We start from the raw sequence: 115,343 nt of genomic DNA, 5'->3' as shown, positions 1-115,343 counted from the left end.
GGGAGGCGCGCGTGGCGTGCCTCCCCGATTTTCCTTTCGGCACAGGAGAACAACAACATGGCCGAGCCCATGCCGCTGGCACCGCAGCAACTGCGGAGCTACAGCGATCCGGATGTCTTTCCTTTTGACAGCACCGACGACTTTCCCCTCCTGCACGAGGGGCTGACCCAGGAGCGCGCCGAAGAGGCGCTGCGTTTCGGGCTGGCGATGCAGCAACCCGGTTACAACGTCTATGTACTCGGCGAGTCCGGCAGCGGCCGCCATGCGGAAACCTTCCGCCTGCTGCAGCGCCTGGCCGCGACCCGGCCGACGCCGCCGGACCTCTGCTACATCCACAACTTTGCCGACCCGCTGCACCCACGCCTGCTCAGCCTGCCGGCCGGGCGGGGCGCCCAGCTGCGCAGTGCGATGCAGGACCTGATCCGCGAACTGGAGCCGGCCATCGATTCGGCGCTGGGAAGCGAGACCCACACCGAGCGGGTGGAGGCGCTGCAGCAGGCACAGAAGGATCGCGAGGAGGAGGCCCTGCGCGCGGTCGGCGCCGGCAGTCTCGCCGAGGGCTTGTCCCTGCTGCGCACGCCCGAGGGCTTCGTGTTCGCCCCTACGGTGGACGGCGAGATCCTGGAGAACGAAGCCTACGAGGCCTTGCCGGAGGCGGAGCGCAAGGCCACCGAGGCCAAGGTGGAGGTGTGGACCGAGCGCCTCGCCGACCTGCTGGATGAATTCCCCGACTGGCGCCGTGAACTGCGCGATGCGTTGACCCGGGCGGTGCGCGATGCCCTGCGGCCGGCGGTAACCCATCTGATGAAGGATATCCGCAGCACCTTCGCCGATCTGCCGCAGGTCCTGGCCTTTCTCGACGGCGTTGCCGCAGACCTGCTCGATGGCGGCAGCGAGTACGCCGAAGATGACGAGGAAAGCGGCGAGGACAGCAACGAGAGCAGCAGCCTGGCTTGGCGCTTCCACAAGTACCAGGTGAAGGTGCTGGTGGATCACTCCGGCAGTAGCGGCGCGCCGGTGGTATACGAGGACAACCCGGGCTACGGCAATCTCGTCGGCCGGCTGGAGCACCTGGTGCGAAACGGCGCCCAGGTGAGCACCTTCAACCATCTGCGGGCAGGTGCGTTGCACCGCGCCTGCGGTGGCTATCTGGTGCTGGACGTCGGCCGCCTGCTGGGTCAGCCCTACGCCTGGGAGGCCCTGAAGCGCGCGCTGCGCTCCGGCGAGATTCGCATCGAGCCTCCGGCCGAGGCCCAGGGCTGGAGTGGCGCGGTGACGCTCGCACCGGAGCCGGTGCCGTGCGAACTGAAGGTGATCCTGGTCGGCGACCGCGAACTCTTCTACCTGCTGATGGAGGAGGAGCCGGACTTCGCCGAGCTGTTCAAGGTTGCCGCCGACTTCGACGACGACCTGCCGCGCACGCCGGAGAACGAGCGCCGCTACGCCCAGCTGCTGGCAGCGCTGGCCCGCCGCAACGACCTGCGCGCCTTCGACCGCCATGCGCTGGCGCGGCTGATGGAGGAGGGAGCCCGCTTCGCCGAGGACGCCCGCAAGCTCAGCCTGCAGACGCGCAAGCTGGTGGACCTCATGCGCGAGGCGGATTACCAGGCGGGCATCGCCGAGGTCGCCCGCGTCGGCCGGGAGCAGATCGACGCCGCGCTGGCCGCCCGCGCCCGCCGCGCGGACCGCTACCCGCGTGTCGTCCGCGCTTCCATGCTCGACGGCACTACGCTGATATCGACCAGCGGCGCCCGCGCTGGCCAGGTGAATGGCCTGGTGGTGGTGGACCTGGCCGGCGCCGCCCATGGCCACCCGGCACGCATCACCGCCACCGTGCGCATGGGCGACGGCGACGTGGTGGACATCGAGCGCGAGACCGAGCTGGGGGGCGCCATCCACTCCAAGGGCGTGCTCATCCTGTCCGCCTTCCTCGCCTCCCGCTATGCGCGCCACCAGCCGCTGTCGCTCACCGCCAGCCTGGCCTTCGAGCAATCCTATGGCCAGGTGGAGGGCGACTCCGCTTCGCTGGGCGAGCTGTGCGCGCTGCTGTCGGCGCTGACGCAGATTCCCATCGAGCAGCGCTACGCCGTCACCGGCTCGGTGAACCAGTTCGGCGAAGTGCAGGTGATAGGCGGGGTGAACGAAAAGATCGAAGGCTTCTTCGACCTGTGCCGCGAGCGTGGTCTGGATGGCGGCCACGGTGTGGTGATCCCCGCCGCCAGCGTGCGTCATCTGATGCTGCGCGAGGATGTGGTGGAAGCGGCCCGTCGCGGCCTGTTCCACGTCTATGCGGTGAACTCGGTGGACGAGGCGATGGCGGTGCTGACCGGCGTGCCGGCGGGCGAGCCGGATGCCAAGGGCGTGATGCCCAAGGGCAGCCTCAACCACAAGGTTGCAAGTGTGCTGGCGGAGATGTCTGCCGCGCGCCACGCCTACGACGATGGTGACGCCAACCGCCCGCGCCGCCGCGGCATGCATTGACCCTGCGGCTGACGGCGGCCGCGCGGAATTTGGCCGCCGCCCCAGGGTACCCGCGTGTTGCGCAGGGTGGACTTCTCCCCCTAGCATTCCCGCTTGTCCGCACGACGTGCGAAAAGTCACGGTACAGGAAGTCCATGGATGAAATGACGCCGGACCAAGTGGAGCAGGATCAGGGCGAGGAACTGAGCGACGGCGTGCCGGCGCGGGGTTATCGCCTTTTGCCGGTGGTAGGCCTGGGGGGCTCGGCGGGCGGCATCGAAGCGCTGAGGGCTTTCTTCAAAGCCATGCCGGATGCACCGGGGCCCGCTTTCGTGGTCGTGCTGCATCTGTCGCCGGACCACGAAAGCCGCCTGGCCGAACTGCTGCAGCGGGACACCTCGATGCCGGTGGTGCAGGTGCGCGAGGCGATGAAGATCCGCGCCAACATGGTCTATGTAATCCCGCCGGGCAAGGCCTTGCGCTCCATGGACGGCATGCTGCAGCTCACCGAGTTGCCGCAGGAGCGGCACAAACATGTGGCGGTCGATCTCTTCTTCCGCACCCTGGCCGATTCCCACGGCCCCCACGCCACCGCCATCGTGCTCTCGGGCGCGGATGGCGACGGTGCCATTGGCCTCAAGCGCGTCAAGGAGCGCGGTGGCCTCACCATCGCCCAGGATCCGGAGGAGGCGCAGGTTTCCAGCATGCCGCGCACCGCCATCTCCACCGGCATGGTGGACTGGGTGCTGCCGGTGGAGCAGATGCCGGCGCGGGTGCTGCAGTACCTGAAGCTGGAGCAGCACCTCCGCCTGCCACCGGAGAACCCGACGGTGCCGCGAGAGCTGCGGGTGCCGGACACGGTGGACGAAGCTGCCTTGCGCGACGTCCTCACCTTCCTGCGCAGCCGCACCGGCCGGGATTTTTCCGATTACAAACGCGCCACCATCGTGCGCCGCATCGGCCGGCGCATGCAGGTGAACAACATCGAGAGCCTGCCCGGCTATCTCGACTGCCTGCGTACCCGCCCCGGCGAATCCGGCGCCCTGCTGCAGGATCTGCTGATCAGCGTGACCAATTTCTTCCGCGACAGTGACTGTTTCGAAACGCTTGAGACGCATCTGCCACGGCTGTTCTTCGGCAAGACCGCGTCGGACACGGTGCGCGTCTGGGTGGCGGGCTGCGCGACCGGCGAGGAAGCCTACTCGCTCGCCATCCTGCTGGCGGAGTTCGCCCGTACGCTGGAGGCGCCGCCTGTCATCCAGGTATTCGGCACCGACCTGGACGACGATGCCATCCGGGTGGCGCGGGAAGGTATCTACCCGACCACCATAGAGGCGGATGTCTCCGAGGAGCGGCTGCGGCGTTACTTCGTCAAGGAGCACCGCGGCTATCGCGTACGCAGGGAATTGAGAGAAACGGTGCTGTTCGCGGTGCACGACGTGTTGCGGGATTCGCCGTTCTCGCGGCTGGACCTGGTGTCCTGCCGCAACCTGCTGATCTACCTGAACCGGGAGGCGCAGGCGCGGGTGCTGGATACCTTCAATTTCGCGCTCCTGCCCGGCGGCACGCTGTTCCTTGGCTCTTCCGAATCGGTCGAGGACGGCAATGTCCATTTCGCAGTCATCGACAAGAAGTTCCGCCTCTACACCCAGCGCCAGGTGCCTCATGGCGGCCTGCAGATCCCCACTGGCTCCAACACCCTGTCGCTGGCCCTGGATGCGCAGATCGCTGCCCGCTCCGGGCCTGTAATCCCCTACGCGGCCGCACTCCGTGCCGGCGTGGAGCGCACCCGCGCCGCCTTCCAGGTGGAGGGCCGCACCCTGTCATGGGCGGAAGTCCATCTCAAGCTGCTGGAGCACATCTCGCCGCCGTCGCTGCTGGTGGATGCAGAGCACGAGATCGTGCACATGTCGCCTACCGCCGGCCGCTACCTGAAGTTCAGCGGCGGCGAACTCACCCGCAATCTGCTGCGGCTCATCCATCCCGCGTTGCGCATCGAGTTGCGGGGAGCGCTCTATCAGGCCGCCAACACAGGTTTGCCGGCCAGGGTGCGACCGGCAACGCTGCAATTCGATGGCGACAGCGTGAATCTCGCCATTGAGGTCAGGCCGATGACCGACGTGGCTCCCGGCTTCCTGGTGGTGGTGATGCATACGCTGCCCGCCGCCGCAGAACTGGTCGAGATTTCACCCGCTACACCGCAACGATCCAGGCCGGAGACGGACACGGTCGCGGATCAACTGGACCGTGAAGTCGAGCGCTTGAAGACCCATCTGCGCGACACAGTGGAGCAGTACGAGGCATCCACCGAAGAATTAAAGGCCAGCAACGAAGAACTGCAGGCGATGAACGAGGAGTTGCGTTCCGCCACCGAGGAACTGGAGACCAATCGCGAGGAGCTGCAATCCATCAACGAGGAGCTCACCACCGTCAACCACGAGTTGAAGAGCAAGGTGGAAGAGCTGGGGAACGCCAACAGCGACATCCAGAACCTGATGGACGCTACCGCGATCGCCACCGTATTCCTGGACCGCGAACTGCGCATCACCCGCTACACGCCCTCGGCCGTCGGCCTGTTCAACCTCATCGCCACCGACGTCGGCCGCCCCCTCGGGCATCTGCGCACTCAACTCCACTATCCCGAACTGGCGGAGGACGCCCGCAAGGTACTGGAGCGCCTCACGCCGATAGAGCGGGAGGTGGACGAGGCCGGCGGCAACTGGTACCTGGTGCGGGTGCTGCCCTATCGCACGCTGGACGACCGCATCGCCGGCGTGGTGCTCACCTTCGTCGACATCTCGGACCGCAAGCAGGGGCGGGAAGCGTTGCGCCGCTCGGAAGAACGCTTCAGCGCCATCGTCAACCAGGCCACCGTTGGCGTGGTGCAGGTGGATCTGCAGCGCCGAATCACCTTCTCCAATCGCTGTTACAGCGACCTCCTCGGTTATGCCCAGGACGAACTGGTGGGCGTGCCGCTGCTAGACCTGGTGCATCCGCAGGACAGGGAGCGGAGCGCCGGGCTGATGGAAAAACTCGCCAGCAACGGGGAATCCTTTCAGGTGGAGACACGCTGCCTACGCAAGGACGGCAGCATCATCTGGCTGCACAACAGCATGAACTCCCTGGCCGATGCCGACGGCCGGCCGGTGTCCTACCTGGTGGTCTGCAGCGATGTCAGCGAACGCAAGCATGCGGAAGACGCCCTGCGGGACAGCACCGAGAAGCTGCGTCTGATCGTGGAAAACGCGGTCGAGTACGCCATCTTCTCCACCGACCTCGAACGCCGCATCACCACCTGGAGCACAGGCGCGGAACGGCTGCTGGGCTACAGCGAGGCAGAGGCGGTCGGCCAGCTGGTGGACATGATCTTCACCGAGGAGGACCGCGCCGCCGGCGCCCCGGCAGCGGAAGCGGCGCAGGCACTGCACTCCGACGGGGCCTCCGACGACCGCCTGCACGAATGCAAGGACGGACGCCGCTTCTGGGCCAGCGGCGCGCTGATGCCGATGCAGGACAACTCCGGGCAGGCAGTCGGCTTCGTCAAGATCCTGCGCGACCAGAGCGAGCAACGCGCGGCTCAGCAGGCGCTGGAGGAAAGCCGCGCCGAGTTGCTGGCGGCGCTGAAGGAGAACGAGAACGCCACCGCCGCCTTGCAGGCCGCGGACGAGGCCAAGGACCGCTTCCTGGCCGTGCTCTCCCATGAACTGCGCAACCCGCTGGCATCCATCAGCAGCGCGTCCGAAGTGCTTAGCCGCAACGATGTGGATGCGGAGAAACGGGATAACGCCGTCCTGATCGTGCGTCGCCAGACGCAGGCCATGAAGGTCCTGCTGGACGATCTGCTGGACGTCTCCCGCCTGCGCCTCGGGCGATTGGCGTTACAGAAGAAGAGGGTGAGCTTCTCCCATGTCGTCGAGTCCGCGCTGGAGACGGCGCGGCATGTCATCGATGCCGCTGGACATGAGCTGGAGGTCAGGTTGCCGCGGGAGAGCACCAACCTGTACGCCGATCCGGTCCGTCTCAGTCAGGTCCTCGCGAACCTGCTCACCAATGCGGCGAAATACACCCCGGAGCACGGCCGTATCTCGCTTTCGGCGGAGCGCAGCGGTGATTGCCTGCATATCGCAGTGGAAGACAACGGTATTGGCATGGAGCCGGACGCGGTGGAGAAGATGTTCGAAATGTTCTCCCAGAGCCCGGAGGCGGGCAGTCGTAGCCCTCATGGCTTGGGTATCGGCCTGGCGCTGGTGCGCAGCATCGTCCAGTTGCACGACGGCTGCGTGCGCGGCGAGAGTCAGGGCAAAGGGCTGGGCAGCCGCTTCGTGGTCCAGTTGCCGCTGACCGCGAGGGCGACCGAGGAGGAGGTATCGGTCGATCCCGACCTCGCCGCTGGCGCCAGACGTCGCGTCCTGCTGGTCGACGACAATGCGGATGCAATCTGGGCCGTCGCCCGTTTGCTTGACAGGCATGACGTCGCCACCGCCTCCAGCGGTCGCGAGGCACTCCTCATGGCCAGCGAGTTGCAGCCGGAGGTGATCGTGCTTGATCTGGGCCTCCCGGACGTCAGCGGCCTCGACGTCGCCAGGGCGATCCGTGCGGAGAAATGGGGTAGGCAGGCGCTGCTGGTGGCTTCCACCGGCTGGGGCCGCGAGAAGGACCGCAAGCAGGTGCAGGAGGCAGGCTTCGATGCGCACCTGGTCAAGCCGCTGGATATTGAAGAACTGAAGCTGCTGATCGCAGGCGCGCCTAAAGGCAGGAAGTAGAGCGCTCGGGCGCCGGAGGTGGTGCTCCTGCAGCGCGGCCCCGGCAGTACCTGGCCACGAGTGAAAAGGAGGCCTTCTGCCCAGGAGGCTGCCGGGCTGGAGCCCCTCCGAAAAGAAAAAGCCGGCATCTTGAGTCGTTTCCCAGAGGGATCTCCCAAGATGCCGGCTTGGCAGCGTCAGCATGATGCAAACGCCTTGATGCTTGGCTCCTCGACCTGGGCTCGAACCAGGGACCTACGGATTAACAGTCCGGCGCTCTACCGACTGAGCTATCGAGGAACTACTCAAACTTTTCTGCACGGCCACTGCCCGCAGACTTACCTCTTTGTCTCAGCCTTGCTGGCTGAAACTGAATTCCTGGCTCCTCGACCTGGGCTCGAACCAGGGACCTACGGATTAACAGTCCGGCGCTCTACCGACTGAGCTATCGAGGAACAGAGCCGCGCATTCTAGGCATGACGCGGCTTTCCGTCAAGTTCTCCGTGCAGAATTTCTGCCGGAGAACCTGTCTTTCAACCCTTTACGACTGCAGCAATGGCCTTGGCAACGTAACCCAGGTTCTTGTTGTTCAGCGCGGCCAGGCAGATGCGGCCGGTGGAAACCGCATAGATGCCGAATTCGTTCTTCAGCCGTTCCACCTGCGCGGCAGACAAGCCAGTGTAGGAGAACATGCCGCGCTGCTTGATCACGAAGGAGAAGTCCTGCGCCACGCCTTCGGCCTTCAGCGCCTCAACCAGGCCGGTGCGCATGGCGCGGATGCGGTCGCGCATGCCGGCCAGCTCGTCTTCCCACTGCTGGCGCAGTTCGGGGGAATTCAACACTGCGGCAACCACCGCGCCACCGTGGGTCGGCGGGTTGGAGTAGTTGGTGCGGATCACCCGCTTGATCTGCGACAGCACGCGGCCGCTCTCTTCCTTGCTGGAGGTGACGACCGACAGCGCACCCACGCGCTCGCCGTACAGGGAGAAGCTCTTGGAGAAGGAAGAGGAGATGAAGAACTGCAGGCCGCTGGCGGAGAAGGCACGCACGGCAACCGCATCCGCTTCGATGCCATCGGCGAAACCCTGGTAAGCCATGTCCAGGAAGGGGATCAGGCCACGGCTGCGGCAGGCGGCAACCACGTCATCCCACTGCGTATCGCTCAGGTCGGCGCCGGTGGGGTTATGGCAGCAGGCGTGCAGGACGACGATGGCGCCGGCGGGCAGGCTCTCCAGCTTGGCCTTCATTGCGGCGAAATCGACGCCACGGGTGGAGGCCTCGTAGTACGGGTAGGTTTCGACCGGGAAACCAGCCGATTCGAATAGCGCACGATGGTTTTCCCAGCTCGGATCGGAGATGTACACCGTAGAACCCGGCAGCAGACGCTTCAGGTAGTCGGCGCCGACCTTCAGGGCACCCGTGCCGCCGAGGGCCTCGATGGTGACGACCTGACCATTGGCCAGCAGCGCGGAATCCTTGCCGAACAGCAAGTTCTGTACGCCGGTGTTGTAGGCGACAGCGCCTTCGATCGGCTGGTAGCCGCGGGCGGGCATGGCCTCGAGGCGCGCCTTCTCGGCGGCACGCACGGCTGCAAGCAGGGGGATCTTGCCGTTGTCGTCGTAATAGACGCCGACCCCGAGGTTCACCTTTTCCGCGCGGGTGTCGGCGGCGAAGGCCTCGTTGAGGCCAAGAATCGGGTCACGGGGCGCCATTTCGACGGCGGCGAAGATCGATGCGGACATGTCGACTCCAGTTGCTCTTGCGGTTCGTCGCGGGACAGGGACGAGCACGATCGTGCCTTGTGCCGCGATTTGGGAAATAATCAACGTTTTGGCCGTCTTTCCGAGTTGGAAAATCCGGCTGAAGGAAACGGGAATTCTAGCATGACGACTCCGGCAGGCAGCGCCCGCGTGGTGACCTTCGAGGGCAGCCCTTTCCGTTTGCACGAGCCCTTTCCGCCTGCGGGCGATCAGCCCGAAGCCATTCGCCTGCTGAGCGAAGGCGTGGCTGACGGTCTGATGTTCCAGACCCTGCTTGGCGTGACCGGCTCGGGCAAGACCTACACCATGGCCAACGTGATCGCGCGCATGGGACGTCCGGCGTTGGTGCTGGCACCGAACAAGACGCTGGCAGCCCAGCTGTACGCGGAGTTCCGCGAGTTTCTGCCGGAGAACGCGGTCGAGTACTTCGTCAGCTACTACGATTACTACCAGCCGGAGGCCTATGTGCCGTCGCGGGATCTCTTCATCGAGAAGGATTCCTCGATCAACGAGCACATCGAGCAGATGCGCTTGTCGGCGACCAAGAGCCTGATGGAGAGGCGCGATGTCATCATCGTCGCCACTGTGTCCTGCATCTACGGTATCGGCGACCCGGTGGACTACCACTCGATGGTGCTGCACTTGCGCGAAGGCGAGCGCATCGCCCACCGCGACCTGATTGCCCGCCTTGTGGCTATGCAATACACCCGGGCGGACATCGACTTCCGCCGCGGCACTTTCCGGGTGCGCGGCGACGTGATCGACGTCTTTCCAGCGGAGAACGCAGAGCTGGCGGTGCGCATTGACATGTTCGACGATGAGATCGAGCATCTGACCCTCTTTGATCCGCTGACCGGCCACCTGCGACAAAAACTTGCCCGCTTCACCGTCTATCCATCCAGCCACTATGTGACGCCACGCACCACCGTGCTGAAGGCGATAGAGGCGATCAAGGAAGAATTGGCCGAACGGGTAGGGCGCTTCCAGCGGGAGGGCAAGCTGGTCGAGGCCCAGCGCATCGAACAGCGCACCCGCTTCGACCTGGAAATGCTCAACGAGATGGGTTTCTGCAAGGGGATCGAGAATTACTCCCGACACCTCTCAGGACGCGGCGCCGGTGAGCCGCCGCCGACCCTGATCGATTACCTGCCGCGGGACGCACTGCTATTCGTGGATGAGTCGCATGTGACCATCCCCCAGGTGGGCGGCATGTACAAGGGGGACCGTTCGCGCAAGGAGAACCTTGTCGAGTACGGTTTCAGGTTGCCGTCCGCGCTGGACAATCGCCCGCTGCGCTTCGAGGAGTTCGAGCGTCTGATGCCGCAGACGGTGTTCGTCTCCGCCACGCCTGCCGCCTACGAGGAAGCTAATCAGGGGCAGGTGGTGGAGCAGGTGGTGCGGCCGACCGGCCTGATCGACCCGGTGGTGGAGTTGCGGCCCGCGACCACCCAGGTGGATGACCTGTTGTCTCAGGTGCGCCGGCGCATAGAGGTGAATGAGCGGGTGCTGGTTACGGTGCTGACCAAGCGCATGGCAGAGGATCTGACCGACTATCTTGCGGAGAACGGCATCCGGGTGCGTTACCTGCACTCGGATATAGACACGGTGGAGCGGGTGGAGATCATCCGCGATCTGCGCCTTGGCCAGTTCGACGTACTGGTGGGCATCAACCTGCTGAGGGAAGGTCTCGATATTCCCGAGGTGTCGCTGGTTGCGATCCTGGATGCGGACAAGGAAGGCTTCCTGCGTTCGGTGCGCTCGCTGATCCAGACGATAGGGCGTGCCGCTCGGCACATCAACGGGACTGCGATACTCTATGCAGACCGTATAACCGACTCCATGCGCGCGGCCATGCAGGAAACCGAGCGCCGGCGGAACAAGCAGATCGAGTTCAACGAAGCGCACGGCATCGTGCCCAAGACGGTCAGCAAACGCATCAAGGACATCATCGACGGTGTATACGCTGTCGACGACGAGAAGCAGGCGCTGGTGGCGGAGGAGGCCCGGGCCGACTACGCGGCGATGGACGAGAAGGCGCTGGCTAAGGCCATCAAGAAGCTGGAAAAGGAAATGCAGGAGCATGCGCGCAATCTCGAGTTCGAGAAGGCCGCAGCAGCGCGCGACGAATTGTTCCGGCTGCGCAGCCGGGCCTTCGGCGCCGACCAGCATGGAACCAATTGAGGAGGAAGGGCTTGAAGCGGATTCTGTTTGTCTGCACCGGGAACATCTGCCGGTCTCCCACGGCCGAGGGTGTGGCAAGGCATTTCATCGAGACGACCGGCCTGAGCGGATTGGTCGAAGTTGATTCCGCGGGTACGCATGGCTACCACGCCGGCGAGGCGCCGGACCCACGCTCCCAGAAGGTGGCGGCCTCCCGTGGCTACGATCTCTCTGGTCTGCGCGCACGCAAGCTGGAGCCCGCCGATTTCCAGCGCTTCGATCTGCTGCTGGCCATGGACCGCGGTCACCTTCAGTCCATGCAGCGTGTCGCTCCCGCTGTGTACCGCCCCAAATTGGCGCTTTTCATGTCCTTTGCCCGTAACCCCGAGTTCGATGAAGTGCCGGATCCCTACTATGGAGGGCCGACCGGCTTCGACCTCGTGCTGAACATGTGCGAGAACGCTGTGCAGGGATTGTTCGACCGCTTGCGGGAGAGTGCCTGAGGTAGTTCATGGGCTGACGTGCTTTCCGCAGATTGTCCAACAAAAAAGCCATCCCAAGGGATGGCTTTTTTGTTTTGCCATCAGGCGCTTACTTGCGCGTTTCGACCTGCTGCAGCGGTTCGTTGGTCAGAGCGGCGCTGGAGCGGCGGGGTTTGCGGCCGAGCTGAGCGGGAGCTTCGGGTTCGCCATTCGTAAACGCCGACTTACTCCGGTCGGTCTCGATCATGACCAGGCCGCTGCTACCCAGATCGATAGGAGCCGAAGACTCGCGACCCGTTTCGACCTGGGACGCTGCCGTCCGTTCCACCGCGGTGATTTCAGGTTGTTGAGCCTCCTCGAGGATCGGTTCGGCAACAGCCGCGGGCGCCTCGGCAGCAGGCTCGAGCGCAACAGGGGACAGGGCTACCTCGGGGGCTTGAGCAGCCTCTGCGGTCGCTTCCATTTCGGACTGGGCTTGAGCGACAGCCACAGGCAGCTCCGCCTCGGGCGCGAGATCCTGCTCCGTCGTGACGTCAAGCACCTCGGCTTCTGCAGCGGGCTGAATCGTCTGGCTTTCCGCGACCGCTGCAGGTTGAGGTTCGGCGGGTTGAAGCTCGCCGGCCGGCGCATCGATGGCCACGGGCTCTTCAACCACGGCCTCTTGGGTTTCCGCTGCCCTCTCGGCGGCTGACGTGACCTCAAGCGCAGAGTGAGCGGGCGCTCCCGTTCCGATGTTTGTGCTCTCCGGTGCGCTTGCAAGGACTGCCTCGACGGAAGAAGCTGCCTCCGTCACAACGGTCGATGCCTCCGCTCCGTCCTGGCTCTCCACCGAAGAGATCTCTTCACCGTTCACTTCCGGTGCTCCTTCGGCATTGCGCCGATCCCGGCGGCCACGACTGCGGCGGCGGCGCTTTTCCGGTGCCGCATCGGCCTCGTCGGTGGCGGGAGCTGAGTCGGGCAGCGCTTCGGCCGCGCTGGCGGCTACTGCTGCGCTCTCGGCCGCCATGGCTTCTACCGTCTTCTCCGCCACCTTCTCAGCCTGGAGGTTTTCCTCGTTGCGGCCGCCACGCTGGCCACGGCCGCGGTTGCGGCCGCCTTCGCCTCGTTCCGGACGCTCGCCGCGTTCGGTGCGTTCGGTGCGTTCGCCTCGTTCGGTGCGTTCGCCTCGTTCGGGCCGCTCCTGAGTCGCGGTGGTCTGTTGCCTTGCCGCGCGCTCGGCATTCTCGCCGCGATCACCACGGTTGCTGCGGCCGTTGCGTTCCTCGCCGTCGCGTTCATTACGGGTCTGACCATCGCGGCGGTTGCGACTGCCGCCATTGCGGCGACCGTCGCCATTGCGTTCGCTGCGACCACGGCCCTCGCGCTTGGGCTGTGCTTCCACGGCCGGCGGCACGGGTGCGGCCTTGGGGCCACCCATCAGCCAGCCCAGCAGGCGGGAAATGATGCCGCCAGCAGCCGGAGCCGGTACGGCGGCCGGCACTTCGGCGACCGGGCGGGGTTCGCTGACCGGCGCGGGCTGCTCCGGCGAGATACCCTTGACTGCGGCTTCCTGCCGGGCGGGTTTGTCGCCATTCTTGCTCTGGACCCCGACTTCCTTCTCGGCCGGCTTCTGCACCATCTGATAACTGGCGAGGGCGATCTCTTCCTGGTTCAGCTGGTCGTGGCGCAGGCGGATGATCTCGTGCTGCGGCGTTTCGAGGTGACGGTTGGGCACGATGATGAGCTGCACGCGGTGGCGCATCTCGATGTGGGCGATGTCCACCCGCTTCTCGTTGAGCAGGAAAGTGGCGACGTCGACCGGCACCTGCAGGTGCACCGCGCCGGTATTTTCCTTCATTGCTTCCTCTTCGAGGATGCGGATGATGTGCAGCGCGGAGGATTCGGTGCTACGAATGTGGCCAGTGCCATTGCACCGCGGGCAGGGGATATAGCTGGTCTCCGCCAGCGCAGGACGCAGGCGCTGCCGGGAGAGTTCCAGCAGACCAAAGCGGCTGATCTTGCCGGTCTGGACGCGAGCGCGATCGTGGCGCAGGGCGTCGCGCAGGCGATTCTCCACTTCCCGTTGGTTCTTCTGCGACTCCATGTCGATGAAGTCGATGACGATGAGGCCGCCAAGGTCGCGCAGGCGTAGTTGGCGGGCGATTTCGTCGGCTGCTTCCAGGTTCGTGCGGAAGGCGGTTTCTTCGATATCCGCGCCCTTGGTTGCGCGACCGGAGTTCACGTCCACCGAGACCAGTGCCTCGGTGTGGTCGATCACCACCGCACCGCCGGAAGGCAGGTTCACCTGGCGGGAGTAGGCGGACTCGATCTGGTGCTCGATTTGGAAACGGGAAAACAGTGGAACGTCATCGTGGTAACGCTTGACCCGGTTCACATTGCCCGGCATCACGTGGGCCATGAACTGCTGGGCCTGCTCGAAGATGTCGTCGGTGTCGATGAGGATCTCGCCGATGTCCGGCTGGAAGTAGTCGCGGATCGCCCGGATGACCAGGCTGCCTTCCTGGTAGATGAGGAAGGCGCCGCTCTGGTTCTGCGCCGCGCCTTCGATGGCAGTCCACAGCTGGAGCAGGTAGTTGAGGTCCCACTGCAGTTCCTCTGCGCTGCGGCCGATGGCTGCGGTGCGAGCGATGAGGCTCATGCCCTGCGGAACCTGCAACTGATCCATGACGTCGCGCAGCTCGGCCCGCTCGTCGCCCTCCACCCGGCGGGAAACGCCGCCACCGCGTGGATTATTGGGCATCAGGACGAGGTAGCGTCCGGCCAAGGAGATATAGGTGGTCAGCGCGGCGCCCTTGTTGCCGCGCTCATCCTTCTCGACTTGGACGATGAGTTCCTGGCCTTCCTTGAGGGCTTCGCGGATGCTGGCCTTGCTGGCTTCAACCCCGGGCTGGAAATAGCTACGCGCGATTTCCTTGAATGGCAGGAAACCGTGGCGTTCTGCGCCGTAATCGACGAAAGCGGCTTCGAGGCTGGGCTCGATGCGGGTGATGACCGCCTTGTAGATGTTGCTCTTGCGTTGTTCTTTGGCGGCCGATTCGATATCGAGGTCGATCAGTTTCTGACCATCCACGATTGCGACGCGGAGTTCCTCGGCCTGCGTCGCATTGAAAAGCATGCGCTTCATTTGGATCGTTCTCCCGCGTACGACACACGGGCAGGACGAACGGCGCGCACCATCGTGCTTTCCGGGTTCAGGAGCGGTTGGTTAGGGCTGCTTTCATCCGGTTGTTATGAATAGGCGAAGATGGGTCGGCTGGTCGATATTCTCTTGTTCCCGCCCGGGTTTCCGTGGACCCGCGAGCCGAAACATTTGATCCTGCGTGTGTTACGCGACTAAATCCACCTGGATAGATGGATGGGTGTATGTCGAAGTTTATTGGTTGCGTTACCATCGACGCCTTTTTGGGCTTTTAATGGCACGCTTTCGGTTGATCGGGAGCACTCCAGAGGGCTCATTGTCGCCATTCCGCCACCGCCTTATGGCGCGAGGGGAAAGCCGACCGCGACCGGAATCAACCGCTGCGAAGTATATTTCAGGATGACGATACAAGGCAAAGCGATTGCAGTGAGGCATGAACGCGTCGATGAAAGCGCTGCCGGCCAGCGCATCGACAACTTCCTGCTGCGTTTGGCGAAAGGGGTTCCCAAGAGTCACGTCTATCGCATCCTGCGCGGCGGCGAGGTACGGGTGAATGGTCGTCGGGTGCAGCCGACTTATCGCCTGATGGAAGGCGACCAGCTTCGCATTCCTCCGATGCGCGTTTCCGAAGGGGCGGCCAAAGGGCCGCCGCCGGCGGGCAAGCCGCTGCCCGTGGTGTACGAGGACGATGCGCTGCTGGTCATCGACAAGCCTTCAGGCAAGGCGGTGCACGGAGGGAGTGGGGTAAATCATGGCGTGATCGAGCAGCTGCGGGTGCAGCGCCCCGAGTCGCGCATGCTGGAACTGGCTCACCGCCTGGACCGGGAGACCTCAGGTCTGCTGATCGTGGCAAAGAAGCGCTCGTCGCTGACCTGCTTGCACGACATGATGCGTGAAGGGCGCATGGAGAAGCGCTACTTCGCGTTGGTGGCTGGGCAGTGGATGAATCCGGTGCAGCACGTCCGCTCCCCCTTGTTCAAGTATCTGACACCGGAGGGCGAGCGCAGGGTACGCGTCTCGCCTGATGGGAAGCCGGCGCACAGCATCGTGCGCCTGGTCCGGCGATGGCGCCGTTTTAGCCTCGTCGAGGTCGAGCTGAAGACGGGCAGAACTCACCAGATTCGCGTTCATCTTGCTAGCCTGGGCTTTCCCCTCTGCGGGGATGACAAGTATGGCGACTTCACCCTGAACAAGGCGCTGGAAGGGGAGGGGTTGCGCCGAATGTTCCTGCATGCGGCCCGGCTGAGTTTCAGTCATCCGCTTTCCGGCGCTCAGGTGACCCTTTCGGCGCCGTTGCCGGAGGAGTTGCAAGCGTTTGTCGACAAGCTGGACAGAAATGAGGCAGAAGGAAATGGCTAGCCGTTTCGATTTGCTTGTATTCGATTGGGATGGCACTCTGATGGACTCGGCTGCCGCCATTGTTCGGTCGATCCTTGCGGCAGCGAAGGACCTTGGCCTGCCGGAGCCGAAGGAAGAGCGCGCCCGCTACGTCATCGGCCTGGGTTTGACCGACGCGCTGAGTCATGCGGTACCGGAGCTCAAAGCCGAGGACTATCCGCGCATGGTGGAGCGCTATCGCCACCACTATCTATCGCGAGATACCGAGCTCACGCTGTTTCCGGGGGTGGATGAGATGCTGACGTGGCTGGGAGCAAGTGGGCGAATGCTGGCGGTGGCCACCGGCAAGAGCAGGGTAGGGCTACAGCGGGCGCTGGCGCACTCCGGCCTGGAACGGCACTTTCATGCCACCCGCTGCGCCGACGAGTGTTTTTCCAAGCCTCATCCGGCAATGTTGCATGAGCTGATGGAAGAATTTGGTGTGTCGCCCGGCCGCACGCTGATGATAGGTGACACTACTCACGACATGCAGATGGCGAAGAACGCCGGGACGGCGGGGTTGGCGGTCAGTTTCGGCGCCCATCCGGTGGAGTTGCTGGTGGCGGAAGAGCCGCTGGCCTGTCTTGATTCCCCTCAGGCGCTAGATGCATGGCTGAGAGAGAACGTTTGATCTGCCTTTCCGAGCAGTTGCGGGACGGCGGGGACGGAGTGCGCTTCCTGGTGGGTGAAGAGCCTGCCTTCGCGGTGCGATACGCAGGGGTGGTGCATGGCTATCTGAATCGATGCGCCCATGTTCCGGTTGAGCTGGACTGGCTGGAAGGAAAATTCTTCGATTTGACTGGCCACTACTTGCTGTGCGCAGTCCATGGTGCGCATTACGAGCCACGCACAGGTTTCTGCGTGATGGGCCCCTGCAAGGGAGGCCGTCTTCCCCAACTGACCATGAGGGAGCGGGGTGGCGAAGTCTTCGTGGTTGAAGAGGGGCCTTAGCGGCTCCTGAGGTAAAGGGCTGCCCGTTACCCCTTCAAGGGATGTCGAGCCCCTCGTGGCGTAGCATGCGAGACAGCGCGATAAGGGGAAGGCCGATCAGGGCGGTGGGGTCGTCGCCCGACATGGCCTCCAGCAATGCAATGCCTAGCCCTTCCGATTTGGCGCTGCCAGCGCAGTCAAGGGGTTTTTCCTTCTCGACGTAACGCCGGATTTCCTCGTCAGAAAGCTGGCGAAAACGGGCGTGCGTCGGAACTCCAACCGTCTGGGTGGCGCCGCTGCGGGTATTGAGCAGCGTCAAGGCGGTATGGAAGACAACGGTCTCGCCCCGCATACGCTGGAGTTGGCGCACGGCATTCTCGGTTGTGCCCGGCTTGCCGAAGACCTCGACCCCAAGGTAAGCAACCTGGTCACTGCCAATGATGAGTGCGTCCGGGTGGCGGGAGGCGACTGCCCGGGCCTTCTCTACGGACAGGCGTTCTGCAGTGGCTGCCGGCGCTTCGCCGGGAAGCGCTGTTTCATCGGTTTCCGGCTTATCTGTCTCGAAGCGGAGTCGAAGGCGTTCGAGCAGCATTTTTCTATAAGCCGAGGTAGAGGCGAGAACTAGCTTCATTGACAGGCGCGGCCAGAAGTGGAATTGCTTGAGGTCTTTGACACAGCGAATTGAAAAATAATATCATGCTGCCCTTATGTCGAACCAAGGCGCTCCCTCGAGGCTGATTCCAGATCCGTTCCGGTTTGCTGCTGAAGGCCGCAGCATGGTGGGAACGGTTGCGGTTAGCGGGCTGGGGCGTCTGGCTGATTTGTTGTACGACGAGGCGGGTGAAGTTGCCTACCGGCTTGATGGATCGCTGGATGCGAATCGCAGGCCAAGGCTGGCTCTGGAGTTGCGAGGGCAATTATCCTTGCGCTGCCAGCGTTGCCTGGGTGGTTTCGCTTGGGATCTTGCGGTGGATGCGCAGTTGCAGCCAGTCCGTTCAGGGCAGGCCATTCCCGATGACGAGTTGGAAAACGATGAGGTGGATGCATTCGAGGTCGATGAAGATCTTGATGTGATTTCGCTCATTGAGGAAGAAATCCTGCTCGCCATGCCGATCGCGCCGCGACACGACAGTTGCGAGCCGCCGCGCCCTGAAGGTGCGGTGGATGAGAAATCGCCTTTTGCCGTGCTGGCGACGCTGCGTAGCAGCGGCAGCAAGACCTAGGCGCAATATTTGTTTTAGGAGCAATACATGGCTGTCCAACAGAACAAGAAGTCCCCGTCCAAGCGTGGTATGCACCGTGCGCACGATTTCCTGACCGCGCCCTCCCTGGCGGTTGAGGCGACCACTGGTGAAGTGCATCTGCGTCACCACATCAGTCCGAACGGTTACTACCGCGGCAAGAAGGTCGTCAAGACCAAGGGTGAGTAAGCCCGCTTCCTGACACAGGAGGCGGCGCAGTGCGCATAGCGCCTGCGCCGCCTTTTTTATCCCAATATCCACTGAATCACGCGAGTTGCCGATGGGTGTCACCGTTGCAATCGACTGCATGGGTGGCGATCACGGCCCTGTCGTGACCGTGCCTGCTGCCTTGGCTTTCCTGCGCAGTCATCCCGATGCGCGTGCAGTTTTGGTCGGTCGCGAAGAAGCGCTTGCGCCCTTGGTAAGCCAGGTTGCCTCGGAGTTTGGCGACAGACTTCGTGTTCGCGCCGCAAGTGAAATCGTCGAGATGGACGAGCCTCCGGCGAACGCCATGCGGAACAAGAAAGACTCCTCCATGCGCGTCGCTATCGATCTGGTCAAGACTGGCGAGGCTTCTGCCGCTGTCTCAGCCGGCAATACCGGCGCGCTGATGGCCATTTCCCGTTTTGTCCTGAAGATGCTGCCTGGTATCGACCGGCCTGCCATCGCCACCATCCTGCCTACCCTGAAGGGGCGAACGTATGTTCTGGACCTCGGTGCAAACGTGGACTGCTCCGCCGAGCATCTGCTGCAGTTCGGCGTAATGGGTGCGATGTTGGTGGCGGCGGTGGAGCATTTGGATCGCCCTTCCGTCGGTTTGCTGAATATCGGCGAAGAAGAGATCAAGGGCAACGAGGTGGTCAAGCAAGCTGGTGAGTTGTTGCGCGCCAGCGGGTTGAATTTTTACGGTAACGTGGAAGGCGACGACATCTACAAGGGAACTACCGACGTCGTCGTCTGCGATGGCTTCGTTGGCAATGTGGCGCTAAAGACCTCTGAAGGTCTCGCGCAGATGCTCGCCACCTTCTTGCGCCAGGAGTTCAGCCGGAACTGGCTGACCAAGTTGATGGCGATTGTTGCCATGCCTGCGCTCAAAGGGTTCAAATTCAGGGTCGACCACCGCCGCTACAACGGTGCTTCGCTACTTGGCCTGCGGGGCGTGGTCGTTAAAAGTCATGGTTCGGCGGACGCTTACGCGTTCGAGCAGGCGATCGCACGGGCGGCCGAGGCGGCAGGGAATCGACTGATCGAGCGCATCACTGAGCGCATGTCCGCGATGAACGAGGTAGCTGCATGATCTACGCGCGAATTGCCGGTACCGGTAGTTATCTGCCCGGCTCGCCCGTAAGCAACGATGATCTGGTTGCGCGGGGTATCGATACTTCGGACGAGTGGATTGCCGCTCGCACGGGGATCCGCACACGTTACCTTGCCGAGACCGGTGTGACTTCCAGTGATCTGGCAAGGATTGCCGCCGAACGTGCGCTTGAGGTCGCAGGAAAGCATGCGGACGAGGTGGATCTGATCATCGTCGCCACGTCTACCCCCGACTTCATCTTCCCCAGTACCGCCACTTTGCTGCAATCGAAGCTGGGCATAACGAATGGTTGTGCAGCCTTCGACGTCCAAGCCGTCTGCAGCGGCTTCATCTACGCGCTGACCATTGCCGACAAGTTCATTCGTAGCGGAAGCCACAAGTGCGCCTTGGTGGTAGGGGCAGAGGTTTTCTCACGTATCCTCGACTGGTCCGACCGCGGCACCTGCGTGCTGTTTGGCGACGGGGCTGGCGCCGTCGTTCTGGAAGCTGCCGAGCAGCCCGGTATTCTCGCTTCTTCTCTGCAGGCGGACGGCAGCCATAGTCCGATTCTCTGCGTTCCCGGCAATATTGCTGGCGGACAGGTGACGGGCGACCCCTTCCTGCGAATGGACGGGCAGGCGGTATTCAAATTCGCTGTGCGTGTGCTGGGCGAGGTCGCTCATCGAGTCATCGAAGAGGCGGGCGTCAGCGCCGACAGTATCGACTGGCTGATTCCGCATCAGGCAAACATCCGCATCATCCAGGCAACGGCCAAGCGCCTTGGCCTGTCGATGGACAAAGTGGTTGCAACCGTGGACCAGCATGGCAATACCTCCGCAGCTTCCATTCCTCTTGCGCTGGATACGGCTGTTCGCGATGGCAGGGTGAAACGCGGGCATCGGTTGGTACTGGAAGGTGTGGGTGGTGGTTTCACCTGGGGCGCGGCCCTGCTCGATTTCTAATCCTGATTTCCCTGATACACGGAGAGAAGATGGCTTTTGCGCTGGTATTCCCCGGCCAGGGCTCGCAGTCGGTCGACATGATGGCTGCCTATGGCGAGTCCTCTATCATTCGGGAGACCTTCTCCGAAGCGTCGGCGGCGCTGGGTGATGATCTGTGGGAGATGGTTTCCCAAGGTCCGGCGGAGCGGCTCGCGCTCACCGTCAATACCCAGCCGCTGATGCTGACCGCCGGCGTTGCGGTTTACCGGGCCTGGCTGGCCGCGGGTGGCCCCCGTCCTTCGGTGGTGGCGGGCCACAGCCTGGGTGAGTATTCCGCACTGGTTGCGGCGGGGGCTCTGACCTTCGCGGATGCGGTGCCGTTGGTGCGTTTCCGCGCTCAGGCAATGCAGGAAGCAGTGCCCGCCGGAGAAGGCGCCATGGCTGCACTGCTTGGACTGGAGGTGGATGCCGTAAAGGAGGCGTGCGCCGAGGCAGCGCAAGACGAGGTGGTCGAAGCTGCAAACCTGAATGCGCCGGGGCAGATCGTGATCGCTGGCGCAAAGGCCGCGGTTGAGCGCGCCATCGAGTCCGCAAAGGCAAGGGGCGCCAAGCGGGCGGTGCTGCTGCCAGTGAGTGCGCCTTTCCACTGCGCTCTGATGAAGCCGGCCGCCGAGCGTCTGGCTGAGCGTCTGGCGAGCGTTTCCATCCAGAAGCCGCAGATCGAGGTGCTGAACAACGTGGATGTCGCGGTATATGAGGATCCGGAGCGTATTCGTGATGCCCTGATCCGGCAGGCCTTCTCCCCGGTTCGCTGGATCGAGACCATTCAGGAGATGGCGCGTCGCGGCATGGGGCACGTTATCGAATGCGGTCCGGGCAAAGTGCTTGCTGGCATGACGAAGCGGATCGCGAAGGAAGTCGAAGGTGGTTCGGCGCACGATGCAGCCAGCCTTGAGCAATCGATTGCGGCAGTGAGATAACGATGAGTTTTTCCCTTGAAGGGCAGGTGGCGCTGGTCACCGGAGCTTCCCGCGGTATTGGCCGGGCGGTGGCAATGGAGTTGGGTCGCCTCGGGGCGACCGTGGTGGGCACGGCGACGACCCCTGAAGGCGCTGCGGACATTGCCAAGGCGCTAACAGATGCTGGCATCAAAGGAAGTGGCCTTGCGGTAGACGTGACCGATGCCGCGGCAAGTGAAGCGCTGATCGGGGAGATCGAAAAACTCCATGGCGCAGTCACCATCCTTGTTAACAACGCCGGCATTACTCGCGACAACCTTGCGATGCGGATGAAGGATGAGGAATGGGATTCGGTCATTGACACCAATCTCAAGGCTGTCTTCCGATTCTCCCGCCTTGTGATGCGCGGCATGATGAAGGCTAGGCAAGGCCGCATCATCAACATCACGTCGGTGGTCGGTAGCGCTGGCAATCCCGGGCAGGCCAACTATGCTGCGGCAAAGGCGGGCGTTGCCGGAATGAGCCGGGCACTGGCACGTGAACTGGGGAGCCGCAACATCACAGTGAACTGCGTGGCGCCTGGCTTCATCGATACCGATATGACCAAGGCCCTGCCGGACGCCTCGCGCGACGCTCTCTTGGGGCAGATTGCCCTGGGGCGTTTGGGTCGGCCAGAAGAGATCGCGGGAGCGGTCGCTTTCCTGGCCTCGCCGGCGGCGGCCTATGTCACTGGAACGACGCTGCATGTCAACGGCGGCATGTATATGTCCTGACCGCAGGCCGCGATAGCGGATGCGGTCCTTTTTGGTAGAATACGCCGGCTTTTTTTCTTACATACCTGCATCTTTCAGGGAAGGAGTTTGTTCATGGAGAACATCGAACAGCGCGTCAAGAAGATCGTCGCTGAGCAACTTGGCGTAAACGAATCGGAGATCAAGAACGAGTCTTCGTTCGTGGACGATCTGGGCGCGGATTCGCTGGACACCGTGGAACTGGTCATGGCGCTGGAAGAAGAATTCGAGTGCGAAATCCCGGACGAGGAAGCAGAGAAGATCACGACCGTCCAGCAGGCGATTGACTACGTCAACGCTCACCTGAAGAAGTAATCCGTTTTCCTTCCGGGTCTCGCGACGAGCGGGATCCGGATCGGTCTTTTTCTCTCCGCCCTGATTTTCATACGGAGTTAGCCTGTGTCGCGTCGTAGAGTCGTCGTCACCGGACTGGGAATTGTCTCGCCGGTCGGCAATAGCGTTTCCGAAGCCTGGGAAAATGTGCTTGCCGGGAAAAGCGGCATTGGTCCGATCACGCGTTTCGATGCGAGCAATTTCGCCGCGAGAATCGCTGGTGAAGTGAAGGATTTTGATGTCTCCGCCTATTTGTCTCCCAAGGAGGCCAGGCGGATGGATGTATTCATTCATTACGGGATGGCGGCCGGAATTCAGGCCATTCGCGATTCCGGAATTGAAGTGACGGAGGCCAATGCGGACCGTATTGGCATCAATATCGGCTCCGGCATCGGCGGCCTGCCAATGATCGAGGAAACCCACGACGATTATCTCGGCGGTGGCCCTCGCAAGATTTCTCCCTTCTTTATCCCGGGCACGATCATCAACATGATCTCCGGAAATCTTTCAATTATGTTTGGCATGAAGGGGCCGAACATCGCCGTGGTAACGGCCTGCACCACGGGCCTGCATGCCATAGGCAGCGGTGCGCGCATGATCGAGTATGGCGATGCGGACGTGATGGTTTGCGGTGGCGCAGAATCGACCGTGACCTCGCTTGCCATCGGTGGTTTTTCCTCTGCCAAGGCCTTGTCTACGCGGAACGACGACCCTGCAACAGCCAGTCGTCCATGGGACAAGGACAGGGACGGCTTCGTTCTTGGTGAAGGTGCCGGCGTGCTTGTGCTTGAAGAATATGAGCATGCGCGTCGCCGTGGAGCGAAGATCTATGCGGAGCTCGCGGGCTTTGGCATGAGCGGTGATGCATACCACATGACCGCACCCGACACGGATGGGCCACGTCGCAGCATGTTGAATGCCATGAAAAATGCAGGGGTGAATCCGGATCAGATTCAATACTTGAATGCTCATGGCACCTCAACGCCGCTGGGTGACAAGAACGAGACTGATGCGATCAAGCTTGCATTTGGCGTGGATGCCGCAAAAGGCCTGGTGGTCAATTCCACTAAATCCATGACTGGCCATTTGTTAGGCGGGGCTGGTGGTGTGGAGTCGGTATTTACCGTACTGGCGCTTCATCACCAAGTTTCTCCGCCGACGATCAATATTTTCGAGCAGGATCCTGAATGTGATCTTGATTACTGCGCGAATGTTGCCCGCCCGATGAAGATCGATTTCGCACTGAAGAATAACTTCGGTTTCGGCGGAACCAACGGTTCCCTGATTTTTCGTAAGGCGTAGGCTTAGTTGTGGAGACGGGAGTATCGTTTCCACGTGAAATACAACTCACTCCTTCACGGGAGTTGATGGCGTCGGTTCTGCTGTTTCACATTGCAGCGGGGCTGGCGCTTTTTGTTTCCATTCCGAATTTTTCCGTGCCCGACTTATTTCTGATAAGTCTTATTGCTCTCTCGGCATTCATGGCGGGAAGGGTCGAAATGGCAAAAGCCGAAACCAGTTTTGTCCTGCAGTCGGACGGCTCCTTGAAAATAGGCCGTGAGGGAGGAATCAGAACGCTACGGGTTCAGGCTGGCGCGGTCGACTTCGGCTTTATTCTTTGGATTGGCTTGGCCGATGATGAAATACACACGGCCCGGGGGCTGTTCCGCCTCGGGCTCGTGCCGCGAAACATGAAGGTGGATGAATGGCGAGCGTTTCGGATATGGCTGCGGCTGCTTGCTTTCAAGCGGAGCGCCGAGTCCGCCTGACGCCGGGACGCAGCACGGTATTGCGCGCTTCGGGGAGAAGGTCCGGGTAGTCGCGGGAGTGGTGGAGTCCGCGGCTCTCCTTGCGTTGAAGAGCGCAGCGGACAATCAGGTCGGCTGTGACAACCAGATTTCGCAGTTCGATCAGATTGTTGGAAACCCGGAAGTTGGAATAGAACTCCTCGATTTCCCGTGCGAGCAGTCTAATCCTGTGCTGAGCGCGCTGTAGGCGCTTCGTTGTCCGAACGATCCCGACATAATCCCACATGGCCCTACGCAACTCGGCCCAGTTATGGGTGATCACGACCTCTTCATCGGCATCTGTGACTCGGCTCTCATCCCATTCCGGAAGCGTTCTCGGGCTGATTTGGGGCTTGGAGAGAATGTCTTCGGCTGCGGCGGCGCCAAACACCAGGCATTCCAGTAGTGAATTGCTGGCGAGTCTGTTGGCGCCGTGAAGTCCAGTGCACGCCGATTCGCCTACGGCATAGAGATTAAGCACGTCAGTGCGTGCGCTCATGTCGGTAACGATGCCGCCGCACGTGTAGTGTGCAGCAGGGACTACGGGAATAGGCTCCTTGGTGATATCTATGCCGAGTTCGAGGCAGCGCGCATGGATGTTCGGGAAGTGATCCCGTAGCCACGCGGCTGGCTTGTGGCTGATATCCAGGTAGACGCAATCCAGGCCGCGCTTCTTCATCTCGAAGTCGATCGCACGAGCAACGATGTCGCGGGGAGCAAGCTCTGCCCTGGAGTCATGCTCCGGCATGAACCGGGTACCGTCCGGCAGCCTGAGCAAACCGCCTTCTCCGCGGACTGCCTCCGAAATCAGGAAAGACTTTGCGCTGGGGTGATATAGGCAGGTGGGATGGAACTGGATGAATTCCATGTTCGCCACCCGGCAGCCGGCCCGCCAGGCCATGGCAATGCCATCGCCGGTCGCGACATCCGGATTGGTCGTATAGAGATAGGCCTTGCCTGCGCCGCCGGTGGCTAGCACGGTATTCCTGGCGCTGAAGGTCAGGACCTTGTCGGAACCGATATCCAGCACGTAGGCACCCATGCACCCTGCACCAGGATGGCCCACTTTGTCGCCGATGATGAGATCGACGGCAATGTGATGTTCGTAGATATGGATGTTCGGGTGAGCCCGTACCTCTTCGCCCAGGGTGGCCTGAACTGCCGCCCCGGTGGCGTCGGCGGCGTGGATGATGCGCCGGTGGGAATGGCCGCCCTCACGAGTCAGGTGGTAGCCGAGATTGGAATGATCTTCGCGGGTAAAGGGGACTCCGCGGTGTATCAACCATTCGATAGCTTCCCGGCTGTGCTCGACGACGAAGCGGGTCGCCGCTGGATCGCAGAGTCCTGCGCCGGCGGTGAAAGTATCCTGGATGTGATCTTCGACGCTGTCGGTCGTGTCGAGGACGGCTGCGATGCCACCTTGTGCCCAGGAGCTGGCGCTGTCAGTGAGTTCGCGTTTGGTGACCAGGGCGACATTGAGCCGGTCGGCAAGGCGCAGGGCGAGCGACTGTCCCGCCGTGCCGCTGCCGAGGATTAGAACATCGTATTGTTTTAACAAGATGTCGGTAGGGCAGGAGCGAAGCGTTGAAATATATCACGCAAGGGATAGTGCCAACGGAAAAAGCGTGATTCTTGCCGCACTGGGCACTAATCCCCTTTCGGCATCTGAACTAATTTTTACACCCCGTGTCTGTCTCTCTGTTTTCGGCTTTTGGCGAGAAAGTGGGCGGTCGCTTATACTTGCGCGGTTTTGTCATCTCAAACGCGAAGAAGAAAACGCCCCCATGAGTGATCGCGAGATCGATCAGCAGCTTGTCGAGCGCGTCCAGCGCGGTGACAAGCAGGCCTACGGCTTGTTGGTATCCAAGTACCAGCGGAAGCTGCACAGGCTGCTTTCCAGGTTGATTCGCGATCCGGCGGAAGTCGAGGACGTGGCGCAGGAGACCTTCATCAAGGCCTACCGGGCGCTTGGTTCCTTCCGGGGCGACAGCGCGTTCTACACCTGGCTTTACCGGATCGGGATCAATACGGCGAAGAACTACCTGGTTTCACAAGGTAGGCGGGCGCCGACCTCGACGGGCTTCGACTCTGAGGAGGCGGAGACTTTCGAGGATGGAGACCAACTGCGCGACATCAACACACCCGAGCGGTTGTTGATGACGAGGCAGATCGGGGAGACGGTGGACGCAGCCATGGCTGAGCTCCCCGAAGAGCTGAGAACGGCAATCATGCTGCGTGAGCTGGAAGGTCTCAGCTACGAGGAGATTGCCGGCATCATGGAGTGCCCGATCGGGACGGTGCGGTCGCGGATTTTCCGTGCCCGCGAGGCGATAGCGGAACGACTGAGGCCGTTGCTAGATACGGCTCCGGACAAACGTTGGTAGGTGGTTCGTATGAAGGACAAGCTGTCTGCACTGCTGGATGGTGACTTGGATGAGCATTCAGCACGCCCTGTGTTCCAAGGGCTGAAAAATGATCGAGATCTAAGAGATGTGTGGGCCTCTTATTGCTTGATCGGCGATGCATTGCGGGGCGACGGGGACGTCAGCGATTCGAAATTCCTTTCTAAGGTCATGGCTGAAATCGACGCCGCACCCACCGTGCTTTCGCCTTCGTCTGTGCCCAGGGTAGGGCAGAGCGCATGGCAGTCTCTGATGCCGATCGCCGCATCGGTGATGGGCGTTGCCGCTGTCGGCTGGGTTGCCAGTGCCTTGTATTCGGATCAGCAGGTTCCTACTCAGCAGCTGACTGTGGCTCAGCGCGTCGCACCTGGGCCCATCGGTATCGCACCGGTATCCCTGGCGGTGCCGCGTATTAGTCGTCCGGCCAGCGCGAATGATCTGCACCGCGAGTACCTCTTTGCCCATCAGGGGGTCGGTGCCGGCCCCATGTCGGGTGCCGTTCAATATGTCAGGGCGGTGTCGGAGCCACGGCAGGATATCGAGCAATGAGATGTTTCACAGCCGTGCTGGGATTGTGCACGGCTCTGCTCGGTACGCAGGTGTTTGCTGAGGCTCACCAGGCGGATTCTCTTTCCTGGTTGTCGCGTATTGCGCTAGCCAGCCAGCGATTAAACTACGTAGGCACTTTCACCTATCAGTCCGGCCAGCAGATGGAGACGTCTCGCATTGCACACAAGGTGGACGCGAGCGGAGAGTATGAGCGGCTGGAGGTCCTTGACGGGAGCCCACGGGAGGTTGTCCGCAACGGCGGAGAGGTGCGGTGTGTACTGCCCGAGCAGCAGACCATCATTATTGACCAGCCCGTGGGCCGTCGTACTTTCCCTGCCCGGGTTCCGGGTACTTCGTCCTCTTTTGCGGGTCTGACCGACAGCTATCGCATCCGGAAGGGCGAAATGGGCCGCATTGCCGGTCTTGAGGCCCAGGCCATCGTCCTTGAGCCGAAGGACGATCTTCGCTACGGCTATGTGCTGTGGGCAGAGGCGCAGTCCGGCCTCTTACTGAAATCGAAGATGCTCGACGAGAAGGGCGCGGTTGTAGAGCAGATTTCGTTCAGTGAAGTGAAGATCGGTGGGGAGATCGAGCGCCGCTTGCTCAAGAGCAGGTATCCGCAGGCCGAAGGCTGGAGGGTGGTGAATGCCCGCGGCGACGAGGTGGCGAAGAACGAGAGTGGCTGGACCGTCCGGGCAGGGTTGCCGGGGTTTGCGCTCATGTCGGTGGTCATGCGCCCCTTGGGGAATGAGCACGACAAGACAGTGCACATGGTTTACAGCGACGGCATGGCTTCCATATCCCTTTTCATCGAGCCTGCGGGGGCAGGTGGAGAGGGCGAGGGAAGCGAGGTTACTGCCAGCGGGGCGATCAATATCTACCGGCGTATAACAGGAAGCCACAGAATCACAGCCTTGGGCGAGGTTCCCTTGAAGACCCTTCGGCAACTGGCTGACGGGGTTGAGCCCTCTAGTTGATGATGGAAGTTGTTGGCCGGGTTGAGCGGGTAGCTAACGGTTTGGTCTGGGTGAGGGCAACGACGAGAAGCGGTTGCGGTCGTTGCGGTGAGCCTGGCGGATGTGGTGCGGCAAGAATTACCGAGGTCTTCGGAAAGAAGAGCTCGGTTTTTATTTTGGCGAACCGGATTGGAGCCGCTGTCGGTGATGAGGTAAGCCTGCAGGTGCAGGAGGGGGCGCCGTTGAAAGCAGCCCTTTTGTCCTACGGCTTGAGTATTCTTCTGCTTTTGCTTGGAGGCGCTTCAGCCGGCCTGATCTATCCCGGGGATCTGGGGGTTGCGTTGGGCGGATTGGGCGGACTGATGGTGGCGTTGGGAGTCAATCGTCTCCTGGTGAGGCACTCCCGCTGGGTTTCCGGGCTCAGCGTGCAGATGCTTGCCCGAGGCATGAGGTGCACGCAGGGAGGGGTGCAGGACAAATGATGCGCTTTGTCTCACGGGTGATGGCGAGTCTCGCTATCACCCTTCCTTTTGTTGCGTCAGCCGCCGGGGTGACCCTGCCTGATTTCACCCAGTTGGTTGAGCGGCAGGGCAGGGCAGTGGTCAATATCAGCACGACGCAGACGCGGGCGCCGTCGCAGGCCGGGGTACCGGGCCTGGATGAGAATGATCCGATGTTCGACTTCTTCCGGCGCTTCATTCCGCGGCATCAGGACGGCCCGCGCCTGGACCCGGATAACCGCTCGCTGGGCTCCGGCTTCATCATCAGCGCAGATGGCTACATCCTCACCAATGCGCATGTGGTGGATGAGGCAGAGGAGATTCTTGTCCGCTTGGCGGACAAACGCGAATTCCGCGCAACGGTGGTGGGCGCTGACCTGCGTAGCGATATCGCCCTGATCAAGATCGAGGCCGCGGCCTTGCCTAGGGTGGTGCTGGGCGATCCTGCACGGCTGAAGGTGGGGGAATGGGTGGTCGCAATCGGCTCGCCCTTCGGTTTCGATCAGACGGTGACAGCAGGAATCGTGAGCGCAAAGGGGCGCAGCCTGCCTGACGAGAACTTTGTTCCCTTCATTCAGACCGACGTTGCTATCAATCCGGGCAACTCCGGCGGCCCTCTGTTCAACCTGCAGGGCGAAGTTGTCGGGATCAACTCGCAGATCTACAGCCGCACCGGCGGCTTCATGGGGCTTTCATTTGCGATTCCCATCGATGTGGCGATGGATGTGCAGCAGCAGTTGCGCAACGCGGGCAGGGTCCAGCGGGGGCGCATCGGTGTCGCCATTCAGGAGGTTTCGCGCGATCTCGCGGATAGCTTTGGTTTGAAGCGTGCGGCAGGCGCGCTGGTGAGCGCGGTGGAGCCAAACGGACCGGCAGCGAAAGCCGGCGTGGAGCAGGGGGATGTCATCGTCCGCTTCGACGGCAAGCTCGTGGACAATTCCAGCGATCTGCCGCGCATCGTCGCTTCCAGCCAGCCTGGCGCCAAGGTGCCGATGCAGGTGGTGCGCAACGGCACGCAGCGGGATCTGATGGTGAGTGTAGGCGAATGGCAGGACCCGGCGGCCGAGCGCAAGACGCCGACCAAGGGCCAGGCAGCACCGAACCGACTTGGCCTGGTGTTGCAGATGCCCACGCCGGCCCAGCGCAAAGAGATTGGCGAACAGGAAGGGCTTGTGGTCGAGCGCGTGCAGGGTCCGGCGGCGAGAGCGGAGCTTCAGCAAGGCGACGTGGTGATGGCGATCGTGACCGGGGGCAAGCAATCCCGCCTGAAGTCACTGGACGAGTTCAACCGCCTTGTCGGCTCCATCAAGGAAGGGCAGCAGGTAACGCTGCTGGTAAGGCGTGGAGAGGCGGCTTCCTACGTCGGTCTGAGAGCAGACAAATGAAAACTCCGCCGACCTTCATCGTGCTCAGTCGCGAGTGGTGCCATCTGTGCCACGAGCTTGTGGATGAACTGGCGCCTATCGCTCGTGAATTCGGCTGGGCGGTCACGGTGCTGGATGTAGATGCGGATCCGGAGCTCGAGGCGAAGTGGGATGAGGCCGTGCCGGTTCTCCTGCATGGGGAGCACGAACTTTGCCGGTATCGGCTGGACTCGGAGGCCGTCCGTGCCTATTGCCGGGCTTTTCCGCTAGAATCATCGACCTGAGCAGCTAAACCAATCCGATCCGGGTGCCGCGAGGCACCCTTTTTGTTGTCATATGCAACACATCCGAAATTTCTCCATCATCGCCCATATCGACCACGGTAAATCCACCCTGGCCGACCGGCTCATCCAGTATTGCGGCGGTCTCTCCGAACGGGAGATGGAATCGCAGGTACTGGACTCCATGGACCTCGAGCGCGAGCGCGGCATCACCATCAAGGCGCAGACGGCAGCCTTGCATTACCGCGCGCGGGATGGGCAAGTGTACAACCTGAACCTGATCGACACGCCGGGGCATGTGGACTTCTCCTATGAGGTCAGCCGCTCCCTGGCGGCATGCGAAGGCGCGTTGTTGGTGGTGGATGCCTCCCAGGGCGTGGAAGCGCAGACGGTAGCCAACTGCTACACCGCGCTGGAGCAGGACGTTGAGGTCGTTCCCGTCCTGAACAAGATCGATCTGCCAGCTGCCGACCCGGAGAACGCCCGCGGCGAGATCGAGGATGTGATCGGCGTCGATGCTTCCGAAGCCATCCTCTGCTCCGCCAAGACCGGACTGGGCATCGAGGAAGTGCTGGAGGCCATCGTCGCCCGTGTGCCGGCGCCCAAGGGCGACACCCAGGCGCCGCTGAAAGCGCTGATCATTGACTCCTGGTTCGACAACTACGTCGGCGTCGTGATGCTGGTGCGGGTGGTGGATGGCCAATTGCGCCCCAAGGACAAGATCCAGTTCATGTCCTCCGGGCTGCAATACCTGTGTGAGCAGGTCGGGGTATTCACCCCGAAGTCGGTTGGCCGCGAGCAACTCTCGGCGGGTGAGGTCGGCTTCATCATCGCCGGCATCAAAGAACTGGAGGCGGCCAAGGTGGGCGACACCATCACGCTGGCGGGCAAGCCAGCCGCGGAGCCGCTGCCAGGCTTCAAGGAGATCAAGCCGCAGGTGTTCGCCGGCTTGTATCCGGTGGAGTCCAGTGAGTACGACCAGCTGCGGGATTCGCTGGAAAAGCTGCGCCTCAACGACGCCTCGCTGCAGTTCGAGCCGGAAGTCTCCCAGGCGCTGGGCTTCGGCTTCCGCTGCGGCTTCCTCGGGCTGCTCCACATGGACATCGTGCAGGAGCGTCTGGAGCGCGAGTTCGACATGGACCTCATCACCACGGCGCCTACCGTGGTGTACGAAGTCGTGCTCAACAGCGGCGAGACCATCCGGATCGAGAACCCGGCCAAGCTGCCGGATACCGGCAAGGTCGCCGAGATCCGAGAGCCCATCATCACCGCGACCATCTTCCTGCCACAGGACTATGTCGGCCCGGTCATCACGCTGTGCAACCTGAAGCGCGGCGTGCAGGTGGACATGCGCTACCACGGCCGCCAGGTGCAGCTGATCTACGATCTGCCGATGAATGAAGTGGTCATGGACTTCTTCGACAAGTTGAAGTCGGTGTCGCGTGGCTACGCTTCGCTGGACTACGAGTTCAAGGAGTACCGCACTGCCGATCTGGTGAAACTGGACTTGCTGGTGGGCGGCGAGAAGGTCGATGCCCTGTCGGTAATTGTGCACCGGGCCAGCGCCCAGTATCGCGGCCGCGAACTGGCTTCGAAGCTGCGCGAACTCATTCCGCGCCAGATGTTCGATGTAGCGGTGCAGGCGGCCATTGGCTCCCACATCGTTGCCCGCGAGACCATCAAGGCCCTGCGCAAGAACGTGCTGGCCAAGTGCTATGGTGGCGACATCACCCGCAAGAAGAAACTGCTGGAGAAGCAGAAGGAAGGCAAGAAGCGGATGAAGCAGGTCGGCAACGTCGAGATCCCGCAAGAGGCCTTCCTGGCGGTTCTTCGGGTGGACGACAACAAGTGACGTCCGCTTCGCTCCTATTCAACCGTCGGCGCCTGCTGCGCCGGATGCCGGAGTTCCTGTGAATTTCGCTCTCATTCTCTTTGTGCTGCTGGTTCTGACCGGCCTGCTCTGGTTCGTCGACCGTTTCTTCGCCCGCAAGCGGCGGGGGCCGGGCGAGGTCGCGCCGTGGTGGGTGGAATACGGCGCCAGTTTCTTCCCGGTGATCCTGGTCGTGTTCGGGCTGCGCTCCTTCGTCGTGGAGCCCTTCAAGATTCCTTCTGGCTCGATGATTCCCACCCTGCTGGTCGGCGACTTCATCTTGGTGAGCAAGTGGACCTATGGCATCCGCCTGCCGGTGGTGAACAAGAAGATCATCGAGGTTGGCCAGCCGCAGCGTGGCGACGTGATGGTGTTCCGCTACCCGGTCGATCCGTCGCTGGACTACATCAAGCGGGTGGTCGGCCTCCCGGGCGACAAGGTGGAGTACATCGACAAGCAGCTGCGCATCAATGGCGAGAAGGTGGTGATGGAGCAGACGGACAACTACCTCCATCCGGACCGCCTCTATTTTTCGCCGCAGTACGTCGAGAAGCTGGGCGAGGTCAGCCACTCCATCCTGATCGAGAAGGAAGCGCCCGCTTTCGTCAGTCAGGTGATGAATTTTCCGTATCGTGAAAACTGTACCTATACTAGCGGCGGCGTGACTTGCGTCGTTCCCCAAGGTCATTACTTCGTCATGGGCGACAACCGCGACGCCAGCAGTGACAGCCGGGTGTGGGGTTTCGTGCCTGATGCCAATATCGTCGGCAAAGCCTTCTTCATCTGGTTCAACTTCAACGACATGAAGCGCATCGGCAGCTTCCATTGAGGTACGCGTACATGAACCGGAGTTCGCAGCGGGGCCTTAGCCTGGTCAGCGTCCTGATCGTTGGCGCGTTCGCCGCCTTCGTGCTGCTGATTGCCTTCCGCACGGTGCCGGCGGTCAATGAGTATCTGGCCGTACAGCGCATCGTCAAGATACTGGCCGCCGAGGGCGATAGCGGAACCCCCGCGATAGAACTGCGTCGCAGCTTCGACCGGCGTGGGCAGATAGACGACATTTCCTCCGTGACCGGAGTGGACCTGCTTATCTCCAAGCCGGCGGGCAAGACCGTGATCGAGGTTGCCTATTCGAGGAAGGTGCCCGTGGTGGCCAACGTCAGCCTGCTGATCGACTTCAACGTTTCCAGTGACAGCCGCTAGCAGTCTGGCCCTGGCACGTCTGCAGGCGTCCTTGGGGTATGAGTTCAAGCAGGCGGGCCTGCTGCAGCAAGCCCTGACCCATCGCAGTTTCGGCCAGCCGAACAATGAGCGCCTTGAGTTCCTGGGCGACAGCATCCTCAACTGCGTTACCTCCATCGCGCTCTTCGAACGCTTTCCCGCCTTGAAGGAGGGAGAGCTTTCTCGCTTGCGCGCTTCCTTGGTCAGGCAGGAGGCCCTGCATCGCATCGCGCAGGAGCTCGAACTGGGACGTTGCCTGCGACTGGGCGAAGGCGAGTTGAGGTCCGGCGGCGCCAGCCGGCCTTCCATCCTGGCGGATGCACTGGAGGCGGTGTTCGCCGCCGTCTTCCTGGACGCGGATTTCGCCCAGGCCAAGCGGGTCATCGACCACCTGTACATAGCATTGCTGAAGGAAGTCGATCCGAAAGCGCCGTCCAAGGATCCGAAGACTGCCTTGCAGGAGTGGCTACAAGGGCGGAGGATTGCCCTGCCTGTCTATTCCATGGTGCAGGTCATCGGCGAGGCGCATGCACAGGAATTCGAGGTCGCCTGCGAAATCGAAAAGCTGGGGGTGCGCACGACAGCCCGCGGCGCCAGCCGTCGGGCTGCCGAACAGCGTTCGGCCGAACTCGCCCTTGCCCAGTTGAGGAACAAATGAATACCGATTCCAGGCCCGCCGAGGGGGCATTCCGTACCGGCTTCGTCGCCATCGTCGGGCGGCCGAACGTCGGCAAGTCCACACTGCTGAACCGCCTGATCGGCCAGAAGATCAGCATCGTCTCCAGCAAGGCGCAGACGACGCGCCACCGCGTCACCGGCATCCTGACCGAAGAAAACGCCCAGTTCGTCTTCGTCGATACGCCGGGCTTCCAGACTCAGCACCGCAATGCGCTCAACCGTTCGATGAACCGCACGGTGTCGCAGGTGTTGTCCGACGTGGACCTGGTGTTCTTCGTCGTCGAGGCTGGGCGCTTCGGCGAGGACGACGCCAAGGTGCTGGAGGTGATGCCGGCGGACGCCAGGGTCATCCTGGTCATCAACAAAGTGGATCAGCTGAAGGACAAGTCGACCCTGCTGCCCTTCATCGACAAGCTGCGCCAGGAGCGGGAGTTCATCGAGATCGTACCGCTTTCGGCCGAGCGCGGTTCCAACGTGCAGGCGCTGATCGCGGCAGCCACGCCTTTGCTGCCGGAAGGCGCGCCGATGTACGAGGAAGACGAGATCACCGACCGCAGCGAACGTTTCCTCGCTTCCGAATTCCTGCGCGAGAAGCTCTTCCGGCTGCTGGGCGACGAACTGCCCTATGGCATTGCGGTGGAGATCGAGAAATTCGAGACGGAAGGGCGCTTGCGCCGCATCTACGCGGCGGTGATCGTCGACAGGGCCAGCCATAAGGGCATCGTCATCGGCAAGGGCGGCGAGAAGCTGAAGCGGATTTCCTCCGAGGCACGGGTGGAGTTGGAGAAGCTCTTCGACGGCAAGGTCTTCCTTGAGGTCTGGGTCAAGGTGAAGAGTGGCTGGGCCGACGACGAGCGCGCGCTCAAAAGCCTGGGCTACGACTGACCCAGGGGCACCGTGGGGCAGAAACAGCGCATCGATCAGCAACCGGCATGGGTTCTTCACACCATGCCGTGGCGGGAGACCAGCCTCATCGTCGAGGTATTCTCCCGCGACCATGGGCGGCTGGCGCTGGCGGCGAAAGGGGCGAGACGCCCTTTGTCCGCGCTTCGAGGCGTGCTGATGGCCTTCCAGCCGCTGCTGATGGACTGGTCCGGTGGCGGCGAGGTCAAGACGCTGGTCCGCGCCGAATGGCAGGGCGGACAGCCCTTGCTCGGCGGCCGGGCCCTCCTGTGCGGCTACTATCTCAATGAACTGCTGGTCAGGCTCGCGGCGCGGGAGGATCCCCATCCGGCCCTGTTCGCCGCCTATGGCGAAGCGATAGCGGCGCTCGGCCGCAACGAAGCCCTGGTGGTCGTCCTCCGCCGCTTCGAGCTCCTGTTGCTGCAGGAACTGGGCTACGGGTTGGACCTCGGCCACGAGGCGGACAGCGGCGAGCCCGTCCAGGAGCGCGCGGACTACGTCTTTATAATCGAGCGCGGTCCGGTGCCGCTGGGGGAAATCGACCCTGCTTCCATCGACGGGCTCACCATAGTCAGCGGCCGTACCTTGCTGGACCTCGCCGCACGGGATTTTTCCCGCGCCGAGACCCTGGCGCAGGCCAAGCAGCTGTTGCGGATGCTGATCAATCATTACCTTGGCGGGCAGCCGCTGCAGTCCCGCCGGGTGCTCAAGGAGCTTCAGGAACTGTGATCGAACTCGGCGTAAACATCGACCACGTCGCCACCTTGCGGCAGGCCCGCCGTACCTGGGAGCCGGACCCGGCCTGGGCTGCGGTCGAGGCCCATCTGGGCGGAGCGGACGGTATCACCGTGCATCTGCGTGAGGACAGGCGCCACATCCAGGATGAAGACGTGCGCCGTCTGCGCGGGCAGACCCAGGTCAAGCTGAACCTGGAGATGGCGGCCACCGACGAGATGGTCGGCATCGCCTGCGGGCTGAAGCCGGAGATGGCCATGCTGGTGCCGGAAGGCCGGCATGAGATCACCACCGAGGGGGGGCTGGATGTGGTGGCGCAGGAAGCTCGCCTGCGCGAAGTCATCGCCCGTCTTGCAGACACAGGCATCGTCACCAGCGTGTTCATCGACGCCGAGCCGGCGCAGGTGGAAGCCGCCGCCCGTATCGGCGCCCGGGTGTGCGAAATCCACACCGGCCCATATGCGCATGCCTTTCACCACGCCGGCCGGGACGCAGAGAGCCCGCACGTGCTGGCCGAGATCGAGAAGATCCGTGCAGCCGGGGAACTCATCCGCGGTCTGGGCATGCGCTTCAACGCCGGGCATGCCTTGAACTACTACAACGTGCAGCCGATTGCCGCGCTGCCGGGGATACGGGAACTGCACATCGGCCACTCCATCGTCAGCCGCGCAGTCTTCGTCGGCCTGCGTGAGGCGGTGCGGGAAATGAAGGCGCTGATGCGCGAGGCGGCCGCCCGGGCCTGAGCCATGATCCACGGCATCGGTACCGACATCGTCAAGGTGGAACGCTTGCGCCAGTCACTGGAGCGCCATGGCGAGCGTTTTGCCATGCGTATTCTCGCCGAGAGCGAGCGGGAGGCATGGCGTGCCAGCGGCGATCAGGCGCGCCTGCTGGCCAAGCGCTTCGCCGCCAAGGAGGCCTTCGGCAAAGCGCTGGGGACGGGCGTCGCAGTGCCGGCCACGCTGCACGCCGTGGCGGTAGATCACGATGCGCTGGGCAAGCCACTGTTCCGCTATGGCGAGCAGCTTGCCCGCCACATGGATGAGCACGGCCTGAGCGCCCACCTGAGCCTGAGCGACGAAGCCGAGTATGTGGTGGCTTTTGCGGTGATAGAGCGGAAATGAACACAAACGCCAGTTCCGAAACCAGCCGCCTGCCGCGCGGCCCGCTAATGGTCGATGTCGCCGGGCTGGTGCTCACCGACGCAGAGCGGACGCGACTGCGCCATCCGCTGGTCGGCGGGGTGATCCTGTTCGCCCGCAATTTCTCCGACTCGGCCCAACTGAAGGCGCTTGCCGCCGAGATCCACGCCCTGCGTCAGCCCGCCCTCCCCATTGCGGTCGATCACGAAGGCGGCCGGGTGCAGCGCTTCAAGGAGGACGGATTCACCCGGCTGCCGGCGATGCGATCCCTTGGCCTGTTGTGGAATGTAGATCGCCAGGCGGCACGGAAAAGTGCGCAAGCCGCCGGCTATGTGCTGGCCGCCGATCTGCTCGCCCACGGCATCGATCTCAGTTTTGCCCCGGTACTGGACCTGGACTACGGCGTGAGCCGCGCCATTGGCAACCGCGCCTTTCATGGTGATGCCGCAGTGACGGCCGAGTTGGCCGGCGCGGTGGCCAGGGGCATGGCGGCGGCGGGCATGGGCGCGGTGGGCAAGCACTTCCCCGGGCATGGTTTCGTCGAGGCGGACTCGCATCATGAGATTCCGGTCGACTCCCGCGGCTTCGACGCGCTTTGGGAAGCGGACATCGCCCCGTATCGCGGCCCCTTGGGATCGCAACTCACCGGCGTGATGCCGGCGCATGTGATCTATCCCGCGGTCGCTCCCGAACCCGCCGGTTTCTCGCATTACTGGCTGCAGGAGGTCCTGCGCAAGCGGGTGGGCTTCGGTGGGCTGGTGTTCAGCGATGACCTGAACATGGAAGGTGCGGCATGGGCGGGTGACATCGTCGGCCGGGCGGAAGCGGCCTGGCAGGCCGGCTGCGACATGCTGCTGGTGTGTAACCGCCCCGAAGTCACGGACGATCTGCTGGCGCGCTGGCAACCGACGCCGCGGCCCGACGCGCTCGCCCGCATTGCTGCGCTGGATTGTCCCGCCCTTGCCGCGCCCGACCGCAGGGCGGAAGACGCCGCTTATCGTGAGGCATGCCAGCGCCTGGCGAACCTGGACCCGCTGGACGCCGGCCCCGCGATGACCGCGGGCACCATCGGCGACAAGGCCGCCGGCTGAGCGCCCGCCGGCGCCGGACCCGCAATGAGCGATCAAGACAGCAGGCCACCCTTCGACGCACGCAGCTTCCTGAAGACGGTTCCGGAGGAGCCGGGCGTTTATCGCATGATAGGCGCCGAGGACAAGGTGCTCTACGTCGGCAAGGCGAAGAACCTGAAGCGGCGCGTCTCCAGCTACTTCCAGCGCACGCTTTCCAGTCCTCGTATCGCGATGATGGTCGCCCAGGTGCAGCGGGTGGACATCACCGCCACCCGCTCGGAGGCAGAAGCGCTGCTGCTTGAGAACAACCTCATCAAAAGCCTGGCGCCGCGTTACAACATCCTGTTCCGCGACGACAAGTCCTATCCCTACATCGAGTTGTCCGGCGACGAGTTTCCCCGCCTGGCCTACCACCGCGGTGCCTTCGCCCGCGGAGCCCGCTACTTCGGCCCCTTCCCGAACGCCTGGGCGGTGCGGGAGAGCATCCAACTGCTGCAGAAAACCTTCCAGCTCAGGACCTGTGAGAACTCCGTGTTCCAGAACCGCTCGCGGCCCTGCCTGCTGCAGCAGATCAAGCGCTGCACCGGTCCCTGTGTCGGTCTGATCGAGAAAGAGGCCTACCTCGCGGACGTGAAGTTGGCCGGGCGCTTCCTGGACGGGCAGGGCAGCGAAGTCATAGATGATCTCACCGCACGCATGCAGCGCGCCGCCGAAAACCTGGCCTTCGAAGAGGCGGCCGCCTGCCGCGACCAGATCCGCGTGCTGCAGGCGGTGCTGCATCGGCAGTTCGTGGACAGCCGCAAGGACGAGGATGTGGACGTGCTGGCCGCGGTCGAAGAAGACGGCCTGGTCTGCATCAATATCGCCATGGTTCGCGGCGGCCGCCACCTGGGCGACCGTCCGCAGTTTCCCAGCGGAGCCGTGGTATCGGGCGCGGAGGACGGCCTGCTCGCCTTCGTCGAGCAGCATTACGCGGAGCACCCGATGCCCGGCAAGATCCTGGTCAATCTGGGGTTGGAGCCGGTGCGGGAAACCCTGCTCGAGCTTTCCGAACGGCCGCCGGCAGCCACTGCGCCGCGTTTTGCCAGCGAGCGCGCCTGGATGGAGATGGCGGAGAAGAATGCCCGCCTGGCGGTACAGGCCAAGGCTCGCGATACCGGCCGGGCGGAGCAGCGCCTGGAGGCCTTGCGTGAGGCGCTGGACCTGGCCGATCCGCCGATGCGCATCGAGTGTTTCGATATCAGCCACACCATGGGCGAAGCGACCGTCGCCTCCTGCGTTGTGTGCGAGGCAGGAGCGATGAAGCGCTCCGAATACCGCCGCTACAACATCACCGGAATCACGCCGGGCGACGATTTCGCCGCCATGCGCCAAGTGCTGGAGCGCCGCTATGGCAAGGTGGCGGCGGGGGAGGGGATCTGCCCGGATCTCATCCTGATCGACGGCGGCCGGGGGCAGGTCTCCGCCGCCCGGGGGATCCTGGCGGAAGTCGGTCTGGAGGCTATCGCCATGGTTGGCGTCGCCAAAGGGGAAGGGCGCAAGGCCGGGCTGGAAACCCTCGTATTCCCGGACGAACGTGAGCCACTGGCGCTGGGCGGAGCGCACGCTGCCTTGCATCTGGTACAGGAGATCCGCGACGAGGCCCACCGCTTCGCCATCACCGGCCACCGAGCGAAACGCGGCAAGGCGAGGATAGGCTCGCGCCTGGAAGACATTCCCGGTGTCGGCCCGACCCGCCGGCGCAATCTGCTTGCAGCCTTCGGCGGGCTGGACGGCGTGAAGGCCGCGACGGTGGAGGATCTGTGCAGGGTGGAGGGCGTCAGCCGAAAGATGGCTGAGCAGATATACTCCGCGCTGCATTGAAGATAGCGACCCGCTTCGCGCCGCGCATGTCACTCAATATCCCCAATACCCTCACCTGGATGAGAATCGCCCTCATCCCCTTGTTTGTAGGCATCTTCTATCTGCCGGATGGCTGGATGACGGTGCTGCAACAGAATCAGCTCGCCACGCTGATCTTCATCATTGCCGCGGTCACCGATTGGTTCGATGGCTATCTGGCCCGTGCGCTGGGCCAGACTTCGGCCTTCGGCGCCTTCCTCGATCCGGTGGCCGACAAGTTGATGGTAGCCGCCGCGCTGATCCTGCTGGTCCAGCTGGCACGGGTGGACGCCATCATCGCGGTGGTCATCATCGGCCGCGAGATCACCATCTCCGCGCTGCGCGAGTGGATGGCGAGGGTGGGGGAATCCTCCAGCGTGGCGGTGGCTTATGTCGGCAAGTTGAAGACGGCGGCGCAGATGACAGCCATCCCGCTGCTGCTATACAATGCGCCCCTTCTGTCGATCGACCTTAGGTTTATCGGTGGAGTGCTGATCTACGTTGCGGCGGTCCTGACCCTCTGGTCCATGGGGTACTACCTGCACCGCGCAATGCCCCGGTTGGCGCGCCACGGCGATAAATAAAAAGTTGACAGGTAAAAAAGACTGTCTATAATGGCGGTCTTTCCCGAGCGGGAATAGCTCAGTTGGTAGAGCGCAACCTTGCCAAGGTTGAGGTCGCGAGTTCGAGACTCGTTTCCCGCTCCAAAGATTTGCGGATCAGATCCAGGTCTGGTCCAGAGGCTCCCGGATACGGGGACAGCCGGCCGAAACGGGTACGGCGCGATGGCAGAGTGGTTATGCAGCGGCCTGCAAAGCCGTGTACATCGGTTCGATTCCGGTTCGCGCCTCCAGTGGAAAAAATGCGGGAATAGCTCAGTTGGTAGAGCGCAACCTTGCCAAGGTTGAGGTCGCGAGTTCGAGACTCGTTTCCCGCTCCATACATGGACCGCAGAGATCTAATCTGTGAGTCTTCGAAGAAAGGGGCGCAAGCCCCTTTCTTATTTCTAGCGCCCACTTTCGCCTTTGAGCGTACCGCGCTGGCCAAGGAGCAGCGGCAGGTTCTTCCACTGCCCGGCGTCGCTCACCGCCGCTTGCCGCCTCTGCCCTAGAACGGCGGTCTTGGGGCATGTCCCCGCTGCGGCCCCGATTTTTCCCCTCGTAAAACCGTTCGGCTATGGAGGCTCCGGCCGACGAATCGCCACCTGCGGTCCGCATCGGCGTGCTGGCCTTTCTCGGTGTCGATGCCTCCGGGAGAGTTGCCCCCCCTTGCTGGATTAGCGCCAGCGCAGCCTGCCGGGCTAGCGCTTCAGCCTGGTGCAGTTGAACCACCACGGCCTGGAGCGGGTGGTGACTGCCGGCGAGTTGAAGTTTGTCATCGCCAATCCTGCCATTACGTCGGACTCGAACCCCGCCATGGCGCCAGCCTGGTGCTGACGCAGGATTGCGACGACGCCCCTCGCAACCGAGCGCGACCTTGCCGGCTTGCTCCCAGTCGGACTACGGATGGAAGGGGTGCTGGCGGCGGAGCGTGGCGATGCGAATCGCCGGCATCCTGCGCGCCTGCGTGCGTGGGACGGGCAGACGCGTTTCGTGTGGTCGGTGCACGCAGCGAGCCTGACAGGAGCGCCACCGGTTCCCTGCCGACATGGGCCCGAGCGTGGGGAAACGCCGGCGGCGAAAGTAGTCAGGATGGCTACAGGATGCACCGGCGGGCCCGACGATTCTTCAGCCCGGGCAAGCGCCTAGACGCAGCCTTATCTTCTCCTCGGCACATCTTCCCGGGCGGGAAGATGCATCCCCCATTGCCGAAGGGCCGCCCGTGACACCATACGCAGGCCGCAGACAAGGGGCTCACCGCTCACTCTCATTTCCTGGCCAGGCCATCCAGAAATACCGCCAGCGCCTCTTCGGCGCTGAGCAGTGCGGTTTCCAGTTCCTGGCTCGAGTGGGCGAGCCGGGTGAGGCTGGGCAGGGTGGCGAGGCCGTGCACCATGGCCCAGCAGGCTCGCGACAACTGGAAGGTATCGCCGGCGCGGAACACCCCCGCGGCCTGGCCCGCGCCCACTAGTCCCTCGAGGAAGGCGAACAGTCCGAAGCCCGCCGCCCGCAGGGTTTCGCTGGCCTGCGGCGCCTCCATCGAGCTGAACATGTGCGCCAGCCGGCGGGGCGCGCTGAGGCCGAAGCGCACATAGGCCATTCCACTGGCCTGCAGGCGGCTTCTCGGCTCCGCAGGGGCAGAGGCGGCACCTTGCCGGGTGAGTTCCAGCAACTCGGAAAAGCTCTCGGTGGCGACGACATCCAGCAGGGCCTTCTTGTCGGCGAAGTGGCGATAGGCCGCGGTGTGGGAGACGCCCACCGCTTTCGCCATCTCCCGCATCGACAGTCCGTCGAAGCCGGTGTGCTCCATCTGCTCGCGGGCGTATGCGACTAAGGCCGCCTTCAAGTCACCGTGGTGGTAGGGACTGCTCATCGAATCATACCTTTATGTTGACACCGTTAACATCCAGGAGTAAAAATGTTTCCATTGTAAACACGTTGGAGTCTTCCATGAGCTTTCTCATCCTGATCTCGTTGGCGTCCGGGTTCTCCTGGACGCTTGCCCGCCTGGCCGGAGGGGCGCTCGACCTCCGTGGGGCAATGCGCTGGGGGCTGGCCCTGGGTTTCCTCTTCACCGGCTGCGATCACTTCCTCAACGCGGCCACCCGATATGCACCCATGATCCCGGACGCCCTGGCAGATTACGCGATGGCGCTGGTCTACTTCACCGGCCTCGCCGAGATCGCGGGCGCCATCGGTCTGCTGCTGCCGGGGGCACTCCTTGCCCGGCTGGGTCTGCCTGGGCTGCGGCGGCAGGCGGGTATCTGGCTGGCCGTCATGCTGGTCTGCGTGGTGGCGGCGAACATCAACGTGGCGCTCAAGGGACAGACGGTGAGCGGGCTGGAGTTCGGCGCATGGTACTTCTGGATACGGCCACTCTTCCAACCGCTCTTCATTGCCTGGGCATTGTATTGCGTGGGGGCCAGGCCCTTCGCGGTGCCGGCAGAGCAGGCTGGCGGCAGCGCGGCCGAAGCGAGGGTGCAGGCATGAATCCTTACTTGCCCGATGCCTTGCTCGCCTCCGCGCATCACCTTCTGGCCTTCGCGCTGGCAGCACTGCTGTTCGCAGAATGGGTGGTGGCCGGCCAGCCGCCGGACCGCCGCCTCGTCACCTTACTGGCACGGCTGGACATGAGCTACGGCGCGGTGGCGGGTTTGCTGCTGCTGGCCGGCGGCGCCCGGCTGCTGTGGGGCGCGAAGGGTTGGGCCTACTACCTGGGCAGCCATGTCTTCTGGGCGAAGCTGGCCTGCTTCCTGGCGATCGGGCTGCTGTCGCTCAAGCCCACCCTGCGCATCCTCCGCTGGCGTCGGCGCGCGGAGCCGCCCGCCAGCGGGGAATTGCAGGCGCTGCGAGGATGGATGATGGCGCAGCTGATCCTGATCCCGCCCATCCTGCTGTGCGCGAGCCTGGTAGCGCGCGGCCTCGGCTGAGGTAGCCGCCGCGGTTCGGGGCAAGGCTTCATCAGACCCTCGGGCCGCCGGCTAGCCTCCCTCGGGATTGTTCTCGATCGGAAGGCCGGCTGGAGCGGTACATTGTGCCGCGCCCCGGCCCTAGAACACGACGCGGCCCACGCGCCGGAAAGCCACCTCCCCACAGCCTCTCTACAAGCTAGAATCCAGCCTCCGCAAAGGCGCGGAAATCCGCAGGCAATGCCGCTCGCAGTGGGGACCGACCGGTCCTCCTTGTTCGTAAGGTCCGCCCGTCAGACGACGTGGCGGGGCAGTGGGTTGCCATGTCAGAGATTCCAAGCACGACCTTCCTCCAGCGCCTTCGCGCCGCCTTTCTCGCCAGCGCGAAGGCGCTCTGGCCCAAGCCTTTTTCCATCGACTACCGGGAACGCCTGCGCGCCAGTTGCGGCGCGGCGCTTGGGATCCTCGTCGCCGCGCTCGGCGGAATATGGCTGGCGCACGGCAGTGGCGACGCCGGCCGCGGGGCGCTGGCGGCGGCGCTGGTCGCGCCACTGGGCGCGAGTGCGGTGCTGGTGTTCGCCGTGCCAGCGAGCCCGCTCGCCCAGCCTTGGCCGGTGATAGGCGGCAATACCCTGTCGGCCCTGGTCGGCATCGCTTGCGCCCGCTGGATCCCGGACGCGGCTTTCGCCGCAGCGCTGGCGGTGGGAGTGGCGATCGCGTTGATGCTCGCCCTGCGCTGCCTGCATCCGCCCGGCGGGGCTTCGGCCTTGCTGATGGTGCTGATCAACTGCCATGACTTCGGTTTCGCCCTGGAGCCGGTATTGCTGGACTCCGCCCTGCTGGTTGCGGCGGGGTTGCTCTACAACAACCTCACCCGGCGGCGCTGGCCTCATGTGGAGCGTGCCGTGGCTGCGGAGCCCGAGAGCGGCCATCTTCGGCGCCTCGACCTGGACGCGGCGCTGGCGCGCTACAACCAGATCCTGGACGTCAGCCGCGACGACCTGGAGGCGCTGCTGGAAGAGGCCGAGGCTGCCGCCTACCAACGCACCCTGGGCGACCTGCGCTGTGGCCAGGCGATGACGCCGGCGCCCGTCACCGCGCGGGCGGACATGTCGCTGCGGCAGGCCTGGGGGCTGATGCGCAGCCACAAGGTCAAGGCCCTGCCGGTAATCGACAACCAGCACCACCTGGTAGGTATCGTGACGGTGGCCGACTTCATGCGGCAGGTGGACCTGGACGCCCACGAGGGCCTGACCCATAGGCTGCGGGCCTTATTCCGCCAGGCCAAGAGCCGGCTGCAGCCGGCGGCGCACACGGTGGGCCAGATCATGAGCCGGCAGGTGCGGGTCTCCAGCACTGACCGTCTGCTCATCGACCTGGTACCGGTGTTCTCCGAGGGCGGCCACCGCCATATCCCCATCATCGACGGACAGCGCCGGCTGGTGGGCATCATCACTCAGTCCGACCTGATCAAGACCCTGTACGCAGCGGTGCGCACGTAGCGTGCCGAGATAGTTGGTTGTCGCAGCGTTCTCCCCTCTCCCCCTGCGCGGGGAAGAGGGGGAAAGCCCGCGGCTTTCACTTACCCGCTCCCGTCCCGATAGGCCAGCGGCGATTTTCCGCTCCACGAGCGGAAGGCGCGCGAAAAGCTCTTCTCATTGTTGAAGCCGGCCGCGAGCGCGATCTGCTTCACCGGCCGCCGGCTGCGGGTCAGCAGTTCGGCGGCGATGGCGAAGCGTACCTCGTCCTTCAACTGCTGCAGCGAGGCGCCTTCCTCCCGCAACTGGCGGTGCAGCGTGCGACTGGAGAGGTTGAGGCGGCTGGCGATGGCTTCGGCGGTGAGTCCCTGACTGCCGAGGTCGGCGGTCTGCGCCCGCAGGGCTTCGCGCACACGCTGCACCAGCAGGCGATCGCGGCGGTACTGCAGCACGGTGAGCGGCAGGGCGCGCTTCAGCATCAGGTCCAGCGCGCGGGAGTCGCGGCGCAGCGGCAGCGCAAGGTAATCGGCGTCGAAGCTCACCCAGGCGCAGGCCTGGTCGAAGCGCACCGGGCAAGAGAAGAGCAGGGGATAGACCCCGGCATGCGCCGGCGGCGAGAAGGGAAGGCCCGCGCCCTGCAGCACGATGCGGGAGTCCACCGCCCAGCAGGCATAGCCCAGCAGGTAGCGCAGCAAGGCAAGGCTGCAGAACTCGCGCATGCCGGCGCTGAGGCCGGGCGGCTCGGCAGTCCTGTGCAGGCTGAGGGTGGCGCGGCCATCGGCAGTCTCCAGCCGCATCGATACATCTTCGGTAAGCAGGCGGTGATGGCGGCACCAGCGCCGGATCGCCAGCCCGAGGTCGGCCGCGCCCAGCGAGGCGCGGCACAGCATGCCGTAGCTGCCCCAGGGCAGGCGGCGCGAGAACCAGCCCAGCGCTTCGTCGTCCAGCTCCTGCATCGCGGCGGCGGACATCAACTCCAGCTGCAGTGCGGTGACGCACGCTTCCTCCTGCTGCAGTTGCTGCGGCGCGATATGTGCCAGTGTGAGCGCCTTTGCCGGAGACAGGCCACGCAGCCGGTAGGCGTCGGCGATGGCGCATATGAAGGCCATGGGCGTGGCGGCCACGCCCAGCCTCGGGTCCTGGGCGAGCGGCGGGGGCGGCGAGCGGGGGGCGGTATCCATCATCCGCCGCATGCTAGACCGGCTGGCACGATTTGCAACCTCTTTGGCCCTGCGCGCGGCCTGCGTGCGACTAGGCTGCGAGCATGGTCCGCCGCCACGCGCAAGCGCTTGCAGGCGAGGCCCTCGCACCGGAACGAGGAGGAGAGCGCGATGCAGATTCCCAGCCTGGACTTCCAGCTCGGCGACACGGTGGAGGCGCTGCGCGACAGCGTGCGGCGCTTCGCCGCCGAAGAGATTGCGCCGCGTGCGGCCGAGATCGACCGCGAGAACCGCTTCCCCGCCGACCTCTGGCGCAAGCTCGGCAGCCTGGGGCTGCACGGCATCACCGCCGAGGAGGCGTACGGCGGCGCCGGGCTGGGCTACCTCGCGCACGTCGTGGCGCTGGAGGAGGTGTCGCGCGCCTCGGCCGCGGTGGGCCTGTCCTACGGCGCCCACTCCAATCTGTGCATCAACCAGATCCGCCGCAACGGCAGCGAGGCCCAGAAGCGCCGCTACCTGCCGGGGCTGATTGCCGGCGAGCAGGTCGGCGCGCTGGCGATGTCCGAGCCGGGCGCCGGCTCGGACGTGATGGCGATGCAGCTGCGCGCCGACAGGGTCGGCGACCGCTACCGCCTCAACGGCAGCAAGATGTGGATCACCAATGGCGGCGACGCCGACGTCCTGGTCGTTTATGCCCGCAGCGATGACGCCGGCGCCACCGGCAAGGCCGGCCTCACCGCCTTCATCGTCGAGCAGGGCATGAAGGGCTTCAGCCACGGTAAGCACCTGGACAAGCTGGGCATGCGCGGCTCCAACACCTATCCGCTGTTCTTCGACGATGTGGAAGTGCCAGACGAGAACGTGCTCGGCGGCGTCGGCCAGGGCGCCCGGGTGCTGATGAGCGGCCTGGACTACGAACGCGCGGTGCTGTGCGGCGGCCCGCTGGGCATCATGGCCGCCTGCATGGACGTGGTGCTGCCCTATCTCCATGAGCGCAAGCAGTTCGGCCAACCGATAGGCGAGTTCCAGCTGATGCAGGGCAAGCTCGCCGACATGTACTCCACCTGGATGGCGACCCGTGCCTACGTCTACGCGGTCGGCCGCGCCTGCGACAGCGCGGCGCATGCCCGCACGCTGCGCAAGGACGCCGCCGGCGCCATCCTGTACGCGGCGGAGAAGGCCACCTGGATGGCGGGCGAGGCCATCCAGGCCCTGGGCGGCGTCGGCTACACCAACGAGTATCCGGTGGGCCGCCTGTGGCGCGACGCCAAGCTGTACGAGATCGGCGCCGGCACGAGCGAGATCCGGCGGATGCTGATCGGCCGCGAGCTGTTCGCGGAGACGGCCTGAGATGCGGATGCAGCCGATGCGACTATCAGGGGCGAGGCTGCCGGACTGCTGCGGCCGCGCTACGGCCGCGGCAGTAACGGGGGGCCGCGCATGAGCGTCATCAAATCCGCAATCGACGTCCGCAGCGCAGCCTTCCAGGCCAACGCCGCCGCGCTGCGCCAACTGGTGGACGATCTCCGCGCCAGGGTGGCCGAGGTGTCGTTGGGCGGCGGCGAAGCCGCGCGGGCCCGCCACACCGCCCGCGGCAAGCTGCTGCCGCGGGACCGTGTGGAGCAACTGCTGGACCCCGGCTCGGCCTTCCTGGAGATCGGCCAGCTCGCCGCCCATGGCATGTACGACGGCGAGGCGCCAGCCGCCGGCCTCATTGCCGGCGTCGGGCGGGTGGAGGATGTGGAGTGCATGGTCATCGCCAACGACGCCACGGTGAAGGGCGGCACCTATTACCCGATGACGGTGAAGAAGCACCTGCGGGCGCAGGAGATCGCCCAGCAGAACCAGCTGCCTTGCCTCTACCTGGTGGACTCCGGCGGCGCCTTCCTGCCCAGGCAGGACGAGGTCTTCCCCGACCGCGAGCACTTCGGCCGCATCTTCTACAACCAGGCCACCATGTCCGCCAGCGGCATCCCGCAGATCGCGGTGGTGATGGGCTCCTGCACCGCCGGCGGCGCCTATGTGCCGGCGATGTCGGACGAAACCGTGATCGTCCGCGACCAAGGCACCATCTTCCTCGGCGGCCCGCCGCTGGTGAAGGCGGCCACCGGCGAGGTGGTGAGCGCGGAGGAGCTGGGCGGCGGCGATGTGCACACCCGGCTCTCCGGCGTCGCCGACCACCTGGCGGAGGACGACGCCCATGCGCTGCTGATCGCCCGCCGCATCGTCGCCAACCTCAACCGCCGCAAGCGGCCGGAGCTGGCCGTCGGCGAAGGCGAGGCGCCGCTGTACGACCCGGCGGAGATCTACGGCATCCTGCCCGCGGACAGCCGCAAGCCCTACGAGGTGCGCGAGATCATCGCCCGGGTGGTGGATGGCTCCCGCTTCGACGAGTTCAAGGCCCGCTACGGCAGCACGCTGGTCACCGGATTCGCCCGACTCTACGGCTGCCCTGTGGGCATCGTCGCCAACAACGGCATCCTGTTCGGCGAGTCGGCGCAGAAGGGCGCGCACTTCATTGAGTTGTGCGGCCAGCGCGGCATCCCGCTGCTCTTCCTGCAGAACATCACCGGCTTCATGGTCGGCCGCAAGTACGAGAACAGCGGCATCGCCAAGGACGGCGCCAAGATGGTGACGGCGGTGGCCACCGTGCAGGTCCCCAAGATCACCACCCTCATCGGCGGCAGCTTCGGCGCTGGCAACTACGGGATGTGCGGCCGCGCCTATTCGCCGCGCTTCCTGTGGATGTGGCCGAACGCGCGCATCAGCGTGATGGGCGGCGAACAGGCCGCCAGCGTGCTCGCCACCGTGCGCCGCGACGGCATCGCGGCCAAGGGCGGCGACTGGAGCGCGGAAGAGGAAGAGGCCTTCAAGGCGCCCATCCGCGCGCAGTACGAGGCCCAGGGCCATCCCTACTACGCCACTGCGCGACTGTGGGACGACGGCGTGATAGACCCGGCGCAGACGCGGCGCATCCTCGGCCTCAGCCTGTCCGCCGCGCTCAACGCACCGATTCCCGAAACCCGCTTCGGCGTGTTCCGGATGTAGGAGGCGCGCATGTACGAAACGCTGGAGATCGTGAGGGAAGGCGCCGTCGCCACCCTGTGGATGAACCGCCCCGAGGTGCACAACGCCTTCAACGCCCGCTTGATCGCCGAGCTGGACGCCGCCTGCCGCGCGCTGGAGGAGGACGAGGGCGTGCGCCTGCTGGTGCTCGCCGGCCGCGGCAAGAGCTTTTCCGCCGGTGCCGACCTCAACTGGATGAAAGCCGCCGGCCAGGCCAGCCCGGCGGACAACCTGGCGGACGCACGCAAACTCACCGGCATGCTGCGCACCCTGGCCGAGTTGCGCAAACCCACCCTCGCCCGGGTGCAGGGCGCGGCGCTGGGCGGCGGCATGGGGCTGGCGGCCGCCTGCGACATCTGCATTGCTGGCGAGAGCGCAATGTTCGCCACCTCGGAGGTGCGCCTCGGCATCATCCCGGCAGCGATCAGCCCCTACGTGATCCGCGCCATCGGCGAGCGTCAGGCCAGCCGCTACTTCCTCAGCGCGGAGCGGCTTCCGGCCGTGCAGGCAGCCCGGCTCGGGCTGGTCCATGAAGTGGTGGAGGATGCGGCGCTGGACGCCCGGGTAGCGGAGATCACCGCCGCTTTGCTGCAGGGCGGGCCGAAGGCGCAAGCGGCGGCCAAGGCGCTGATCCGCGCGGTGGCCAGGCGGGCGGTAGATGAGGCGGTGGCAGAGGACAGCGCCTGCCGCATCGCCGAACTGCGCACCACGCCGGAGGCGCAGGAAGGGCTGGCCGCCTTTCTCGCCAAGCGCCCGCCGAGTTGGGTGTCGAAGGGTGGGGCAGGAGAATGAGGGCAGCGGCATGGACAGCCTGAGCGACCTGGGCAGCCTAGGCAGCACCTTGCAGGGCCTGACGCCACTGCTGGACTGGCGCGATTTGCCGCTGGACCTCGCCTCGCTGGCGACGCTGGCCGCCGGCATCGGCTGGGCGAGCGGGCTGCGGCTCTATGCGCTGGTGTTCGCCCTCGGCGCGCTGGGGCGCTTCGGCGGCGTGCAGCTACCCGGCGAACTGGAGGTGCTGAGCCATCCGCTGGTGTTGGGGCTATCGGCGCTGATGCTGGTCACCGAGTTCTTCGTCGACAAGCTGCCCTGGCTGGATTCGCTGTGGGACGCGCTGCACACCTTCATCCGCATCCCGGCCGGCGCCGCGCTGGCCGCGGCGGTGATGGGCGACCAGGGCGGCGCCATGCAGGTGGCGGCCGCGCTGGCCGGCGGCACGCTGGCGGCCGGCACCCATCTCGCCAAGGCCGGCGCCCGCGCCGCGATCAACACTTCGCCGGAGCCGGCCAGCAATATCGGCGCCTCGCTGGGCGAGGACGCGCTCTTCCTCGGCGGCCTGTGGGCGCTGCTGCATCAGCCGCTGTGGTTCCTCGCCGGATTGGCGGTGTTCCTGCTGCTGGCGCTGGCCCTGATCATGACGCTGTGGCGCTTCATCCGCCGGCTGTTCCGGCCGCGGCCGGCGGCGGCCTGAGCCTGCGCAGGAGAAAGCGGATGTTCAACAAGATCCTGATCGCCAACCGGGGAGAGATCGCCTGCCGCGTCATCCGCACGGCCAGGCGCATGGGTATCGGCACCGTGGCGGTGTACTCCGACGCGGACGCCGGCGCCCGCCATGTGCGGCTGGCCGACGAGGCGCGGCGCATCGGCCCGGCGCCGGCGCGGGAGAGCTACCTCGCCGGGGACCGCATCATTGCCGCCGCGCTCGCCAGCGGCGCCCAGGCCATCCACCCCGGCTACGGCTTCCTGTCGGAGAACGCCGGTTTCTGCACCGCCTGCGAGGCCGCCGGCCTCGTCTTCATCGGCCCGCCAGCCGCCGCCATCCAGGCCATGGGCTCCAAGTCCGAAGCCAAGAAGCTGATGCAGCGGGCCGGCGTGCCGCTGGCGCCCGGCTACCACGGCGATGAGCAATCGCCCGCCCACCTGCAGGCGCAGGCGGACGCCATCGGCTATCCGCTGCTGATCAAGGCCGCAGCCGGTGGCGGCGGCAAGGGCATGCGCCGGGTGGAGCGCAGCGCGGATTTCGCCGCCGCGCTGGCCGCCTGCCAGCGCGAGGCGGCGGCCAGCTTCGGCAGTGCGCATGTGCTGCTGGAGCGCTATCTGACGCGGCCGCGCCATATCGAGATCCAGGTGTTCGGCGACCACCACGGCAACTATGTGCATCTGTTCGAGCGCGACTGCTCGGTTCAGCGCCGCCACCAGAAGGTACTGGAGGAAGCGCCAGCGCCGGGCATGAGCGCCGAACGTCGCGCCGAGATGGGCCGCGCCGCGGTGGAGGCGGCCCGGGCGGTGGGCTACGTCGGCGCCGGCACGGTGGAGTTCATCGCCGGGGAGGATTTCCTGCGCGGTGGGCCTTTTTACTTCATGGAGATGAACACCCGGCTGCAGGTGGAGCACCCGGTGACCGAGATGATCACCGGCCTGGACCTGGTCGAATGGCAGCTGCGGGTGGCGGCCGGCGAGCCGCTGCCGCTGGCGCAGTCCGGGCTGCGCATCCGCGGCCACGCGCTGGAGGCCCGCATCTACGCCGAGGACCCGGCGCGGGGCTTCCTGCCCGCCACCGGCCGCCTGCAGCACCTGGCCCTGCCGGCGCAGAGCCGCCATGTGCGGCTGGATGCCGGCGTGGAGCAGGGCGACGAGCTCGGCCCGCATTACGACCCGATGATCGCCAAGCTCATCGTCTGGGATGAAGGCACGGCCGCCGGCGCAGGGCTGGCGGAGGACAGCCGCGCCCGCGCGCTGGCACGGATGCGGCAAGCGCTGGCGGATCTGCAGGTGGCCGGTGTCGCCAACAACGTCGACTTCCTCGGGCGGCTGGTCGCCAGTCCGTCCTTCGCCGCCGGCGACCTGGATACCGGCCTGATAGAGCGGGAACAGGCCTGGCTCTTTCCCGCCGCCGAGCCGGTGCCGGACGAAGCCTGGTGCGTCGCCGCCCTGGACGAACTGCTGCGTCAACAGACGGAAGCGGCAGCCTTGGCCAGCCGCAGCGCCGAACCAGCCTCGCCCTGGCACGCCTGCGATGGCTGGCGGATGAATGCGGAGGCTTGCCGTCGCTTCGGCTTCCGCGCGCAGCCGGCGTCGCCTTCCGAGGGTGATGCCGAGGCGATGCAGATCGAGGTGACGAATCGCGGCCCGGCGGCCTACCTGCTGCGGCTGGCGGGCAGGGAAATCCGCGCCGAAGTCGCTGCCAGCGCAGCGGGCCAACTGGCGGTGACGCTGAACGGCATCAGGCTGAAGGCGAAGGTCATCGCCGACGGCGAGCACCGCACGCTTTTCCTGCTTGGTCGCAGTTGGCAACTGAGCTTCCTGTCGCCGCTGCAACACGCTGGCGAGCGGCGGGAGGAGGGTGGCGACGGGCACCTGCGGGCGCCGATGCCGGGCAAGGTGATTGAGGTGCTGGCGGAAGAGGAGGCCAGCGTTGGCAAGGGCGCGCCGCTGCTGGTGCTGGAGGCGATGAAGATGGAGCACACCATCGTCGCGCCTGCAGCCGGCGTGGTGAAGCGGCTGCGTTACCGGGTGGGCGAGCAGGTCGAGGAGGGCGCCGACCTGCTGGATTTCGCGCCGGCGTCCCCGCCGCAGACGGAGGCAGCGCCATGAAGCTGCCGGCCCAGGTCCGCATTGTCGAGGTCGGTCCGCGCGACGGCCTGCAGAACGAGCGCCAGCCCATCGCCATCGCGGACAAGCTGATGCTGATACGCCGGCTGCAGGACGCCGGCCTGCGCAGCATCGAGGTCGCCGCCTTCGTCTCGCCCAAGTGGGTGCCGCAGATGGCGGACGCGGCAGCGGTGCTGGCCGGTGTGCTCGCAGAGTCCAGGCCCGGCGTTGGCTACGCGGTGCTGGTGCCCAACCTGCGGGGCCTGGAAGCCGCGCTGGCGGCAGGCGCCACCGAGGTCGCGGTGTTCGCCGCCGCCTCCGAGCGCTTCAGCCAGCGCAACATCAACTGCTCCATCGCCGAATCCCTGCAGCGCTTCAAGCCAGTGGTGGAGCGGGCGAGGCAGGCGCAGGTGCGAGTGCGCGGCTATGTGTCCTGCGCCGCCGGCTGTCCCTACGAAGGCGAGATCGCACCAGCGGCGGTCGTCGCGGTGGCCAGCGCGCTGGCCGGCATGGGCTGCGAGGAAATCTCGCTGGGCGACACGACAGGCGTGGGCAACCCCGCCAGCATCAGCCGCATGCTGGAAGCGGTAATGCGCCATCTGCCGCCACAGCGCCTCGCCGGCCACTACCACGACACCTACGGCATGGCCGCGGCCAATGTCTACGCCTCGCTGCAACTCGGCATCGCCACCTTCGACGCCTCGGTCGCCGGCCTGGGCGGCTGTCCCTACGCGCCGGGCGCCGCCGGCAACGTCGCCACCGAAGATCTGGTCTGGCTGCTGCACGGCCTGGGCATAGCGACCGGCCTCGATCTGGACCGCCTGGTCGATACCGCCGCCTGGATCAGCCGCTTGCTCGGCCGGGAGCCATTCTCTCGTGTCACCCGGGCGCTGCGGGCAACACCCGCCGGCCCGCGCTGAGTCTCTTCCCGAAAACGCACTTTCCCGCGGTGTTTCCAGCCTTTCCGCATAGCGCGCAGGCCTGCTCGCCGGGGTCGCGCAAGGCGCCGGCCTGGGTGCTCCGTTGTCACACCTCCGACATATACCGTCCTAATAATTCCATCTCCGCGACGGCTTCGAGCTGGATTGCCGGGGGCTTTCCACGACCCCGGCGGCCCGAAGGCTGCAGGGCGGGAGGACGGTGGGAGCGAAGCTGTGGGAGAGGGCGGTGGCGATTGCCTGGGGAGAAGCGGCTGGCCTTTCACGGCTGTGGACGTGCTTCTTCCCGCTTGTCCTCGGGCTTGCCGGCGCCAGCCCGGCGGGAGCGGAGGAACCGCCGTCGCTGGTGTCGCCGCAGGCGAGGGCGATCGACTTCGATCTGCCGGCCCAGCCGCTGGCGGCCGCGCTGAAATCCTATGCAGTGCTTTCCGGACAGTCGGTGGTGTTCATCGATGAGCTGGTCGCCGGGCTGGTTTCGGCGCCGGTGCATGGACGCCACACCCCCAGGGACGCCCTGCAGACCCTGCTGGGGAATACCGGGCTGCTTGCCGACGATGTGGGCGGGCAGCAGGGCGAGGCCTTCGTGCTGAGGCGGGAGGCGGGCAACCGGGCGGCAAGTCCGGTCGCCGCCGGCCGCCGCGACTACGACGCCGCCTTGCAGGTGCAGGTCTGGCAGGCCTTGTGCAGGGATCCGCTCAGCGCACCCGGTGCCTACCGGGCCATCGTCCGCTTCAGCGTCCGGCCTTCGGGGCTGCTGGATGGGATCGAGCTGATCTCGTCCACCGGCGATGAGCGCAGGGACGCGGCCATCCGCGGCAGCCTGAAAGCCCTGCGGATGGCGCCACCGCCACCGGGCTTGCCGCAGCCGCTCACGCTGGCGCTGCTGCCCGGCGCGGCCGGTCCGGCCGGCGCCTGCCTGGCGGACGCCGATGCGGCAGGGCGGACAACAGGCGACGAACAACAACACATCCCTATCGACAGACGAGGAGTGAGCGAATGAGCAAGGCGGCAACCGACCCACGCGACAGCTTCGCTCCCGTGTCCTGAACATGGCGGAAGACATGCTCAGCCAGCTGCGTGGCATCCTGGTGCAGCGCTACGAACGCATACGCCACAGCCTGGCGCTCAAGCTGGGCAGCCCGGACCTGGCCGGCGACGCGCTGCATGAAACCTGGCTGCGGCTGGAGGCGGCCAACATCGCCGGGCCGGTCAAGAACCCCCAGGCCTACCTGACCCGCATGGCGGTCAACCTGGCGATAGACGTCAAGCGCGCCGAGGGTCACATGCTGATGTCTTCCGACGAAGTGGATGCCCTGATGGAGATGGTGCCGGACCCGGCGCCCGGCCCGGCGAAGGTGGCGGAGGACAGGGCCCAGCTGCGGGAGCTGCAGGACATCCTGTCCCGCATGCCGGCGCGGCGGCGGGAGATCCTGATCCTGGTGCGCTGGGAAGGCTGGGCGCACAAGGACGTTGCCCATCACCTCGGCGTCTCCGTCCGCGTCGTGGAGCATGAGCTGAAGGCGGCGCAGGCGCTGTGCGCCGCCCGCCTGAGCCGGCGCAACGGGGAAGCGCAGTGATGCGGCTGGGGGATTTGCCCTCCGGCAATCGTCTTGGGATATGGCCCGGCGCCTGCCGTGGCCGTTTTCCCCGTGTTGCAGGACCAGGACGATGACCCAGCCCACCGACGAAGCCGACGCTGAACTCGAAGCTCTGCGCGAACAGGCGCTGGCGTGGGTGCGCAAGCTGACCTCGGGCACCGCCACCCGTTCGGACGCGGAACGGTTCCGCCACTGGTGCGAGGCCGATCCGCGCCATCGTGCCGCCTTCGCCGAAGCCAGGGCGCAATGGGCACTGCTGAAACCGGCCCTGGGGCAGATGCTGCGCGAGGATGCCGGAGTCGCCGGCTATCACCGCAGAACCCTGCGCACCGGGCCTGCAACCCGCCGCGCCTTTCTCGGCGCCATGGTCGGCATGGGCGCTGCCGCCGGCGTGGCCGCCTACGTGGCGCCGGGCCTGCTGCCGGCGCTGGATGGCCGGGGCGCGGACTACCGCACCGCTGCCGGCGAACAGCTCGCCGTCGCGCTCGAAGGCGAGGCCAGCGCCTACCTGAACACCCGCACCCGCGTCCGGCGGCTGGCGGCGGAGGACGGCATCGCCGGGCTGGAACTGCTGGATGGCGAGGCGATGGTGGAGGTGCCCGCCTCCCGGCGGCTTTTCGGCGTTACCGCCGGCGTAGGGCGGGTGAGCACCGAGGCCGGGCGTTTCGAAGTGCGCCACCTGGCGGGCCGCAGCTGCGTCACCTGCCTGGAGGGCGAAATCCTGGTCACCCATCCCGCCGCCAAGCGGGTGCTGCAGGCCGCGCAGCAGACGGTCTACAACCAGCAGTCCATCAGCGGCATCGCCGCCATAGACCCGATGGACGCGCTGGCCTGGCGGCGGGGCGAGATGGTGTTCCGCCAGGCCTCCCTCGACATGGTGGTGGCCGAGATCAACCGCTACCGGCCGGGCCGGGTGGTGCTGATGGACAGCGTGCCGCGCGGCAAGACCCTCAGCGCCCGCTTCAAACTGGCCGAACTCGACAAGGCGCTGCTGCAACTGCAGCACTCCTTTGGTCTCAGCGCGCGGGCCTTGCCCGGGGGCCTGCTGCTGCTGAGCTGAAGCCGCGGCCCGCAGCCTGATCCGGCGGCGTCCGCCGCCGGGCGGGGAGACGGCCCGCGTCTGTCCTTCGGCATATTTTCTTCGGGGATTTCCAAGCCGGTATCCGTCTAGGGAAATCGCGACCTGCCTCGGGGCCTCGCCGCCCTCGCGGACGCGATCTGGATATGGCCGCCGCGCACCGCGACGGCTACTCGATATCGATACGGACATCTGCGGGAACGATCAATGAGCGCAAGCGTGGGCAGCGGTTGGCATGGGCAGGGGAGGGGGCGGCAGCACGCTTCCGTCAGGATGGCGCCGCTGGCGCGGGCCCTGGCGCTGGGGCTGGCGGCGGGTGCGCTCGCCGGGCCGGCCTGTGCCCAGCAGGCCTTCAGCAGCGCCTGGTTCGCCGCCAAAGGCGCGATGCAGAGCCAGGCGGCAGCGACCGGCCTGCTGCCCAATGGCCAGCGCGCCTCCACCCTCACCAGCCCCCAGGCGCAGAGGAACCAGGCCAGCGAGCAACTGGGGCGTTCCATCGAGAACCTCGGCCTGGCGGCCCAGGCCATCGCCATGCAGCAGGCTGCCCAGGCCGCCGCCCGGCGGGCGGCGCAGGCGGACGCCGCGATCGCCGACGGGCTGGCCGAAGGTGGCCTGAAGGTGGATAGCAACAGCCTCACCGCCGGCTGGCTCAACGCCCAGACACCGGTGCAGACGGTGGCCGACGGCAGGACCACGGTCACCATCCAGCAGACTGCCGACAAGGCCATCCTCAACTGGGAAACCTTCAACGTCGGCAGCAACACCACGGTGGATTTCGTCCAGGACGCCGGCTGGGCGGTGCTCAACCGGGTGAATGACCCGCTCGCCCGCCCCAGCCAGATCCTGGGGCGGATCGAAGCCGACGGCACGGTGATGATCGTCAACCGCAATGGCGTCATCTTCTCCGGCGGCAGCCAGATCGATGTGCGCAACCTGGTGGCCGCCGCCGCCAGGATCACCGACAGCCAGTTCAGCGGCGGCGGCCTCTATGTCGATGGCAATGGCAGCCAGGCCAGCTTCTACGACGCCCTGGGCGCGATACAGGTTGAGGCCGGAGCGCAGCTGAGCACGCATGCCGCAAGCTCGGCCACCAGCGGTGGCGGCTATGTGCTGCTGCTGGGCGCGGAGGTTGCCAATGCCGGGCAGATCACCACCCCGGGCGGGCAGACGGTGCTGGCCGCCGGCGACAGCTTCCACATCCGCAAAGGCGTGGGCACCGACGGCAACGCCGCCTCCACCACCCGCGGTAACGAAGTCTCCACCCTGCTGGCGGCTGGCAGCGCCGCCGGGCGGGTGCTCAACACCGGCCTGATCACCGCCAGCACTGGCGACATCACCCTGACCGGCCATGAAGTGGTGCAGGACGGCGTGCTGGTCGCCACCACCGCCACCGCCGCGCGCGGCAGCATCCACCTGTCCACCCGGCTGAGCGATGCCAGCGGCAGCGTCACCCTGGGCGAGGGCAGCACCACCACCGTGCTGCTGGAGGCCTCGACCAGCAACGCGCTCGACAGCCAGCGCGACGCCGCCCTGGAGGCGCTGGATGGCAGCGTGAATCCGCTGGCCACCGGCAATTTCGATAATCTCAGCACGATTGCCGACCGAGCCGACCTGTCGCGCATCGAGATCGTCAGCGGCGGCACGGTGGCGTTCGAGGGCGACTCGCTGACCCTGGCCACCGGCGGTCAGGTGGCGCTCACCGCCGCCAGCCGCAGCCTGGTCGAGGACGGCGCGCGTATCGACGTTTCCGGCGCCGTCGGCGTGCAGGTCTCCATGGCCTCCAACAACCTGGTGGTGGACATCCAGGGCAACGAGCAGCGCGACTCGCCGGTGAACCGCGAGGCGGGCAGCCTCAACAGCACCGAGGTCTGGGTGGACAGGCGCAGCCTGGTCTACGTGCCGGCAGGCACCAACGGCTACGAGACTGACCGTTGGTATACCGCCGGCGGCCTGCTGGAGGTCAGCGGCTATCTCGCCACCAGCGGCCACACCGTGGGCGAATGGATGGCGCAGGGCGGCATCGTCACCGTCACCGGCGGCGATCTGGTGACCCGCGCCGGCTCGGAGGTGAACCTCTCCGGTGGCACGCTGGACGTGGCCACCGGCCTCATCAACATGAGCTGGCTCAAGGGCGCCGACGGCGTGCTCTACGAGGTTTCCCGCGCGCCGGCCGATGTGCGCTACACCGGCCTCTACCGCGGCTACGAAGACAGCAGCGAGCGCTGGGGGGTGACCGACTACTACTACAACCCGCTGATCGCGCCGAAGTCGCGGCTGGAGAACGGCTACACCGTGGGCCGCGACGCCGGCAAGCTGGTGGTCGCTACCCGCAGCGCGGTGCTCGAAGGCGACATCCGCGGCGACGTCTACCAGGGCTCGGCGCAGACCAGTGCGGCCCAGGCCGGGCTGGATGGCTATTACCAGTCGCAGACGGCGGTGGCGCGCGCGGGGCAGCTCATCGTCGGCAACTATCTGCCGATCTACGACGCCGACCAGGGGCTGCTGCGCCATGCGCTGAGCGCGGTGGCGGACGTCGTGGAGCTAGGCGTGGCCGAAGCGCTCGCCGACGGCATCGCGCTCGATGACGCGGTGGCAACAGCGCGCGAAGGCCGCCTGCTGCTGGCCAGCGACAGCCTGAGCGCTGCCGGCCTGGGCGCGGCGCGCATCGCGGCGAAGGAGAGCGTCGCGGTGAACGCCGGGCTGGAGGTCGCGGCTGGCGGCGAGATCGTGCTTTACGCGCCGGAGGTGGATCTGGCGGCCGGGCTCACCGCGCGCAGCGGCAGCATCCACGCCGGCAACGTGCTCAGCCAGCCGAACACCGCCACCAGCGGCAGCCCGGTGGACGATGTCGTCATCGCCGTGCCTGCCGGAGTCAGCGGCGGCGTGCACCTGCACGAGGGCGTCACCCTGGACGCCAGCGGCCTGAGCGCCGACCTGCGCGAAGCCGGCGCGCCGCTGGCGATGCTGGCCTACCGCAACGGCGGCAGCGTCAGCCTGCGTTCCACCCACGATCTGACGCTGGAGGCGGATAGCCTGGTGGATGTCTCCGCCGGCGCGCTCATCCAGGCCGATGGCAGCATCAGCGGCGGCCGCGGCGGCTCGGTGACGCTGGGCGCCGGCCTTGAGCTGGGCCCGGCCAGCTCGCTGCTGACCCTGGACGGCACCTTGCGCGGCTACGGCGTCAATGGCGCCGGCACGCTGGACATCGAATCCGCCAGCGCCATCTCGGTCGGCGGGGAACTGCTGGAAACCGAAGGGCTGCTGGTGGCGGGCGAGTCGGTGCCGGTGGAGCTGATCGCCGCCGAGGACTTCATCGTCCGCGCCGGCGAAATCCTGCCGCAGGATTACAGCTATTCGACTTACACCCTGGGGGCAGGCATGAGCCTGCCAAACTCTCGGGACGTGTATGTGAGCAGCACCGCGTTCGGTACCACAGTTACGCTGGCGGCAGACTGGACGCTGCCGGCGTCATTCGGCATAGCATCGGTGCAGATCCGGGATTCAACCGGGAAGAACTGGAGAAGCTACGACTTCTGGATTGATGGGCCGCCAACCATCCCGGCTGGTACGGTGCTTACCACGCTAAGAATCTATGGCGCATCCAGCGCCGGCTGGTCCGTTCCCGCAGACGTCTTCCCGGACGGACTGCCGCTCAACCCGCTGGGATCCGCCATGCAGGCGGTGCTGGCCGCCGGAACGGTGGCGACGGAAGACCTGAGCTTTGCTGCCGGCTCCCGTCTTGTTGCCGGCGCGACGCTGGCTCGCGACCTTCGGGTCGCGCCCACCACCACCCTGAGCACCGCCTTGTTCCAGAGCGGCTTCGCCGCCTACGAGGTCCGTGGCCACAACGGCCTGGTGGTGCCGGACGCGCTCACGCTTGAAGTTCTGCGGCCGGTACTGCGTGCCAGCGCCTTGCCGGCGGTCGGCGCCCTGGAAGGGCTGCTCACGGTATGGACGCCGCCGCTGTACGAGGATGACGCGCTGGCGCGCCAGGTCACCCAGCGCGCGGGTGCCAGCCTGTCCCTGGCGGCCGGCCTGCCGGAGGATGAGGACAGCGTGGGCGACGGCGGCGGGCTCAGCATCGGCCACGGCGCGCTGCTGCAGGTGGATCCGGGCGAGGCCATCGCGCTGTCCGCCCGTGGCCAACTCACGGTGGAAGGAACGCTCAGGGCACTGAGCGGCAGCATCGCGCTCACCGGCGCGATGAACACCGTGTCGGATGCCAACAGCGCCAGCGTCGCCCAGAGCACGCCGCACGCGCGCAGCGTCCTGCTCGGCGAGCAGGCGGTGCTGGACGCTTCCGCCGCCGCCCATGTGGCCTACGACAGCCAGGGCAGGGCCTATGGCCTGCTCGGCGATGGCGGCAGCATTGTCATCGGCGGCCAGTTGCTGGAGTCGGAAAGCCGCGCCTCCGCCTCCGACGCCTTCGTCGTGATCAACGCGGGCGCGGTGGTGGACGCCTCCGGCGGGCAAGCCCGCTTCGATGTCGCCGGCAGCGGTCCGCTCACCCTGTACTCGGCCGGCGGCAGCATAGACATCGCTTCGTCCGCAGGCATCTACCTCGACGGCAGCCTGCGCGCGGCGGCCGGTGGGGAAGGGGCCAGCGGCGGCCGGCTGGCGGTCTCGCTGGAGGCGCCCAGCTATCTGCGTCCGGCGGCCGACGCCATGCTGGTGCCCAGGGAGTTGCTGCTGGAGCAGAACAAACAGGCGGAGGATGCATCCGTGCTGGAGTACGGCCATGCCCGGCTGGGGGTGGACCAGGTCCAGGCCGGCGGCTTCTCCACGCTGGCGCTCTACAGCAATGGCACGGTGGCCTTCGCTGGCGACCTCGATCTCGCCATGAGCGGCGAGCTGCGCATCCATTCCGGCGCGCTGGTGGTGGCCGAGGGGGCGCTGCCCTCGATGGCGGTGTCCCTGTCCGCGCCCTACCTGTTGCTTGGCGGGCTGGGGGACGTTGCCGCCGCCGGGGACAGCTATGTGCGGCCTTCCTTGTACGGTGGTGCGAGCACCCTGGCGTCCGCCGCCAGCCTGAGCGTGTCCGCCGATCTGATCGACATCCAGGGCAGCGTCACCGCCGGTCTCAGTGCCGTGCTCACCAGCGCCGACAACAGTTCGGTCGCGGTGGAGCGGGCCGGCTTCGCCAGTCTGATGCTGAACAGCCAGGGCGACATCCGCTTCGTGCCCGGGACCGCCCTGGGCAGCATCTACGACGCCGAGCTGATGAGCGCCGGCGACATTTTTCTGCACGCCGCGCAGGTCTATCCCGCAACCGGCGTGCAGGCTCGGGTGATGGCAGGGCTCGCCGGTCCTTCGGGCCAGAACCCGTACCGGGAAGGCAGCCGCATCGTCATCTCGCGTGCCGGCGATGAGGCGGCGCTGCCGGCGCTGCCCTATTCGGTATTCGGCAACCTCACGCTGGGCGCCGCCGAGATCGAGCAGGGCGGGGTGCTCAGGGCCCCTTTGGGCACCCTGACTCTCGGAACCCTATACAACAACGAGAGCACCGTTGAGGTGGCGCTGCTGCCTGGCAGCGTCACCTCGGTGAGCGCGGCCGGCCTGGTATTGCCCTATGGCGGTACGGCCGATGGGGTGAGCTACAGCTACCTCGGCGAGGAGATCGCGCTGCACGGCCTGGGCAGCAGCCTGGAAGGGCGCATCAGCCTGGTGGGGCAGGCGCTGGATGTCGCCGAGGGCGCAGTGCTGGATCTTTCAGGCGGCGGCGAACTGCTGGGCGCCGGCTTCATCTCCGGCCGCGGCGGCTCCACCGACGCCCGCCTGAATCCACTGGTGCGCATGAACGCCGATGGCAGCTTCAGCCTGCCGGGGCTGGCGAGCAACCCGGTCTACGCCATCGTGCCCGGCTACACCTCCAGCTATGCGCCGGCCGCGGCCGGCAGTGGCGCGATCGACCCGCTGATCGGCCAGCAGATCACCATTCCCGCCGGCGTGCCCGGCCTGCCTGCCGGCACCTATACGCTGCTGCCTTCCGACTACGCCTTGCTGCCCGGCGCCTACCGCGTCGAGCTCAACGGCGGCGCCACGGTGACGGCCGGCATGCAGCCGCAAGCCATGCGCAACGGCTCCTATGCCGCGGCCGGCACGCTGGCCACCGCCAACACCGCCTTCCGGAGTCAACTGGCCCAGGCGCTGATCCTGACGCCAGCCGCCGTGCTGCGCACCTATTCCCAGTACAACGAAACCAGCTACGCCGACTTCATCATCCAGCAGGCCGCCCTGGACAGCGTGCCCCGCGGCATTCTCCCGGCCGATGGCAAGTCGCTCATCCTCGGCTTGACGCCTTCGTCCGCGACCACGCTGAACTTCGCCGGCAGCGCCGATTTCAGCGCGGCGGCAGGCGGTTACGGCGGCTCCGCTGCGGTGACGGTGAACGGCTTCACCGCCACGTCGATAGAGGTCGTGGCTGCGGATGCGCAGGCCACCGCCGGCTTCAGCGGCATCACCTTGCACGCCGACGATCTGGCCGCCATCGGTGCGCCCAGGCTGGTGCTGGGCGGCAGCATCGCCACGCCGGCAATCACCGCCAATGGAAACAATGAAGGCAACTACCTGGACTTCACCACCCAGGCGAGCGGGGTGGTGCTGCGCGAGGGCGCGATGCTGAGCGCGCCGGAAGTGTTCCTGGTGGCCAACGGCGACATCACGGTGGAAGCCGGCGCCGGCATCAACACCCTGGGCGCCGGCGCGGCGGCTTACGACTCCACCGACGGCTATGTCTATCGCCCGCGCAGCACGAACGTGCTCGCGCTCTCCAATGGCTGGCTCAACGTGCTCGGTGCGGAAGGCGGCAGCGGCAGCATCTTCCTGGGCGCCTGCCCGGCGGCAGCCGCTTGCGGCGCGATGAGCGAGCTCTACTCCGAGGGCACGCTGCTGGCCGCCGCCCAGGGCGATTTCGAACTCGGCGACCCGGTCCGCTACGGCACCCGCAACCTGGTGCTGGCGGTGGGCAGCGTGAATGCCGGCTCGGCGGAGGAACTGGCCGCCGCCGCGGCCAGGGGCGCGCTCACTGCCGGCATGAGCCTGAACCAGGGCGTGCTCGACCGCCTGCTGCAAGGCGACCAGGCATACGGCGCTCCGGCGCTGGAGCGCCTGGTGCTGACCGCCGCCGAGTCCATCAACTTCTTCGGCGACGTCGCCCTGGACACCCGGGATGCGGTTACCGGCCTCTCCGTGCTGGACAACCTGGTGCTGTCGGCCCCGGCCATCTACGGCTACGGCGCCGCGGACCAGACCGCCAGCATCTCCACCGGCACGCTGACCTGGGTCGGGCTGCCGGGCGGTGCGCCGGCGCCGGTGAGCGGCGGGCGCGGCAGTGGTGCCGGTACGCTGCGCATCGACGCGGATGTGATCGAGTTCGGCTACGGGCCACAGGCCCAGCCCAACGGCATCGACAGTGATGACAGGCTGGTGCTGGGTTTCGGCGAAGTGCAGCTGAACGCCGCCCAGCGCCTCACCGCCAACCACAGCGGCGGGCTGGCGGTGTATCAGCGCCTGGATGGCTATGTGGCGGGCGAGGGCTACCACTACAGCGGCGGCAATCTCATCGTCAGCACGCCGCTGGTCACCGGCGGCGACGGCTCGGTGAACAGCCTGCGCGCGGGCGGCGAGCTGGTACTGCAGGGGCTGGATGGGCAGGTGGCCAGCGGCACGGAGGCCGGCATCGGCTCCGGCGCCGAGCTGGCGCTGAGCGGGCAGAGCGTGCGCATCGATACCCGGGTGGCGCTGCCCAGCGGCAAGCTCACGCTGGAAGCGGAGGGCGACATCCTGCTGGAGGACGGCTCAGTGCTGGATCTGGCCGGCCGCAAGACCGAAATGTTCGACACCGCCAGCTACGGTTGGGGCGGCGACCTCATCCTGCACAGCACGGCCGGCGACATCCGCCAGGCGGCGGGCTCGCTGATCGATCTCTCGGCGCTCAACAACAGCGCCGGCAGCCTGGTCGTTCGCGCCACCGGCGAGGCCGCCGGCACGGTGGACCTGCAGGGCAACCTGCTCGCCACCGCCAGCGGCCGCTACGATGCCGGCGGCACCGAGCTGCCCTTCCGCGCCGGCGAAATCGAGATCCATGCCCAGCACCTCGGCGGCGACGGCAGCCTCAGCGACAACTTCGCCGACCTCAACCGGCGGCTGAACGAGGGCGGCTGGTCCGGCGCCCGCAGCTTCCAGCTCAAGCACGGCGACCTCACCATAGGCAACGAGCTGCGCGCCGGCGAGATCACCGTGTCGGTGGACCGCGGCAGCCTGACGGTGGCCGGCACGGTGGATGCGAGCGGCGAGCGCGTGGGCAGCATCCGCCTGGCCGCCCGCGACGGGCTCACCCTGGCCGCCGGCGCGGTGCTGGATACCCACGGCAGCGCGCTGCGGGTGGACAGCTACGGCGAGATCATCGACAGCCCCAACCGCGCCATCGTCGAACTGGATGCCGGCCAGGGCCTGCTCAGCCTGGGCGGGGGCGTGCGCATCGACCTGCGCCACGGCACCGGCGCCAGCAGCGGCGACGGCCAGAACCGCGGCACCCTGGAGCTCTACGCCGCCCGCCTGGGCAGCGACGGCAGCACCACCGCGGCGGATGCCGCCCACTACGGCGACATCGCCATCGACGCCGGCGGCAACATCGACATCCAGGGCGCGAGCAGCATTGCAGTCTATGGCCGGCAGATCTACGCCGACGCCGCCTATGGCAGCGGAACCGCGGCCAGCGGCCGGCCCTACCAGGTGATCGACCAGGCCTACCTGGACGGCAAGCATGCCGAGGCCGAACTGTTCATGAACGCCGCGCTGCACAACGCCAACCTGCTGGACGTGAAGCTCGCCGGCCTGAACACGGCGGCCTACGCCTCGGCCCTGCACCTGCGGCCGGCGGTGGAAATCGTCAGCGCCACCGCCGACGGCGATCTGGTGGTGCAGGGCGATCTCGACCTCTCCGGCTACCGCTACGCCAGCCTCAATCCGGCGACGGCGCGCACTTCCACCTATGGCTCTGGAGAAGTCGGCGCGCTGGCGATCCGCGCCGGCGGCGATCTCTCCATCTACGGCAGCATCAACGATGGCTTCGCGCCGCCGCCGACGACGCCGGACGACGCCGGCTGGGTGCTGCTGCCCGGGGTGCAGCCCTTCGACGGCGACGTACTGGTGCCGGTCTCCGGCGTGCAACTGGCCGCCGGCACGGTGTACCCGGCGGGCAAGACGCTCAACTACGCCATCACCGCCGCCAACGTCACCCTGCCGGCCGGCACCACGCTGCCGCAGACGGTGACGCTGGGCAGCGCCTGGCAGCTGCCCGCCGGCACCGTGCTCGGCGCCAATGTGCTGGCCGCCGATGGCAGCACCCTGCTGGCGGCCGGCACCGCGGTCGAGGCCGGCGGGCTGACGCTGCCGTCCGGGGCGCGGCTGGGGGCGGGCACCCGCCTGCCGGTGGCGCTCACGCTGGCCAGCCTGAACTGGCCCAAGGGCGTCGCCCTGCCGGTGGCGATGACGCAGCAGGGCCTGCTGACTCTGCCGGTCGGCGCCGTCATCCCGGCCGGCACCAACGTCAAGCTGGTCGACGATGCGCTGCAGGTCTCCCTGCGGCCGGTGGACAGCAATGGCCAGCAGGCGCGCAACTGGGCCCTGGCCAGCATGTTGCCGGAGGGTTCGCAATCCTGGAGCCTGCGCCTAGTGGCCGGCGCCGACACCGCCGCCGCCGACCGCCGCCAGGTGCGTCCGGGTGCCGGCGACATGATCCTGGCCGACAGCCACTACGGCCTGGATTACGCATACACCAGCGCCAACATCATCGTGTGGGCCGATGGCAACTGGATGGGCTATCCGGCGGGCGATCCGGTGAGCGAGGCCGACCTGTTCTGGTGCGATGTCGATCCCAGCCTGTGCGCCGAACAGGCGCCGCAGCCGACGGTGACCTGGGCCGATGGCAACTGGCTGGGCTACCCGGTGGGCGGGGTGGTGGATGCGGCCGACCTGTTCTGGTGCGATGTCGATCCCAGCCTGTGCGTGATCACCGCGCCGCAGGGCGACGTTCTCGCTGGCGTGAATGCCAAGGCGCCGGCCCTCAGCGTGCTGCGCACCGGCACCGGCGATCTCGATCTCGCGGCCGGCGGTTCGCTGTCCATGCAATCGCCTTACGGCGTCTATACCGCCGGCAGCCAGACCAGCCTGGGCGACGCGGCGCTGGACGCTCTCTACGACCAGGGCAGGGGCAAGGCGGCTTCCGGCACGGTGCTGGGCAGCGCGGCCGGCGACCGTGCCGCCGCCTACGAGGCGCTGGTGGATGGCAACAGCCTCTACCAGGCCTGGTACCCGGATGGCGGCGGCAACCTGTGGATCGCGGTGGAGGGGAACCTGACCGGCGACTCCTGGGGTGCCGGTCAGCTCGCCAAGGCCAGCTCCAGTGTCGGCAACTGGCTGTGGCGCCAGGGCGGCGAGAGCCTGCCGACGGCCTGGTGGATCAACTTCGGCACTTATGCCTACGACCCCCTGCTTGCCACCACCTCCAGCCTCGCCGGCTGGCCGGCGCAGACCGGCTTCACCGGCTTCGGCACCCTGGGCGGCGGCAACGCCACGATACGGGTGGGCGGCGACGCCGGCATCGTGGACCTGCGCAGCACCACGGTGACCAGCGGCACCGCCGGCAGCGCGCGCAGCCAGGGCGTGGTGCTGGCGGTGGGCAGCAGCGGCCGGGTGCTGGAGGACGGCAGCCTGGTGCTGACCGGCGGCGGCGATCTGGACATACGCATCGGCGGCGGCTGGAACGCCCATGCGGAATCCCGTGTGCGCAGCAACAACGGCAGCGTCGCCCAGGCACACGAGCTTTACGGCGCGGTGGTGAACCTGCGCGGGGCCATCGCCATGGAAGCCGGCAGCATAGGCACGATGGAACTGATCTACGGCGGCCGCAGCGGCGAGAAGGACCCGACCGATACCCGTATCGCCGACCCCTACGGTTCCAGCATGACGGCCGCCACCGGCGGCCTGATGCTGGTGGAGGGCGATGCCAGCGCCTGCATCAGCAGCCGGGGCGACCTGGTGTTCGGCGGTACCGCGGATGCCGGCCGCGTCCACACCGGCAACTACCAGGACGTGGCCGGCGGGCTGGGCCTGGGCTGGTTCAGCCTGTGGTCGCCGGCCACCGCGGTCGATCTGTTATCCGCCGGCGGCAATCTCGCGCTCGACACCCGCCTTGGCGAGAGCGTGCGCACGGTGGACAGCAACTGGGACTTCGCCCCCAGCGGCGGCTGGTACATGGCGCCCTCCAGCGTCAACGCGGTGGCGAGCAGCGGCAGCATCTACTACGGCGCCTCGGCGGCCTACCTGAACCAGCCGGTTGCCGGCAACCCGGCGGTGCTCTACACCCACATGCTGCTGGCCCCGTCGACCAACGGCAGCCTGCAGGTGCTGGCCGCCGATTCGATCTATGCCGGCGGCTTCTCCATCAGCCGCTCAGGCGCGGAGCAGTCCGCCATGGCCGGCATCCGGCAGCCGGCCTACGCCCTCTACAGCGCCGCCGGCGTGCTGATTTCGACCAACGTGGATGAGGCGGGGCCCTACGTGGCGCCGAACAGCTTCCCGCTGCTGACCTTCGGCGCCAACACCACCGGCGCGAGCGCCGGGCTGGCCGACCTGGAAACCGCCCGCTTCTATGCGGTGGCGGGCGACATCGTCGGCCTGCGTACCGGCGTGACCGCGACCTACGACGTGGTGTCGCTGCGCGCCGGCCAGACCGACTACATCGGTGCCGGCCCGGTGGCCCTGCGCGCCGGCCGGGACATCGTCAGCAGCGGCATGGGGGCCGATGCCGCCGGCGTGCAGCTGCCCTGGGAGGTGATCCGCTCCGACCCCGGCTACGGTCCAGCGATCTCCGGCAACCTCATCGTCCACGGCGACGCCGGCGACGTCTCGGTAGTTTCCGCCGGCCGCGACATCCTCTACGCCAACTTCGACATCGCCGGGCCGGGCACGCTGGAGATTTCGGCCGGGCGCAACATCGTGCAGAACGATGTCGCCAGCATCACCAGCATAGGCGCGGTCGTGCCGGGCGACCGCCGCGCCGGCGCCGACATCGCGCTGCTGGCGGGACTGGGCGCCCAGGGCGCGGACTACGCCGGCTTCCTCGCGCGCTACTTGGACAAGGCCAGCCTGGCCACCACCGACGTGCCGCTGGCGGAGCAGGAAGGCAAGGTGGTCAAGGTCTACGAGGATGAGCTGGTGGAATGGCTGAAGGAGAACGAGGGCTACTCCGGCAGCGCGGAAGGCGCGCGGAGCTACTTCGCCACCCTCGCGCCCGAGCGCCAGGCCATCTTCGCCCGCCTGGTCTACTTCGCCGAGCTGCGCGCTGGCGGGCGGGAATACAACGACGCCGACGGCCCGCGCCCCGGCAGCTATCTGCGCGGCCGCCAGGCCATCGCCGCGCTTTTCCCCGAGCGCGAGGACAGCGGCTACCAGGGCGACCTGTTGATCTACGGCGGCGCCGGCGTGCATACCGACTTCGGCGGCAGCATCCAGGTGCTCACGCCCGGCGGCGGCCAAACCTACGGCGTGGAGGGCGCGGCACCGCCGGCCAGCGCCGGCCTCATCACCCAGGGGCAGGGCGACATCCAGCTCTATGCGCGCGACAGCATCCTGCTCGGCCAGAGCCGCGTCATGACCACTTTCGGCGGCGACATCCTCGGCTGGTCGGCCGAAGGCGACATCAATGCCGGGCGCGGCGCCAAGACCACAGTGGTGTTCACCCCGCCGAAGCGGGTGTACGACAACTGGGGCAACGTCAGCCTGTCCTCCGACGTGCCCAGCACCGGAGCCGGCATCGCCACCCTGGCGCCGATCGCGGAGGTGCCTGCCGGCGATGTCGATCTGATCGCGCCGCTGGGCACCATCGATGCCGGCGAGGCAGGCATCCGGGTGTCGGGCAGCGTCAATCTGGCAGCCTCGCAGGTACTCAACGCCGCCAACATCGACGTCAAGGGCGAGGCCGCTGGCATCCCGATGGCGGCGGCGGTGAATGTCTCCGCCCTCAGCAACGCCAGCGCCGCCACCAGCTCGGCGGCCAGCAGCGCGCAAGAGGTGATGCAGCGGGAGCGGGTGGCGACGCGGCAAGCGCTGCCCTCCATCTTCACCGTGCGGGTGATCGGCTTCGGCAACGAGGCCGCGCCGGCGGAAGGCGGCGCCGAAGCGCCAGCGCCGGCACAGCGCGGCGAAGCGGCCGGCGGCTACGACAGCGGCAGCCCGGTGCAGGTGCTCGGCCATGGCCAGCGCTTCGATCCGGCGCTGCTGTCGCGGCTCACCGATGCCGAGCGCCGCAGCCTGCGGCTGGCGCCGGACTGAAGCGCCCATCTCCCGCCCTGGAGCGGGCCTTGCATGCATCGAGGCCCGCTCGTTGTTCCCTGCCGTTGTTCCCCATCGCCTTGGAAACCGCCTCGATGGAAATCGATGTCCGTGCCGGAGCAGGCACCTTGCCGGAAGGCGCCGGCTTGCGCGCCTACCTTGCCGCGAACTACCGCGAGCTGCAGCAGCGCCTCGCCCGCCGTTTCGGCTGCGCCGACCTGGCCAGCGAGTGCCTGCATGAAACCTGGCTGCGCCTGGGCGACATGACGACCACGGCCATCCGCTGCCCGGAAGCCTATGTCTACAGGGCGGCCAGCAATGTGGCGATGGAGCGCCTGCGCGACCGGGATGCGCGGCCGGCTGCGGCAGTGGAGGAGGCCGACCTCGAACAGCTGGCGGACACGGCGCCCGGGCCGGAGCAGGAGATGGAGGCGCGCTCCGAACTGGCGGCGATGGAGCGGGCGCTGCACGGCCTGCCCCGGCGCCACCGCGCCATCCTGCTCGCGCTGCGGGTGGAAGACTGCTCCCGCCAGGAGGCCGCCGCCTGGTTCCGGGTGTCGGTACGCACGCTGGACGCCATCCTGGGCCAGGCCCTGCGCCACTGTGCCCACTACATGGCGCGACCGCAGTCGGGTGAGGCCGTGCCGGCGGACTCCGGTATGCGCTGCCGGATGAACCTGGCGGAAGAACGACAGGCGGCCTGATAGCGCTGCCGGCACTGCCCGCGTGCTGCGCGTCAGCATGCGGTTTCCGCTCGACCTCTCTCTATGCGGAACGCGTTTTCCGACCCGGAAAATCCTCCCGAGTTTGCTCAACAGCAATGACATTCGCCTCTGTCAGCATGGCCCGGTCCATCGTTTTTTCGGGAGAAGGGGTATGTCCGCGGAGCTTCCGGAGCGCGACATCCGGCTACACCGGAGCGCCAGGGGATTCACCCTGATCGAGATCATGGTGGTGCTGGTGATCATGGGCGTGCTGGCCGCGCTGGTGGTGCCCAGCCTGATGGAGCGGCCGGACCAGGCGCGGGCCACCGCCGCGCGCCAGGATGTCGCCGCCATCATGCAGGCGCTCAAGCTCTACCGCCTGGACAATGGCGCCTATCCCAGCGGCACCCAGGGCCTGCGCGCCCTGGTGGAGAAGCCGGCGAGCGGCAAGGTGCCGGGCAACTGGCGGCCCTACCTGGAACGCCTGCCCAACGATCCCTGGGGCAAGGCCTACCAGTACCTCAACCCCGGCACCAATGGCGAGATCGATGTCTTCTCGCTGGGCGCAGATGGCGAGCCGGGCGGCGAGAAAGCCAACGCCGACATCGGCTCCTGGGATCTCTAGGCGCCCGCCATGCTCCGCCATCGAACCGCTGTCTTGCAGCGCCGCGTCTGCCAACGCCTCGTCGGGCAGCAGGGCATGGCAGTCATCGCGGTGCTGCTGATCGTCGCGGCAATCGCGGTGCTGGCCGCCAGCCTGCTCGGCCGCCAGGCGATGATCATCCGCAGCCTGCAGGGCGAACAGATCCGCAGCCAGGCCCGCTGGCTGTTGCGCGGCGAAGTCGGCCGCGCGCAACTGCTGCTGCGCGACGAGGCGAGACGGGATGTGCTCACCCGCGCCGGCGGCGCCTGGAGCCTGCCGGTGCTCGGCCGTCCGGCCGGGCAGTTGGCCGGAATTCCCGCCTGGATCTCATCCGAGATCATCGATGAGCAGGGCAAATTCAATTTGCGCAACCTGGTCGTGCAGGGCGCTCCGGCTGCCGCCGAACTGGCCGCGTTCAGCCGCCTGTGCGAGCTGCTCGGCGTCGAGGCAGAGCAGGCGGCGCTCATCTCCCGCGGGGTGGTGCTGGCCCTGGGCGGAACTCCGGGCGAAGCGCCGGCTGCAGGGCGACGGGTGGAAGAGGGCGATGTCGGGCGGCCGGGGGTGGCCGGGCTCAGGCCACGGGTGGTGGAGGATCTGCTGGCGGTCCCCGGCGTCGAGCCCGCCAGCCTCGCGCGTCTCAAGCCCTACGTCACCATGCTGCCGCAGCCCACTTGGGTGAATGCCAACACCGCCCGGGCCGAAGTCATCGCCGCCCAGGTGCCCGGCCTGCCGCTGGAGCGGGCGCAGGCGCTGCTGCAAGCCCGCGACCGCGGCCAGTGGTTTCTCAGCCAGGGCGATTTCGCCCATCGCCTGCAGATGCCGGAGCTGGATTCCAGCCAGGTGCGCCTGGGTGTGAACAGCCGCTGGTTCCAGTTCGCCGCGGCGGTGGAGGTCGGGCGGACGAAGGTAGTGCTGAGGGCGCTGATGCATGACGACAAACAATCCCTGCCGCGCGTGCTGTGGCTGCGGGAGGGCGCATGAAGGTGGAACTGCTGCGCCTGTCCTTGCCGCAGGAGGCAGAACTGGACGACGGAAGGGTCCGCTGCGCCTGGCGCGGAAAGGACGGCCATTGGCATTGCGATGCGCCCGGCAGCCTGGCTGAGCTGGGCGAGCGCTACCACGCCCGCCGGGTGGAGGCCTGCCTGCATCCGCTGGACGTCTCGCTGGCCGAGCTGAGCCTGCCGCCCCTGTCGCGGGGCCGCCTGCGGGCCGCGGTGAGCGGAGCGCTGGAAACGCTGGCGCTGGCACCGGTGGAGTCGCTGGCGATCGGCTTCGGCCCGCAGGGCGAGGATGGCCGGCTGACGGTGGCCTGGGTGGAGGCGCGGACGCTGCACGGCGTGCTCGCCCGCTTGCGCCCTCATGGCCTGGCGCCGCATGCCGTGTTCCCGCCGCCGGCCTTCCTGCCTTGGTCCGAGGGCAGCCCTTCCGCGTGCGAGGTCGATGGCTGGCTGTGGCTGCGTACCGGGTGTAACAGCGGCCTGCTGCAGGCGCTGGGTGGGCAGCGGGTCAACGGGCCGGGCGAGGCGTCGGCCGCGCGCCTCGCCACCTTGCTTCCCGCTGGCCAGGAGCCGCGCTGGCTGACGCTGGAAGCACATCCCACGCAGGGTGACTGGGATGCGCTCGCCTGGTCGGGTGCGTCCTGGCGCGTCAGACTGCCGATGCCGGCCACTGGGGATGGTCGCGCCTCCTCCTGGCGGCGGGCCGCCTCCGGCTGGGGAATTGCCGCGCTGGCGCTGTGGTCGCTCGGCCTCAATCTTCATGTCGGCCGGCTGGAGGCGGAAGGGCAGGCGCTGAAGCGGCACATGAGCGCCCGGCTCAGGGCGGCTTTCCCGGATATCCAGGTGGTACTCAACCCCTTGCAGCAGGCCAGGCAGCGGCAGCAGGCCGGCGGCGCCGGGGCGGGCGGTTTCTCCGGGTTGGCGCGCGTGGCCGCCATGCTGCCGCTGGCCGGGGAGGTCACCGGCCTGCGCTTCTCCGCGGATGAACAAGCCCTGCACGTCGAATGGCGGCGGGCCGCTGGCGCGCTGCGGGATGCACTGCCCGCCCTGCAGGCGCAGGCGCTGGAGCAAGGCGTGGAGATCGTGGAAGAGGCGGCGGGCAAGGGCCTGCGCTTGTCCTATCGGCAGGCTGACACAGCGGCGGCTGCGCAGACGCCATGAACGGGCAGGAGCCGGCCACCGCCAAGCAACCGCTTGCCGGCGGAATCCTGCGCCACGCTGCCCGGCTGCGGGGCGCATGGCAAGCCCTGGCGTCACGGGAGCGGATGCAACTGACGCTGGGGCTGGCGGCGCTCGCCCTGGGGTTGGGCTGGTTGCTGGGCATACGGCCGGCGCTGGCCTCGCTGAGCTACTGGGAGGCGGAGCTGCCCAAGCTGCGCTCGCAGGCCCAGGCGTTGGAGATGGTGCTGGACGGTGCCGGCGCGGTGGCGGCGTCGACGGAGACCGGGCTTGCGCTCGCCGATCGCGTGGGCGCGACGCTGGACCGCGCCGGCTTCGCCGGCAGCTACCGCTTCATCGATGGAGCGCAGGCGGATGGCGTCCAGTTCGAACTGAGCATCGGCGTGTCCGCCGCCCGCTTCATGCCCTGGCTGCTGGACGCGCCGGCGGCGCTGGGGCTGGAGATTGCCGGCCTCGCCCTGCGCAGCGGCGAGGCTGGAGGTGGCCAGGGCGTAGTGCTGGGAACCGTGAGTCTGCGCCCGGCGCGGACGGCCAAGGAGGAAGGATGACGTTGCGCCGCGGTACGAAGAGGCTGGCCCGGCTGGGGTTCTGCATGGGCTGCATGGCGGCGGTGGCCGGCTGCAGCGCCACTGCGCGGGAGGATGCGCTGTTCCGCCAGGGCAACTATGTGCCCGCGGCGGCGGCCGCCGCGCCAGCGGGAGCGGGGATGGCCGCCGGAGTGACACCCGGGGTGACAACGACGGCCCGCGCCGGCGACGTCGAAGCGCTGACGCCGCGGACGGCAGCGCGGCCGGCCGCGCCAGCCCGCGCGATCCCGCCGGCGGCCACCACGAACCCGCCGGGCCAGGGCCAGGCGGAAAAGGCGACGCTGAATTTCGTCGATGCCGACATTCCGGCGGTGATCTCCGCGCTGGCGCGTTTCCTCGGCCGCAGCTTCCTCGTCGATCCGCGGGTGAAGGGCCAGCTCACCCTGGTCTCCGAGGGCGAGGTGTCCGCCGATACCGCCTACGGCATGCTGGCCGGCGCGCTGCGCATGCGCGGCTACGCCATCGTCGATGTGGGCGAGGTCAGCCGCGTACTGCCGGCGGCGGATGCCCGGCTGCACGGCGGCACCGTGAACAGCGCGGGCGCGGGCGGCGGCATGGCCACCCGCACCTATCGGCTGGCCTACGAGAGCGCCGAGGCCATGGTGCCGGTGCTCAAGCCGATGATCGCGCCGGAGAACGCCATCGTTGCCTATGCCGCCAACAACACCCTGGTGATCACCGACTATGTGGACAACCTAGACCGCATCGCCCGCATCATCGAGAGCATAGACACGCCCACCTCGCTGGATACCGAGGTGGTGAAGCTGCGCAACGGCGTGGCGGCGGACATCGCCGCGCTGGCGGCGGAACTGCTGGAGGGCGGTGGCGACAAGACACGGCGGGACATCGTCGTGACCGCCGACCCGCGCTCCAACAGCGTGCTCATCCGCTCCAGCAGCCCGGCGCGCACCAACCTCGCGCGGGAGCTGATCCTCAAGCTCGACGAGGTGCAGGGCGATCCCGGCAATCTGCATGTGGTCTATCTGCGCAACGCCCAGGCGGCCTACCTGGCCGGCGTGCTGCGCGGGCTGCTCACCGGCGAATCCGCCGAAAGCGCCCAGTCCGGCGGCGATCCGGTGCGGGCGGCGCTGGGCGCTGGCGGCATGCTGGAGGGCAATGCCGGCAGCAGCAGCAGCAGCACCACCACCAGCACCACTTCCTCCTCGTCGAGTGCTGGCGGCAGCGCCACCACGGTATCGGTTCATGGTGCCGCCGGCGGGCGTTCCCAGGCCAGCGGCAGCAGCGCCTCCACCTTCTCCGCCGGCGGGGTGACGGTGCAGGCGGACGCGACCACCAACACCCTGATCATCGCCGCGCCCGAACCGATGTACCGCAGCCTGCGCCGGGTCATCGACCTGCTGGACCAGCGCCGCGCCCAGGTGCTGGTCGAGAGCCTGATCGTGGAGGTGACAGAGAACGATGCGGCCGAGCTGGGCATCCAGTGGATGGCCGGCGGCAAGCGCTTCTTCGGCGGCAACATCGCCGGCGGCAGCGGCCTCAACCTGACCGCCTCCAGCACCCTGGACCTGCTGCCCGACGGCCTCAACCTCGGCATCGTGGACGGCAAGGTGAACCTGCCCGGCGTCGGCGAGATCCTCAACTTGAAAATGCTGGCGCGGGCGCTGCAGAGCAAGGGCGGCGCCAACATCCTCTCCACCCCCAACATCCTCACGCTGGACAACGAGCCGGCCTCCATCATGGTCGGCAAGACGGTGCCCTTCGTCAGCGGCCAGTACGTCACCAGCGGCAGCAGCGGCAGCAACAACCCTTTCCAGACCATACAGCGGGAAGACATCGGGCTGAAGCTCAACATCCGGCCGCAGATCTCCGAGGGCGGCACGGTCAAGCTGGACATCTACCAGGAGGTGTCCAGCATCGACGAGCAAAGCTCGGATGCCGCCGGCATCGTCACCAACAAGCGTGCGCTGGATACCAGCGTGCTGCTGGACGACGGCCAGATCATGGTGCTGGGCGGGCTGATGGAAGACAGCGTCAGCACCGGCACCAGTGAAGTGCCGGTGCTTGGTTCGCTGCCGGTGCTGGGCGGGCTGTTCCGCCACGACCAGCGCCAGCGGGCGAAGACCAATCTGATGGTCTTCCTGCGGCCCTATGTGATCCGGGATGCCCATGCCGGCCGCGGCCTCACGCTGGACCGCTACAACTACATGCGCCGCCAGCAGAGCCACACCCAGCCCTCCGCCCACACGCTGCTGCGCGAGCTGGGCGCGCCCATCCTGCCGCCGGCGGATGTGCCGCTGGCGGCGGCGCCTCGCGGGCTGGATCTCCGTCCCGCCGGGTGGGCCGCCACCCGGGAGCAGGCGCCGCCGGCCACGCAGTCCTCGGTGCAGGCGCGGGAGCGGCCGGCGCGCGGGGAAGCTGGCGCGGAGGCTGGCGCGGTGAGCATCGCCGCGGCGGTGTCGCCGGTCGCCGGCGATCCAGCGGCGCTGTATGCCGGCGCCGAGGCGCGGCGCAGCGTGCTGCAGATTTCCGAGACGGCCGCCGAGGACGAGGCGCTGGCCACGGTCCGCCGGGTGCGCATCAGCGGCCTGCAGGCCTATGTGGTGACCGGCCCGGGAGGTCGCGGGCATGCGGTGAGGGTGGACGTGCCGCATGACGCCCAGGCGGTGGACACCGCGGTCGCCCTGCTGCGCGAGCTGGGCTACGCGCCGGAACTGGTGGTGGCGCCATGAGCTTCCGGCCGCGACTGCCGCAGCGCCTCGCGGAGGTGTCCGCATGAATGTGCGCGACCCTGCGGTGGCGAAGGCCCCGCCCGCCCTGCCGGCGCCCTGGGCGCGGGCGCAGCGGATCGCGCCCGGCCGGGATGAGGCGGCCGGCGGCGAACCCTGCCTGCTATGTACCGCCCGCACGCCGGGTTGGGCAGTGGCCGAGGCGGCCCGCCGCACCGGCCTGCGCCGCTGGCGCGAGATCGGCGAGGCTGAGATGGATGCCCTGCTCGACAGCCTGCAGGCGGAAAGCGGCGCCGCCGAAGTGGTGGGCGCCGCCGAGAGCGAGGTGGACCTGGAGCGCCTGATGCACGACATGCCGGCGGTGACCGATCTGCTGGACGCGCAGGACGATGCGCCGGTGATCCGCATGATCAACGCCCTGCTGGCGCAGGCCGCGCGCGACGGCGCCAGCGACGTGCATTTCGAAGCCTTCGAGACCCATTCGGTGGTGCGCTACCGGGTGGATGGCACGCTGCGCGACGTCGTCAGCCCGCGCAAGGGCCTGCATGCGGCGCTGATCTCCCGCATCAAGATCATGTCGCAGCTGGACATCGCCGAGAAACGCACGCCGCAGGATGGCCGCATCGCCCTGCGGGTGGGCGGGCGCGCCATCGACCTGCGGGTGTCCACCGTGCCCACGGTGCATGGCGAACGCGCGGTGCTGCGCTTGTTGGAGAAGGACGCCGGCCGCCTGCGGCTGGAGCGCCTCGGCCTCGCACCGGACACCCTGGACGAGCTGACCCGGCTGATACGCCAGCCCCACGGCATCGTGCTGGTCACCGGCCCCACCGGCAGCGGCAAGACCACCACGCTGTACGCCGCCCTCGGCCAGCTCGACCGCGACACCAGCAACATCCTCACTGTCGAAGACCCGGTGGAATACGACCTGCCGGGCATCAACCAGATCCCGGTGCACAGCCGCATCGGCATGAGCTTTGGCGCCGCCCTGCGCGCCGCGCTGCGGCAGGACCCGGACAACATCATGATCGGCGAGATCCGCGACCTGGAGACCGCCCAGATCGCGGTGCAGGCCTCGCTCACCGGCCACGGCGTGCTGGCCTCGCTGCATACCAACGATGCGATCTCGGCGGTGACCCGCATGACCGACATGGGGGTGGAGCCCTTCCTGCTGTCGTCCTCGCTGCTCGGCGTGCTGGCCCAGCGCCTGGTGCGCAAGCTGTGCCCGGAATGCCGGCGGCCTAGCGAGGAGGGGGCAGAGGGCGGCGTGCATTACCTGCCGGTGGGTTGCCCGGCCTGCAACCACAGCGGCTTCAAGGGGCGCACCGGCATCCATGAGCTCTTCGTCATCCATGACGACGTCCGCCGCCTGATCCACGAGGGCGGAGACGAACAGGCGATGCGCGCGGCGGCCCGGCGGCACGGCATGCGCACCATGCGCGACGATGGCCAGCGCTGGGTGCGCGCGGGAATCACCTCGGCCGAGGAGATCCTGCGCGTCACCCGCGACGCCTGAACGGGGAGGGAGCATGCCCCGCTTCCGCTTCGAAGCCGCCGACGCCGCCGGCGCCATCCGCAGCGGCCTGGGCGAGGCCGACAGCGCACGCGCGCTGCGAACCCAGCTGCGGGAACGCGGCTTGACGCCGCTGGAGGTGAGGGCTGCGCCCGCCGGCGCCGGTAACATCTGGCTAAGCCCGCGCCTGAGCGCCGCCGACCTGTGCTGGGCGACGCGCGAGCTGGCCAGCTTGCTGGGCGCCCACCTGCCGCTGGAGTCGGCGCTGGTCGCCACCGTGGAGCAGGCGGAGCGCAAACCGGTGGCCGAGGCGCTGGAGGCGGTCTGCGGGCATGTGCGCGCCGGCATGCGGCTGGTGGATGCGCTGGGCGAGCGGCCGCGGGATTTCCCGCCCATCTACCGCGCCCTGGTGGGCGCCGGCGAGGATGCCGGCGACCTCGCCCGCGTCATGGAACGCCTGGCCGACTACCTGGAGGGGCGGGACGGCCTGCGGAGCAAGATACTCACCGCCTTCATCTATCCGGCGGTGGTCGCCCTCGTTTCCGCCTGCATCGTCGTCTTCCTGCTCGGCTATGTGGTGCCGCAGGTCATTGGCGCCTTCTCCCAGGCGCGCCAGGAACTGCCCTTGATCACCCGGCTGATGCTGGCGGCCAGCGCCTTCGTCCGCGAATGGGGCTGGCTGGCGGCGCTGGCATTGATCGGCGGCTTCGCCGCCTGGCGCCATTCCCAGCGCGACGAGGGCAGGCGCTTGCGCTGGCACAGCCGCGTGCTCGGCTTGCCGATGGTGGGCCGCTTCGCGCTGGGAGTGAATACCGCCCGTTTCGCTTCCACCCTGGCGATCCTGATGGACGCCGGGGTGCCGCTGCTGCGCGCCCTGGAAGCGGCGCGCCAGACCCTGGGCAACGAGAAACTCAGGCAGGCGGTGCAGGATGCCACCGCCCGGGTGAAGGAAGGCGCGCCGCTGGCAGTGGCGCTGAAGGCACAGAAAATTTTTCCTTCTAATCTGATCCACCTGGTGGCGAGCGGCGAGAAAACGGGGGCCTTAACCCCGATGCTGGACCGCGCGGCGGCGAATCTCTCCCGCGACCTGGAGCGACGCGCCACCCGCCTGACCGCGCTGCTGGAGCCGCTGATGATCCTGGCCATGGGCGGTGTGGTGATGCTGATCGTGCTGGCGGTGCTGATGCCCATCATGGAGCTCAACCAGATGGTGCAGTGAAGCAATCAGGAACTTGCGGAACAAGGACTCGGGCGTCCACGGATTTATGTTCCCGGAATTCCTTCAGATCCATGTCACGGGCATTGGACAGAATGAATCCGCCGCCACCGAGGGCGGCGGACGGGGCGAAACGGTGTGCGAGCCGGGCAGCCTCCGAGTGGGTTCATTTCTTCCTGATGGGTCATACGCAAGGAGTTTCCAATGAACGCGAATTTGAAAGCCAAGCTGCTGTCTGCCGTCGTTGTGTCCGCGCTGTCGGCCATGGCCGGCTCCGCCGCCGCGCAAACCGTGGTGGGTGGTGGCGCGACGCTGCCGCAAGAGCTGTACGCCGACATCCTGCCGGCCAACTTCACCTACACCGGCACCGGTAGCGGCACCGGCAAGACGGCCTTCCTGAACAACAACGCAGCCGGCTTCGGCGGTTCCGGTTCGGTGCATTTCGCCGGCAGCGACTCCGCCCTCACCTCGACAGAGCTGAGCTCCTACCTTTCCGCCCACCTCACCGCCTGGGGCCGCATCGCCCAGATCCCGGTGGTGGCGACCTCGGTGGTGCTGCCGTACAAGCGCAGTGGTATCTCCAACCTGGACCTGAGCGATGCCAAGGTCTGCGCCATCTACTCGAACACCACCGGTGGCCAGACCTGGGGTCAAGTACGGGGCACCAGCGACACCACGCCCGTCGCGGTGGTCTATCGCTCCGACAACAGCGGCACCACTGAATTGTTTTCCCGCTACCTGGTGGCTGCTTGCCCGACCTCCGGCTTCACCGTCTCCAACAACTTCGCCACCGTGGTGGCTGGCGCCGTGGGCAGCATTCCCAGCCACTGGGTGGCCGCCTCCGGCAGCAGTGGCGTGAAGGCCGCGATGGCGACCGATGGCCGCACTGCCTACCTGAGCCCGGATTCGGACTACCTCGGCACCAACAACGCGGTCGTGGCCAAGATCAACGGCTACCTGCCGGATGCCGCTTCCATCCAAGCCGCTCTGCCGGCCGCCCCGGCCGCGGCCCAGTATGGCAACCCGCTCGCCTGGGCCCCTGCCTACTCCAAGCCGGCGAGTTCCTACCCGATCTTCGGCCTGACCTACCTGCTGGTGGCCCAGTGCTATCAGTCGAGCGCGATCAAGGATGACATCGTTGATTTCCTGAACGATCTCAACGACCTCAACCGTGAAGTTGCGGCGAACGCGATCGACCAGCACAACTTCGTCAAGCTGCCCCTGGCCTGGAACGATGCGATCGAAGCGGCCTTCCTGAGCAGCAGCAGCACCAGCATCGGCAACAGCAGCACCTGCGGTACCGCCGGTCGTCCGTAAGCGGTCTGAAAGAAGCCGCCATGGCGGGATGAAGGGAGCCTGAGCAAGGCGGCGGAGGCCGGGCGGGGAAACCTGCCCGGCCTTTTCCATGCGGCGGCCGTCGTCCGACTGGGGAAGCTGGGCAGGAAGTGCCGCGCTCAGTTCAGCAGTACAACCCGGCGGTAGTTCCTGACCTCGCCATCCGGTCCGCGCACGCCCAGCAGGATTTCCACGCCGCTGGATGGCAACGAAAGGCGTTCGGCGCTGGGCAGGTTGCGCCAGCCCTGGCCGGGCGACCAGGCGCGCAGCTCGAAGGAGGCCACATCCTCCAGTACCGCGACACGGTCGGCCGCGGTCGGTGCCGCCAGCGGGGCGCTGTGGCTGGGCGCGCCCGCGGCGCGGTAGAGGATGCCGCCCTGCAGCCACCACTGCGCCCGCAGCCATTCGCCCGGCAGGGTGGGGGCACTGCGCACGACTTCGAGGTGGAAAGGCAAGGCAATCTGCCGCCGTACCTGCAGCGCGGGCGGCAGCAGGCTGGCATGGGTTTCCAGCGCCCGCCGCCCGCTGCGGCTGTTGCCGCGGCGGCCACCGTCCACCAACGCTTCGCTGGCGGCCAGCTCGGTGGTGGCGTGCAGGGCGAGGTCGCGTTCGATCTGCTGCAGCGCCCGCATCAGCCGCATGCTCTCCCGGCTGCGTTCTTCCAGGCGGTCGTTGGCGCGGGCGATGCCGTCCAGGCTGCGCCAGGTGATCAGGCTCAGCGTGGCCATGATGAGGATGGCGACCATGACCTCGATCAGGGTGAAGCCATCCGGGCGGGCCGGCGGAAGGGACGAAATGGGCGCTTTCACTGCCTGTCGTCCACCAGCCGCGTCTGCAGTGCCGCCAGATAGCGGCCGCCGCCGGCTTCGAGCCGGACCTCGACGCCGACTTCCCGCATGCCTTGCACCGCCGGGGCGATCCGCAGCGAGCAGACCAGGCGCAGCCCGGCCTGCGGGCAGCGCTCCGAATAGTTGCCCGGCGCCGGCAAGGGCCGCCTGAGCTGCAGTTCGGCCAGGGCGTTCTCGGCCGACAGCATGGCGAGCGTCTGCTGCTCCAGCAGGCCCAGGTTGCTGGTGGTCAGGCCGGTGAGGCGCATGAAGGCGGCGAGGGCGACGCTGGCGATGGCCAGGGCGATGAGGACTTCGATCAGGGTGAAGCCGCTACCGCCGCGGGTACGCATGGCTACTCCACCCGGTAGCCGCCGGCATCGAGAACGATGCGGGCGGTGGCGGAACCGCTGCGGAGCTGCAGCGTCAGCGGCACGGCGATCCACTCCGGGCTCAGGCGCAGCGGGCCGGTGGGGCTGACCTCGGTGGGGGGCTCGCTCCAGCGCCGGGGGCGCAGGATTTCGTCATCGGCGAAGGCGTCCAGCTCGCCCGCCAGGCTGGGCGAGGGAATGGCGCTGCCTTCGGTGCCGCGCCAGGTGCCGCGCATGAAGCGGTAGCCCTGTTCGTCCGCCACCCAGGCAATGAGGCGGCCGTCGATGCGCGCCTCGTTCTGGGCGGCGATCAGCCGGCGTGCCAGATCCAGCGCGTCCTGCCGCAGCGCCGCGCCGGGCGTTGGCCTGACGGCGACGCCGATGGCCGCGGTGGCGATGCCGATGATCACCAGCACCAGCATCAGCTCTATCAGCGTGAAGCCATGCTGCGTGTGGGAGCGGGACTCGGGCTGGCGCATCTTCCGGCACCGGAGAAGGGGAGCTTCGATGCTATTCGCCGAGTGTGATGCTGAAATGAAAATCCAATACGGACCTGCTACATGTCCTGGGCGATCCATACTTCCGGCGTAACACAGGAGAGGAGGGCGGGTGATGGACAAGGAGAGGGCGATGGCATGCGCAGCGCATGCCCTGGGCTTCGCGGCGGTGGCGGCGGGCGTGCTGCCGTGGGGCGAAAGGCTGCTGCAACCGGTGCCGCCGCTGCCGCCGGCGGTCCAGGCGGCGGAGCGGCACGATCCGGCCGGCGGTGCGCTGGCTGGCTGGTTCGGCGGCGGTGCCGGCGTCGACGTGGCGGTGCAGGGCATCATCCAGCGCGAAGGCAAGGCGGTCGCCCTGCTGGTGGTGGGCGATGCGCCGCCGCGCGCCTACGAGGCCGGCGAGCAGCTGTCACCCGGCTGGTCACTGGCAGAGGTGAGCGGCGCGGGTGTGCTGATACGGGGAGGCGGTGGCTCCCTGCGCATCGCCGCGCCCGTCATCCCCGAGCCGGCGGGCCAGGGACTGCGCCGCCTGCCTTGATGCGCGGCGGCGGCGGATGCAGAGAATCCGGGGATTTCGCCGTGCTGATCCGTCTATGGGGCGTGAGCGCGTTTCCGTTGCATCAGCCGGGGGGCAGAGTTCGGGAGTCCGGTTAATTTCAATGTCATTGCCCACCGATAGATTTGTATGAAGACGCTTACGAAGCAGCCGGCCGGCCGGCAAGAGCCAGCCTGCGGGCGCGGTTCCAGGCAGTGCCGGAAGGTGCCGCCCGGGAGGCGGGCAGCGGGACCTCGGTCCAGCTTGCACCCATATGACGATTGTTCGCGAACTGGCGGTGGGAGTGCGCGACGGCGGCACCCTCCGGCAGCGCCCGATGAGGGGAGGAGGTGCGATGAAATGGACGTGTTCGGCGCGGGTGACGATGCAGGAACTCGATGCGCGGCTGTCGAGGATCGTCGAGCAGGCCAGGGAGGAACCGGTCGCGGTGAATCGCTATGGTTCGCCCTGGGTCTGGATCGTCAGCCATCCGCTGTGGACGCGGGTGGACAACCTGCAGCTCTTCGTGCCGCGCAACCATCCCCTGGTACCGCTGCGGGAGTCCATAGAGAGCGCCCTGTGCTACGAGGACGCCCTGCTCGCCGATCTGGCGCGGCGGTGCGAGAGCAAGGTCGGCATCTCGGTGCTGTTCAAATGCCTGGTGCTGAAGTTCGCCTACTCGCTGGAGAACGAGGAAAAGGTGTACGAAGTGCTGGGCTACAACATGCTGTTCCGCTGGTTCGCCGGTTTTCAGCGCCTGGCGGATGAGCTACCGCCGGCGAGCGCGCTGGTGCGGGATCTGAGAACGATCAGCGTGCAGCCGCGGGCGATAGAGCTGATCCACAACTGCCTGTCGAATTCCTTCGTGATGGATTCGGACGCAGGGGAATTCCGCATCAACCGCGGCCTGCTGCACACCCTGCGCACCTACCACGTCGAAGTGCCGCCCGCGCACGAAAACCAGGATGGCGCCGGGCTGCCGGTACAGGAGGCGCTGCGTCAGCCCGGCCTGTAACCGGAGTGTCATCGGGCGATCATATATCGAACGTAGCATCCGGCCGGACTCCTTGCCCGGCCCCGCGGCCGGCATTCCGACCGTGAAGGCATGACCACTCCCGTTCGATCTCTATGGCAAGCAGGATTGCATTCCTGGGTGCGCTTGCACTGGCGGGATGCATGTTCGCTCTGACTGGCGCCGTGCTCGCGGCGGCGCCGGATGAGGTGCCGCATGATGCGGCGGGGGCGATCCGCTTCGACATCGAGCGCCAGCCACTTGCCAGCGCGCTGGAGCGCTACGGCGCGCTGAGCGGCCTGCCGGTGTTCTTCGACGTCGCGCTGGTGGAAGGCCGCATGGCGACCGCGGTGCAGGGCGACTACCCGGCGGCGGCGGCGCTGCAGAAGCTGCTAGAGGGCACCGGCATCGTCGCGCATCCGGCGGGCGAAGGGCTGCGCCCGGCCTTCGTGCTGCAGCCGGCGGCGCCGCAAGCCGCCAGGCAGGAGGCCGCGCCCAGGGAAGCGCCGCAGATGCGCCAGGTCTACCGCCGTTTCGACGGCCTGGTGCAGACGCGCATCCAGGAAGCGCTGTGCACCAGCCTCATCGCCGCCCCGGGCGATTTCCGCGCCGCGGTGCAGTTCCATATCGACAAAGCCGGCCGTGTGCACCAGGTGCGCTTGCTCGATAGCACCGGCGACAGCGTGCGCGACGCCGCGCTGTTGTCGGCTCTCGGCGAACTGCGGCTGGACTGGCCGCCGCCGGGAGGCATGGCGCAGCCGGTCACCCTGTTGATCCAGCCACGGCGCGCCGATCGCGGCGACCCGTGCGCCGGCCGCTGAGCTGGGGAGAGCGCCGTGCCCGAAACCGCCATGCTGGTCCTGCGCGATCTGCTGTTGCTGCGCTACGGCGACCTGAAGCGCCGGCTGACGCGGCGCCTCGGCTGTAGCGAGCTGGCGGGCGACGCCCTGCAGGACACCTGGCTGCGGCTGGAGAGCCGCGAGCCGGTGGAAAACCTGCGCGACCCGGGGGCCTACCTGATGCGCACCGCCATCAACGCCGCCTATGACCAGCAGCGCAACCAGACCCGCCTCGTCTCCGCCAGCGAGATCGAGGCCGTGCTGGAAGACGAACCGGACAGCGCTCCCGGCCCGGTGGAAACCGTGGCCGCCCGTGCCGAACTGCAGGCGCTGATAGCCGCGATGGAGCGCCTGCCGGAGCGCCGGCGCCAGATCCTGGTGATGGTGCGCTGGGAGCACCTGCCGCAGCGCGAAGTGGCGGAACGTCTGGGCGTTTCCCTGCGCACGGTGGAGCAGGAACTGAAGAAAGCACACGACTACTGCGCCTCGCGTCTCGGCCGGTCGTCGGCAAGGCAGGCCGAAGGCGAGTGATGGATATGCGGTTTTTGCGCCGTGGATACGTCCGTATATTAAGCGCCGATGACAAGGGCGGGCGGCAGCGCAGGGGCGCTGTGCCGGCAGCCGGGCGCTGAAAGCGGGGCATGGCAATGGACACATCCGGCGAAGGTCGGCAGACGGATCGGAACGCCGGGGAGGGCGCGCAAGCCTCCCCCGGCGGCAATGCCTTTGCGCCCGGCAACGAAGCCGGCGGCGACGGCCAGCTGCTGCGCGAGGCGCAGGTCTGGCTGCGCCGCCTCACCTCCGGCAGCGCCACCCAGCTGGATCTGCAGGGTTTCACCCGCTGGCGCGATCAGAGCGAGGCCCACCGGGCCGCCTTCGCCGAAGCCAAGCGGGTGTGGAAGCTGATGGACCCGGCGCTGGAGCAGGTGCTGGTACGCGCTGCCGCCCACGAAGCTGCGCGGCGGCCGCGCAACTGGCAGCGGCGCGCCTTCCTCTGCGGCCTGGCCAGTGCCGCCGGCGCGGCCGGCCTGGCGGTGGTGAACACGCCGCTGCTCCTATCCCTGGATGAATGGCAGGCCGACTACCGCACCCGCACCGGCGAGCAGAAGCGGCTGGTGCTGGCCGGCGATGTGCCGGTGGCGTTGAATACCCAGACGGCGCTGAGCCGGCGCGACGAAGGCGGCGAAACCGTCGGCTTCAACCTCATCAGCGGCGAAACCGTGGTGGATGCGCGCAAGGCCAGCCGCCCCTTCCGGGTAGAGGCCGGTGTCGGCCGCATCCAGGGCGTGGATGCCCGCTTCCAGGTCAGCCACCTGGATGGGGTGAGCTGCGTCAGCTGCCTGGAAGGTCTGCTGCAGGTGGATCACCCCAGCGGCCGCAGCCTGCTCAACGCCCGCCAGCAACTCTCCTACGATGCCGGCGCGCTGCGCAGCGTCGCCACGGTGGATCCGGATGAGATCTCCGCCTGGCAGGACGGCGTGCTGGTGTTCCGGCAAATGCCGCTGGCCAGGGTGATCGACGAGATCAACCGCTATCGCCCCGGCCGGGTGGTGCTGTGGGCGACCCGGCTCGCCGGCCGCGAGGTCAGCGGCCGCTTCCCGGTGGCCGAGCTGGAGACCGCGCTGGTGCAGATCGAGCGCTCCTACCAGCTCGCCGCCCGCCGCCTGCCGGGCGGATTGCTGATCCTCAGTTGAGCCGGAAGCCGCCGGGCGGAGCAGATGGCCCCGGCGGAAAGACGCAGGGCATCGAGCCCGCCGGGCGGCTCGCCGTGCGTTTTCCGACCCTGGCCGCGCGCCGGCTGGAAGGCGGTTGATGCGCCGTGGCGGACCGCGCCCGTCCGCCGGCAGCGCCTGCGCGCCCGGCCGAATACCGCCGGCCCCGGATTCGAAAGCAGCAAAGTGCCGTCGATGAATGCAGTCGAAAAAAGTGTAGTGGGTTTTGCTTCGCCGATCAGTCTCCTCAGTAGCGGACCTGCGCGCCTGGCTTTTCCGGCCGCCGCGCGGGCATCCCGATATCGACTCGAATCGTTGCTGAGGATCGGATGAATACACAGGAGCACAGCAGCCGCAGGATCGTCGGGCGCATGTCCTTCAGCCTGCGCCTCTCCCCCCTGGCGAGTGCCGTGGCACTCGCGCTGGCCGCCGGCGGCATGGGCCAGGCTTATGCGCAGCAAGCCTTCAGCCCGGCCTGGTTCGCTAACAAGGGCGCAATCCAGAGCAATGCCGCGGCCACCGGCCGGCTGCCCAATGGCGCCCCGGCGTCCACGCTGACCAATCCCCTGGCCCAGCAGCAACGCGCCCGCGACGAGTTGAAGACCTCCATAGGCAACCTCGGCCTCGCCGCTCAGGCCATTGCCCTGCAGCAGGCGCAGCAGGCCGCCGCCCGCCAGGCGGCCCTGCGCGCCGGCGGCAGCGTGCCCGACGGCCTTGGCGCCGGCGGTCTCGAGATCGACAGCAACAGCCTCACCGCCGGCTGGCTCAACGCCAAGGCGCCGGTGCAGACGGTGGCCGACGGCAAGACCACGGTGCGCATCGAGCAGACCGCGGACAAGGCCATCCTCAACTGGGAAACCTTCAATGTCGGCCGCAACACCACCGTCGCCTTCGATCAGCAGGCGAGCTGGTCGGTGCTCAACCGGGTGACCGATCCGCTGGCGCGTCCCAGCCAGATCCTGGGCCAGATCCAGGCCCCGGGCACGGTGATGATCATCAACCGCAACGGCGTGGTGTTCTCCGGCGGCAGCCAGGTGAACCTACGCAACCTGGTGGCCTCGGCCGTCGGCATGAGCGACGCCCAGTTCAACAAGGGCCTGTTCAGCGAAGCCCAGGGCAGCGCTCACATTCCCACCTTCGCCAATGACCTCAGCTCCACCGCCAGCAGCTTCGCCTACGGCGCGGCCACCGGCAGCGTGGTGGTCGAAGCCGGGGCGACGATCAGCACGCAGAAACCCAGCTCCGTCACCGAAGGCGGCGGCTACGTGCTGCTGCTGGGCAAGGAAGCGCACAACGCCGGCGAGATCATCACCGCCAGTGGCCAGACGGTGCTGGCGGCCGGCGATGCCTTCGTCATCAACAAGGGGCTGGCGAGCGACGCCAACATTAACTCCACTACCCGCGGCAACGTGGTGACGGCGCTGACCCTGGCTGGCTCCGAGGCGGGGCTGACCTCCAACTCCGGCCTCATCACCGCGACCACGGGCGACATCACCCTTACCGGCCGGGACGTGCGCCAGCAGGGCGTGGCCGTCGCCACCACCTCGGTCCACACCCGCGGCACCATCCACCTGAACAACGCCGCCGGTGATGCCGCCGGCAAGGTCACGCTGGACGACGACAGCGTGACCGCCATCGTCCTCGACGAAGCCGCCGCCACCGCGCTGGACGCGCAGCGCGAAACCCTGATCAAGGATTCCGACAAACTCGGCGACGGCGTCGCCCACCGCCGCGACCAGTCGCTGGTGCTCATCGACACCGCCGGTGCGGTGAATTTCAACACCGGCAGCCTCACGCTCGCCACCGGCGGCCAGATCCTGGTCAACGCCGCCGACAGCGAAGTGAAGGCGGGCGCCACGCTGGACGTCTCCGGCGCGGTCGGCGTCCGGGTGGCGATGGAGAGCAACAACGTCCTGGTCAACGTCCAGGGCAACGAGCAGCGCGACGCCTCGGTCAACCGCGACGACAAGAGCCTGAACAACAAGGATATCTGGATCGACCGGCGTGACCTGGTGTTCGTGCCGGCCGGCACCAACGGTTACGAAACCGACCGCTGGTACACCGCCGGCGGCCTGCTGGAGGTGGGCGGCTACCTCGGCATCACCGGCCACGGCGTGGGCGAGTGGATGGCACAGGGCGGCACGGTGCAGTTCAGCGGCGGCAAGGTGAGCAGCCGCGCGGGCAGCCTCATCAACCTCGCGGGCGGCACGCTGGACGTACAGACCGGCTATGTGAGCCAGACCTACCTCAAGGGCGCCGACGGCCGCATCTACAACGCCTCGAACGCGCCGGGCGACCTGCGCTACACCGGCCTGTACCGGGGTTATGAGGCGGAATTCGCGCGCTGGGGCGTCACCGAGACCTACGCGAACCCGCTGATCCTGCGCGACAAGCGCCTGGAGAACGGCTACACCGTGGGCCGCGACGCCGGCCGGCTAGTGATCGCCACCCAGAACGCGACGCTGGAAGGCAGCGTGGACACCACCGTGTTCCAGGGCATGCGCCAGGTGCGGGCGCGCGACACCGCGCTCGACGGCTACCAGCAGGCGCAGACGGCGGTGGCGCAGCGCGGCCAGCTCATCATCGGCAACTGGACGCCGATCTATGAAGCCGACGCCGGCCAACTGCGCTACAGCCCGGCGGCCACGGTGGACGACGTCACCATAGGCAACACCGCCGGCAGCGGCGTGGGCGGCAGCGCCAGCCATGTGGCGCTCGACAGCGACTGGCTCAACTCGCTGGAGCTGGGCGAGCTGCAGGTCTACGCGCGCCGCGGCATCAGCGTGGACGAAGCGCTGGCAATTTCGAATGGCGGCACCCTGGCGCTGCACGCCACCCAGGTGGACGTGAATGCCGACCTCATCGCGCACGGCGGCAGCATCGCGCTGGGCAGCCTGGTGGAGCGCAAGGCGGGAAGCAGCGCGCAGTGGGTGGAAGCGCCCATCCTGCCTTTTATTCCCACCGGCTACGCCGAACGTGTGCGCGTGGGCGGCGGCGTGACACTGGATGCCAGCGGCGTGTGGAACAACCTGCGTCTGGAGTCCGCAGACATCTCCGGCCTGCCCTTCATCCACGGCGGCAGCGTCTCGCTGCGCAGCAACGGCAACATCGAACTGCGCAGCGGCAGCCTGATCGACGTCTCGTCGGGTGCCACCCTGGGCGAGAACGGCAAGTTCACCGGCGGGCGCGGCGGCAACGTCACCCTGGGTGCGGGCATGCAGGGCGGCTCCGGGCTGGTGCAGCTGGACGGCGAAATCCGCGGCCATGGCGTCAAGGGCGGGGGGGCGCTGCTCATCGACCATGGCACGCTGGTGAGCATAGGCGGCTCCGCCGCCCAGGCTGTCGAGAACCTGCCGGCCGGCGCGGCGAGCGAACTGCCGCTGCGGCTGGCGGGGGACTACGTGGTGCAGCCAGGCGAAACCATTCCGCTCAGCTTCAGCATCACCCGCAGCGTGATTGCGCCCGGCCAGGCCGTGCAGGTGGGCCAGGGGCCGACGGTGAGCAGCACCAATCCGCTGACCCTGCAGGCCGACTGGCTGTTGCCGGGCACGGTGATGTCCGGCGGCAAGTATTACTACGCCGGCAGCATGCTACCGGCCGGCAGCGTTCTGACCGGCATCTCGTCCCTGCCGCCCGGCTATGTGGTGCCAGCCACGGTATTCCCCAACGGAATCCCGGTGAGCCCGGTGACCACGACCTACACCGCGGGCAGCGTGGCCAGCACCACGGTGATCATTCCGGCCGGCACGCGCATCCCGGCGGGCGCCACCATGCCGGTCACCGTGGCGGTGCAGCCCTTCCTCGAACTCGATCAGGCGCTGTTCCAGTCCGGCTTCTCCAGCTATTCGGTGCAGGGCCGCGACGGCGTGCGCATGGCCGATGGCGCCCAGCTTGCGGTGACCATGCCGGTGCTCACGCTCGATCCCGATGCTGCGCGCGCGCTGCCCACCGGCGAGGCGGCCTCCGGCGCGCTGTCGGTGTGGCTGCCGCCGCTGCAGCAGGACGATGCCAAGCGCGGCGAGGTATCGCTGCGTGGCGGCGCCAGCCTCACGCTCACCGCCGGCTCGGTGTACGCACGCGGCAATTTCACGATGGGCGAGGGCAGCCGCATCGAGGTTGATCCCGGCCGTTCCATCACCCTCAAGGGCAACAGCCAGATCACGCTGGACGGCACGCTGCTGGCGCGCGGTGGCCGTATTTCTGTGCTGGATGGCGACTTCGGCATGGGCGTGGACGCTAACCTGCCGCAGGGCACGCCGAATGCGCGCTCGCTGTGGGTGGGCGAGCATGCGCTGCTCGACGTGTCCGGTCTGGCCTTCACCGCGGTGGCGGCCGATGGCCGCGCCATCGGCCAGGTGCTGGACGGCGGCACCATCGAACTGGGCGGCCGGCACGACCTGGAGTCACGCCTCATCGAAAGCCTGGGCGGTTTCCTGGTGGTGCAGGACGGCGCCCGCCTGGACGCCTCCGGCACCAGCGGCACGGTCTACCTGCCGGGCCTGGGCAACACCGTGCTGGCCAGCCACGGCGGCGCCATCGCGCTCAACGCCAACAACGGCATCTACATCGATGGCGATCTGCAGGCCCATGCCGGCGGCGCCGGAGCCATGGGCGGCACCCTCGCGATCAACTTCGAAACGCCGGTCTATGGCCCGGTGGCGCGTTTCACCTACCTCGGGCTGGCGGTGGACGATGCGGTGCGCGTGCCGCGCGAGCTGGTGATCGAACAGGTGTATGGCGGCAGTGGCCTGGCCGCGGGCGTGCAGGCCGGCCAGATGCACGAAAGCCTCGCCTACGGCCAGGCGCGCTATGGCGTGGATGCCATCCACGCGGGTGGTTTCGACACGGCCTCGCTGTATGTGAACGGCCTGCTCAGCTTCGACGGCGACGTCGATCTGCGCATGAACCAGGCGCTCTACCTCACCGCCAGCGCCATGAGCCTGTCGGCGGCCGCGCCGCGCGACAGCCAGGTCAAGCTTGCCGCGCCCTACCTGCGGCTGGCCGGCTCGGCCGGCCGTCAGACGCAGGATGGCACTCTCATGCCTAACCCGGTGTTCGGCAGCCGCAACACCTCAGCCGTCGGCGGCACGCTGGGCGTGCCCGAGATCGCCGCCGACGCGAACCTGACGATGAGCGCCAGCATGCTGGACATCGTCGGCGAGGTGGGTCTGGGCGTGAGCGGCAGCATCGTCCTCAACAGCGGTTCGCGCGATGTGGAGCGCGACGCCTTCGGCACGGTGCGCATCGAAAGCCAGGGCGACCTGCGCCTGCGGGACGCCGCCTTCTACTCGCCGGGCAACACCACCCTGGCGGCGGCGCAGATCTACGGCAGCGGCAAGGTCAGCGTCGGCATCACCAGCACCGTGGACCAATGGAACAACCGGCCGCGCGCCTTCCACCCGGACCGCTACCTCACCATAGAGCGCATGGGCACGGTCACGCCGGCGATGCCTTACAGCGTGTTCGGCAAGCTGGAGTTCTCGGCGGCGACGGTGAACCAGGGCGGGGTGATCCGCGCGCCGCTGGGCTCCATCACCCTGGGCGAGACCGGCGGCAACGGTTCCACCGGCGTAGTCAACCTGCTGCCCGGGAGCATCACCTCGGTGAGCGCCAACGGCCTGGTCATGCCCTACGGCGGCACGGCGGACGGGCTGATCTACAACTACAACGGCGCCGACGTGCTCTACGACTCCATCGGCTTCGAGCCCAAGGTGGACTTCCAGTCGCATGCGGTGCATGCGCAGGAAGGCGCGGTGATCGACCTGTCGGGCGGCGGCGAGCTGACCGGCGCGGCCTTCCTGCAGGGCCGCGGCGGCTCCACCGACGCCCGCCTGAACCCACTGGTGCAACTGGGTGACAAGGGCTTCACCCTGCCGGGCCTGGCCACCAATCCGGTGTACGCCATCGTGCCCGGCGCGCAGGCCAACTACGCCCCGGTCGGCCTGGAAAAGGGCGCCGGCGATCCGACCATCGGCCGCCAGATCACCATAGGCGAAGGCGTGCCGGGCCTGCCGGCGGGCACCTACACGCTGTTGCCTTCCACCTATGCGCTGCTGCCCGGCGCCTTCCGCGTCGAGCTCAACGGCCTCGCCGCCAGCGCCACCGCCTTCGGCACCACCAGCGCCATGCGCAACGGCTCGTGGAGCACCTCGGCGCGGCTGGGCATCGCCAATACCGGCGTGAGCGACACGCGCACCACGCAGATCATCCTGACCGCGGCCGACACGGTACGCACCTACTCGCAATACAACGAGACCAGCTACGCCGAGTTCGCCATCCAGCGCGCGCTGCGCGAGGGCGTGCCGCGCCCGCTGCTGGAGCGCGACGGCAAGGCGATCAACCTGCAGCTGAACACGCCGTCCGCGGTCGGCTCCTTCGGCCTGCCGCAGCTGGTGTTCGACGCCACCGTGCTGGGCAAGCCGGCCGACGGCGGCTACGGCGCGGTCGCGCGGCTTATCAATGCCTCGGACTACGAGATCCTGGGCACTGGCGCCGCGCCCACCGCCGGCTACGGCGGGGTGTCGGTGCATGCCGACACGCTCAACACCATAGGCGCGTCGAGGCTGGAGATCGGCGGCATGCTGAGCTCCAGTTACATGAACCAGAGCACCGGCTCTCTGCAGAACGCCAACGTCATCAGCATCAGGGGCCAGACGGGGAATATCGTGCTGCGCGAAGGAGCGCTACTGCGCGCGGCCGATGTGTTCCTGATCACCGGCCGTACCGACGGCGGCATCACGCTGGAGCAGGGTTCGGGCATCAGCACGCTGGGCATGGGCGAGTCCTCCTACACCGCGGGCCAGGGCTACATCCACACGCCTGGCAGTAACTCGGTGCTGGCGTTGTCCAACGGCCAGCTGGAAATGCTGCCGCCGACCGCGCCCAACGCCAACAGCCCGCTGGACGGCGCCGGCGCCATCGAGATCGGCGTGTGCGCAACGGGCGTGGCCTGCAGCGGCGACACGCGGCTGTATTCGGAAGGCACCATCGCCACCTCCACCGACAACCGCTTCGTGCTGGGCGACACCGTGCGCTATGGCACGCGCAACCTGTCGCTGGCGCTGGGCGGCATCAACGTCGGCAGCGCCGAGGCGCTGGCGGCCGTGGCGGCCAGCGGCGCGCTGCCTTCGGGCATGACGCTCAACCAGCAGGTGATCGACCGCTTGCTGCTGGGCGACACGAGTGCCGGCGCACCGGCGCTCGAAGCGCTGTCCTTCACCGCGCGCGAGTCGGTCAATTTCTTCGGCGACGTCACTCTTTCCACCTACAACCCGGAAACCGGCAAATCGGCGCTGCAGCGCCTGGTGCTGGCCACGCCCGCCATCTACGGCTACGGCGATGCCGACTCGGTGGCGCGCATCCACACCGACACGCTGATCTGGACCGGCGCGCTCACGCCCGCCGGCGCGGTGGTGGCCGGCGGCCCGGGCACCGGCTCGGGCAAGCTGGTGGTCGATGCGCGCGAGGTGGTGTTCGGCTACGGCCCGCGCACCCAGCCCGACACCGTGCGCGACCACGAGCGCCTGGCGCTGGGCTTCGCCAGCCTGCACCTGAACGCCAGCGAGCGCGTCACCGCCACCCACAAGGGATCGCTCGCGGTATACCAGTCGCAGGGCGCCTGGGACCCGGTGGCCAAGGCTTACAGCCACAGCGGCGGCGACCTCTTCATCAGCACGCCGCTGCTCACCGGCGGCGCCGGCTCGATCAACAAGATCGCCGCCGGCGGCGACATCCATGTCAGCGGCACCGGCGCGCCCGCGCCGGACAACGCGGCGCTCGCCGGATCGCTGGGCGCCGAACTGGCGCTGGACAGCCGTGGCGGCAGCCTGGTGCTCGACACCGCGGTGCTGCTGCCCAGCGGCAAGCTCAGCCTGTCGGCGCAGGACGATGTGCTGCTGGCCGATGGCGCGCAGCTCGACCTCGCCGGCCGCAAGATCGACTTCTACGAAGTCAGCAAGTACAGCTGGGGCGGCGACGTCACCCTCGATAGCCGCGGCGGCGACGTGCGCCAGGACGAGGCCGCGCGCATTGACCTCTCGGCGCAGTACAACCGCGCCGGCAAGCTCACCGCTCAGGCGGCGCAGGGCGAGGTGGCGCTGGCCGGCCAACTGGCGGGCGGCGCCAGCGGCCACTACGACGCCGGTGGCACCCTCGTGCCCTACACGGCTGGCCGCATCGAGGTGTACGGCAACAGCATCACCGATTTCGCCGGCTTGAACGCCCGCCTGAACGAGGGCGGCGTGACCGGTGGCCGCAGCTTCCGCCTGGGGCAGGGCGACCTGACCCTAGGCGACGAGGTGCGCGCGCATGAAGTGAACCTGGCGCTGGACGACGGCCACCTCACCGTGAATGGCCGCATCGACGCCAGCGGCGAACAGGTCGGCAGCATCCGCCTGGCGGCGAAGGAGGGCGTGACCATCGCCGGCACCGCGGTGCTCGACACCCATGCCAGCGTGCTGCGCCGCGACAGCTACGGCAAGGTCATCGAGGCGCCCAACCGGGCGGTGATCGAGATCGATTCCGGCCGCGGCACGCTGGCCATCGCCAGCGGCGCGCGCATGGACCTGGGCGTGGCCGGCGCCGGCGCGAACTACGGCACCGTGGCGCTCAACGCGCCGCGCCTGGGCGGCAACGATGTGGACATCGACGCCGCCGGCAGCATTGCCATCACCGGCGCCAAGGCCATCCAGGTCAACGCCTTCATCACCGACGACTCGGCGACGCCGGGCACCGAGACCACCACCGACGGCAAGAGCTACCAGATCATCGACCAGGACTACCTGGACCGCCTGGATGGCGACAGCCGTACCTTCATCAACGCAGCCCGCGCCAACGGCACGCTGATGAATGGCAAGCTCGCCGGCCTGCGCGGCTACACCGATGCCTTCCACCTGCGCCCCGGCGTCGAAGTGGTGGCCGACCTGTTGATCAACCCGGACGGCAACCTGCATGTCGATGGCGACATCGACCTCTCCGGCCACCGCTACGCCAGCGTCAATCCGCACACGCAGCAGACCTCGGTCCACGGCTCGGGCGAGGCGGGCGCGCTGGTCATCCGCGCCCAGGGCGATCTCGACATCTTCGGCAGCATCAGCGATGGCTTCGACGGCAGCCGGCTGCAGACCTCGCTGGACAGCTCCGGCTGGGTGCTCACCGTGGGCCGCCAGCTCTGGGGCGGGGACGTGGTCGTACCGCATGGCGGCATGGTCACGCTAGACGCCGGCACCATCTTCAACTCCGGCCGCAGCCTCAACTACGACTTGCCCATCGCTTCCATGCAGATGGCCGCGGGTACGCTGGTGCCGGTGGGCGGCGAGCTGGCCGCGCCGCTGTCGCTGGCACGCGGCACGGTGTTGAGCGCCGCCGTCTATAGCGACACCGGCGCGCTGCTGTACGCCGCCGGCACCGTGCTGGCGGATGCCGCCACCCTGCCCATCGGCACCCGCTTCGATGCCGGTTTCCGCCTGCCGGCAGCGGCCACGCTCGCCGCCATGGACTGGCCGGCCGGCGTGCCCTTGCCGACGCCCCCGGTCGGCAACATGGTGACGCTGGCCAGCGCGCTCACGCTGGACAAGGGCGCGCTGATCCCCAGTGACACCGACGTCAGACTGCCGGGTGGCGTACAGACGGTGGACCTGCGCCCCGGCGACGGCGACGGCAACCAGGGCCGCGTGTGGGCCGCGGCGCCCATGCTGGCGGCCGGCTCGCAATCCTTCGATATCACCCTGGTGGCCGGCGCCGACTCCTCCGGTGCCGACCGCCTGGCCACGCGGCCCAACAGCAGCGCCAGCCTGCGCTTCTCCGACATGCACTATGGGCAGGGCGCGGGGCGTATCGAGGTGCCGGGCACCGGCGAGCCGGCGGTCTACCGCTGGGCGGCCGATGCCGATGCGGCGACTTGGGAGTCGTGGGGCCTGCCGGGCATCGTGCCCGGCGCGGTGATGACGGCGGAGGAAATCCAGGCGCTGTTCGACATGTACTACATCAGCGAGTCGCCGCTGGAGCTCAACGATTGGGGCCTGGGCTCCACGGTGCTGCTGGAAAGCGAAGGCACGCCGCCGGATTATGTGTACGGCCCCCAGCCGGTGCGTGAACAACTGCCCAGCGTGGTGCGTACCGGTACCGGCGACCTGCGGGTGATCTCGGCCGGCAGCATCGCCACCAGCTCCCTCTTCGGCATCTACACCGCCGGCACGCAATCGGCCTCGCTGGCCGCGGCTGGCGGTCCCGACCCCTACAACCAGCCGCGCAGCCTCTACGCCGGCTCGGTGCTCGGCGAGTTCGGCTCCCCGTTCGAATCCCTGGTCGACGGCGGCAGCGACAGCCTCTACCAGGCCTGGTACCCCGAGGCCGGCGGCAACCTGCTGCTGCGCGCCGGCGGCGACATTACCGGCGACACCCTGGGCCGCGCGCTGCCGACGGCACGTCGTGAAGCGCTGGGCAACCGCACCGCCCAGCTGAACGGCACCGCCGCCATCGGCAACTGGCTGTGGCGCCAGGGCAGCGGCAGCGTGGCCGGTGAAGGCGACACCGCCGTGCCCACGGCATGGTGGATCAACTTCGGAACCTACGTGCCCTCGTTCAGCGAGAGCTACTACGTCGATTTCACCAAGATGCCGCGCTTCATTGGCTTCACCGGCTTCGGCACGCTGGGCGGCGGCAACCTGGTGCTGGAGGCCGGCGGCGATGCCGGCATGCTGGTTCCCCGCGCCGACCACGGCGGCGCTTACCTGGCGCGCAGCTCGGGCCTGAACCTGACGGTGGCCAGCACCGGCCGGGTGGCAGCCAGCGGTGAGCTGGTACTCACCGGCGGGGGCGACCTGGACATCCGCATCGGCGGCGGCCTAAACGCCGATCCGGCGCTGCGCTCCTTCACCAACAGCATTTACGACCCGGTAGCCAACATCAACCCGGCGCGTGATGCGCACCGGCTGGACCTCAACGGCACCTTCACCAACCTGCGCGGCGCCCTGCGCATGGAAGCCGGGGCGGTCGGCGGCGTCGAGCAGCTCTTCGGTGGCGGCGATCCGAAGGAATCGCGTCCCTTCGATGTGTTCACCTCGTCCTCGGCGCGGGCCGCGGGCGGTCCGGTGCTAGTGGTGGGCGATGCCGGCGTGCGGATGGAAGCGCGCGGCGACCTGGTGCTGGCCAGCGTGGTCGACCCCGGCCGCGTGCCCCAGTACCACGGCGGCACGCCCTTCAGCGCCAACGGTGCCTCGTACGCGGCCAACGGCTGGAGTTGGTTCTCGCTATGGACCCCCTCCACCGCAATCGACCTGCTGTCGGCCGGCGGCAACCTTACGCCCACGCTGGCCATGCAAGACCGCGACACCACCATCGACAGCCACATTACCGACCTGCACTACGTCTATCCGGCGGTGCTGCGTGCCGCTGCGGCCAGCGGCAGCGTGTATTACGGCAAGTTCGTCAAATCGGTGACCGCGGGTACCAACAACAATCCGTTCCAGCCCGGCGTCACCTTGGCGCCCTCGCCGGTGGGCGAGCAGTTCGTGGTGAGCCATGCCGGCCAGCTGGAGCTGCTGGCGGCCGGTTCCATCTACGCCAGCGGCACCAGCTTCTCGGCCTCGGGCGCCGACCCGACCGCGCTGCCCAATCCGTTCAATCCCGGCTTTGTCGGCCGGGGTGACAGGGTCTGGTACGGGCTGGAGGCCATACACAACGTCGGCAGGGAAGCGCTGGCCCCCGGCGCGCTGCTTTACGCGAATGAGAATGGCGGCGTGGGCCAGCGTTACCCGCTGTTCTCATTCACGCCGCCCACCGCCTCCGGCTATGTGTACGCCGGCCAGGAGTCCGCGCGCTATTACGCGGTGGAGGGCGACCTGGTGGGCCTGCGCTTCGGCAGCATCATCTATCGCGGCAGCAACACCAACGGCGCACCCGGCAGCCTGAGCACCTGGTACGACGGCGGTGGTGCCGTGGCCTTGCGCGCTGGACGCGACATCATCAACGCCGGTACCTTGCTCGGTACCTACGACAACTACGGCAACACCTATGGCAGCCCGCAAGGTTCGATAGGCTGGATCACAACCGCCAGCGGGGCCGACCCGGCCGCACCGCAGCGGCCGAGTTCCCAGGATTTCGCCACCGCGCGCGGTAATCTGGTGGTGCACACCAGCGCCGACGACGTGTCGGTGATACAGGCCGGGCGTGACATCCGCTCCAGCTCCTTCTACATCGCTGGCCCCGGCCTGCTGGATGTCTCCGCCGGCCGCGATGTGTACATGGCCGATGGTGGCGAGCTGCGCAGCATGGGGCCGGTGGTGAACGTCATCCCGGGAGACCGCGCCAGCGGCGCCGGCATCGCCCTGGCCACCGGCATGGGCAAGTACGGCGCCAACTGGACGGCTTTCGCCGACCGCTACCTCGATCCGGGCCGCCTGGCCGATCCCTTGCTGCCGCTGGCGGACCAGCCGGGCGCCGCGGTGCGTGTCTACAACGGCTCCATCACACTGGCGCAGTGGCTGGCGAGCGAGTTCGGCTATACCGGCGACGAGGCGGGCGCGGCCGATTTCCTGGCGGCGGAGCAGCTGAGGCTGGATACCGCGCGCGCCGAGGCGCTGGCCAGCGGCGGCCGTGCGGCCAACCGCAACCTGGAGCGCGAGTACAGGCTCGAGAGCCAGCTGCATCTGGTGAACTGGCTGACCACCCGCTTCGGCGGCGCCAACGGCCGCGGCCTGCACTTCGACGCCGCCACCATGGATGCGCGCGCCTTCTTCGATGCCTTGCCGGTCGAGCAGCGCAGCACCTTCCTGCGCAACGTGTATTACGCCGAGCTGCGTGCCTCCGGCCGCGAGTACAACGAGGTGGACGGCAAGCGCTCGGGCAGCTACCTGCGCGGCCGCGAAGCCATCGAGACGCTGCTGCCTTCCAAGGACGCCCAGGGCGAGACCATCGCCTACAAGGGTGACTTGACCATGTTCAGCAGCGCGCGCTACTTCGCGCAGTTCGTGGATTCGCCCTCGACGTGGCGGCCGCAGCCGGGCAAGACCTACCTGTCCGAAGCCGAATGGCGGGCCGCCGGCAGCCCGGGCTACGACGTGCCCTTCTACAAGATCAACGATGCCGGCATCCACACCGACTTCGGCGGCGACATCAGCCTGATGGTGCCGGGCGGCCGCACGCTGGTGGGGGTGGACGGCGGCTATCCGCCGGGCGCCGGCTCCGGCGTGCTGACGCAGGGCGAGGGCGACATCAACATCTTCTCGCTGAGCGACATCCTGATGGGCCAGAGCCGGGTGTTCACCACCTTCGGCGGCAACATCCTGGCCTGGTCGGCGGAGGGCGACATCAACGCCGGCCGCGGCGCCAAGAGCACCATCGTCTATACGCCGCAGCGCCGGGTGTATGACGAGGTCGGCAACGTCAGCCTGTCGCCGAGCACGCCCAACACCGGCGCCGGCATCGCCACGCTCAACCCGATCCCGGAGGTGCCGCCGGGCGACATCGACCTGATCGCGCCACTGGGCACCATTGACGCCGGCGAAGCGGGCATCCGGGTCTCCGGCAACGTCAATCTGGCCGCACTGCATGTGGTGAATGCCGAAAACATCCAGGTGCAGGGCGAGGCGGTCGGCATTCCGGTGGTCGCCGCGGTGAACGTCGGCGCGCTGAGCAACGCCAGCGCCGCCGCGGCGCAGGCCAGCACCGCGGCGCAGGACGTGATGCAGCGCGAGCGCGCGGCCCAGCGCCAAGCCCTGCCTTCGGTATTCACCGTTCGGGTGATCGGCTTCGGCAACGAAGCGGCGCCCGAGCTGGGCACGCCACCGGCCGGCGCCCCGCGCCAGCCGGCCGCGCAGACCAGCTACGACCCCAACAGCGCATTCCAGTTGATCGGCCATGGCCCGTTGAACGCCGAGCAGCTCGCCCGGCTGACTCCCGCCGAACGCCGCACTCTGGATAACGAACGCTGAACGGTGCCGTCACCCTCCCGGCCCGCGCCTCCGCAAGGAAGCGCGGTGCCGACCAACGCCTGTCTGCCATGAGCCTGCCTGCCTTGTCCTCCGCTCATTCGCCCGCCCGTCTGGCCCGCCCGGCAACGCCGCCGGGCAGGACGCCCAGCTGTTCCCTGGCCACCCACCAGGGCTTTGCATCGCCGCCGGCGCCGGTTTCATCGCAACCGGCCCGGCCGGCGGAAGCGCTGCAGGAAAGGGGGGAGCCGCAACGCTTCCTCGCCGAGCACTACCACGCTCTCTGCCGCCGCCTGGGGCGTCGCCTGGGCAACCGCGAGCTGGCCGCCGAAAGCCTGCATGAAGCCTGGCTGCGCCTGGCCGGGCAGAGCCCTCGGCCAAGCGTGGCCAATGTCGAGGCATACGTTTTCACCGTCGCCTGCAACGCAGCGATGGACTTGCTGGCGGCGGAGAACCGCCGCTGGCAGCGGGAAGAAAGCGGCGACGAGCTGGAACTGGCGGCGGACCCGGCGCCAGGCCCGGAGGCGCAGCTGGAAGCCGCTTCCGAGCTGGCGGCCACGCTACACCGCCTGGAGCGCCTGCCGCCACGGCAGCGGGCGCTGGTCCATGCGGTCGGCGTGGATGGCCGGCCACGGGAGGAGGTGGCCCGCCAGTTCCGCGTATCCCTGCGCAGCGTGGATCGGGCGGTCGCCCAGGCCAGGGCGGTGTGGCGGGAGGCGGAAGCGGCCTGAAGGCGGGGCCGCTGGGCGCATCCGGAGCCGGCCCAGGGGCCGGTATGAGCTGAAGCCGGGGCCGGCCCCGACACCTTTTCCGTGAATCGAAGTCGCTTTGCCCTTGTTACCGGGCAGGCCCGCGGCCGGCCTCGGGAAGGCGCAGCCGGCCTGCGCTCCGGCTCACTGGGCCGGGCGTGGCCCGATCGGCAGGCTGGGCTGCACTTCCGGCGGGCGCTGCGGATACACCGAGGTGCCGAAGGTATTGCCCATGCGGTGGCCGGTGGCCGCGCGGTTGAAGAGGCCGAGCTGGTTCTCCGGGCGTTCCAGGACGGATTCCGACGCCAGCCCCGGCTGCCCCCTGTCGCCGCCACGGGCCGGCGCCGGCTGCAGCTTCTGCGACAGGCAGTCGTAGGAGGGCGCGCGCTGGCCATTCACCTCCACCTCGATGCAGCTATCCGGCTGCGCTTCCTCCGCGTCGGCAGCGCCGGCAGGCATTGGCGGGCCGGCCAGCAGCAGGGAGGCGAGGAGGGCGAGGGAGACGCCGAACAGGCGGGTTTTGTCGCCGGAAGGCCGGGTGCGCGGGGAAGACGTTGGGCGGGACATTGGGTGCTCCTGGAGTGGCGCCGCGGCGCGGGCGGTGGCCGCGGCGGCTGTGATGGGAGGAAAGCGGTGGGGGAGGGCGCTCGTTGGAGCAGGGCAGTTCCCCGGCACGAGCCGAGGCGGCCGTGCCGCATTCCTTTTATTCAGGGTGCGCGTGGCGCGGCAGCGGTTTCGTGAATCTTTTGTGACGGATGGCAGTTGCGCCCTCCGGCGGCCGTCTAGGAGCACATGAGCAGGCCGGAGCGCCCGCGCCTGCCAGGAAACCGAGGGCTTTCATGCCCGGCGGTGGCCGCCGTGGAACGGGGCTGCCGGCGTGGCTTTTCTACTAGGGATTACCAGGGAAATCGGGTTCGACAGATGCATGAACTGAAGAAACGGCCACCGACGGCCCGCACCGCGCTCTGCCTGGCAGTGCTGGCACTCTCCGGCCACGGCCTGGCCTTGGCGCAGGCGCCTTCCGGCGGGCAGGCCCCGGCGGAAACCGTCGCCGACGATCGCCGGGTGGATGTCAATGAATACCTGGTGCGCGGCAACACTGTGCTGGATGCGCGCGCCATCGAGGCAGCGGTCACGCCCTTCCTTGGCCCGGACCGCGGCATGAAGGACATCGAGGCCGCCCGCGATGCCCTGCTCGCCGCCTACCAGGCCAAGGGTTACCAGTCGGTGTACGTCGATCTGCCGGAACAGCAGGTGACCGAGGGCATCGTGCTGCTGCAGGTCACCGAGACCCGCGTCGGCCGGGTGCGCGTGGTCGGCGCCGAATACTCCTCGCCGACCAAGGTGAGGGACGAGGTGCCGGCGCTGAAGGAAGGCGAGGTGCCCGACTTCACCCAGGCCCAGGCCGAGCTCACCGCGCTCAACCGTGGCGGCAAGCGCCAGGTGATGCCGCTGGTGAAGCAGGGCAGCCTGCCCGGCACCATGGATGTGGATCTCAAGGTCGAGGACAGCAGCCCCTGGCGTGCCAGCGTCGGCCTGAACAACGACCGCAGCGCGGATACCGAGCGCCTGCGGCTGACCGCCTCGGTGGGCCACGACAATCTGTGGCAGCTCGGCCACAACCTGTCCTTCAGCTTCTACGGCACGCCGGAAGACCTGGAGCAGACCAGGGTGTGGTCCGGCGCCTATGTGGCGCCGCTGGACCCGGACTGGAGCCTGGAGCTGTCCGGCTACAAATCGAACAGCAACGTCGCCACCGTCGGCGGCACCAGCGTGCTGGGCAAGGGCCACTCCATCGGCCTGAAGGCCACCTACACGGTGCCGATGTCCGGCGACTGGTGGCATTCGCTGAGCGCCGGCGTGGATTTCAAGCGCAACGACGAGGAAGTCCGCCTCGGCGGCAGCGGCGACGAAGTGCCGCTGGAATACGCGCCCATCACCCTGGCTTATTCCGGCTTCCTGCAGACCGAGCGCGCCCAGTACGCGCTGGGCCTGTCGCTGGTGAACGGCACCCGCAGCTTCCTCGGCTACGGCAGCGACTGGCGGGAGTTCTACTACAAGCGCTACAAGGCCTCGCCCAGCTTCATGGTGCTGAAGGCGGACCTGAACACCACCCACACGCTGGCGGGCAACACCCAACTGGGCATCCTCTTCGCCGGCCAGCTCACCGATTCGCCGCTGGTTTCCGGCGAGCAGATCGCCGCCGGCGGCATGAACTCGGTACGGGGCTACCTCAACGCCGAGGCCACCGGCGACTACGGCATGGTCGGCTCGCTGGAACTGCGCAGCCCGGCGCTGAGCATAGGCGTCGCCGCGGTGGAGGACTGGCGCATCTACGTCTTCGCCGACGGCGCCCGCCTGCGCCTGCGCGATCCCTTGCCCGAGCAGGACGACCGTTTCGATCTTGCCTCGGTCGGCATCGGCAGCAGCCTGCGGGTGGGCCGCTACCTGTCCGGCCGGGTAGACCTGGGCTATCCGCTGAAGGACGGCCCGCGCACCGAGCGCCACGACCCGCGCCTCACCTTCAGCGTCACCGCCAGCTACTGATGAGCCGGCTACCCCAACGCATAACCATGCATATCCCAAGCGTTTCTGGAGAATCACTCATGCGCCGCATCCTCTTTCTCGCGCTCATGCTGCTCGGCGCCGCCCTGCCTGGCCTCGCCCAGGCCTGGTGGCAGCCGGAATGGGCCTACCGCAAGCCGATCACCCTGGACGCGACGCCGCAAGGCGCCGCAATCGGCAGCGATGCCGGCCGCGCGCCGGTGTTGGTCCGCCTGCACACCGGCAACTTCGGCTTCGAGGGCGTGAGCGAAACCGGCTCCGACCTGCGCTTCGTCGCCGGCGACGACAAGACCGTGCTCAACCACCAGATCGAACAGTTCGACCCGCTTCTGGGCATCGCGCTGGTCTGGGTGGACGTGCCCAGCCTCAGCAGCGGCGCCAGCCAGCAGGTCTGGATGTACTACGGCAACCCGAAGGCCCCAGCTTCCGGCAACGGCCAGCTCACCTTCGATCCGGACTACACCCTGGTCTACCACTTCGCCGAGGCCAATGTGCCGCCGCGCGACACCACCGCCTACGCCAACCACGGCCAGAGCACGGTGGCGGCGGCCGACGGCACGGTAATCGGCCGCGGCGCCCGCCTGGGCAACGCGCCGCTGCTGCTGCCGGCCTCGCCCTCGCTGGCGCTGGCGGCCAACGCGCCCTTCACCTTCTCTGCCTGGATCCGGCCGGAGCAGGTGGATGCCGAGCAGGCACTGTATGTGCGCCGCGACGGTGCCGGCGAACTGTTGATCGGCCTTGCCCAGGGCATTCCCTATGTGCAGGTAAACGGCCAGCGCAGCACCCCGGCGCAACCGGTGCGGGCGGCGCAGTGGTCGCACATCGCGGTGCGCAGCGACGGCCAGAACATCACCCTCTTCGTAGCCGGCCGCCCGGCGGTCACGCTGGCCGCCGCCACCCCGGCCCTGAACGGCGCGGCTGCCGTTGGTGGCGACGTGCCGGGCGCAGCCACGCCGCTGGCCGCCTTCAACGGCGCCATCGACGAGCTGCGCTTGTCCAAGACGGCGCGTCCGGATGCCCTCATCCTGGCGGATGCGATCTCCCAGGGCGCCGACTCCCGCCTGACCGCCTTCGGCGCCGACGAGCAGCAGGCCGGCAAGAGCCACTTCGGCTTCATCCTCGCCGCCATGCCGCTGGACGCCTGGGTCGTGGTCTTCCTGCTGGGCATCATGATGGTCGTCTCGTGGGCCATCATGATCGGCAAGAGCCGCAGCTACGGCGCCATGGCCCGCGCCAACGACAGCTTCATGGCGGCGTTCCGCCAAACCGCCGGCGCGCCGCTGGACCAGTTGGCCCGCTTGGACCGCGTGCCGGCCGAAGTGAAGAACGATTCGCCGCTGTGGCGCCTGTATGAAGTGGCGGTGGCCGAAATGCGCCACCGCCAGGAGCGCGGCTACGACATCAACGCGGTATCCGCCGCCACCATAGGCGCGATCCGCGCGGCGATGGACGGCGTGATGGTGCGCGAGAACGAGCGCATGGCCCGCCGCATGAACTGGCTCTCCACCACCATCGAAGGCGCGCCCTACGTCGGCCTGTTCGGCACCGTGATCGGCATCATGCTGGTGTTCGTTGTCGCCGCCATGGCCGGCGCGGTGGACATCAATTCGGTCGCTCCCGGCATGGCAGCCGCGCTGCTATGTACCGCGGCCGGCCTGGGCGTCGCCATTCCCGCGCTGTTCGGCTACAACTGGCTGGCTGCCCGTTCCGAGGCAATCGGTGCCGACATGGCGGTGTTCGTGGATGAGTTCTCCACCCGCCTGGCCGAAGAGCAGGGCGAGGGCCGCCAGCATCGCCCGGCGCTGCAGCGCGCTTGACGGGGCGAACGACCATGGCCATTGCAGCCAAGTTCGGGCCCAAGAAACGGGCCGGCGGCATCAACATCACCCCCTTCGTCGATGTGCTGCTGGTGGTGCTGGTGATCTTCATCCTCACCAGCAACGCCAGCGTACCCGGCATCCGGGTGGATCTGCCGAAGGCAAGCTCCGCCGTTCCACTGGAAAAGCCCAAGACCAAGGCGATCACCATAGACAACGCCGGCCAGGTGTTCCTGGACGCCTACCCGGTGACGCTGCCGGAGCTGGAGTCCCGCCTGCGCACCGAGAAGGCGCTGACGCCAGACTTTCCGGTCATCGTCCGCGGCGACGCCTCGGTGCAGTACGCCAAGGTGGTCGAGGTACTGGACCTCCTGCGCCGCATCGAGCTGAACCAGATCGGCCTGGTGACGGGCAAGCCGGCTTGAGGGGGACCAGGTGAAACCTCCTTATTCCACGGCGCCGCAGACGGTCTCCGCCGGCCACCAGTTGTGGCGCCGCTGGGGCGGACTGGCCACCGGCGTGGCGCTGGCCGCCGCGCTGGCCGCCTTACTCTGGTACCTGCTGGCGGATACCGCCACTACCAAGCGCGAGGTGGCGGCCACGCCCATGCTGATGCTGCCCCCTCCGCCCCCGCCGCCGCCCGAGCCGGAAAAGCAGCCGGAACCGGAAAAGGTCGAGCCGCAGGTGGTCGAGCCGCTGCCCACCCCCATCGAGCCGATGGAACAGCCGGCCGAGGATGCGCCGCCCAGCCCGTCGGAGGACGTCGGCGACCCGGTGACCATAGACGGCGAAGCGCAGGCCGGCGGCGACGCCTTCGGCATCGGCGCCGGACGCGGCGGCGGCTCGGTTGGCTCAGGCCGCGGCGGGCTCGGCAACGCCTCCTATGCCGGCTACGTTTCCACTGTGCTGCAACGCGCCCTGGCACGGGACCCGCGCACCCGTCACCTGGTGTTCGACGACATCCGCCTCGATCTGTGGCTGTCCCGCGAGGGCAGGGCGCTGCGGGTCGAACTGGTTGATGGCACCGGCGATTCCGCCACCGACCGCGCCGTCCTCGAACTGGTCCGCCAGATAGAGGCGATGGAAGAACGCCCACCGGCCTCCATGCGCTATCCGATGCGGGTCTCCATGAAGGGGCGCCGCCCATGAGCACCAGCCGGCGCAGCACTCACGCCGCAGTTTCTCCCTCCCATTCAATGAAGACATCCATGAGTCCAGTGACCCACTCCGACCGTCGCGCCCCTGCGGGCAGCGGCATCAGCCAGCCGCCGCAGGCCGCCGGCATCAAGCTCGCCACCGCAACCCTGGCTTCGCTTCTCGCGTTGCTGGGCAGCACGCCGGTGCTGGCCCAGGCCTCAACGCCTGCCGAAAGCGCGATGGTGAGACTCATCCGCGGCCTGATCGACAGCGGCGCGCTCGCCCGCGACGTCGGCGAAGCACTGCTCGCCCAGGCCCAGACCGAAGCCATTGCGGCCCAGCAGGCGCAGCGTCAGGCCAGCACCGCCTCTGCCCCGCAGGCCAGCACACGCGCCCAGGCCGGCGATGTGCGTGTCCCCTATGTACCGCAGACGGTGCGCGACCAGATCCGCGACGAGATCAAGGGTGAAGTCATGGCCCAGGCTAGGGCGGAAGGCTGGGCTGCGCCCAACGAGACGCCGGAGTGGACCAAGCGCATCCGCGTCGAAGGCGACCTGCGGGTGCGCAACGAATCCCGCCTGTTCTCCGGCAGCAACAGCAACATCCAGACCGACTGGGCAAAACTGAACGACGACGGCCCCTACGACGTCAATCCCAACACCTCGCTGTCCCTGCCGCCGCTGATGAACACCCGCAAGGACCGCGATAACCTGTTCCGTATCCGCGCACGCCTAGGCATCTTCGCCGAGCTCTCCGAGCGTACCCTGGCCGGCGTGCGTATCGCCACCGGCAGCGACGACAGCCCGGTCTCCACCACCCAGACCCTGGGCGGCGGCCTGGGCAAGAAGGAAATCTGGCTGGATCAGGCCTGGCTGTCGCACCGTCCGGTGGACTGGCTGACCCTCGTCGGCGGTCGCTTCGGCAACCCCTTCTTCTCCACCGACACCCTGTTCTCCGGCGACCTGAACTTCGACGGCATCGCTGCCAAGTTCGACAAGACCCTGGCCGCCAACAAGGACGTGGAACTGTTCGGCACCGTAGGCGTGATCCCGCTGGAGTACTCCTCCGACAGCTTCCCCAGCACCAGCCAGGACAAGGGGAAGAGCGAGAACAAGTGGCTCTTCGGCGTGCAGATGGGCGCGGCCTGGAAAGTGAATGCCGACAACCAGTTGCGCGGCGCGCTCGCCTACTACAACTTCAGCAACATCACCGGCAAGGTCTCAGACCCCTGCGCGCTCTATGCCGGTGCCGATCACTGCAGCAGCGACTGGTCGCGGCCTGCCTTCATGCAGAAAGGCAACACCCTGATGCTGCTGCGCGACATTGCACTGGACCCGACCGATCCAGCCAATACGCCGATGCCGCAATACGTCGGCCTGGCCTCCAAGTTCCGCCTGCTGGACCTCAACTTCCGCTGGGACACCAAGGCCGTCGGCAACACCTCTTTGCGGGTGGATGCCAACTACATCCGCAACCTCGCCTATGACGAAGACGGCATGTGGCGCCGTGCCCGCGGCGGCATCGTGAACAACTTCGGCGGCAGCGGCGGCACCAGCCAGGCCGACTTCGAGAGCGGCGCGAATGCCTACATGCTGCAGGCCACCTATGGCACCGCCAGCCCGAGCAACCGGGGCGACTGGAACGTGCTGGCCGGCTACAAGTACATCGAGCCGGATGCGCTACCGGATGGCTACAACGACTCCAGCTTCCACCTGGGCGGCACCAATGCGCGCGGCTACTACCTGGGTGGCTCCTATGCGATCGACAAGAACGCCTGGTTCACCGGCCGCTGGATCTCGAGCAAGGAAATCTACGGTCCGCCGCTGTCCATCGATCTGCTGCAGCTGGAATTCAACGCCCGACTGTAAGGATGCCCACGTGAATCATTCACTTGATGGTGGCCGCAAGCCGGTCGCCCCGCGCTGGAGCCTGCTGGCCACGCTGCTGCTGTGCGCAGGCGCCCACGCCCAGCAGGGCGGCAGCATGGAAGAACGCCTGCGCACCCAGCTGCGGGTGACCACCACCCAGCTGCAGCAGGCGCAGAACGAGCTGGCCGCGCTGAAGGCGGTCGGTCCGGCAACGCCGGCAAGCGGCGAAGTCGATGCGATGAAAGCCGAACTGAGCAAGCTCAAGGCCGAACTGGCCGGCGAGCGTGAAGCACGGCATAAGACCCGCGAGGAGTCGCTGCGGGTGCGCGACCAGGCCGAAGGCATGCTGCAGAAGAGCAGCGCCCAGGTAGCGCAATACCGTAGCGCCTACGACGAACTGCTCAAGCTCGCCCGCAACGCGGAAGCCGAACGCCAGCGCCTGATCGCCGAGGACAAGCTGCGCGGTGAAGCGCTGGCCCAATGTGAGGCGAAGAACGTGCAGCTGTACGAGACCGGCAAGGAAATCCTGCGTGCCTACGAAACCATGGATGTAGCGACGGTGATGTCCGCCCGCCAGCCGTTCGCCGGCGCCGCCCGCGTCAAGCTGGAGGAAGCCGCCCAGCAGTACGGCGACACGCTGTACGGCAACCGCTTCGATGCCAGCAGCGTGAAGCTGGAGGAGGCGAAATGAGCGCGCACCTTTCGAATGGCCATCATTCCCTGCGTCGCCTGCGCGCCTTCGCCGTCCTGCTGCTGGCGATGGCCGCCGGTGGTGCGTGGGCCGCCGATAGCGGCGGTCAGACGGTGGCCAGCGCCGGCAGCTTGAGCATCAAGCAGCAGGAGCTGGAAACCGTGCTGCGCAAGCTCGACGCCAACGAACGCCAGGCGCTGCGTAGCGATCCGGCGGGCGTCGAACGCTGGCTGCGCCAGCGCCTTGCCGGCGAAGCCCTGCTGCAGGAAGCCCGCCGCAAGGACTGGGCCGCGCGGCCGGAAGTGAAGGCCCAGGTGGACGCGGCGGTGCGCGAGGTGTCGGAGCGCATCATCGCCAATAGCTACCTGGAATCCGTCGCCAAGGTGCCGGAGAACTACCCCTCGGATGCCGAACTGCGCGCGGCCTACGAGCAGGAGAAGGCCAATCTGCAAGTGCCCGCCTTCTACCAGCTGGCCCAGATCTTCCTCGCCGCGCCGGCGAGCGATGCGGCGGCGGTGACGCGCGCCCGCGCCAGCGCCGAAGCGCTCGCCCGACAGGCCGCCGGCGGGGACTTCGCCGCGCTGGCGCGCCAGTACTCGCAGGACGAAAGCTCCGCCGCCCGGGGCGGTGAAGTCGGCAGCCTGCCGCTGGCGCAGATACTGCCGGAGATGCGCCCCGTGGTCGCCGGCATGAAGGCGGGCGAGGTGCGTGGCCCGGTGCAGTCGGCCGCCGGCTTCCATCTCGTCAAACTGCTGGCCAGCACGCCGGCACGCGTCGCCACGCTGGAGGAGGTTGTGCCCCGCCTGCGCGCAGCACTGCGACAGCAGCGTCTGCAGCAGCAGATCGCCACCCACATGGACGGCCTGGTGCCGGCCTCCACCATGAAGATCGATAGCGCCGCCGTCACCGCGACGCTGAACAAGGCCGACTGAGTCGGCGCCAACACCACTTACACCCAGGAGTAGCAATGAGCGGCGATCAGGAAAACGCGAAGAGCAGCGAGATCACGGCGCCAGTGCTGGCGGCGGTGGGCCCGGAGCAACTGGGCGAGGCCATCAAGCTCGCCGGCTGCGCCGTCACCCCGGTGGAGCAGAACGGCGTCATCCGCCTGCACAGCGCCAGCCACGGCGTGGGCTTCCAGGTGCTGTGGGGCAACCGGCTGGCCGCCGGCCAGTACGCCGACTTCACCTTCAGCTGCCCGCTGCGCATCCAGGGCGGCAGCCTGCCGCACGGCCTGCTGCAGGAGTGGCACCGCAGCCGCCGCTTCGCCCGCGTCTCCCAGCATGGCGAGTTCATCGCGCTGGAAATGGACGTGTTCGTCGCCGGTGGCGTCACTCTCGACTACCTGACGGTCCAGGCCCAGCTATGGACGCAGATGATGGGTCAGTTCTTCATCTATCTGCGCAACTACAAGGCGGATGCGGAAGCGGCATCCACCGGGGGTAGCGAGGGCGCAACCCCCGCTGTGGAAGAGGAGGCGGCGTCCGCCGCCTGAAGCAAAGGCTCGCGCAAGCCTGCCTTGTAGGAGCATCTCCTGTCTGACGCGGCAAGGGCTGCGCCGGGCGACGAGCTTGAGGGGCCTCCCGCCCACTGGCGGTTACCGTGGTAACCGCCTTACAAGGCGACGCCTTGAGGGATGCATGACGAGGCGGGCTCGATGCGGCCGAAGAAGGAGGGAAACCTATCGACTCAGAAGCTGATTGAAGAGGGAGCCCCCCTGCTGCTGCATCCGGAAAGGTCCGGCCGCGGGCGCCGGGGCGCGGATCGGGCAATGTGTCGGTTGGTGCATTGCCCGATTTTTCGTCGCGGGCCGCGCTTTGCATGGCCCAGGCTCCGGTTTGCGCCCCCAAGAACGCAACCCGATGGAATTGGAGGCGGGGGTCCCGGTCCACCTTCCAGTGGCTTGCAACACCATCCACGTTCGCAAGAATGGCTTTCACCGCGCGAACCGCGCCAGAAGCGTTGCACACTGCGTGCAGTAACCCACCTGTGTCGCGCACACCAAGGATTTCCCAATGATGGATGCACGCCTGTTCCCCCTACCACGCAACGCGCTGCTGCCCGACTACGGCAGTCATGGCCTGCTGGGGCTGACGCGTGCCCTTGGAGACTGGCTACGGGGAAACGAGGAACTGACGCTGCCCGGTTTGTCGCCACTCCGCCCGCGCGGCGTGGTGCTGCTGGTGATAGACGGCCTGGGCGAGGCCTTCCTGCAACGACTGGGACAGGGCAGCCGGCTGCATGCCCACCGGCTGACGCGGCTGACCTCGGTCTGTCCCTCGACCACCGCCAGCGCCGTCACCACGCTCTATACCGGACTGGCGCCGGCGGAGCACGGCTTGACCGGCTGGTTCATCCACGATCGTCGCTTCGGCGGCGTGATCGCGCCGCTGCCGCTGCACCGCCGCGGTGGTGGCCGCCTGCGGGGGCCCTTCCTCGGTGCCCGCTTGTTCCCCTACCGCACCCTCGCGCAGCAGGCGCGGCGGCCGGTATCGGTGCTGACACCGGCTGAATTGGCAGCCTCCGGCTACAGCGCACGCCACACCCGCGGTGCGAGAGTGATTGGCTATTCGAAGCTGCAGGAGTTGCTGCCGGCCATCCTGGAGGAGGCCGCCCGGCTGGAGGGCTGCGGCCTGATCCATGCCTATTACCCCGGATTCGATGCCCTCAGCCACAAGCTCGGGCCGTATGCGCCGGCGGTGCAGGGCCTGTTCGGCCGCCTGGATGAGATGTTCGCGGCCCTGGCGAGTGGCCTGCGCCGGCACGGAATGGCACTGCTGGTGACCGCGGACCACGGCTTCAGCGAGGCCCCGGAGGAGCGCCACTACCGCATCGACGCCCGCTCACCGGCCCAGGCCATGCTGGCTGCCCCCCTGTCCGGCGAACGCCGGCTGGCCTTCTGTCATCTACGTGTGGGCGCGGAGCAGGAGTTCGAGGATTTCGCCGCCAGCGAACTGGCCGGCCGGGCAGTGGCGGTACGCTCCCGCCGGCTGCTGGCCGCCGGTCTGTTCGGACCAGGGCAGCGCCATGCGCGCCTTGCCGAGCGGATCGGCAACTATGCGCTGTTGATGGAGGCCGGCCATACGCTGTCCGACCGCGTCCCGGGCGAGGACGAGTTCAGGATGCGCGGTGTGCACGGGGGCTTGAGCGGAGAAGAGATGTGGATTCCGCTGATCCACGCCGGAGTGGAAACCGAGGGCGGGTAGCGTCGCGGGCCCGGATGCCGAGCCTGGGAGTACGGCGGGAGACTCGGGTTCCAGGAGGCTCACGGCCAGGCTCAACCGCGGCCGTCATGCAATCGCCAGTCCTGCGGAAATGCCGTCCACCTGCTTTGCAGAAAGCTCAGTGCAGGTCTTCTTCCGCCGGCGGCAAGGGCAGCGCCATGATGCCTTCGTCCAGCAACTCGCCCAGTTCCCTCGCCGAGGCGGCACCGCGTATGGAGCGCGCCTCGCTTTCTCCGTAGTGGATCTTGCGGGCTTCCTCGGGGAAGCGGGCGCCGACATCCTCGGCCTCCTTGCCCATGCGTCGCAGCGCGGCAATGGCCTGGGCGAGGATCGCGCCGGCGTCTGCGGGCAGCGTGGGCACCTCCGCTGGCTTGCCCTGCGGCGGAAGTTCCGCCGGCAGTCGTGCCGGCGCTGCGCTGCGAGTCTGCACATAGGGTGCGCTGGGCAGGCGGCGAATCTGGATGGAGTCGCACACCGGGCAGGAGATCTGCCCGGCTTGCTGTTGCATTTCAAAGGCTTCGCTGGAGGCGAACCAGCCTTCGAAGCGATGATCGTGCTCGCAGCACAGGTCGAGGACGATCATCGAGCCGCGCCCGGCGGGAGCAGGGCGGTGGTACCCGGAGCGGGGGTCGAACCCGCACGCCTTGCGGCTTCGGATTTTAAGTCCGATGTGTCTACCAATTTCACCATCCGGGCATCGTGGTCAGCGTCCCTGCTCGGGCAGGACGATGTTGACCTCCAGGACTTCGTAGTTGTCCTGCTTTTCCAGCTGAACCTTGATGTCGTCCGGATTGACCGCGACGTACTTGGAGATGACCTCGATGAGTTCCTTCTGCAGCGCAGGAAGGAAGTCGGCCGCAGCGGCCCCGCCGCTGCGCTCGTGGGCGATCAGCAGCGACAGCCGGTTCTTGGCGATATCGGCCGTGCGCTTCTTTTCGCCGAAGAGGCGGGCAAGCAGGGACATGTCACTTGCCTCCGAACAGGCGCTTGATGAGGCCAGGCTTCTCGTAATTGACGAAGCGCAGCTCGCGGTCTTCTCCGAGGAAGCGGGAAACCACGTCCGCATAGGCCTCGGCGACGTCGGTGCCTTTCAGGTGGATGGCCGGCGTGCCCTGGTTGGACGCATGCAGCACCGACTCGGATTCCGGGATCACGCCGATCAGCGGCACCCGCAGCAGTTCCTGCACGTCCTTGTAGGACAGCATCTCGCCGTCTTCCACCCGCTTGGCGGAGTAGCGCGTCACCAGCAGGTGTTCCTTGACCGGCTCGCCGCCTTCGCGGGCGCGCTTGGACTTCGACTGCAGGATGCCCAGGATGCGGTCGGAGTCGCGCACCGAGGACACTTCAGGGTTGGTGGTGACGACGGCTTCGTCGGCGAAGGTCAGCGCCATCACCGCGCCGCGCTCGATGCCGGCCGGGGAGTCGCAGACCACGTAGTCGAAGCCCATGTGCTCCAGCTCCTTGAGCACGACTTCCACGCCTTCCTCGGTCAGCGCGTCCTTGTCGCGCGTCTGCGAGGCGGGGAGGATGAAGAGGTTCTCGCAGTGCTTGTCCTTGATCAGCGCCTGATTGAGCTTGGCTTCGCCGTTGATGACGTTCACCAGGTCGTACACCACGCGGCGTTCGCAGCCCATGATGAGGTCGAGGTTGCGCAGGCCGACGTCGAAGTCGATGACTGCGGTCTTGAAGCCGCGCAGGGCGAGGCCGGAGGAGAAGGCCGCGCTGGTGGTGGTCTTGCCCACGCCGCCCTTGCCGGATGTTACGACGATTACTCTCACGGTTTCCCCTTGTTGGATATGGCTGGCGCTGCTCAGTCGAGCTGCAGCGCTTCGATGGTCAATGTCTGTTCTTTGCCGGCGCCGCCGAGGCGGACGACGGCTGCGCGACCGCCCACCGCTTCGGGGACGCCGCGTTCGAAAGTGCGATACACCCCGGCGATGGAAACCAGCTCGGGGCCGAAATTGGTGGCGATGATGCGGGCGCCGGTGTTGCCCTGGGCGCCGGCCAGCGCACGGCCGCGCAGCGGACCGAAGCAGTGGATGCTGCCGTCGGCGATCACCTCGGCGCCATTGCTCATGCCGGCGAGCAGCACCAGATCGCCGCCGCGGGCATAGACCTGCTGTCCGGAGCGCAGCGGGCGGTCGACGAACAAGGTGTTCGGCTGTGGCGCGCTCACTACCGGCTGGGGAGCCGCCACCGGCGCCGGTGCGGCGACAGGCGCGGCTTCGGCAGCGGGGCGGTCGCGCAGTTCGGCGCCATCCAGAATCGCCAGGCCAGCCTGGCGAGCAGCCTGGGCAAGCCCTTCAGGCAGGTTGCGCACGCCCACCGGCTGCAGCTGATAGCGGCGGAACAGGGACAGCAGGCCGGCCCAGTCGATGCGCGCGGGCGCCTGGCTCAGGCCGGAGAAATCCAGCACTGCGGCTTCACCATTGAAGAAATCCGGCATGCCGCCCATCAATTTGTGCAGAGCGTCGGCCAGGCGAGCCGGCTCCGTCTCACGCAGGACCGCAACGGTGGCACCCAGGGCCGAGTTGCGGAATTCGATGGAGCGGGCGGAGGCGGCTGCGGACATTGGGCTGAGGGCTGTCAAAATCAGCGAAGTCTACTGAGGGGCGGCGCTTCCGGCAAGGCCGCCCGCCGCCAGGGCTCAGTGCAGCGTGGGCGGATGGAACAAGGCATCCACGTCCGCGCGGTCGAAGCGGTAGGTGTGGTTGGAGAGATCGTCATGCACCACGACCTCGCCATGCTCCTGCAATACCGCACGCACTTCGTCCTCGCCCAGGCCCTGCAGCATGGAAGAGACCTTCTCCCGGTCAGGCGGCCAGTGGTGGATCACCGGCCGCGGTTCGAACAGGCGTACATCCTCCTCGGCGAAGAGGCGGCCGAGCAGGGTTTCCGGCGGCAGACCCAGCAGTTCCTCCGGCTTCACCGTCTGGGCGAGGTGATGGACGCGGTCCCAGCCATCCACGTCCCGCCGGTCGGCGCCGGGCAGCTTCTGCAGGAAGAGCG

General features: G+C 67.4%; 86 protein-coding genes and 6 tRNA genes (1 of these 92 cut by a window edge). 74 read left to right on the top strand and 18 right to left on the bottom strand.

Going from position 1 to position 115,343, the window contains the following annotated elements; translation table 11 throughout:
- Positions 1–57: 57 nt before the first annotated feature.
- Both C7389_RS05155 and C7389_RS05150 read left to right on the top strand, forming a co-directional pair.
- Positions 58–2,481, top strand: a complete 2,424-nt coding sequence (locus C7389_RS05155) for a Lon protease family protein (protein WP_133589027.1) — start codon at positions 58–60, stop codon at positions 2,479–2,481.
- 134 nt (positions 2,482–2,615) lie between these two features.
- Positions 2,616–7,223, top strand: coding sequence for a PAS domain S-box protein (locus C7389_RS05150; RefSeq protein ID WP_133589025.1), 4,608 nt, complete (start codon positions 2,616–2,618; stop codon positions 7,221–7,223).
- A gap of 203 nt (positions 7,224–7,426) precedes the next feature.
- On the opposite strand, the gene C7389_RS05145 is transcribed toward C7389_RS05150, so the two are convergent.
- The 3 genes from C7389_RS05145 to C7389_RS05135 all read right to left on the bottom strand — a co-directional run bounded on the left by C7389_RS05145 (position 7,427) and on the right by C7389_RS05135 (position 8,944).
- Positions 7,427–7,502, bottom strand: a tRNA-Asn gene (locus tag C7389_RS05145).
- 79 nt (positions 7,503–7,581) lie between these two features.
- A tRNA-Asn gene (locus tag C7389_RS05140) sits at positions 7,582–7,657 on the bottom strand.
- A gap of 78 nt (positions 7,658–7,735) precedes the next feature.
- Positions 7,736–8,944: an amino acid aminotransferase gene (locus C7389_RS05135; protein WP_133589023.1), complete on the bottom strand. Its 1,209-nt coding sequence runs from the start codon at positions 8,942–8,944 to the stop codon at positions 7,736–7,738.
- A 141-nt stretch (positions 8,945–9,085) separates the two neighbouring features.
- Here C7389_RS05135 and uvrB point away from each other — a divergent pair, with 141 nt between their 5' ends.
- Together uvrB and C7389_RS05125 are read left to right on the top strand one after the other, a co-directional pair.
- Complete coding sequence (uvrB, locus tag C7389_RS05130) at positions 9,086–11,143, top strand: excinuclease ABC subunit UvrB (protein ID WP_133589021.1); 2,058 nt, start codon at positions 9,086–9,088, stop codon at positions 11,141–11,143.
- 11 nt (positions 11,144–11,154) lie between these two features.
- The gene (locus tag C7389_RS05125) at positions 11,155–11,625 is read left to right on the top strand and encodes a low molecular weight protein-tyrosine-phosphatase (protein WP_133589019.1); all 471 of its coding nucleotides are present in this window, start codon (positions 11,155–11,157) and stop codon (positions 11,623–11,625) included.
- 88 nt (positions 11,626–11,713) lie between these two features.
- Here the strand turns inward: C7389_RS05125 and C7389_RS05120 are convergent, their stop codons facing one another.
- On the bottom strand, positions 11,714–14,728 hold the full coding sequence (locus C7389_RS05120; protein ID WP_133589017.1) for an Rne/Rng family ribonuclease: 3,015 nt from the start codon (positions 14,726–14,728) through the stop codon (positions 11,714–11,716).
- Between the two features lie 414 nt (positions 14,729–15,142).
- Here C7389_RS05120 and C7389_RS05115 point away from each other — a divergent pair, with 414 nt between their 5' ends.
- Genes C7389_RS05115 through C7389_RS05105 form a run of 3 tightly spaced genes read left to right on the top strand, consistent with a single transcriptional unit; the run spans position 15,143 to position 17,071 of the window.
- Entirely contained in the window at positions 15,143–16,102 is a 960-nt protein-coding gene (locus C7389_RS05115) for an RluA family pseudouridine synthase (protein WP_133589015.1), read from the top strand.
- On the top strand, positions 16,095–16,751 hold the full coding sequence (locus C7389_RS05110) for an HAD-IA family hydrolase (RefSeq protein ID WP_133589319.1): 657 nt from the start codon (positions 16,095–16,097) through the stop codon (positions 16,749–16,751). Before C7389_RS05115 ends, C7389_RS05110 begins: the two co-directional genes overlap by 8 nt.
- Positions 16,730–17,071 carry a Rieske (2Fe-2S) protein gene (locus C7389_RS05105; RefSeq protein WP_133589013.1) on the top strand — a complete coding sequence of 114 codons (342 nt, stop codon included), beginning with the start codon at positions 16,730–16,732 and terminating at the stop codon, positions 17,069–17,071. Before C7389_RS05110 ends, C7389_RS05105 begins: the two co-directional genes overlap by 22 nt.
- Positions 17,072–17,105: 34 nt before the next feature.
- On the opposite strand, the gene C7389_RS05100 is transcribed toward C7389_RS05105, so the two are convergent.
- The gene (locus tag C7389_RS05100) at positions 17,106–17,681 is read right to left on the bottom strand and encodes a Maf family protein (protein WP_133589011.1); all 576 of its coding nucleotides are present in this window, start codon (positions 17,679–17,681) and stop codon (positions 17,106–17,108) included.
- A 76-nt stretch (positions 17,682–17,757) separates the two neighbouring features.
- Between C7389_RS05100 and C7389_RS05095 the strand changes: the two genes are divergently transcribed.
- The 9 genes from C7389_RS05095 (at position 17,758) to C7389_RS05055 (ending at position 24,381) form a co-directional block, all read left to right on the top strand.
- On the top strand, positions 17,758–18,273 hold the full coding sequence (locus tag C7389_RS05095; RefSeq protein ID WP_133589009.1) for a YceD family protein: 516 nt from the start codon (positions 17,758–17,760) through the stop codon (positions 18,271–18,273).
- A gap of 27 nt (positions 18,274–18,300) precedes the next feature.
- A complete protein-coding gene (gene rpmF, locus C7389_RS05090; RefSeq protein WP_133589008.1) occupies positions 18,301–18,480 on the top strand; it encodes a 50S ribosomal protein L32 in 180 nt (59 codons plus the stop codon).
- A 91-nt stretch (positions 18,481–18,571) separates the two neighbouring features.
- A complete protein-coding gene (gene plsX / locus C7389_RS05085) occupies positions 18,572–19,588 on the top strand; it encodes a phosphate acyltransferase PlsX (RefSeq protein ID WP_133589007.1) in 1,017 nt (338 codons plus the stop codon).
- Complete coding sequence (locus C7389_RS05080; RefSeq protein WP_133589006.1) at positions 19,585–20,550, top strand: beta-ketoacyl-ACP synthase III; 966 nt, start codon at positions 19,585–19,587, stop codon at positions 20,548–20,550. Before plsX ends, C7389_RS05080 begins: the two co-directional genes overlap by 4 nt.
- A 29-nt stretch (positions 20,551–20,579) precedes the next feature.
- On the top strand, positions 20,580–21,509 hold the full coding sequence (gene fabD, locus C7389_RS05075) for an ACP S-malonyltransferase (RefSeq protein WP_133589005.1): 930 nt from the start codon (positions 20,580–20,582) through the stop codon (positions 21,507–21,509).
- Between the two features lie 2 nt (positions 21,510–21,511).
- The gene (fabG, locus tag C7389_RS05070; protein WP_133589004.1) at positions 21,512–22,261 is read left to right on the top strand and encodes a 3-oxoacyl-ACP reductase FabG; all 750 of its coding nucleotides are present in this window, start codon (positions 21,512–21,514) and stop codon (positions 22,259–22,261) included.
- Between the two features lie 93 nt (positions 22,262–22,354).
- Complete coding sequence (gene acpP / locus C7389_RS05065) at positions 22,355–22,594, top strand: acyl carrier protein (RefSeq protein WP_011765359.1); 240 nt, start codon at positions 22,355–22,357, stop codon at positions 22,592–22,594.
- A gap of 84 nt (positions 22,595–22,678) precedes the next feature.
- The gene (gene fabF, locus C7389_RS05060) at positions 22,679–23,914 is read left to right on the top strand and encodes a beta-ketoacyl-ACP synthase II (protein ID WP_133589003.1); all 1,236 of its coding nucleotides are present in this window, start codon (positions 22,679–22,681) and stop codon (positions 23,912–23,914) included.
- Positions 23,915–23,979: 65 nt separating this feature from the next.
- Positions 23,980–24,381 (top strand): hypothetical protein, encoded by a 402-nt coding sequence (locus C7389_RS05055; protein ID WP_133589002.1) that lies wholly within the window; start codon positions 23,980–23,982, stop codon positions 24,379–24,381.
- Here the strand turns inward: C7389_RS05055 and nadB are convergent.
- Positions 24,356–25,957 carry an L-aspartate oxidase gene (gene nadB / locus C7389_RS05050; protein WP_133589001.1) on the bottom strand — a complete coding sequence of 534 codons (1,602 nt, stop codon included), beginning with the start codon at positions 25,955–25,957 and terminating at the stop codon, positions 24,356–24,358. The genes C7389_RS05055 and nadB overlap by 26 nt on opposite strands.
- A gap of 226 nt (positions 25,958–26,183) precedes the next feature.
- Here nadB and rpoE point away from each other — a divergent pair, with 226 nt between their 5' ends.
- From rpoE to C7389_RS04950, 20 genes are all read left to right on the top strand, one after another.
- Entirely contained in the window at positions 26,184–26,783 is a 600-nt protein-coding gene (gene rpoE, locus C7389_RS05045) for an RNA polymerase sigma factor RpoE (protein ID WP_133589000.1), read from the top strand.
- A gap of 9 nt (positions 26,784–26,792) precedes the next feature.
- A complete protein-coding gene (locus C7389_RS05040) occupies positions 26,793–27,350 on the top strand; it encodes a sigma-E factor negative regulatory protein (protein ID WP_133588999.1) in 558 nt (185 codons plus the stop codon).
- Positions 27,347–28,327: a MucB/RseB C-terminal domain-containing protein gene (locus C7389_RS05035; protein ID WP_133588997.1), complete on the top strand. Its 981-nt coding sequence runs from the start codon at positions 27,347–27,349 to the stop codon at positions 28,325–28,327. The genes C7389_RS05040 and C7389_RS05035 overlap by 4 nt, the downstream gene beginning before the upstream one ends.
- Positions 28,327–28,788, top strand: coding sequence for a SoxR reducing system RseC family protein (locus tag C7389_RS05030; RefSeq protein ID WP_246034648.1), 462 nt, complete (start codon positions 28,327–28,329; stop codon positions 28,786–28,788). The genes C7389_RS05035 and C7389_RS05030 overlap by 1 nt, the downstream gene beginning before the upstream one ends.
- Positions 28,788–30,191: a DegQ family serine endoprotease gene (locus tag C7389_RS05025; RefSeq protein WP_133589317.1), complete on the top strand. Its 1,404-nt coding sequence runs from the start codon at positions 28,788–28,790 to the stop codon at positions 30,189–30,191. The genes C7389_RS05030 and C7389_RS05025 overlap by 1 nt, the downstream gene beginning before the upstream one ends.
- Positions 30,188–30,454, top strand: a complete 267-nt coding sequence (locus C7389_RS05020) for a glutaredoxin family protein (RefSeq protein WP_133588993.1) — start codon at positions 30,188–30,190, stop codon at positions 30,452–30,454. The genes C7389_RS05025 and C7389_RS05020 overlap by 4 nt, the downstream gene beginning before the upstream one ends.
- A gap of 52 nt (positions 30,455–30,506) precedes the next feature.
- Positions 30,507–32,303 (top strand): translation elongation factor 4, encoded by a 1,797-nt coding sequence (lepA, locus tag C7389_RS05015; protein WP_133588991.1) that lies wholly within the window; start codon positions 30,507–30,509, stop codon positions 32,301–32,303.
- 58 nt (positions 32,304–32,361) lie between these two features.
- Positions 32,362–33,150 (top strand): signal peptidase I, encoded by a 789-nt coding sequence (gene lepB, locus C7389_RS05010; protein ID WP_133588989.1) that lies wholly within the window; start codon positions 32,362–32,364, stop codon positions 33,148–33,150.
- A gap of 11 nt (positions 33,151–33,161) precedes the next feature.
- Complete coding sequence (locus C7389_RS05005; protein ID WP_133588987.1) at positions 33,162–33,524, top strand: DUF4845 domain-containing protein; 363 nt, start codon at positions 33,162–33,164, stop codon at positions 33,522–33,524.
- A 4-nt stretch (positions 33,525–33,528) separates the two neighbouring features.
- Complete coding sequence (gene rnc / locus C7389_RS05000) at positions 33,529–34,200, top strand: ribonuclease III (protein WP_133589315.1); 672 nt, start codon at positions 33,529–33,531, stop codon at positions 34,198–34,200.
- A complete protein-coding gene (era, locus tag C7389_RS04995) occupies positions 34,197–35,105 on the top strand; it encodes a GTPase Era (RefSeq protein ID WP_133588985.1) in 909 nt (302 codons plus the stop codon). The genes rnc and era overlap by 4 nt, the downstream gene beginning before the upstream one ends.
- A 12-nt stretch (positions 35,106–35,117) precedes the next feature.
- Complete coding sequence (recO, locus tag C7389_RS04990; protein WP_133588983.1) at positions 35,118–35,852, top strand: DNA repair protein RecO; 735 nt, start codon at positions 35,118–35,120, stop codon at positions 35,850–35,852.
- On the top strand, positions 35,849–36,601 hold the full coding sequence (locus C7389_RS04985; RefSeq protein ID WP_133588981.1) for a pyridoxine 5'-phosphate synthase: 753 nt from the start codon (positions 35,849–35,851) through the stop codon (positions 36,599–36,601). Before recO ends, C7389_RS04985 begins: the two co-directional genes overlap by 4 nt.
- A 3-nt stretch (positions 36,602–36,604) precedes the next feature.
- Positions 36,605–36,982: a holo-ACP synthase gene (acpS, locus tag C7389_RS04980; RefSeq protein WP_133588979.1), complete on the top strand. Its 378-nt coding sequence runs from the start codon at positions 36,605–36,607 to the stop codon at positions 36,980–36,982.
- Positions 36,979–38,091 carry a beta-N-acetylhexosaminidase gene (gene nagZ, locus C7389_RS04975; RefSeq protein WP_133588977.1) on the top strand — a complete coding sequence of 371 codons (1,113 nt, stop codon included), beginning with the start codon at positions 36,979–36,981 and terminating at the stop codon, positions 38,089–38,091. The genes acpS and nagZ overlap by 4 nt, the downstream gene beginning before the upstream one ends.
- 24 nt (positions 38,092–38,115) lie before the next feature.
- Entirely contained in the window at positions 38,116–39,933 is a 1,818-nt protein-coding gene (gene uvrC / locus C7389_RS04970; protein ID WP_133588975.1) for an excinuclease ABC subunit UvrC, read from the top strand.
- Between the two features lie 26 nt (positions 39,934–39,959).
- Positions 39,960–40,535: a CDP-diacylglycerol--glycerol-3-phosphate 3-phosphatidyltransferase gene (gene pgsA, locus C7389_RS04965; RefSeq protein ID WP_133588973.1), complete on the top strand. Its 576-nt coding sequence runs from the start codon at positions 39,960–39,962 to the stop codon at positions 40,533–40,535.
- A gap of 47 nt (positions 40,536–40,582) precedes the next feature.
- Positions 40,583–40,658: transfer RNA gene (locus C7389_RS04960), tRNA-Gly, on the top strand.
- Positions 40,659–40,730: 72 nt separating this feature from the next.
- A tRNA-Cys gene (locus C7389_RS04955) sits at positions 40,731–40,804 on the top strand.
- 11 nt (positions 40,805–40,815) lie between these two features.
- Positions 40,816–40,891, top strand: a tRNA-Gly gene (locus C7389_RS04950).
- 926 nt (positions 40,892–41,817) lie between these two features.
- Here C7389_RS04950 and C7389_RS04945 read toward each other — a convergent pair.
- Positions 41,818–42,423: a TetR/AcrR family transcriptional regulator gene (locus tag C7389_RS04945; RefSeq protein ID WP_133588971.1), complete on the bottom strand. Its 606-nt coding sequence runs from the start codon at positions 42,421–42,423 to the stop codon at positions 41,818–41,820.
- Positions 42,424–42,500: 77 nt separating this feature from the next.
- On the opposite strand from C7389_RS04945, the gene C7389_RS04940 reads away from it, so the two are divergent.
- From C7389_RS04940 to C7389_RS04930, 3 genes are all read left to right on the top strand, one after another.
- Complete coding sequence (locus C7389_RS04940; protein ID WP_162851673.1) at positions 42,501–43,040, top strand: DoxX family protein; 540 nt, start codon at positions 42,501–42,503, stop codon at positions 43,038–43,040.
- Positions 43,037–43,480 carry a DUF2214 family protein gene (locus tag C7389_RS04935; RefSeq protein WP_133588967.1) on the top strand — a complete coding sequence of 148 codons (444 nt, stop codon included), beginning with the start codon at positions 43,037–43,039 and terminating at the stop codon, positions 43,478–43,480. Before C7389_RS04940 ends, C7389_RS04935 begins: the two co-directional genes overlap by 4 nt.
- Before the next feature lie 302 nt (positions 43,481–43,782).
- Entirely contained in the window at positions 43,783–44,961 is a 1,179-nt protein-coding gene (locus C7389_RS04930; protein WP_133588965.1) for an HPP family protein, read from the top strand.
- 80 nt (positions 44,962–45,041) lie between these two features.
- Here C7389_RS04930 and C7389_RS04925 read toward each other — a convergent pair whose 3' ends face one another.
- Positions 45,042–46,121: an AraC family transcriptional regulator gene (locus C7389_RS04925; protein WP_246034634.1), complete on the bottom strand. Its 1,080-nt coding sequence runs from the start codon at positions 46,119–46,121 to the stop codon at positions 45,042–45,044.
- 147 nt (positions 46,122–46,268) lie between these two features.
- On the opposite strand from C7389_RS04925, the gene C7389_RS04920 reads away from it, so the two are divergent.
- The 19 genes from C7389_RS04920 to C7389_RS04835 all read left to right on the top strand — a co-directional run bounded on the left by C7389_RS04920 (position 46,269) and on the right by C7389_RS04835 (position 80,544).
- Positions 46,269–47,447, top strand: coding sequence for an isovaleryl-CoA dehydrogenase (locus C7389_RS04920; RefSeq protein WP_133588963.1), 1,179 nt, complete (start codon positions 46,269–46,271; stop codon positions 47,445–47,447).
- 90 nt (positions 47,448–47,537) lie between these two features.
- Positions 47,538–49,145 carry a carboxyl transferase domain-containing protein gene (locus tag C7389_RS04915; RefSeq protein ID WP_133588961.1) on the top strand — a complete coding sequence of 536 codons (1,608 nt, stop codon included), beginning with the start codon at positions 47,538–47,540 and terminating at the stop codon, positions 49,143–49,145.
- A gap of 9 nt (positions 49,146–49,154) precedes the next feature.
- Entirely contained in the window at positions 49,155–49,955 is an 801-nt protein-coding gene (locus C7389_RS04910; protein ID WP_133588959.1) for an enoyl-CoA hydratase/isomerase family protein, read from the top strand.
- A gap of 10 nt (positions 49,956–49,965) precedes the next feature.
- Positions 49,966–50,634: a DUF4126 domain-containing protein gene (locus C7389_RS04905; RefSeq protein WP_133588957.1), complete on the top strand. Its 669-nt coding sequence runs from the start codon at positions 49,966–49,968 to the stop codon at positions 50,632–50,634.
- A 20-nt stretch (positions 50,635–50,654) separates the two neighbouring features.
- Entirely contained in the window at positions 50,655–52,757 is a 2,103-nt protein-coding gene (locus C7389_RS04900) for an acetyl/propionyl/methylcrotonyl-CoA carboxylase subunit alpha (protein ID WP_133588955.1), read from the top strand.
- On the top strand, positions 52,754–53,674 hold the full coding sequence (locus C7389_RS04895) for a hydroxymethylglutaryl-CoA lyase (RefSeq protein ID WP_133588953.1): 921 nt from the start codon (positions 52,754–52,756) through the stop codon (positions 53,672–53,674). The genes C7389_RS04900 and C7389_RS04895 overlap by 4 nt, the downstream gene beginning before the upstream one ends.
- Positions 53,675–53,921: 247 nt before the next feature.
- Positions 53,922–54,692 carry an STN domain-containing protein gene (locus C7389_RS24805; RefSeq protein ID WP_162851672.1) on the top strand — a complete coding sequence of 257 codons (771 nt, stop codon included), beginning with the start codon at positions 53,922–53,924 and terminating at the stop codon, positions 54,690–54,692.
- A 61-nt stretch (positions 54,693–54,753) separates the two neighbouring features.
- Positions 54,754–55,269, top strand: a complete 516-nt coding sequence (locus C7389_RS04890; RefSeq protein WP_211168213.1) for an RNA polymerase sigma factor — start codon at positions 54,754–54,756, stop codon at positions 55,267–55,269.
- 91 nt (positions 55,270–55,360) lie between these two features.
- Complete coding sequence (locus C7389_RS04885; RefSeq protein WP_162851671.1) at positions 55,361–56,350, top strand: FecR family protein; 990 nt, start codon at positions 55,361–55,363, stop codon at positions 56,348–56,350.
- 225 nt (positions 56,351–56,575) lie between these two features.
- Positions 56,576–69,703, top strand: coding sequence for a filamentous haemagglutinin family protein (locus C7389_RS04880; RefSeq protein WP_133588947.1), 13,128 nt, complete (start codon positions 56,576–56,578; stop codon positions 69,701–69,703).
- A gap of 95 nt (positions 69,704–69,798) precedes the next feature.
- Positions 69,799–70,407: an RNA polymerase sigma factor gene (locus C7389_RS04875; RefSeq protein WP_133588945.1), complete on the top strand. Its 609-nt coding sequence runs from the start codon at positions 69,799–69,801 to the stop codon at positions 70,405–70,407.
- 172 nt (positions 70,408–70,579) lie between these two features.
- Entirely contained in the window at positions 70,580–71,032 is a 453-nt protein-coding gene (gene gspG / locus C7389_RS04870; protein WP_133588943.1) for a type II secretion system major pseudopilin GspG, read from the top strand.
- 9 nt (positions 71,033–71,041) lie between these two features.
- Positions 71,042–72,031, top strand: a complete 990-nt coding sequence (gspK, locus tag C7389_RS04865; protein WP_133588941.1) for a type II secretion system minor pseudopilin GspK — start codon at positions 71,042–71,044, stop codon at positions 72,029–72,031.
- On the top strand, positions 72,028–73,209 hold the full coding sequence (gene gspL / locus C7389_RS04860; protein WP_133588939.1) for a type II secretion system protein GspL: 1,182 nt from the start codon (positions 72,028–72,030) through the stop codon (positions 73,207–73,209). The genes gspK and gspL overlap by 4 nt, the downstream gene beginning before the upstream one ends.
- Positions 73,206–73,775, top strand: a complete 570-nt coding sequence (gspM, locus tag C7389_RS04855; RefSeq protein WP_133588937.1) for a type II secretion system protein GspM — start codon at positions 73,206–73,208, stop codon at positions 73,773–73,775. The genes gspL and gspM overlap by 4 nt, the downstream gene beginning before the upstream one ends.
- Positions 73,772–76,504 (top strand): type II secretion system secretin GspD, encoded by a 2,733-nt coding sequence (gene gspD, locus C7389_RS04850; protein ID WP_211168212.1) that lies wholly within the window; start codon positions 73,772–73,774, stop codon positions 76,502–76,504. The genes gspM and gspD overlap by 4 nt, the downstream gene beginning before the upstream one ends.
- A gap of 43 nt (positions 76,505–76,547) precedes the next feature.
- Positions 76,548–78,014, top strand: a complete 1,467-nt coding sequence (gene gspE, locus C7389_RS04845) for a type II secretion system ATPase GspE (protein WP_133588935.1) — start codon at positions 76,548–76,550, stop codon at positions 78,012–78,014.
- A 13-nt stretch (positions 78,015–78,027) separates the two neighbouring features.
- Positions 78,028–79,230, top strand: coding sequence for a type II secretion system inner membrane protein GspF (gspF, locus tag C7389_RS04840; protein WP_133588933.1), 1,203 nt, complete (start codon positions 78,028–78,030; stop codon positions 79,228–79,230).
- A 201-nt stretch (positions 79,231–79,431) separates the two neighbouring features.
- Positions 79,432–80,544 (top strand): substrate-binding domain-containing protein, encoded by a 1,113-nt coding sequence (locus C7389_RS04835; RefSeq protein ID WP_133588931.1) that lies wholly within the window; start codon positions 79,432–79,434, stop codon positions 80,542–80,544.
- A gap of 137 nt (positions 80,545–80,681) precedes the next feature.
- Here the strand turns inward: C7389_RS04835 and C7389_RS04830 are convergent, their stop codons facing one another.
- The 3 genes from C7389_RS04830 to gspH are packed head-to-tail and all read right to left on the bottom strand — an operon-like array spanning position 80,682 to position 82,239.
- On the bottom strand, positions 80,682–81,371 hold the full coding sequence (locus tag C7389_RS04830; protein WP_211168211.1) for a PulJ/GspJ family protein: 690 nt from the start codon (positions 81,369–81,371) through the stop codon (positions 80,682–80,684).
- The gene (gene gspI / locus C7389_RS04825) at positions 81,368–81,742 is read right to left on the bottom strand and encodes a type II secretion system minor pseudopilin GspI (RefSeq protein ID WP_133588929.1); all 375 of its coding nucleotides are present in this window, start codon (positions 81,740–81,742) and stop codon (positions 81,368–81,370) included. Before gspI ends, C7389_RS04830 begins: the two co-directional genes overlap by 4 nt.
- A gap of 2 nt (positions 81,743–81,744) precedes the next feature.
- The gene (gene gspH, locus C7389_RS04820; RefSeq protein WP_162851670.1) at positions 81,745–82,239 is read right to left on the bottom strand and encodes a type II secretion system minor pseudopilin GspH; all 495 of its coding nucleotides are present in this window, start codon (positions 82,237–82,239) and stop codon (positions 81,745–81,747) included.
- Positions 82,240–82,390: 151 nt separating this feature from the next.
- Here gspH and C7389_RS04815 point away from each other — a divergent pair, with 151 nt between their 5' ends.
- From C7389_RS04815 to C7389_RS04785, 7 genes are all read left to right on the top strand, one after another.
- A complete protein-coding gene (locus C7389_RS04815; RefSeq protein ID WP_133588925.1) occupies positions 82,391–82,795 on the top strand; it encodes a general secretion pathway protein GspC in 405 nt (134 codons plus the stop codon).
- Positions 82,796–83,147: 352 nt separating this feature from the next.
- The gene (locus C7389_RS04810) at positions 83,148–83,807 is read left to right on the top strand and encodes a transposase (protein ID WP_162851669.1); all 660 of its coding nucleotides are present in this window, start codon (positions 83,148–83,150) and stop codon (positions 83,805–83,807) included.
- A 161-nt stretch (positions 83,808–83,968) separates the two neighbouring features.
- A complete protein-coding gene (locus tag C7389_RS04805) occupies positions 83,969–84,625 on the top strand; it encodes an STN domain-containing protein (protein WP_162851668.1) in 657 nt (218 codons plus the stop codon).
- A 15-nt stretch (positions 84,626–84,640) separates the two neighbouring features.
- Positions 84,641–85,174 carry an RNA polymerase sigma factor gene (locus C7389_RS04800; RefSeq protein WP_133588919.1) on the top strand — a complete coding sequence of 178 codons (534 nt, stop codon included), beginning with the start codon at positions 84,641–84,643 and terminating at the stop codon, positions 85,172–85,174.
- A 110-nt stretch (positions 85,175–85,284) separates the two neighbouring features.
- Positions 85,285–86,337: a FecR family protein gene (locus tag C7389_RS04795; protein WP_133588917.1), complete on the top strand. Its 1,053-nt coding sequence runs from the start codon at positions 85,285–85,287 to the stop codon at positions 86,335–86,337.
- 389 nt (positions 86,338–86,726) lie between these two features.
- Positions 86,727–100,286, top strand: coding sequence for a filamentous haemagglutinin family protein (locus tag C7389_RS04790; protein ID WP_162851667.1), 13,560 nt, complete (start codon positions 86,727–86,729; stop codon positions 100,284–100,286).
- Between the two features lie 68 nt (positions 100,287–100,354).
- Positions 100,355–101,014: an RNA polymerase sigma factor gene (locus tag C7389_RS04785; protein WP_133588913.1), complete on the top strand. Its 660-nt coding sequence runs from the start codon at positions 100,355–100,357 to the stop codon at positions 101,012–101,014.
- 162 nt (positions 101,015–101,176) lie between these two features.
- Here C7389_RS04785 and C7389_RS04780 read toward each other — a convergent pair whose 3' ends face one another.
- Positions 101,177–101,599 carry a hypothetical protein gene (locus tag C7389_RS04780; RefSeq protein WP_211168210.1) on the bottom strand — a complete coding sequence of 141 codons (423 nt, stop codon included), beginning with the start codon at positions 101,597–101,599 and terminating at the stop codon, positions 101,177–101,179.
- A 354-nt stretch (positions 101,600–101,953) separates the two neighbouring features.
- Here C7389_RS04780 and C7389_RS04775 point away from each other — a divergent pair, with 354 nt between their 5' ends.
- From C7389_RS04775 to C7389_RS04735, 9 genes are all read left to right on the top strand, one after another.
- Entirely contained in the window at positions 101,954–103,579 is a 1,626-nt protein-coding gene (locus C7389_RS04775) for a ShlB/FhaC/HecB family hemolysin secretion/activation protein (protein WP_133588911.1), read from the top strand.
- A 59-nt stretch (positions 103,580–103,638) separates the two neighbouring features.
- Positions 103,639–105,414, top strand: coding sequence for a DUF2341 domain-containing protein (locus C7389_RS04770; RefSeq protein ID WP_133588909.1), 1,776 nt, complete (start codon positions 103,639–103,641; stop codon positions 105,412–105,414).
- Positions 105,415–105,428: 14 nt separating this feature from the next.
- A complete protein-coding gene (locus C7389_RS04765; RefSeq protein WP_133588907.1) occupies positions 105,429–105,839 on the top strand; it encodes an ExbD/TolR family protein in 411 nt (136 codons plus the stop codon).
- A gap of 10 nt (positions 105,840–105,849) precedes the next feature.
- Complete coding sequence (locus C7389_RS04760) at positions 105,850–106,563, top strand: hypothetical protein (protein WP_211168209.1); 714 nt, start codon at positions 105,850–105,852, stop codon at positions 106,561–106,563.
- 59 nt (positions 106,564–106,622) lie between these two features.
- Positions 106,623–108,419, top strand: coding sequence for a putative porin (locus C7389_RS04755; protein WP_133588905.1), 1,797 nt, complete (start codon positions 106,623–106,625; stop codon positions 108,417–108,419).
- A 10-nt stretch (positions 108,420–108,429) separates the two neighbouring features.
- Positions 108,430–109,110, top strand: coding sequence for a hypothetical protein (locus C7389_RS04750; RefSeq protein WP_133588903.1), 681 nt, complete (start codon positions 108,430–108,432; stop codon positions 109,108–109,110).
- Positions 109,107–110,042, top strand: a complete 936-nt coding sequence (locus C7389_RS04745) for a peptidylprolyl isomerase (RefSeq protein WP_133588901.1) — start codon at positions 109,107–109,109, stop codon at positions 110,040–110,042. The genes C7389_RS04750 and C7389_RS04745 overlap by 4 nt, the downstream gene beginning before the upstream one ends.
- Before the next feature lie 35 nt (positions 110,043–110,077).
- Complete coding sequence (locus C7389_RS04740) at positions 110,078–110,605, top strand: YbjN domain-containing protein (RefSeq protein ID WP_133588899.1); 528 nt, start codon at positions 110,078–110,080, stop codon at positions 110,603–110,605.
- Between the two features lie 520 nt (positions 110,606–111,125).
- Entirely contained in the window at positions 111,126–112,316 is a 1,191-nt protein-coding gene (locus C7389_RS04735) for an alkaline phosphatase family protein (RefSeq protein ID WP_133588897.1), read from the top strand.
- Positions 112,317–112,452: 136 nt separating this feature from the next.
- Here the strand turns inward: C7389_RS04735 and C7389_RS04730 are convergent, their stop codons facing one another.
- The 6 genes from C7389_RS04730 to hslO all read right to left on the bottom strand — a co-directional run.
- Positions 112,453–112,917, bottom strand: coding sequence for a DUF1178 family protein (locus tag C7389_RS04730; RefSeq protein WP_133588896.1), 465 nt, complete (start codon positions 112,915–112,917; stop codon positions 112,453–112,455).
- A gap of 28 nt (positions 112,918–112,945) precedes the next feature.
- A tRNA-Leu gene (locus tag C7389_RS04725) sits at positions 112,946–113,030 on the bottom strand.
- Between the two features lie 7 nt (positions 113,031–113,037).
- Positions 113,038–113,298 carry a cell division topological specificity factor MinE gene (gene minE / locus C7389_RS04720; RefSeq protein WP_133588894.1) on the bottom strand — a complete coding sequence of 87 codons (261 nt, stop codon included), beginning with the start codon at positions 113,296–113,298 and terminating at the stop codon, positions 113,038–113,040.
- Position 113,299: 1 nt separating this feature from the next.
- Entirely contained in the window at positions 113,300–114,112 is an 813-nt protein-coding gene (minD, locus tag C7389_RS04715) for a septum site-determining protein MinD (RefSeq protein WP_133588892.1), read from the bottom strand.
- Positions 114,113–114,144: 32 nt separating this feature from the next.
- Positions 114,145–114,906 (bottom strand): septum site-determining protein MinC, encoded by a 762-nt coding sequence (minC, locus tag C7389_RS04710; protein WP_133588890.1) that lies wholly within the window; start codon positions 114,904–114,906, stop codon positions 114,145–114,147.
- A 75-nt stretch (positions 114,907–114,981) separates the two neighbouring features.
- On the bottom strand, positions 114,982–115,343 hold the end of the coding sequence (gene hslO, locus C7389_RS04705) for an Hsp33 family molecular chaperone HslO (protein ID WP_133588888.1). 505 nt of this gene lie beyond the right edge of the window; only the last 362 of its 867 coding nucleotides appear in the window; the start codon falls outside the window, past its right edge; it ends in the stop codon at positions 114,982–114,984.

It is taken from the genome of Azoarcus indigens, from assembly GCF_004361735.1.
Taxonomy (GTDB): Bacteria; Pseudomonadota; Gammaproteobacteria; order Burkholderiales; family Rhodocyclaceae; genus Azoarcus; species Azoarcus indigens.
Note: the sequence above shows the minus strand (reverse complement) of the source record. Positions and strands in the feature narration are given on the sequence as shown.

Coding starts and splice junctions, on each gene's coding strand:
- C7389_RS05135 (WP_133589023.1), bottom strand. CDS start 8,944: ATGTCCGCATCGATCTTCGCCGCCGTCGAAATGGCGCCCCGTGACCCG.
- uvrB (WP_133589021.1), top strand. CDS start 9,086: ATGACGACTCCGGCAGGCAGCGCCCGCGTGGTGACCTTCGAGGGCAGC.
- C7389_RS04735 (WP_133588897.1), top strand. CDS start 111,126: ATGATGGATGCACGCCTGTTCCCCCTACCACGCAACGCGCTGCTGCCC.
- uvrC (WP_133588975.1), top strand. CDS start 38,116: ATGAGCGATCAAGACAGCAGGCCACCCTTCGACGCACGCAGCTTCCTG.
- C7389_RS05055 (WP_133589002.1), top strand. CDS start 23,980: ATGGCGTCGGTTCTGCTGTTTCACATTGCAGCGGGGCTGGCGCTTTTT.
- C7389_RS05095 (WP_133589009.1), top strand. CDS start 17,758: ATGTCGAACCAAGGCGCTCCCTCGAGGCTGATTCCAGATCCGTTCCGG.
- C7389_RS05030 (WP_246034648.1), top strand. CDS start 28,327: ATGATGGAAGTTGTTGGCCGGGTTGAGCGGGTAGCTAACGGTTTGGTC.
- C7389_RS04790 (WP_162851667.1), top strand. CDS start 86,727: ATGTCCTTCAGCCTGCGCCTCTCCCCCCTGGCGAGTGCCGTGGCACTC.
- C7389_RS04930 (WP_133588965.1), top strand. CDS start 43,783: ATGTCAGAGATTCCAAGCACGACCTTCCTCCAGCGCCTTCGCGCCGCC.
- C7389_RS04810 (WP_162851669.1), top strand. CDS start 83,148: ATGAAATGGACGTGTTCGGCGCGGGTGACGATGCAGGAACTCGATGCG.
- acpP (WP_011765359.1), top strand. CDS start 22,355: ATGGAGAACATCGAACAGCGCGTCAAGAAGATCGTCGCTGAGCAACTT.
- gspK (WP_133588941.1), top strand. CDS start 71,042: ATGCTCCGCCATCGAACCGCTGTCTTGCAGCGCCGCGTCTGCCAACGC.
- rpoE (WP_133589000.1), top strand. CDS start 26,184: ATGAGTGATCGCGAGATCGATCAGCAGCTTGTCGAGCGCGTCCAGCGC.
- C7389_RS05035 (WP_133588997.1), top strand. CDS start 27,347: ATGAGATGTTTCACAGCCGTGCTGGGATTGTGCACGGCTCTGCTCGGT.
- C7389_RS04895 (WP_133588953.1), top strand. CDS start 52,754: ATGAAGCTGCCGGCCCAGGTCCGCATTGTCGAGGTCGGTCCGCGCGAC.
- gspE (WP_133588935.1), top strand. CDS start 76,548: ATGAATGTGCGCGACCCTGCGGTGGCGAAGGCCCCGCCCGCCCTGCCG.
- C7389_RS04785 (WP_133588913.1), top strand. CDS start 100,355: ATGAGCCTGCCTGCCTTGTCCTCCGCTCATTCGCCCGCCCGTCTGGCC.
- C7389_RS05110 (WP_133589319.1), top strand. CDS start 16,095: ATGGCTAGCCGTTTCGATTTGCTTGTATTCGATTGGGATGGCACTCTG.
- C7389_RS04770 (WP_133588909.1), top strand. CDS start 103,639: ATGCGCCGCATCCTCTTTCTCGCGCTCATGCTGCTCGGCGCCGCCCTG.
- C7389_RS04765 (WP_133588907.1), top strand. CDS start 105,429: ATGGCCATTGCAGCCAAGTTCGGGCCCAAGAAACGGGCCGGCGGCATC.
- C7389_RS05115 (WP_133589015.1), top strand. CDS start 15,143: ATGACGATACAAGGCAAAGCGATTGCAGTGAGGCATGAACGCGTCGAT.
- C7389_RS04920 (WP_133588963.1), top strand. CDS start 46,269: ATGCAGATTCCCAGCCTGGACTTCCAGCTCGGCGACACGGTGGAGGCG.
- C7389_RS04815 (WP_133588925.1), top strand. CDS start 82,391: ATGGCATGCGCAGCGCATGCCCTGGGCTTCGCGGCGGTGGCGGCGGGC.
- C7389_RS04915 (WP_133588961.1), top strand. CDS start 47,538: ATGAGCGTCATCAAATCCGCAATCGACGTCCGCAGCGCAGCCTTCCAG.
- minE (WP_133588894.1), bottom strand. CDS start 113,298: ATGTCCCTGCTTGCCCGCCTCTTCGGCGAAAAGAAGCGCACGGCCGAT.
- fabG (WP_133589004.1), top strand. CDS start 21,512: ATGAGTTTTTCCCTTGAAGGGCAGGTGGCGCTGGTCACCGGAGCTTCC.
- C7389_RS04835 (WP_133588931.1), top strand. CDS start 79,432: ATGAACGCGAATTTGAAAGCCAAGCTGCTGTCTGCCGTCGTTGTGTCC.
- C7389_RS04945 (WP_133588971.1), bottom strand. CDS start 42,423: ATGAGCAGTCCCTACCACCACGGTGACTTGAAGGCGGCCTTAGTCGCA.
- acpS (WP_133588979.1), top strand. CDS start 36,605: ATGATCCACGGCATCGGTACCGACATCGTCAAGGTGGAACGCTTGCGC.
- plsX (WP_133589007.1), top strand. CDS start 18,572: ATGGGTGTCACCGTTGCAATCGACTGCATGGGTGGCGATCACGGCCCT.
- C7389_RS04805 (WP_162851668.1), top strand. CDS start 83,969: ATGTTCGCTCTGACTGGCGCCGTGCTCGCGGCGGCGCCGGATGAGGTG.
- C7389_RS04740 (WP_133588899.1), top strand. CDS start 110,078: ATGAGCGGCGATCAGGAAAACGCGAAGAGCAGCGAGATCACGGCGCCA.
- C7389_RS04745 (WP_133588901.1), top strand. CDS start 109,107: ATGAGCGCGCACCTTTCGAATGGCCATCATTCCCTGCGTCGCCTGCGC.
- era (WP_133588985.1), top strand. CDS start 34,197: ATGAATACCGATTCCAGGCCCGCCGAGGGGGCATTCCGTACCGGCTTC.
- C7389_RS05005 (WP_133588987.1), top strand. CDS start 33,162: ATGAACCGGAGTTCGCAGCGGGGCCTTAGCCTGGTCAGCGTCCTGATC.
- C7389_RS04780 (WP_211168210.1), bottom strand. CDS start 101,599: ATGTCCCGCCCAACGTCTTCCCCGCGCACCCGGCCTTCCGGCGACAAA.
- rpmF (WP_133589008.1), top strand. CDS start 18,301: ATGGCTGTCCAACAGAACAAGAAGTCCCCGTCCAAGCGTGGTATGCAC.
- C7389_RS04885 (WP_162851671.1), top strand. CDS start 55,361: ATGACCCAGCCCACCGACGAAGCCGACGCTGAACTCGAAGCTCTGCGC.
- C7389_RS05155 (WP_133589027.1), top strand. CDS start 58: ATGGCCGAGCCCATGCCGCTGGCACCGCAGCAACTGCGGAGCTACAGC.
- gspF (WP_133588933.1), top strand. CDS start 78,028: ATGCCCCGCTTCCGCTTCGAAGCCGCCGACGCCGCCGGCGCCATCCGC.
- C7389_RS04910 (WP_133588959.1), top strand. CDS start 49,155: ATGTACGAAACGCTGGAGATCGTGAGGGAAGGCGCCGTCGCCACCCTG.
- nagZ (WP_133588977.1), top strand. CDS start 36,979: ATGAACACAAACGCCAGTTCCGAAACCAGCCGCCTGCCGCGCGGCCCG.
- C7389_RS05020 (WP_133588993.1), top strand. CDS start 30,188: ATGAAAACTCCGCCGACCTTCATCGTGCTCAGTCGCGAGTGGTGCCAT.
- C7389_RS04730 (WP_133588896.1), bottom strand. CDS start 112,917: ATGATCGTCCTCGACCTGTGCTGCGAGCACGATCATCGCTTCGAAGGC.
- C7389_RS04905 (WP_133588957.1), top strand. CDS start 49,966: ATGGACAGCCTGAGCGACCTGGGCAGCCTAGGCAGCACCTTGCAGGGC.
- C7389_RS04775 (WP_133588911.1), top strand. CDS start 101,954: ATGCATGAACTGAAGAAACGGCCACCGACGGCCCGCACCGCGCTCTGC.
- C7389_RS05105 (WP_133589013.1), top strand. CDS start 16,730: ATGGCTGAGAGAGAACGTTTGATCTGCCTTTCCGAGCAGTTGCGGGAC.
- C7389_RS04880 (WP_133588947.1), top strand. CDS start 56,576: ATGAGCGCAAGCGTGGGCAGCGGTTGGCATGGGCAGGGGAGGGGGCGG.
- gspI (WP_133588929.1), bottom strand. CDS start 81,742: ATGCGTACCCGCGGCGGTAGCGGCTTCACCCTGATCGAAGTCCTCATC.
- gspM (WP_133588937.1), top strand. CDS start 73,206: ATGAACGGGCAGGAGCCGGCCACCGCCAAGCAACCGCTTGCCGGCGGA.
- C7389_RS05025 (WP_133589317.1), top strand. CDS start 28,788: ATGCGCTTTGTCTCACGGGTGATGGCGAGTCTCGCTATCACCCTTCCT.
- gspH (WP_162851670.1), bottom strand. CDS start 82,239: ATGCGCCAGCCCGAGTCCCGCTCCCACACGCAGCATGGCTTCACGCTG.
- C7389_RS04935 (WP_133588967.1), top strand. CDS start 43,037: ATGAATCCTTACTTGCCCGATGCCTTGCTCGCCTCCGCGCATCACCTT.
- C7389_RS05040 (WP_133588999.1), top strand. CDS start 26,793: ATGAAGGACAAGCTGTCTGCACTGCTGGATGGTGACTTGGATGAGCAT.
- C7389_RS04925 (WP_246034634.1), bottom strand. CDS start 46,121: ATGATGGATACCGCCCCCCGCTCGCCGCCCCCGCCGCTCGCCCAGGAC.
- gspL (WP_133588939.1), top strand. CDS start 72,028: ATGAAGGTGGAACTGCTGCGCCTGTCCTTGCCGCAGGAGGCAGAACTG.
- C7389_RS04755 (WP_133588905.1), top strand. CDS start 106,623: ATGAGTCCAGTGACCCACTCCGACCGTCGCGCCCCTGCGGGCAGCGGC.
- C7389_RS05100 (WP_133589011.1), bottom strand. CDS start 17,681: ATGAAGCTAGTTCTCGCCTCTACCTCGGCTTATAGAAAAATGCTGCTC.
- lepA (WP_133588991.1), top strand. CDS start 30,507: ATGCAACACATCCGAAATTTCTCCATCATCGCCCATATCGACCACGGT.
- gspG (WP_133588943.1), top strand. CDS start 70,580: ATGTCCGCGGAGCTTCCGGAGCGCGACATCCGGCTACACCGGAGCGCC.
- C7389_RS04940 (WP_162851673.1), top strand. CDS start 42,501: ATGAGCTTTCTCATCCTGATCTCGTTGGCGTCCGGGTTCTCCTGGACG.
- gspD (WP_211168212.1), top strand. CDS start 73,772: ATGACGTTGCGCCGCGGTACGAAGAGGCTGGCCCGGCTGGGGTTCTGC.
- fabD (WP_133589005.1), top strand. CDS start 20,580: ATGGCTTTTGCGCTGGTATTCCCCGGCCAGGGCTCGCAGTCGGTCGAC.
- C7389_RS05080 (WP_133589006.1), top strand. CDS start 19,585: ATGATCTACGCGCGAATTGCCGGTACCGGTAGTTATCTGCCCGGCTCG.
- C7389_RS05120 (WP_133589017.1), bottom strand. CDS start 14,728: ATGAAGCGCATGCTTTTCAATGCGACGCAGGCCGAGGAACTCCGCGTC.
- C7389_RS04875 (WP_133588945.1), top strand. CDS start 69,799: ATGGAAATCGATGTCCGTGCCGGAGCAGGCACCTTGCCGGAAGGCGCC.
- C7389_RS04795 (WP_133588917.1), top strand. CDS start 85,285: ATGGCAATGGACACATCCGGCGAAGGTCGGCAGACGGATCGGAACGCC.
- C7389_RS04900 (WP_133588955.1), top strand. CDS start 50,655: ATGTTCAACAAGATCCTGATCGCCAACCGGGGAGAGATCGCCTGCCGC.
- pgsA (WP_133588973.1), top strand. CDS start 39,960: ATGTCACTCAATATCCCCAATACCCTCACCTGGATGAGAATCGCCCTC.
- minC (WP_133588890.1), bottom strand. CDS start 114,906: ATGTCCGCAGCCGCCTCCGCCCGCTCCATCGAATTCCGCAACTCGGCC.
- C7389_RS04890 (WP_211168213.1), top strand. CDS start 54,754: ATGCTCAGCCAGCTGCGTGGCATCCTGGTGCAGCGCTACGAACGCATA.
- C7389_RS05150 (WP_133589025.1), top strand. CDS start 2,616: ATGGATGAAATGACGCCGGACCAAGTGGAGCAGGATCAGGGCGAGGAA.